The sequence below is a fragment of the Sneathiella sp. genome (assembly GCF_002694385.1).
GTDB lineage: Bacteria > Pseudomonadota > Alphaproteobacteria > Sneathiellales > Sneathiellaceae > Sneathiella.
The window spans coordinates 57,320-172,662 of record NZ_NZMB01000012.1 but is presented as its reverse complement, the minus strand read 5'-3'; the positions used below and the strand labels follow the sequence as shown (position 1 = coordinate 172,662).

Annotated in this window: 108 protein-coding genes, 1 tRNA gene and 1 pseudogene (2 of these 110 running past the window's edge); 72 read left to right on the top strand and 38 right to left on the bottom strand. The window is 55.7% G+C overall.

The window, feature by feature from the left end; all coding sequences use genetic code 11:
* The 5 genes from CMN55_RS07565 to CMN55_RS07545 all read left to right on the top strand — a co-directional run.
* Positions 1 to 151 carry the end of a type II toxin-antitoxin system MqsA family antitoxin gene (locus CMN55_RS07565; protein WP_293949051.1) on the top strand. The gene continues 245 nt to the left of window position 1, outside the view, so the window shows 151 of its 396 coding nt (coding positions 246-396); its start codon lies beyond the left edge, outside the window; it ends in the stop codon at positions 149 to 151.
* A gap of 114 nt (positions 152 to 265) precedes the next feature.
* Positions 266 to 1,213 carry a mechanosensitive ion channel family protein gene (locus CMN55_RS07560; protein ID WP_293949049.1) on the top strand — a complete coding sequence of 316 codons (948 nt, stop codon included), beginning with the start codon at positions 266 to 268 and terminating at the stop codon, positions 1,211 to 1,213.
* Positions 1,210 to 2,181 carry a zinc transporter ZntB gene (locus CMN55_RS07555; protein ID WP_293949047.1) on the top strand — a complete coding sequence of 324 codons (972 nt, stop codon included), beginning with the start codon at positions 1,210 to 1,212 and terminating at the stop codon, positions 2,179 to 2,181. Before CMN55_RS07560 ends, CMN55_RS07555 begins: the two co-directional genes overlap by 4 nt.
* A gap of 57 nt (positions 2,182 to 2,238) precedes the next feature.
* Positions 2,239 to 3,366, top strand: coding sequence for a M14 family metallopeptidase (locus CMN55_RS07550; protein ID WP_293949045.1), 1,128 nt, complete (start codon positions 2,239 to 2,241; stop codon positions 3,364 to 3,366).
* A gap of 122 nt (positions 3,367 to 3,488) precedes the next feature.
* A complete protein-coding gene (locus tag CMN55_RS07545) occupies positions 3,489 to 3,851 on the top strand; it encodes a hypothetical protein (RefSeq protein WP_293949043.1) in 363 nt (120 codons plus the stop codon).
* Between the two features lie 7 nt (positions 3,852 to 3,858).
* Here CMN55_RS07545 and CMN55_RS07540 read toward each other — a convergent pair whose 3' ends face one another.
* Complete coding sequence (locus tag CMN55_RS07540; RefSeq protein ID WP_293949041.1) at positions 3,859 to 4,389, bottom strand: glycine cleavage system transcriptional repressor; 531 nt, start codon at positions 4,387 to 4,389, stop codon at positions 3,859 to 3,861.
* A gap of 230 nt (positions 4,390 to 4,619) precedes the next feature.
* Between CMN55_RS07540 and CMN55_RS07535 the strand changes: the two genes are divergently transcribed.
* Positions 4,620 to 6,128: an ATP-binding protein gene (locus CMN55_RS07535; RefSeq protein WP_293949039.1), complete on the top strand. Its 1,509-nt coding sequence runs from the start codon at positions 4,620 to 4,622 to the stop codon at positions 6,126 to 6,128.
* Between the two features lie 21 nt (positions 6,129 to 6,149).
* Here CMN55_RS07535 and CMN55_RS07530 read toward each other — a convergent pair whose 3' ends face one another.
* Entirely contained in the window at positions 6,150 to 6,878 is a 729-nt protein-coding gene (locus tag CMN55_RS07530) for a UTRA domain-containing protein (protein WP_293949037.1), read from the bottom strand.
* Positions 6,879 to 7,200: 322 nt separating this feature from the next.
* Between CMN55_RS07530 and htpG the strand changes: the two genes are divergently transcribed.
* Positions 7,201 to 9,081: a molecular chaperone HtpG gene (htpG, locus tag CMN55_RS07525; RefSeq protein ID WP_293949035.1), complete on the top strand. Its 1,881-nt coding sequence runs from the start codon at positions 7,201 to 7,203 to the stop codon at positions 9,079 to 9,081.
* A gap of 236 nt (positions 9,082 to 9,317) precedes the next feature.
* Positions 9,318 to 10,370 carry a hypothetical protein gene (locus CMN55_RS07520; protein ID WP_293949033.1) on the top strand — a complete coding sequence of 351 codons (1,053 nt, stop codon included), beginning with the start codon at positions 9,318 to 9,320 and terminating at the stop codon, positions 10,368 to 10,370.
* A gap of 1,208 nt (positions 10,371 to 11,578) precedes the next feature.
* On the opposite strand, the gene CMN55_RS17120 is transcribed toward CMN55_RS07520, so the two are convergent.
* Both CMN55_RS17120 and acnA read right to left on the bottom strand, forming a co-directional pair.
* On the bottom strand, positions 11,579 to 12,313 hold the full coding sequence (locus CMN55_RS17120; RefSeq protein WP_366931988.1) for a DUF1223 domain-containing protein: 735 nt from the start codon (positions 12,311 to 12,313) through the stop codon (positions 11,579 to 11,581).
* Between the two features lie 114 nt (positions 12,314 to 12,427).
* A pseudogene (gene acnA / locus CMN55_RS07515) lies at positions 12,428 to 15,122 on the bottom strand (aconitate hydratase AcnA).
* Positions 15,123 to 15,401: 279 nt separating this feature from the next.
* Between acnA and ccmA the strand changes: the two are divergent.
* The 11 genes from ccmA (at position 15,402) to CMN55_RS07460 (ending at position 24,017) form a co-directional block, all read left to right on the top strand.
* On the top strand, positions 15,402 to 16,013 hold the full coding sequence (ccmA, locus tag CMN55_RS07510) for a heme ABC exporter ATP-binding protein CcmA (RefSeq protein WP_293949029.1): 612 nt from the start codon (positions 15,402 to 15,404) through the stop codon (positions 16,011 to 16,013).
* Positions 16,010 to 16,675, top strand: coding sequence for a heme exporter protein CcmB (gene ccmB / locus CMN55_RS07505; RefSeq protein WP_293949027.1), 666 nt, complete (start codon positions 16,010 to 16,012; stop codon positions 16,673 to 16,675). The genes ccmA and ccmB overlap by 4 nt, the downstream gene beginning before the upstream one ends.
* Positions 16,676 to 16,704: 29 nt before the next feature.
* Positions 16,705 to 17,439, top strand: a complete 735-nt coding sequence (locus tag CMN55_RS07500) for a heme ABC transporter permease (protein ID WP_293949025.1) — start codon at positions 16,705 to 16,707, stop codon at positions 17,437 to 17,439.
* Between the two features lie 98 nt (positions 17,440 to 17,537).
* A complete protein-coding gene (gene ccmD / locus CMN55_RS07495) occupies positions 17,538 to 17,765 on the top strand; it encodes a heme exporter protein CcmD (RefSeq protein WP_293949023.1) in 228 nt (75 codons plus the stop codon).
* Positions 17,762 to 18,202 (top strand): cytochrome c maturation protein CcmE, encoded by a 441-nt coding sequence (ccmE, locus tag CMN55_RS07490; protein WP_293949021.1) that lies wholly within the window; start codon positions 17,762 to 17,764, stop codon positions 18,200 to 18,202. The genes ccmD and ccmE overlap by 4 nt, the downstream gene beginning before the upstream one ends.
* A gap of 3 nt (positions 18,203 to 18,205) precedes the next feature.
* Entirely contained in the window at positions 18,206 to 20,203 is a 1,998-nt protein-coding gene (locus CMN55_RS07485; protein ID WP_293949019.1) for a heme lyase CcmF/NrfE family subunit, read from the top strand.
* Between the two features lie 2 nt (positions 20,204 to 20,205).
* Positions 20,206 to 20,739 carry a DsbE family thiol:disulfide interchange protein gene (locus CMN55_RS07480; protein WP_293949018.1) on the top strand — a complete coding sequence of 178 codons (534 nt, stop codon included), beginning with the start codon at positions 20,206 to 20,208 and terminating at the stop codon, positions 20,737 to 20,739.
* A complete protein-coding gene (locus tag CMN55_RS07475; protein ID WP_293949016.1) occupies positions 20,736 to 21,233 on the top strand; it encodes a cytochrome c-type biogenesis protein in 498 nt (165 codons plus the stop codon). Before CMN55_RS07480 ends, CMN55_RS07475 begins: the two co-directional genes overlap by 4 nt.
* Entirely contained in the window at positions 21,230 to 22,621 is a 1,392-nt protein-coding gene (gene ccmI, locus CMN55_RS07470; protein ID WP_293949014.1) for a c-type cytochrome biogenesis protein CcmI, read from the top strand. The genes CMN55_RS07475 and ccmI overlap by 4 nt, the downstream gene beginning before the upstream one ends.
* A 44-nt stretch (positions 22,622 to 22,665) precedes the next feature.
* A complete protein-coding gene (locus tag CMN55_RS07465; protein WP_293949012.1) occupies positions 22,666 to 23,229 on the top strand; it encodes an NUDIX hydrolase in 564 nt (187 codons plus the stop codon).
* 20 nt (positions 23,230 to 23,249) lie between these two features.
* A complete protein-coding gene (locus tag CMN55_RS07460; RefSeq protein WP_293949011.1) occupies positions 23,250 to 24,017 on the top strand; it encodes a DUF4197 domain-containing protein in 768 nt (255 codons plus the stop codon).
* On the opposite strand, the gene CMN55_RS07455 is transcribed toward CMN55_RS07460, so the two are convergent.
* The 5 genes from CMN55_RS07455 to dapF are packed head-to-tail and all read right to left on the bottom strand — an operon-like array spanning position 24,014 to position 28,515.
* Positions 24,014 to 24,865, bottom strand: coding sequence for a heme-dependent oxidative N-demethylase family protein (locus tag CMN55_RS07455; protein WP_293949010.1), 852 nt, complete (start codon positions 24,863 to 24,865; stop codon positions 24,014 to 24,016). The genes CMN55_RS07460 and CMN55_RS07455 overlap by 4 nt on opposite strands.
* Positions 24,862 to 25,437, bottom strand: a complete 576-nt coding sequence (locus CMN55_RS07450) for a septation protein A (protein WP_293949009.1) — start codon at positions 25,435 to 25,437, stop codon at positions 24,862 to 24,864. Before CMN55_RS07450 ends, CMN55_RS07455 begins: the two co-directional genes overlap by 4 nt.
* Positions 25,438 to 25,451: 14 nt before the next feature.
* Positions 25,452 to 26,399, bottom strand: a complete 948-nt coding sequence (gene ftsY / locus CMN55_RS07445) for a signal recognition particle-docking protein FtsY (protein WP_293949008.1) — start codon at positions 26,397 to 26,399, stop codon at positions 25,452 to 25,454.
* Positions 26,396 to 27,676: a tRNA (N(6)-L-threonylcarbamoyladenosine(37)-C(2))-methylthiotransferase MtaB gene (gene mtaB, locus CMN55_RS07440; protein WP_293949006.1), complete on the bottom strand. Its 1,281-nt coding sequence runs from the start codon at positions 27,674 to 27,676 to the stop codon at positions 26,396 to 26,398. Before mtaB ends, ftsY begins: the two co-directional genes overlap by 4 nt.
* On the bottom strand, positions 27,676 to 28,515 hold the full coding sequence (gene dapF, locus CMN55_RS07435) for a diaminopimelate epimerase (protein ID WP_293949004.1): 840 nt from the start codon (positions 28,513 to 28,515) through the stop codon (positions 27,676 to 27,678). Before dapF ends, mtaB begins: the two co-directional genes overlap by 1 nt.
* A gap of 247 nt (positions 28,516 to 28,762) precedes the next feature.
* On the opposite strand from dapF, the gene ffh reads away from it, so the two are divergent.
* The 17 genes from ffh to CMN55_RS07350 all read left to right on the top strand — a co-directional run bounded on the left by ffh (position 28,763) and on the right by CMN55_RS07350 (position 44,321).
* Positions 28,763 to 30,124: a signal recognition particle protein gene (gene ffh, locus CMN55_RS07430; RefSeq protein ID WP_293949002.1), complete on the top strand. Its 1,362-nt coding sequence runs from the start codon at positions 28,763 to 28,765 to the stop codon at positions 30,122 to 30,124.
* A 34-nt stretch (positions 30,125 to 30,158) separates the two neighbouring features.
* Positions 30,159 to 30,602, top strand: coding sequence for a 30S ribosomal protein S16 (rpsP, locus tag CMN55_RS17115; protein ID WP_366931987.1), 444 nt, complete (start codon positions 30,159 to 30,161; stop codon positions 30,600 to 30,602).
* Positions 30,603 to 30,614: 12 nt separating this feature from the next.
* The gene (rimM, locus tag CMN55_RS07420; RefSeq protein ID WP_293949000.1) at positions 30,615 to 31,169 is read left to right on the top strand and encodes a ribosome maturation factor RimM; all 555 of its coding nucleotides are present in this window, start codon (positions 30,615 to 30,617) and stop codon (positions 31,167 to 31,169) included.
* A gap of 31 nt (positions 31,170 to 31,200) precedes the next feature.
* Complete coding sequence (trmD, locus tag CMN55_RS07415; protein ID WP_293948998.1) at positions 31,201 to 31,902, top strand: tRNA (guanosine(37)-N1)-methyltransferase TrmD; 702 nt, start codon at positions 31,201 to 31,203, stop codon at positions 31,900 to 31,902.
* A 16-nt stretch (positions 31,903 to 31,918) separates the two neighbouring features.
* Positions 31,919 to 32,305, top strand: coding sequence for a 50S ribosomal protein L19 (rplS, locus tag CMN55_RS07410; protein ID WP_293948996.1), 387 nt, complete (start codon positions 31,919 to 31,921; stop codon positions 32,303 to 32,305).
* A 76-nt stretch (positions 32,306 to 32,381) separates the two neighbouring features.
* Entirely contained in the window at positions 32,382 to 33,797 is a 1,416-nt protein-coding gene (leuC, locus tag CMN55_RS07405; RefSeq protein ID WP_293948994.1) for a 3-isopropylmalate dehydratase large subunit, read from the top strand.
* Positions 33,798 to 33,799: 2 nt separating this feature from the next.
* Positions 33,800 to 34,405, top strand: coding sequence for a 3-isopropylmalate dehydratase small subunit (leuD, locus tag CMN55_RS07400; protein WP_293948993.1), 606 nt, complete (start codon positions 33,800 to 33,802; stop codon positions 34,403 to 34,405).
* Positions 34,406 to 34,437: 32 nt separating this feature from the next.
* Positions 34,438 to 35,550 carry a 3-isopropylmalate dehydrogenase gene (gene leuB / locus CMN55_RS07395; protein WP_293948991.1) on the top strand — a complete coding sequence of 371 codons (1,113 nt, stop codon included), beginning with the start codon at positions 34,438 to 34,440 and terminating at the stop codon, positions 35,548 to 35,550.
* 68 nt (positions 35,551 to 35,618) lie between these two features.
* The gene (locus tag CMN55_RS07390; RefSeq protein WP_293948989.1) at positions 35,619 to 36,641 is read left to right on the top strand and encodes an aspartate-semialdehyde dehydrogenase; all 1,023 of its coding nucleotides are present in this window, start codon (positions 35,619 to 35,621) and stop codon (positions 36,639 to 36,641) included.
* A gap of 11 nt (positions 36,642 to 36,652) precedes the next feature.
* Positions 36,653 to 38,074 carry a right-handed parallel beta-helix repeat-containing protein gene (locus CMN55_RS07385; RefSeq protein WP_293948987.1) on the top strand — a complete coding sequence of 474 codons (1,422 nt, stop codon included), beginning with the start codon at positions 36,653 to 36,655 and terminating at the stop codon, positions 38,072 to 38,074.
* A gap of 140 nt (positions 38,075 to 38,214) precedes the next feature.
* The gene (locus CMN55_RS07380) at positions 38,215 to 39,090 is read left to right on the top strand and encodes an HpcH/HpaI aldolase/citrate lyase family protein (RefSeq protein WP_293948985.1); all 876 of its coding nucleotides are present in this window, start codon (positions 38,215 to 38,217) and stop codon (positions 39,088 to 39,090) included.
* An 11-nt stretch (positions 39,091 to 39,101) separates the two neighbouring features.
* Positions 39,102 to 40,166 (top strand): MaoC family dehydratase, encoded by a 1,065-nt coding sequence (locus CMN55_RS07375; RefSeq protein WP_293948983.1) that lies wholly within the window; start codon positions 39,102 to 39,104, stop codon positions 40,164 to 40,166.
* Positions 40,167 to 40,264: 98 nt separating this feature from the next.
* Positions 40,265 to 40,654, top strand: a complete 390-nt coding sequence (gene sdhC / locus CMN55_RS07370) for a succinate dehydrogenase, cytochrome b556 subunit (protein WP_293948981.1) — start codon at positions 40,265 to 40,267, stop codon at positions 40,652 to 40,654.
* 3 nt (positions 40,655 to 40,657) lie between these two features.
* The gene (gene sdhD, locus CMN55_RS07365) at positions 40,658 to 41,038 is read left to right on the top strand and encodes a succinate dehydrogenase, hydrophobic membrane anchor protein (RefSeq protein WP_293948979.1); all 381 of its coding nucleotides are present in this window, start codon (positions 40,658 to 40,660) and stop codon (positions 41,036 to 41,038) included.
* A 9-nt stretch (positions 41,039 to 41,047) separates the two neighbouring features.
* Entirely contained in the window at positions 41,048 to 42,841 is a 1,794-nt protein-coding gene (gene sdhA, locus CMN55_RS07360) for a succinate dehydrogenase flavoprotein subunit (protein ID WP_293948977.1), read from the top strand.
* Positions 42,842 to 42,859: 18 nt separating this feature from the next.
* Complete coding sequence (locus CMN55_RS07355; protein WP_293948975.1) at positions 42,860 to 43,636, top strand: succinate dehydrogenase iron-sulfur subunit; 777 nt, start codon at positions 42,860 to 42,862, stop codon at positions 43,634 to 43,636.
* A 106-nt stretch (positions 43,637 to 43,742) separates the two neighbouring features.
* Positions 43,743 to 44,321 (top strand): FMN-binding negative transcriptional regulator, encoded by a 579-nt coding sequence (locus tag CMN55_RS07350; protein WP_293948973.1) that lies wholly within the window; start codon positions 43,743 to 43,745, stop codon positions 44,319 to 44,321.
* A gap of 21 nt (positions 44,322 to 44,342) precedes the next feature.
* Here the strand turns inward: CMN55_RS07350 and zapE are convergent, their stop codons facing one another.
* Positions 44,343 to 45,473, bottom strand: a complete 1,131-nt coding sequence (gene zapE / locus CMN55_RS07345; protein ID WP_293948971.1) for a cell division protein ZapE — start codon at positions 45,471 to 45,473, stop codon at positions 44,343 to 44,345.
* Between the two features lie 352 nt (positions 45,474 to 45,825).
* On the opposite strand from zapE, the gene mdh reads away from it, so the two are divergent.
* The 8 genes from mdh to CMN55_RS07305 all read left to right on the top strand — a co-directional run bounded on the left by mdh (position 45,826) and on the right by CMN55_RS07305 (position 56,552).
* A complete protein-coding gene (mdh, locus tag CMN55_RS07340; protein ID WP_293948969.1) occupies positions 45,826 to 46,788 on the top strand; it encodes a malate dehydrogenase in 963 nt (320 codons plus the stop codon).
* A gap of 133 nt (positions 46,789 to 46,921) precedes the next feature.
* Complete coding sequence (sucC, locus tag CMN55_RS07335) at positions 46,922 to 48,091, top strand: ADP-forming succinate--CoA ligase subunit beta (RefSeq protein ID WP_293948967.1); 1,170 nt, start codon at positions 46,922 to 46,924, stop codon at positions 48,089 to 48,091.
* Positions 48,091 to 48,966: a succinate--CoA ligase subunit alpha gene (gene sucD, locus CMN55_RS07330; RefSeq protein ID WP_293948965.1), complete on the top strand. Its 876-nt coding sequence runs from the start codon at positions 48,091 to 48,093 to the stop codon at positions 48,964 to 48,966. Before sucC ends, sucD begins: the two co-directional genes overlap by 1 nt.
* Positions 48,967 to 49,038: 72 nt before the next feature.
* On the top strand, positions 49,039 to 51,927 hold the full coding sequence (locus CMN55_RS07325) for a 2-oxoglutarate dehydrogenase E1 component (protein WP_459253649.1): 2,889 nt from the start codon (positions 49,039 to 49,041) through the stop codon (positions 51,925 to 51,927).
* A gap of 9 nt (positions 51,928 to 51,936) precedes the next feature.
* Positions 51,937 to 53,217 (top strand): 2-oxoglutarate dehydrogenase complex dihydrolipoyllysine-residue succinyltransferase, encoded by a 1,281-nt coding sequence (odhB, locus tag CMN55_RS07320; RefSeq protein ID WP_293948961.1) that lies wholly within the window; start codon positions 51,937 to 51,939, stop codon positions 53,215 to 53,217.
* A 26-nt stretch (positions 53,218 to 53,243) separates the two neighbouring features.
* Positions 53,244 to 54,647, top strand: coding sequence for a dihydrolipoyl dehydrogenase (gene lpdA / locus CMN55_RS07315; RefSeq protein WP_293948959.1), 1,404 nt, complete (start codon positions 53,244 to 53,246; stop codon positions 54,645 to 54,647).
* 90 nt (positions 54,648 to 54,737) lie between these two features.
* Complete coding sequence (locus tag CMN55_RS07310) at positions 54,738 to 55,337, top strand: glutathione S-transferase family protein (RefSeq protein WP_293948957.1); 600 nt, start codon at positions 54,738 to 54,740, stop codon at positions 55,335 to 55,337.
* A 15-nt stretch (positions 55,338 to 55,352) separates the two neighbouring features.
* Complete coding sequence (locus CMN55_RS07305; protein ID WP_293948955.1) at positions 55,353 to 56,552, top strand: MFS transporter; 1,200 nt, start codon at positions 55,353 to 55,355, stop codon at positions 56,550 to 56,552.
* 5 nt (positions 56,553 to 56,557) lie between these two features.
* On the opposite strand, the gene CMN55_RS07300 is transcribed toward CMN55_RS07305, so the two are convergent.
* From CMN55_RS07300 to fsa, 3 genes are read right to left on the bottom strand one after another with little or no spacing between them, the layout of a single operon-like run.
* Positions 56,558 to 57,475: a tyrosine recombinase XerC gene (locus tag CMN55_RS07300; RefSeq protein WP_293948953.1), complete on the bottom strand. Its 918-nt coding sequence runs from the start codon at positions 57,473 to 57,475 to the stop codon at positions 56,558 to 56,560.
* A gap of 2 nt (positions 57,476 to 57,477) precedes the next feature.
* On the bottom strand, positions 57,478 to 58,203 hold the full coding sequence (locus tag CMN55_RS07295; protein ID WP_293948951.1) for a DUF484 family protein: 726 nt from the start codon (positions 58,201 to 58,203) through the stop codon (positions 57,478 to 57,480).
* 22 nt (positions 58,204 to 58,225) lie between these two features.
* Positions 58,226 to 58,885 (bottom strand): fructose-6-phosphate aldolase, encoded by a 660-nt coding sequence (fsa, locus tag CMN55_RS07290; protein WP_293948949.1) that lies wholly within the window; start codon positions 58,883 to 58,885, stop codon positions 58,226 to 58,228.
* A 78-nt stretch (positions 58,886 to 58,963) separates the two neighbouring features.
* On the opposite strand from fsa, the gene CMN55_RS07285 reads away from it, so the two are divergent.
* The 8 genes from CMN55_RS07285 to CMN55_RS07250 all read left to right on the top strand — a co-directional run bounded on the left by CMN55_RS07285 (position 58,964) and on the right by CMN55_RS07250 (position 69,312).
* A complete protein-coding gene (locus CMN55_RS07285) occupies positions 58,964 to 61,132 on the top strand; it encodes a primosomal protein N' (protein WP_293948947.1) in 2,169 nt (722 codons plus the stop codon).
* A 212-nt stretch (positions 61,133 to 61,344) separates the two neighbouring features.
* Positions 61,345 to 61,905, top strand: coding sequence for a F0F1 ATP synthase subunit delta (locus CMN55_RS07280; RefSeq protein ID WP_293948945.1), 561 nt, complete (start codon positions 61,345 to 61,347; stop codon positions 61,903 to 61,905).
* Positions 61,905 to 63,434, top strand: a complete 1,530-nt coding sequence (atpA, locus tag CMN55_RS07275; RefSeq protein WP_293949638.1) for a F0F1 ATP synthase subunit alpha — start codon at positions 61,905 to 61,907, stop codon at positions 63,432 to 63,434. The genes CMN55_RS07280 and atpA overlap by 1 nt, the downstream gene beginning before the upstream one ends.
* 32 nt (positions 63,435 to 63,466) lie before the next feature.
* Positions 63,467 to 64,345 (top strand): F0F1 ATP synthase subunit gamma, encoded by an 879-nt coding sequence (locus tag CMN55_RS07270; protein ID WP_293948943.1) that lies wholly within the window; start codon positions 63,467 to 63,469, stop codon positions 64,343 to 64,345.
* A 50-nt stretch (positions 64,346 to 64,395) separates the two neighbouring features.
* A complete protein-coding gene (gene atpD, locus CMN55_RS07265) occupies positions 64,396 to 65,817 on the top strand; it encodes a F0F1 ATP synthase subunit beta (RefSeq protein WP_293948941.1) in 1,422 nt (473 codons plus the stop codon).
* A gap of 25 nt (positions 65,818 to 65,842) precedes the next feature.
* The gene (locus tag CMN55_RS07260; RefSeq protein ID WP_293948939.1) at positions 65,843 to 66,244 is read left to right on the top strand and encodes a F0F1 ATP synthase subunit epsilon; all 402 of its coding nucleotides are present in this window, start codon (positions 65,843 to 65,845) and stop codon (positions 66,242 to 66,244) included.
* Between the two features lie 132 nt (positions 66,245 to 66,376).
* Complete coding sequence (locus CMN55_RS07255) at positions 66,377 to 67,705, top strand: FAD-dependent oxidoreductase (RefSeq protein WP_293948937.1); 1,329 nt, start codon at positions 66,377 to 66,379, stop codon at positions 67,703 to 67,705.
* 209 nt (positions 67,706 to 67,914) lie between these two features.
* Positions 67,915 to 69,312 (top strand): sensor histidine kinase, encoded by a 1,398-nt coding sequence (locus CMN55_RS07250; protein WP_293948935.1) that lies wholly within the window; start codon positions 67,915 to 67,917, stop codon positions 69,310 to 69,312.
* 53 nt (positions 69,313 to 69,365) lie between these two features.
* Here the strand turns inward: CMN55_RS07250 and CMN55_RS07245 are convergent, their stop codons facing one another.
* The 14 genes from CMN55_RS07245 to rplU form a co-directional block, all read right to left on the bottom strand.
* A complete protein-coding gene (locus CMN55_RS07245) occupies positions 69,366 to 70,826 on the bottom strand; it encodes a PilZ domain-containing protein (RefSeq protein WP_293948933.1) in 1,461 nt (486 codons plus the stop codon).
* Between the two features lie 327 nt (positions 70,827 to 71,153).
* Positions 71,154 to 71,636: an RNA pyrophosphohydrolase gene (locus CMN55_RS07240; protein WP_293948931.1), complete on the bottom strand. Its 483-nt coding sequence runs from the start codon at positions 71,634 to 71,636 to the stop codon at positions 71,154 to 71,156.
* On the bottom strand, positions 71,633 to 73,426 hold the full coding sequence (locus CMN55_RS07235) for a divergent polysaccharide deacetylase family protein (RefSeq protein WP_293948929.1): 1,794 nt from the start codon (positions 73,424 to 73,426) through the stop codon (positions 71,633 to 71,635). Before CMN55_RS07235 ends, CMN55_RS07240 begins: the two co-directional genes overlap by 4 nt.
* A gap of 83 nt (positions 73,427 to 73,509) precedes the next feature.
* Positions 73,510 to 74,802 (bottom strand): S41 family peptidase, encoded by a 1,293-nt coding sequence (locus tag CMN55_RS07230; protein WP_293948927.1) that lies wholly within the window; start codon positions 74,800 to 74,802, stop codon positions 73,510 to 73,512.
* Entirely contained in the window at positions 74,802 to 75,986 is a 1,185-nt protein-coding gene (locus tag CMN55_RS07225; protein WP_293948925.1) for a murein hydrolase activator EnvC family protein, read from the bottom strand. Before CMN55_RS07225 ends, CMN55_RS07230 begins: the two co-directional genes overlap by 1 nt.
* A 130-nt stretch (positions 75,987 to 76,116) precedes the next feature.
* A complete protein-coding gene (gpmI, locus tag CMN55_RS07220) occupies positions 76,117 to 77,703 on the bottom strand; it encodes a 2,3-bisphosphoglycerate-independent phosphoglycerate mutase (protein ID WP_293948923.1) in 1,587 nt (528 codons plus the stop codon).
* A 42-nt stretch (positions 77,704 to 77,745) separates the two neighbouring features.
* Positions 77,746 to 78,204, bottom strand: coding sequence for a 23S rRNA (pseudouridine(1915)-N(3))-methyltransferase RlmH (gene rlmH / locus CMN55_RS07215; protein ID WP_293948921.1), 459 nt, complete (start codon positions 78,202 to 78,204; stop codon positions 77,746 to 77,748).
* A gap of 36 nt (positions 78,205 to 78,240) precedes the next feature.
* Positions 78,241 to 78,600, bottom strand: coding sequence for a ribosome silencing factor (gene rsfS, locus CMN55_RS07210; RefSeq protein ID WP_366932006.1), 360 nt, complete (start codon positions 78,598 to 78,600; stop codon positions 78,241 to 78,243).
* A 74-nt stretch (positions 78,601 to 78,674) separates the two neighbouring features.
* Entirely contained in the window at positions 78,675 to 79,280 is a 606-nt protein-coding gene (locus tag CMN55_RS07205) for a nicotinate-nucleotide adenylyltransferase (protein ID WP_293948917.1), read from the bottom strand.
* Positions 79,281 to 79,288: 8 nt separating this feature from the next.
* On the bottom strand, positions 79,289 to 80,575 hold the full coding sequence (locus CMN55_RS07200) for a glutamate-5-semialdehyde dehydrogenase (protein WP_293948915.1): 1,287 nt from the start codon (positions 80,573 to 80,575) through the stop codon (positions 79,289 to 79,291).
* A 21-nt stretch (positions 80,576 to 80,596) separates the two neighbouring features.
* Positions 80,597 to 81,721 carry a glutamate 5-kinase gene (gene proB / locus CMN55_RS07195; RefSeq protein WP_293948914.1) on the bottom strand — a complete coding sequence of 375 codons (1,125 nt, stop codon included), beginning with the start codon at positions 81,719 to 81,721 and terminating at the stop codon, positions 80,597 to 80,599.
* Positions 81,709 to 82,773, bottom strand: coding sequence for a GTPase ObgE (obgE, locus tag CMN55_RS07190; RefSeq protein ID WP_293948913.1), 1,065 nt, complete (start codon positions 82,771 to 82,773; stop codon positions 81,709 to 81,711). The genes proB and obgE overlap by 13 nt, the downstream gene beginning before the upstream one ends.
* Positions 82,774 to 82,893: 120 nt before the next feature.
* On the bottom strand, positions 82,894 to 83,151 hold the full coding sequence (rpmA, locus tag CMN55_RS07185) for a 50S ribosomal protein L27 (RefSeq protein ID WP_293948912.1): 258 nt from the start codon (positions 83,149 to 83,151) through the stop codon (positions 82,894 to 82,896).
* A gap of 5 nt (positions 83,152 to 83,156) precedes the next feature.
* Complete coding sequence (gene rplU, locus CMN55_RS07180; RefSeq protein ID WP_366931986.1) at positions 83,157 to 83,612, bottom strand: 50S ribosomal protein L21; 456 nt, start codon at positions 83,610 to 83,612, stop codon at positions 83,157 to 83,159.
* Between the two features lie 240 nt (positions 83,613 to 83,852).
* Between rplU and CMN55_RS07175 the strand changes: the two genes are divergently transcribed.
* From CMN55_RS07175 to CMN55_RS07135, 9 genes are all read left to right on the top strand, one after another.
* Positions 83,853 to 83,942 (top strand) — tRNA-Ser (locus tag CMN55_RS07175).
* 225 nt (positions 83,943 to 84,167) lie between these two features.
* Positions 84,168 to 85,565 carry a cytochrome ubiquinol oxidase subunit I gene (locus CMN55_RS07170; protein ID WP_293948911.1) on the top strand — a complete coding sequence of 466 codons (1,398 nt, stop codon included), beginning with the start codon at positions 84,168 to 84,170 and terminating at the stop codon, positions 85,563 to 85,565.
* Positions 85,566 to 85,581: 16 nt separating this feature from the next.
* On the top strand, positions 85,582 to 86,592 hold the full coding sequence (gene cydB / locus CMN55_RS07165; RefSeq protein ID WP_293948909.1) for a cytochrome d ubiquinol oxidase subunit II: 1,011 nt from the start codon (positions 85,582 to 85,584) through the stop codon (positions 86,590 to 86,592).
* Positions 86,593 to 86,939: 347 nt separating this feature from the next.
* Positions 86,940 to 87,875 carry an ABC transporter permease subunit gene (locus tag CMN55_RS07160; RefSeq protein ID WP_293948907.1) on the top strand — a complete coding sequence of 312 codons (936 nt, stop codon included), beginning with the start codon at positions 86,940 to 86,942 and terminating at the stop codon, positions 87,873 to 87,875.
* The gene (gene livM, locus CMN55_RS07155) at positions 87,875 to 89,212 is read left to right on the top strand and encodes a high-affinity branched-chain amino acid ABC transporter permease LivM (RefSeq protein WP_293948905.1); all 1,338 of its coding nucleotides are present in this window, start codon (positions 87,875 to 87,877) and stop codon (positions 89,210 to 89,212) included. The genes CMN55_RS07160 and livM overlap by 1 nt, the downstream gene beginning before the upstream one ends.
* Position 89,213: 1 nt before the next feature.
* On the top strand, positions 89,214 to 90,080 hold the full coding sequence (locus CMN55_RS07150; protein ID WP_293948903.1) for an ABC transporter ATP-binding protein: 867 nt from the start codon (positions 89,214 to 89,216) through the stop codon (positions 90,078 to 90,080).
* Positions 90,077 to 90,805: an ABC transporter ATP-binding protein gene (locus CMN55_RS07145; RefSeq protein ID WP_293948901.1), complete on the top strand. Its 729-nt coding sequence runs from the start codon at positions 90,077 to 90,079 to the stop codon at positions 90,803 to 90,805. Before CMN55_RS07150 ends, CMN55_RS07145 begins: the two co-directional genes overlap by 4 nt.
* Positions 90,805 to 91,158, top strand: coding sequence for a DUF6867 family protein (locus CMN55_RS07140; protein ID WP_293948899.1), 354 nt, complete (start codon positions 90,805 to 90,807; stop codon positions 91,156 to 91,158). The genes CMN55_RS07145 and CMN55_RS07140 overlap by 1 nt, the downstream gene beginning before the upstream one ends.
* A 102-nt stretch (positions 91,159 to 91,260) precedes the next feature.
* Entirely contained in the window at positions 91,261 to 92,364 is a 1,104-nt protein-coding gene (locus CMN55_RS07135; RefSeq protein WP_293948898.1) for a branched-chain amino acid ABC transporter substrate-binding protein, read from the top strand.
* Between the two features lie 73 nt (positions 92,365 to 92,437).
* Here CMN55_RS07135 and CMN55_RS07130 read toward each other — a convergent pair whose 3' ends face one another.
* From CMN55_RS07130 to CMN55_RS07115, 4 genes are all read right to left on the bottom strand, one after another.
* Positions 92,438 to 93,478 carry an ABC transporter ATP-binding protein gene (locus CMN55_RS07130; protein WP_293948896.1) on the bottom strand — a complete coding sequence of 347 codons (1,041 nt, stop codon included), beginning with the start codon at positions 93,476 to 93,478 and terminating at the stop codon, positions 92,438 to 92,440.
* Complete coding sequence (locus CMN55_RS07125) at positions 93,475 to 94,314, bottom strand: ABC transporter permease (RefSeq protein ID WP_293948894.1); 840 nt, start codon at positions 94,312 to 94,314, stop codon at positions 93,475 to 93,477. The genes CMN55_RS07130 and CMN55_RS07125 overlap by 4 nt, the downstream gene beginning before the upstream one ends.
* Positions 94,315 to 94,318: 4 nt before the next feature.
* Positions 94,319 to 95,176: an ABC transporter permease gene (locus tag CMN55_RS07120; protein WP_293948892.1), complete on the bottom strand. Its 858-nt coding sequence runs from the start codon at positions 95,174 to 95,176 to the stop codon at positions 94,319 to 94,321.
* 63 nt (positions 95,177 to 95,239) lie between these two features.
* Positions 95,240 to 96,484 carry an ABC transporter substrate-binding protein gene (locus tag CMN55_RS07115; protein ID WP_293948890.1) on the bottom strand — a complete coding sequence of 415 codons (1,245 nt, stop codon included), beginning with the start codon at positions 96,482 to 96,484 and terminating at the stop codon, positions 95,240 to 95,242.
* Positions 96,485 to 96,712: 228 nt separating this feature from the next.
* On the opposite strand from CMN55_RS07115, the gene CMN55_RS07110 reads away from it, so the two are divergent.
* Positions 96,713 to 97,183, top strand: coding sequence for an Lrp/AsnC ligand binding domain-containing protein (locus CMN55_RS07110; RefSeq protein ID WP_366932005.1), 471 nt, complete (start codon positions 96,713 to 96,715; stop codon positions 97,181 to 97,183).
* Positions 97,184 to 97,188: 5 nt separating this feature from the next.
* Positions 97,189 to 98,526, top strand: coding sequence for a guanine deaminase (guaD, locus tag CMN55_RS07105; RefSeq protein ID WP_293948887.1), 1,338 nt, complete (start codon positions 97,189 to 97,191; stop codon positions 98,524 to 98,526).
* Between the two features lie 10 nt (positions 98,527 to 98,536).
* On the opposite strand, the gene CMN55_RS07100 is transcribed toward guaD, so the two are convergent.
* Complete coding sequence (locus CMN55_RS07100; protein ID WP_293948885.1) at positions 98,537 to 99,337, bottom strand: IclR family transcriptional regulator; 801 nt, start codon at positions 99,335 to 99,337, stop codon at positions 98,537 to 98,539.
* Between the two features lie 157 nt (positions 99,338 to 99,494).
* On the opposite strand from CMN55_RS07100, the gene CMN55_RS07095 reads away from it, so the two are divergent.
* The 9 genes from CMN55_RS07095 to CMN55_RS07055 all read left to right on the top strand — a co-directional run bounded on the left by CMN55_RS07095 (position 99,495) and on the right by CMN55_RS07055 (position 108,185).
* A complete protein-coding gene (locus CMN55_RS07095; RefSeq protein WP_293948883.1) occupies positions 99,495 to 101,672 on the top strand; it encodes a malate synthase G in 2,178 nt (725 codons plus the stop codon).
* Positions 101,673 to 101,824: 152 nt separating this feature from the next.
* Positions 101,825 to 102,241 (top strand): MarR family winged helix-turn-helix transcriptional regulator, encoded by a 417-nt coding sequence (locus CMN55_RS07090; RefSeq protein ID WP_293948881.1) that lies wholly within the window; start codon positions 101,825 to 101,827, stop codon positions 102,239 to 102,241.
* Positions 102,242 to 102,579: 338 nt separating this feature from the next.
* The gene (locus tag CMN55_RS07085; protein ID WP_293948879.1) at positions 102,580 to 102,762 is read left to right on the top strand and encodes a hypothetical protein; all 183 of its coding nucleotides are present in this window, start codon (positions 102,580 to 102,582) and stop codon (positions 102,760 to 102,762) included.
* A gap of 89 nt (positions 102,763 to 102,851) precedes the next feature.
* Positions 102,852 to 103,379, top strand: a complete 528-nt coding sequence (locus tag CMN55_RS07080) for a hypothetical protein (protein ID WP_293948877.1) — start codon at positions 102,852 to 102,854, stop codon at positions 103,377 to 103,379.
* Positions 103,380 to 103,425: 46 nt separating this feature from the next.
* Positions 103,426 to 104,076: a hypothetical protein gene (locus tag CMN55_RS07075; RefSeq protein WP_293948875.1), complete on the top strand. Its 651-nt coding sequence runs from the start codon at positions 103,426 to 103,428 to the stop codon at positions 104,074 to 104,076.
* A gap of 112 nt (positions 104,077 to 104,188) precedes the next feature.
* Positions 104,189 to 104,590, top strand: a complete 402-nt coding sequence (locus CMN55_RS07070; RefSeq protein ID WP_293948874.1) for a PilZ domain-containing protein — start codon at positions 104,189 to 104,191, stop codon at positions 104,588 to 104,590.
* A gap of 35 nt (positions 104,591 to 104,625) precedes the next feature.
* On the top strand, positions 104,626 to 105,585 hold the full coding sequence (locus CMN55_RS07065; RefSeq protein ID WP_293948873.1) for a response regulator: 960 nt from the start codon (positions 104,626 to 104,628) through the stop codon (positions 105,583 to 105,585).
* A 90-nt stretch (positions 105,586 to 105,675) separates the two neighbouring features.
* Positions 105,676 to 106,698: a TAXI family TRAP transporter solute-binding subunit gene (locus CMN55_RS07060; protein WP_293948872.1), complete on the top strand. Its 1,023-nt coding sequence runs from the start codon at positions 105,676 to 105,678 to the stop codon at positions 106,696 to 106,698.
* 107 nt (positions 106,699 to 106,805) lie between these two features.
* Positions 106,806 to 108,185 (top strand): leucyl aminopeptidase family protein, encoded by a 1,380-nt coding sequence (locus tag CMN55_RS07055; RefSeq protein ID WP_293948871.1) that lies wholly within the window; start codon positions 106,806 to 106,808, stop codon positions 108,183 to 108,185.
* 21 nt (positions 108,186 to 108,206) lie between these two features.
* Here CMN55_RS07055 and CMN55_RS07050 read toward each other — a convergent pair whose 3' ends face one another.
* The 6 genes in view from CMN55_RS07050 to CMN55_RS07025 are tightly spaced (at most 30 nt apart) and all read right to left on the bottom strand, a layout consistent with a single transcriptional unit that may run on beyond the window.
* Positions 108,207 to 109,136, bottom strand: coding sequence for a 2-hydroxyacid dehydrogenase (locus tag CMN55_RS07050; RefSeq protein ID WP_293948870.1), 930 nt, complete (start codon positions 109,134 to 109,136; stop codon positions 108,207 to 108,209).
* Positions 109,137 to 109,166: 30 nt separating this feature from the next.
* The gene (locus tag CMN55_RS07045) at positions 109,167 to 110,789 is read right to left on the bottom strand and encodes an ABC transporter ATP-binding protein (protein ID WP_293948869.1); all 1,623 of its coding nucleotides are present in this window, start codon (positions 110,787 to 110,789) and stop codon (positions 109,167 to 109,169) included.
* Complete coding sequence (locus CMN55_RS07040; RefSeq protein WP_293948867.1) at positions 110,789 to 111,814, bottom strand: ABC transporter permease; 1,026 nt, start codon at positions 111,812 to 111,814, stop codon at positions 110,789 to 110,791. Before CMN55_RS07040 ends, CMN55_RS07045 begins: the two co-directional genes overlap by 1 nt.
* A gap of 2 nt (positions 111,815 to 111,816) precedes the next feature.
* Positions 111,817 to 112,917, bottom strand: coding sequence for a microcin C ABC transporter permease YejB (locus CMN55_RS07035; protein WP_293948865.1), 1,101 nt, complete (start codon positions 112,915 to 112,917; stop codon positions 111,817 to 111,819).
* Positions 112,918 to 112,946: 29 nt separating this feature from the next.
* Positions 112,947 to 114,797, bottom strand: a complete 1,851-nt coding sequence (locus CMN55_RS07030; protein ID WP_293948863.1) for an extracellular solute-binding protein — start codon at positions 114,795 to 114,797, stop codon at positions 112,947 to 112,949.
* 24 nt (positions 114,798 to 114,821) lie between these two features.
* Positions 114,822 to 115,343, bottom strand: the 3' portion of a protein-coding gene (locus CMN55_RS07025; protein WP_293948861.1) for an extracellular solute-binding protein. 1,329 nt of this gene lie beyond the right edge of the window; the window shows 522 of its 1,851 coding nt (coding positions 1,330-1,851); the start codon falls outside the window, past its right edge; it ends in the stop codon at positions 114,822 to 114,824.

Genomic DNA, 115,343 nt, shown 5'->3' with positions numbered 1-115,343 from the left:
GTCGCAGCGGCGCGCCGGGCAGATTTTTGGCGGTGGTCCGAACGCCTTTCAGAAATATGAAACAGGTAAGGTCACGATCTCTCAGTCCATGAATAATCTGCTGCGGCTTGTTGCGAAATATCCCGAACTGATGGTCGAATTGCAGCGTTAAATTTCGGCAGACGGCCGTGCGCCGGTTTAAAAAACGATAGCCAAACAGCCTATTGGCGGTATTATTCCCCTGTGAATTGGCGGGAGTACAGCGGCCGTTATGCTTAAATTCTGGATGTCCCTGATTAAACCGCGTGCCTGGGTGGCGAAGCTGCTTTTTGTCGCTTTGGTGATCGGGTTTATCGTGCTGGGCTATTTTGGCCATCTCGGCCCGTTGAAAGAATTTCTCGATTCCGACGACTTTGCCTTTCATGTCGGGGATGTCCGCTTTTCCGCCTATCTGCTGGTTAAGGCGATTTTTCTGATCGTTCTGATTTTCTGGTTCATCGGGCTTGTGTCGGATATGCTGGAGACCCGGATCAAGGCGATCCGGACCATCAGGGCGAGCAATAAATCGCTGATTATCAAGGCGATCCAGATTATTCTCTATTTTATGGCCTTTCTGTCCATCCTGGGCGTCCTCGGTATTAATCTGACGGCGCTGACGGTGTTCAGCGGGGCGGTCGGTATTGGCATCGGCTTCGGGTTGCAGAAAATTGCCTCTAATTTTATCAGCGGCATTATCCTTCTGTTCGAGAAATCGGTTGAAGAAGACGATCTTATCGAGCTGAATGACGGTACGACCGGATTTGTAAGGGAAATCGGGGCGCGCTTTACCCGGATCGAAACATATCAGGGATATGAGGTCATGATCCCGAATGAGGATTTTATCACAAACCGGGTGACTAACTGGACTTTCACCAACAACCGGTCGCGTATAGATATCAATGTTGGCGTTGCCTATGGGACCGATCTGGCGCTGGCTCAACGGTTGATCCTTGAGGCGGCGAATGAGAACCCCCGCTGCTTGAAGGAACCTGCGGCATGTTGTTTTCTCATCGACTTTGCCGACAGCTCCATAAATTTTACGCTGTATTTCTGGATCGAAAATGTACTGGACGGCCGTGCGGAGCCCCGCAGCGATGTCCTCTTTTCCATCTGGCGGAAATTCAAAGAGTATAATATCGAGATTCCTTTCCCGCAGCGGGACATCACGATCCGCAATCCGGAGGCATTGAAATGAGCAGCCCCATCCTGCTGGCCTATGATTTTGATGGTGCGGGCGGCGGCAAGTCCGTCAGTGACAAGGTTATTGCGCGCGAGTTGAAAAACGACAATCTTGCCTGGGTCCATCTTGATGGCAATCATCCCGATACCAAGCCCTGGCTGGACAAGGAAATTTCCTATCTCGATCCCTTTGTTGTCGATGCCCTGATTGCCGAGGAAACCCGTCCCCGCGTCGCGGAAATAGGCGATGGGGCGTTGCTGATCCTGCGCGGGGTGAATCTGAATGAAGACGCCGATCCGGAAGATATGGTCTCTATTCGCCTCTGGATTGACAAGGCCCGCATCATCAGCGTACAGCGCCGTAATCTGAAAGCCGTCTATGACGTCGAGGATAGAATCCGCATGAACAAGGGCCCACGGGATGCGGGCGAATTTATTAATATGCTGCTGGCTCGTCTGTCGGACCGGATGGCTCTGGTCCTGACAGAGCTGGATGAGGAAACGGACGATGTGGAAGAAAGAATTCTTGAAGATCCGGATACCTCTCTGCGTGAGCGGATCATCGGTATCCGCAAGGAAGCCATCATGCTGCGGCGATATATGGCGCCGCAAAAGGATGCCATAGGTCAGCTCCGGCTTGCCGAATTCTCCTGGCTGGAAGGGCCGCATCGCCGACATTTGCAGGAGAATTATGACCATCTCATGCGATATGTCGAAGATCTTGATGCCATTCGGGAGCGGGCGCAGATCATCAAGGATGAACTTGCCAACATCATCGCGGACAAGCTGAACCGAAACCTCTACATCCTCTCGGTTATTGCTGCCATATTCCTTCCTCTGGGGTTCCTGACAGGCTTGCTTGGCATTAACGTCGGGGGCATACCAGGGGATCAGTACCCCTATGCCTTCGCCATATTCTGCGGAATACTAACTGTGCTTGTTATTTTGCAGATCCTCATCTTCAGAAAGTTGAAATGGTTCTGAACGATATCCGTCTCCGATGAAGGAGCCTCTCTGAAATCAAGGGAAGGTAATAACAGTATGATCCGGATCAGCGCCGCATTCGATGGTGGAAATATCCTATGCGATGACAGCGCCGCGCCAACAGATATCCGTCTGCGTATTCGCGCCGACACAAAAGCGGATTTTTTCCAGTGGTTCTATTTCCGCCTGAGCGGAGCGCGGGAGACTGAATGTGTCCTGCGGATCACTAACGCGGGCGACGCGTCTTACACGCGCGGATGGGAGGGATATCGCGCTGTGGCGTCCTATGACCGGAAAAACTGGTTCCGTATCGAGACGGAATATCGGGACGGGGAGCTTGTTCTCCGCCACCGGCCGACGCGGGATGCGGTTTATTACGCCTATTTTGCCCCCTATACGATGGAACAGCACCAGGATCTGATTGCGCGCGAGCTGCAATCGCCCTGTGTTCGGCTAACTGTGCTGGGGACGACGGTGGAAGGGCAGGATCTCGACCTGCTGACAATCGGTGAGGCGAGTGTGGGCAAGAAAAACCTGTGGTTCATTGCCCGCCAGCATCCGGGCGAGACGATGGCCGAATGGTGGATGGAGGGATTTCTGGGTCGACTGCTTGATCCGGCCGATGCCGTTTCGCGCCTGCTGCTGGAAAAAGCCTGCTTTCATGTGGTGCCGAATATGAACCCCGATGGCAGCCGTCTTGGCAATCTCAGAACCAATGCGGCGGGGGCCAACCTGAACCGGGAATGGCAGGACCCGGACCCGGAACGCAGCCCGGAAGTCTATCATGTGCGCGAGAAAATGCGGGAGACAGGCGTTGATCTCTGTCTTGACGTGCATGGGGATGAAGGATTGCCCTATAATTTTATCGCCGGGGCGCAGGGAATTCCGGACTGGACGCCAAAGAGAGATCGGCTACTGACTGATTTCAAACGGAGCTGGCAACAGATCAACCCCGATTTCCAGACACAGCATGGTTACCCGATCGCCCGCAAGGGCAAGGCAAATATGGCGATCTGCGTCAATCATGTGAGCGAATATTTTGGCTGTCTTGCCATGACGCTGGAAATGCCGTTCAAGGACGCGGACAATCATCCGGATCCGGAATATGGCTGGTCGCCGGAGCGATCGAAAAAACTCGGCGCATCGGTTCTGGATGCCGTTCATGCCCTGTTTGACCGTCTGTAATGGCGACAATAAAAAAGTATCGGTTAAAAATATTCTGTTGAATTTTTTTGCGATCAGGAGCCATCTATTATGCGCATAATCATCCTGATTCTGCATTTGTCGTTTTATGGAGGAGGGGGCAAGTGCTTGCGGAAAAATTCATCAAATCAGCGGTTATCTATCTGATTATCGGATTGCTTCTCGGGTTATATATGGCCATGACGCAGGATCATTCGCAAATACCTGCCCATGCGCATCTGAATCTGCTCGGCTGGGTCACCATGGCCCTGATGGGGCTGGTTTACAAAAGCTGGCCGCCGATCTCCGTGTCGAAGATCGCCGCGCTGACATACTGGCTGTCGCATATTTCCGTCATTGGGCTGACAATTGGCATTGGGCTTATTTATGCGGGATACCCCGAATATGAGCCGATTGCCGCGGTTTCATCCATCGTGGTGCTGATCAATGTGAGTCTGTTTGCCGTTCTGGTTCACAGAAACCTCTGAATTTCTGTTATCCGGCGGCTTCGAAAGTCAGCATCTGTCCAAGCGGTATCGCCGTGTTCCCGAGCGCGGCGAGACAGCTTTCCACACGCTCTGCCGGAATATAGACGGAAAAAAGCGTGATGAAACGTGTCTCTCCATTCTGGACGACCTGATCGGATTTGAGCCGGACGATATTCGCATCGAAATCAATGAAAACTTCCGTGAGCCGGGCCAGAAGTCCGGGCTGATCCTGCCCTTCGCAGCGGATATGATGGGTGATCTGAGTAGGTGGGGTCTCCGCTTCCTCAAACGCAAACCTTCGGATGTCGATGTCCGCATCCGCCATGCCATCAAGCGAGGCCAGCTCCTGGACGAGTTCCTGCTCGGACAGCTCCTGGGGAATTTCAATAACGCTGGTAAATTCGCCGCCTTTTCCAAGGATGGCGAAGGACGTATCGCCAAGATTGATTCCCTTGTCAAAAAGATGCCCGGTCAGCAGCGATATCAGGCCGACACGGTCTTTCGAGAAAACTGACAAAAGCGCTTTATAGGTGGACATTCAGGCCTCACTTTTCTGTTTCTGCGGGTCATCGCCGTCTGCGTCGAACCCTCTTCGGTATTACAACAGCTTTTTTACCTTCCCGTAAACAGCATATATTCGCGACCGCAGATAACCTTGCGTTAACGAAAAGAAGGTATGATCAGGGCATTGAATTAGGGATTATTTGCTATTCTCCGCCCTTTCTGATGCAAGCAGAGACGGGATGGAAGAAAACTGGAGATAGATGAATGCTCATCGGTGATATCTTGTTGGCGCAGAATCTGGTGACGCCGGAGGATATAAAAATTGCCCTGCACCGGCAGAAAGAAAATGGCGGCCGTCTCGGTGAAAATCTTGTTGCGCTGGGAGCGCTGACCCAGGAGCAGCTGGACCGCGCTGTTTATGAAGCTCCACGGGCGCCGAAAACCATTGAGGATACGGGTATCCCGAGCTCCAACCTGCTGCGTATTCTCTTCAAGCTTATCTATGTCAACAGCCTTGAAACGTCATCGGAGATGTCTGCGGCAATCAAATTGCCCCTCGGTGTCGTCAACCGCCTTATTCAGGAAGCGGGGGACCGCAAGTTTCTCGAATCCCTTGGTAATGTCGATAATTCGACCTTTTCCGAAACCCGCTATGTGATGACCGAGACGGGCAAGCGCTACGCCATTGAATCGCTGGAGCAGAATCAGTATGTCGGTCCGGCGCCGGTTTCCCTGAACGCCTATCAGGCGCGGATCAATCAGCAGAAAATCACCAATGAGCGGGTCAGTCAGGATAAAATCGAGGACAGCTTCAAGAATCTGATCATTGCCGAGGATTTTGTCCGTCGCCTGGGACCGGGCATTAATGCGGGCAAGAGCATCCTGCTCTATGGGCCACCCGGAAACGGGAAGACAACGGTCGCCGAAAAGGTGGCCGATATTTTCGCCAATGTCATCTATATCCCCTATTGTTTCGAAGTGGACGGGCAGATCATCAAGGTGTTCGATCCGGCCATCCACAAGCCGCGCTTTGGCGCCTTCTCCATGGAGAAGATGAAAAATGCCGGTCTGCGTCGGGAGGAATTTGACGGTCGCTGGGTTCCCTGCGAGCGGCCGGTGGTCATTACCGGCGGTGAGCTGACCCTTGAAATGCTGGATCTGAGCTTCAATGCCCACGCCAAATATTACGAGGCCCCGCTGCATGTGAAGGCCTCCAACGGAACTTTCATCATCGACGATTTCGGTCGTCAGCTTGTCAGTCCGGAAGATTTGCTCAATCGCTGGATCGTGCCGCTGGAAAGCCGGATCGACTATCTGAAACTTCACACGGGGAAAAGCTTCTCGCTGCCCTTTGACGAGCTGGTGATTTTCTCGACCAACTTGTCTCCGGATGATCTGATGGACCCGGCTTTCCTGCGCCGTATCCCCTACAAGCTGGAAACCGTTGGTCCGACGCGTGAGCAGTATTTCGAAATTTTCAAGATGGTCGGCGCGTCCCGTGGTCTAGAGATTACCGCCGATATCATGGAAATTGTGATTGAGGAACTGCAGGTGAACAACAGCTTCGATCTGGCCTGCTATCAGCCGAAATTCATTGTCGAACAGATTATTGCCGCCTGTAAATACCAGGGGAGCGATCCGTATATCAGCAAGGAACTGGTCGTTGACGCCCTGAAGAACCTCTATACGTCCTCCGCCAAGGGAGCGGGGAAGACCTCAGCCAAGGGTCTGAACAAGAGTGACCTGCCAAAATCAGCGGTCGCGGTGGTCTGACAGATTGACCAGCGCAGCAGACTAACCGAGCTGGATGCGGTTTCCGGGAAGAACCAGCCGGGCAGCGGAAATGATTTCATTGCCGAGCCAGCTTTTGCGATTGATCACGAGACAGGCCGTGATCGCTTCAAGCTCCAGAAAATGATTGATTTCGGCATTTGACACGGCCGCCTGAATGGCATGGCTGTGAGAGAGTAGGGCATATTTCCGGGCGAGGAATGTGTCCGCCGTCATACGGCTGAAGTCCGCCTCAAGAAAATCCGCCACTAATCTGGGGTTGACGTAGCGGTCTTCCAGCATGACCGGCAGGCCATCTTCCCGATGCACGACATAGGAACGGAACACCTCGTCGCCAGGTTTCATGGCCATCAAGGTGGCGGCCTTATGCTCGATTTGCTCTCCTTGCAGAAAATGGATATCACACTGGTGGCGGCCGCCGCGATCCCGGATGATGTCATCAATTTCGCGTATTTCCAGAATCTTCGGCTGCTTCTTCGGGGCGGCAACAAATGTGCCGACGCCCTGTATTCTCTCCAGATACCCCGCTTGAGTGAGTTCCCTGAGGGCGCGATGGATCGTCATCCTGGAAATACCCATTTCACGCACCAGCATATGTTCCGAAGGAATTTGAAAATAGGCCGGCCACTCCCCGCTTTCAATATTCTCCAGGACATAGGATTTGACCTGTTCATACAGTGGTTTGGGCGGCGCGTAGCCACGATCATCTTGTGCTTGTGTGATATGGGGCATTTTGGGGTCCGTCTCCGCAGTTGTCTCAGCGGGAGGACGTCAATCCGGACGGCGATGTGACGCAATAGCAGCAGGAAAATGCAAAAATCTGAAAATAATACTTGAACGATCATTCCAGATAGCTATATGATAATTGTACTGATCAGCTCTATCTCTGAAAAGTTGATGATGATCTGTAAACGGCCTGCCCCGATTTTTTGCGCCCCTCGGGGTGGGCCTCTTTCATTTCCCCTCCCTAAAAATCCAGCTTTTTCTTCTTGAACCCGATTGTGGCATTGTTCATATAAACGGCAAAGCAGTTTTTATGAACTACGGGATGGACATGACAGAACGTACACATGAATTTCAGGCGGAAGTCGCGAAACTTTTGGATATTGTGACGCACTCCTTGTACAGCGAGAAAGAAATCTTTCTGCGGGAGCTGATATCGAATGCGTCCGATGCCTGTGACCGGCTGCGTTATGAGGCATTGACCCGGCCGGAGCTGATCAAGGACGATCCGGAATTCAAAGTCGTCATTTCTGTTGATGAAAAGGCGCAGCTTCTGACGATCATGGATAATGGCATCGGCATGACGGAGCAGGAGATGATTGACAATCTCGGCACCATTGCCCGTTCCGGCACGTCCCGCTTTTCTGCGGCGCTGACCGGTGATGCGGTCAAAGACGTAACGCTGATCGGTCAGTTCGGGGTCGGGTTTTATTCGGCCTTTATGGTGGCGGACAAGGTAACAGTCACCAGCCGCAAGGCGGGAGAGGAGGGCGCAACGGTCTGGACGTCAGAAGGTCATGGCAGCTTTTCCACAGAGCCCGCGGAGCGGAGCGGGCGCGGAACGACAATTGTCCTGCATCTTCGCAAGGAAGCGAAGGAGTATCTGGAGCCTGCCCGTCTCCGCCAGATCGTCAAGACATATGCGGATCACATTGCCATTCCGGTTGTACTGAAAGGGGATGGCGAAACCGAAGAAGGGGAGACGCTTAACTCTGCGAGTGCGCTCTGGACCCGCGCCAAATCCGAGATAACGGAAGAACAGTATACGGAATTTTACCGTCATGCAGGGCAGGCATTTGATACGCCCTGGTTGACACTGCACAGTCGGGCCGAAGGGCGCATCGAATATACAATGCTGCTTTTCATTCCGGGGCAACCCCCGTTTGACCTGTTCAACCCGGAGCGTAAATCCCGGCTCAAACTCTATGTGAAACGGGTTTTCATCACGGATGATTGCGAGGAGCTTATTCCGGCCTATCTCCGTTTCCTGCGCGGGGTTGTCGATAGTGAGGACCTCCCCCTCAATGTCAGCCGTGAAATGCTGCAACATAATCCGGTATTGCAGAAAATCCGTAACGGGCTGGTCAAGAAGGTTCTCGGGGAGTTGGAGAAAAAAGCCACCAAAGAGGCGGATGGTTTCGCGGGCTTCTGGGAGAATTTCGGTGCGGTCCTGAAAGAAGGTATCTATGAAGACGCTGTGAATGGGGAGAGGATCCTTAAAATAGCCCTGTTCAATAATACGGCGTCGGACAAGAAAACCAGCCTTGCGGACTATATCTCCCGCATGAAAGAAGGGCAGGATGCAATCTATTACATTACCGGCGATGATCTGGGTGCGCTTAAGTCCAGCCCGCAGCTCGAAGGTTTTGCCGCCAAGGGAGTAGAGGTCCTGCTGTTGACGGACGCCATTGACAGCTTCTGGCTGAGCCGGATATCCGAATTTGACGGTAAGCCTTTCAAATCCGTCACCCGCGGCGCGGCGGACCTTGACAAGCTTGCTGACAAAGAATCGGATGGCAAGGAAACGCCTGCGGTCGATAATGCCGAGATGGATAGTCTGATTGCGCTATTCAAAACGGCGCTGGAAGGCAAGGTAAAAGATGTGCGGGTGTCGTCACGGCTGACGGGGAGCTCTGTCTGCCTGGTCGCTGATGACGGGGATATGGATATTCATCTTGAAAAGATGCTGAAGGCGCACAAGCAGCTTGGCGGCGCAATGGAAAATCTGCGTATTCTGGAGTTGAACCCGCGCCACATGCTGATCCGCAAACTGGCGTCCAGTGTGCGGAAGAACGGGTCCTCCGAGGCGCTGAAGGATGCCGCGCTGCTCCTTCTCGATCAGGCGCATATCATTGAAGGGGATCCTGTCGCGGATCCTGCGGCATTCTCGCGGCGGATGGCCAATTTCATGGCAGGCGGGATACCTGCCTGAACGGGTCTCCGGCCTGGCTTGATCCAGTCGGACTGCAAATTTCTCGAAACTGCCGGTTACATAAACCGGTAGTTTTTTTGTGTATAAATACAATTATTAGGAAAATTATATTGATAATATACAACTTATAATTAACTAACAAGAAACAAGTGTAACAACAGAGCGGATTCATGAAGCGGCTGCCTCGAGTCTTTATGCTAGCTATAATCTTCAGCACAACGACGGCATGTACGGTTGTGGAAGATACAGCTCTCGCCGAGGAAATGGCGCAGTTTGCCCGTGGCGTCATGTCTCTTTCGGATGTGGTGTCGCAGCAATTCGAGCTGGCTGAGGAAATCAATACGCTCGGTTTTACGGAAAATCTGCTGTTCCAGCTTGACCTTGGCGGGAATCCGGGCACCGATCTCAAACCCCTGTTCAGTGCCCGCGATATTGCCGCACGGGAGAATCTGTTATCGGCGCTCGAAGGGTATGCCGCCGGGCTTGCGGCGCTCGGTTCTGGAAATTCGCCTGAAGCCATATATGCCAAGATGTCGGGCACAGCGCAGGGGCTGAAAACGCTGACGAGCGACAGCTTCAGCCTGTCCCATTCCCTGTCCTTTCTGCAATCGGATCAGCTTGTGGATGATCTTGGTCTGTTCGATCAGTTTTTTCTGCTGCCGGAGCGGGACAGGCGCCTGGCGCCAATCCTTGACAAGGGCGGCAAGTCGCTGAAGAAAGCGGCTCTTTTGCTTTATTTCGATATCGGGGCGACAGCCGATCAGTCCGGCAAATGTAATTTTACAGTCCCTGCCAATGATTTGAAAGCTGATATGAGCAGCCTCAAACTGTGCCGGGGTGGTCTGCGCTCTATTATTGCGACGGCGGTCGCGTTTGATGTGACGGTCTGGAAGGACAGGCTTGCCTATATGAACAGCGCCGGAGCAGGCAGCGCGGCGGACCGGCGGGAGGCGGTTACGCGCCTTGTCGGAATGCAGAAGCTCGGCCAGACAATAGATAAGCTGCTGGCGGAAACCCAGTCTGCGCTGATTGCCATGGTTGCCGCCCACAAGACAATGGAGGCCGCCTTCGGGCACGATCAGACGCCCTCGTCGCTGTCTGCTCCCCTCATGGCTTCCTCCCGCACGCTCCTGTTCGTGGATCAGGCCACAGCACTCAGCGAAAAGCTGCAAACTGTCAAGTCAGCCATTGTTGAATTGTCGGCGAATACATCTGCTGTGTCGGCCGTACAGGCTGTGCCACAACGCACCCCCCAGGATGATGAGGAGCAACAGGAGATGGACAAATGACAAATAGTTTTGAAGAGGCGCTGACAAAGCTGCAAACCGGGCTGGATAATCTGAATGCGCAGGATGTGTCACACCTGCCAGCGGCGCAGCTGGCCATGGTTGAAAAATCGAAAGCCGCCCTTTATGGGGAAATCCAGCGTCTGCAAGCGCAGCAGATCGAGGCGCGTGATGCGGATTATGCNGTTATCACCNCNGCCTTGCGNGANAGCAAGGCNGATCTGACAGCTCTCTCCGGCTGGATTGCGGGNAAAAAAGCNCAGGANCGCGCTATCTTTTCAATGCTGTCCAAAGGCATCAGCATTGTTCTTTCGCTGCTNGCTTAGCCTCTGTCCATGATCTTGTCGATGGGATTGCGGGTGACGCTGTAGCCTGCNTCCTTCGGGATNAGCAGGAACTTGCCTTCNTCGGTGACTTCCATCTTNGGTTCNACCGTAAANGTNTCNGTNCTCATTGCGTGATGCAGGGCATCGTGACAGCTNCCGAACCGGCANAGNGCNTCCACATTCATACGGGTNGGGAAAATCACCGTATANCGGCCTTTATCGGCCTCTCCCAGAACTTCNTTGGGNCCGATCCAGACAGAATCAACNGATTCCATGCCGTCATGGGCGGCGAGCTGATGCGGNGGNGCTTCGGCNATGAAGAAGTGGGTGTCAAAGCGCTTTGGCATATAGGTGGGTGTAATCCAGTGGGCATAATGGCCGAGNAGNTCGGTCGCCAGCTCCAGNTTTTCNGCCNGGATCATATCGAGGATCGGCAGTTCGCCATTTTGTAGCGGTAACCGGTATTTTTGCGATANCTNGCCCAGNCGNTNATGGGTNACCAGTTCCCCCGTGTTCCGGTTGCGGGCGAGCAGGATATTCGCNTCCTCGAAGCTTTCGCGGATGGAGGCAACCTTGAANGANCGCAAGGGATCCTCTCCGCGCTCGCTTTCAGGCAGAAAATCNGCNATCGCCGGATTCGTATCGCCTTCGTCAACCTTGCCGCCCGGAAACACCAGCGCGCCCGACGCNAAGTCGATCTGATGNTGGCGGACCACCATGAANACTTCGAGGCTATCGCATTGCTTGGTGCAATTTCGGACCAGCAGAACGGTTGCCGCCGGTTTTAAAGGAACTGTATTTTCTGTCATGGNNCNCCATTGTTCTTTTTCTTTTGAGGCATTNTGCCCGAGACGGGNGCNGGGATCAACTAAATAGGCGAGATNATCAGAAAGAGACCTCAAGCGCGGCNATAATCGGCCCATAGCCNTCCTGNTGCACGACAAGGGCGCAGCCTTCGCGGCCTTGCGCGCGGATATCGGCGAGATCAAGACGGATGGTTTTCGCNGCTCCNTCCCATTGACCGATGGANCTGATCTTGCGGACGATATTATGGTAGGTGATTATTTTNCCTTTATTTTCNCCCNTNCGGATATCGACATCTTCTTCNCGGTCCAGNTCAAAAAGCCAGAGCGTAGCNTCNCCCGATCCTGTCGGCAGNATGATATTGAGCNGATCGCCATTGAAGGACCANTCAAGCGGTAATCTTTTCGAATGGAGGGNGAGTTTGCGGATCANNNTCTCNGCNGCNCTGCGGTCTGATCCGACNACATGCTTTGCTCCGCCGATCACCATCTGNGGGGTATAGACATAGCGGGAGCGCAGGCGTTCCCGNTANGCGNNNTGCCGGGCNTCATTGGCTTCACTCGCAAANATATCTTTCCAGCCGATGTAATCCCAATATGTAACNGCGAANGACAGGCCNAGAACATCTGAATTGCGGACAAGCTCACCNAGGAATTCATCNGCAGGCGGACAGGAGCTGCAGCCTTGCGATGTATAAAGNTCAACAACTGTTTTTGGCTGATGTGCGCTCTCCGAAACAGCNTTNCCTGCGCCCGCTATCGTAAANGCGGCAANCAGCGCAGAGAAGAGGAAANGTTTGACGCAAAGCTTGTTCATACTGCCTAACTAGACCAATATTNCATCACAGACAAATCACCTGTGAGTGAGAGGGAAGTCAATAAAAAACGGCGGCCGCNAGGGGCCGCCGTTCGTTGTNTCTCCGNCAATCTATCAGCTCGCTGACAGGTTTCTCAGAACATACTGAAGAATGCCGTCGTGCCGGTAATATTCGGCTTCATCGAGGGTATCAATNCGGCACAGCANNTCGATTTCCTGTGAGGANCCGTCNGNNCGCGTGATCTTNCAGNNCACACTCCATCCGNGGNGTGATNCCNTTNTCNATNCCNGTCAGNTCNATCACTTCGCTGCCATCNAGNTTGAGCGTCTNGCGTGTNACCCCNTCNGGNAACTGCANNGGCAGNANGCCCATNCCGACGAGGTTGGAACGGTGGATACGCTCGAAGCTTTCCGCNACAACCGCCTTGATGCCGAGCAGCAGTGTGCCCTTCGCGGCCCAGTCGCGGCTGGAACCCGTGCCATATTCCTTGCCGGCGAAGACAACCAGCGGCACGCCTTCCTCGCGGTATTTGACGGCGGCATCATAAATCCACATCTGGGTGCCATCCGGCATGTGGCGAGTGATGCCACCTTCCGTGCCGGGGGCGACTTCATTGCGCAGTCGGATATTGGCAAAGGTGCCGCGGGTCATGACTTGATCGTTCCCGCGTCGTGACCCATAGGAGTTGAAATCCTTCGGCGCCACCTGGTGGGACTTCAGATATTCACCGGCCGGGCCATCCGCCTTGATGGAGCCGGCGGGGGAGATATGGTCAGTCGTCACCGAATCGCCCAGCAACGCCAGAACCCGGGCGTTACGGATGTCGGAGAAGCTGCCGGGTTCCTTCTGCATGCCCTCGAAATATGGCGGATGCTGAACATAGGTGGATGTCGGATCCCAGCTATAGGTCTGCCCCTCGGCGGTTTTGATGGACTGCCAGGTCGCATCGCCGGAGAAGACATCGGCATACTGTTGTTCGAACATGTCGCGGGTGACGGCGTCGCGAACGGTCTGCTGCACTTCCGCATTGGTTGGCCAGATATCCTTCAGATAGACCGGGTTGCCATCTTTGTCTGTGCCGAGCGCATCTTTGGTAATATCGACATTGATGGAACCGGCAATGGCATAGGCAACGACCAGCGGCGGGGAGGCAAGATAGTTCGCCTTCGCCTGCGGGCTGACACGCCCTTCAAAGTTACGGTTGCCCGACAGGACAGAGCAGGCGACAAGCTCGCCTTCCGCAATGGCATCCGCAATATCCGGATCAACCGGACCGGAGTTACCGATACAGGTGGTGCAGCCGTAGCCGACGAGGTTGAAGCCGAGGGCGTCAAGATCGTCCTGCAGGCCGGCCTGGTTGAGATAGTCTGTCACAACCTTGGAACCCGGTGCGAGGGAGGTTTTCACCCATGGCTTGACCGTGAGCCCCTTGGCGAGCGCGTTGCGGGCCACAAGACCGGCGGCCAACATCACACTCGGGTTTGACGTATTGGTGCAGGAGGTGATAGCCGCGATGATCACATCGCCATGACCGATCTTGTAGTCCTTGCCCTTTATGGCGATCTTCTTGTCGAGGTTGCTGGTGGTTCCGGCGAGCTCCGGCAGGGCACCCGTAAAGGCATTGGTGGCATCGGTCAGCAGTACCCGGTCCTGCGGCCGTTTCGGTCCGGCAAGGCTGGGCTCGACCGTGGAGATGTCCAGTTCCAGCGTAGCCGTGAATTCCGGATCCGGCGTATTGTTGTCGCGCCACATTCCCTGCGCCTTGGCATAGGCTTCCACCAGCTTGACCCGTTTCGGATCGCGCGCGGTGAAGTTGAGATAGTTGATGGTTTCCGCATCAATCGGGAAGAAGCCGCAGGTCGCGCCATATTCCGGCGCCATGTTGGAGATGGTCGCGCGGTCGGCGAGGCCGAGCTCGGCGATGCCGGGGCCGTAAAATTCGACGAACTTGCCGACAACGCCCTGGGCGCGCAGCATTTGCGTAACCGTGAGGACAAGGTCGGTTGCGGTTGTCCCTTCCTTCAGCTTGCCGGTCAGCTTGAAGCCGACAACTTCCGGGATCAGCATGGAGATGGGCTGACCGAGCATGACGGCTTCCGCTTCAATCCCGCCGACGCCCCAGCCGAGAACGGCAAGGCCGTTGACCATCGTCGTGTGGCTGTCCGTGCCGACCAGCGTATCCGGATAGGCGACTTCGTTGCCGTTCTGGTCATTGGTCGTCCAGACGGTCTGGGCCAGATACTCAAGGTTGACCTGATGGCAGATGCCGGTTCCGGGCGGAACGACGCGGAAATTGTTGAAGGCTTTCTGACCCCAGCGGAGGAAGGCATAACGCTCGCCGTTTCGCTCCATTTCAATATCCACATTCTGCTTGAAGGCGGCGGCGGTGCCGAACCTGTCCACCATCACGGAATGGTCGATGACCAGATCACACTGGGCGAGCGGGTTGATCTTTTCAGGGTTGCCGCCGAGGGCAACCATCGCGTCGCGCATGGCGGCAAGATCGACGACGGCGGGAACGCCGGTAAAGTCCTGCATCAGGACACGGGCCGGTCGATACGCAATTTCACGATCCGCCTTGCGATCTTTCAGCCAGCTGCCAAGGGCCGCCACGTCTTCCGATGAAACAGTGCGGCCATCTTCATGGCGCAGCAGGTTTTCCAGGAGAACTTTCAGTGAGAAGGGGAGACGGGAGACATCTCCGAGACCGGCTTTTTCGGCTTCCGGAATGCTGTAGTAGTCATATTTGTCGCCGTCGACATCGAGTGTGCGGCGAACTTTCAGGCTGTCGTGACCAGTTGTTGTCAACGTTTCGCTCCTTGAAGGTAGGGGGGAACGGAAGATACCGATTTGTCCGGCATCAATATTATTACGGTCGGTATGTGCCCTAAATTTGAAAAATTCTCAAGTACTAAGGTTGATTCCGCCCCCCTGAATCTTTCCGGATAGCGAAATGCTGCGGGAAAATGGCGGTCGATCGGCCCTGGGACGGAAATTCAAATATTTGCCTGTCTGGTGAACTTGCTGTAGTCAGAGGGGCGGGCCTCGGCCCGAACCCTGGTCTCTTCGGAGTGATACGCCGCCGCCATGCCATTTTCCGTTCAGAACCTCGCTTGCCAGCGCGCCGATCAGCTGATTTTCGAAAAGCTGTCCTTCACATTGGCTCCCGGCGAAGCAATCTGGGTCCAGGGGCGCAATGGCGCGGGCAAGTCCTCCTTGCTGCGCATCTGTGCGCGGCTGCTGCGTCCGGCGGCGGGCCAGATATGTTGGCAGGGGGAGGATATTTTCAAAGATGCCGAGGTTTACGGTGCGGCAAGTCATTATGTGGGCCATCAGGACGCCCTTAAATCCGTCATGACCGTGCGGGAAAATATTTCCTTTTGGGCGGAGTATCATGGCGCGGCCGATGTTGATACGGCCCTTCAGGATTTTGAGCTGGAAAAATTGGCCGATACGCCCGCCGGGCTCCTCTCGCAGGGGCAGAAAAAACGCAGTAATCTCGCCCGGCTTGCGGCGTCTCAGGCCACGCTCTGGATTCTCGATGAACCCTTGAGCGCCCTCGACAGGCATTTCATAGAGCTGTTCCGGGACCGGCTGCAACGGCATCTGGAAGCGGGCGGCATGGCGATATTCGCAACCCATCAGGATCTCGGGCTTGAGGGTATTCACCATATCGATCTGGACGGGGGCGGCGGATGAACCGGTTTGTGAAACTTGTCAGGCGCGATCTGACATTGGCCTTGCGTCAGGGCAGCGCGGTGACGCTCAGCCTCTCCTTCTTTGTGATGACGGTGGTGCTGTTTCCGCTTGGCGTGGGGCCGGAGCTTGGTGTGCTGGCGCGGATCGGTCCCGGGGTTTTGTGGGTGGCCGCGCTGCTGGCCTGCCTGCTGACGCTGGACCGGATGTTTCAGGCGGATTTCGAGGATGGTTCGCTTGACCTGCTTCTGATCGGGCCGTTACCGGTCGAAATGTTGGTTCTTGCCAAAGTGCTGGCCCACTGGCTGACCTCCATTCTGCCGTTGATCATCATTGCCCCGGTCCTCGGGCTTTCTCTCAACCTGCCGCTTGACGGGATCATCGCGCTGACGCTGGCCCTGCTGCTCGGCACCCCGACGCTCAGCCTGATCGGTGCGGTGGGCGCGGCGTTGACTGTGGCAATGCGACGCGGCGGTGTGTTGTTGTCACTGCTGGTACTTCCGCTATATATACCGGTGTTGATTTTTGGAGTTGCGGCCGTTGAGGCGGCGATCTCTATGTTACCGGCAACGCCGCATCTGCTGCTGCTGGGCGGAATATCGCTCGGTGCGTTGGTGGTGGGGCCGCTGGCGGCGGCGGCGGCCTTAAGGCTGTCCCTCTCATAGGAAAAGATCGGGGAACTGAAAGACAGGCTATGGCCATTGATTTGCACAAATACGCCAACCCGCGGCGGTATCTGTCCATACTCGGCGCAATCTATCCCTGGAGCGCCTGGCTGACGGTTGCCTTGCTGATGGCCGGGGTATACATGGCGTTGTTTGTCGCCCCGCCGGATTATCAGCAGGGAGAAACGGTGCGGATCATGTTCGTGCATGTCCCGGCCGCCTGGATGGCGCTGATGATCTACACAATGATGGCGGTCTTTTCTGCGGTTGGCCTCATATGGAAACATCCGGTGGCGGATCTGACGGCCAAGGCGGCGGCGCCCATCGGTGCCTGCTTTACATTCCTGGCGCTGGTGACCGGCGCGCTCTGGGGGCAGCCCATGTGGGGCACCTTCTGGGTCTGGGACGCGCGGCTGACCAGCATGCTGATCCTGCTGTTTCTCTATCTCGGTTATATGGCGCTTTGGGAAAGTTTCGACGACCAGACGAAGGCGGCGAAGGCGGCCGCTATCCTGGCGCTGGTCGGGATCATCAACATCCCGATTATCAAATTTTCCGTCGACTGGTGGAACACGCTGCATCAGCCGGCCAGTGTTGCGACCATGGCGGGGCCGAAGATTCACAGCTCCATCCTGCTCCCCCTGCTGGTCATGGCGCTGGCCTATACGGCTTTCTTTGTCATGCTACTGATCATCCGGGTGCGGGCGGAAATTCTCGCCCGCCGCCTGCGCATTCTGCAGATTTCGGAGGTGAGGGAGCAATAATCCGGCGGGATGGGCTGATCGCGGCATTGTGACGCATCGGGGCGGTTGGCTTCTGTATTTTGACGGCGAAGAGGTTATATTCTGCCGGAACACAAGGGTTGAGGGTCATTTTGGATCAGGTTGCGACATTTTTCCATATGGGCGGGTATGCGCTGTATGTCTGGCCCTGTTTCATCGTTTCGGCCGGGACGTTGCTGCTGCTTTATCTGAGAAGCCGTCAGCGCCTGAAAACGGTTGAGCGTGAATTGGCGGCAGCGGAAGCGCGCCGCGGGGAGAGACACTCTTCCCGCAAATTGTCCGAAGCGACAGAGGGAAGCCTGTCATGAGCCGGAAGAAGCGCCGTTTATATTTTGTCCTTGCGGGAATGACTGTTCTGGCGTTGGCCGCCGCGCTTGTCCTGACTTCGTTTCAGGACAGCCTTGTCTTTTTCCGCAGCCCGACTGATCTGGTGGATCAGCCCATGCCCGCGGGTCGTAATTTCCGCCTCGGCGGTCTTGTTGAGGAAGGCAGCCTGGTCAAGCAAGGCGTGCAGGTGAGCTTTCGCGTGACCGATCTGAATGAGACGGTTCCGGTCACTTTTGAAGGATTGCTGCCCGATCTCTTCCGGGAGGGGCAGGGCGTCGTGACCGAAGGCGCGTTTAACGAGGACGGGATGTTTATTGCCAGCAATGTGCTGGCCAAGCATGATGAAAATTACATGCCGCCGGAAGTAGCGGAGGCGATCAAGAAATCCGGGCAGTGGAAGCCCGAAACGGATAACTGATCCATGATTGCGGAAATCGGACAATTCGTCGTCATCCTGGCCCTGATCACCGCGATTTTTCAGGGGACGGTCCCGATGTTGGGCGCCGGGCAGGGCAGCCAGCCTATGATGGGGTTTGCTTCCAATGCCGCCCTTGTCCAGTTTGTCGCCCTCACGATCGCGTTCATCTGTCTGACCGTCGGCTATGTGACCAGCGATTTTTCTATCCTGAATGTCGCCAGCAATTCCCATTCGCTGAAACCGATGCTCTACAAGGTTAGCGGTGTCTGGGGCAATCATGAAGGCTCGCTGTTGCTGTGGGCTTGGATATTGGCGCTCTTCGGGCTTGCCGTCGCTCTTTTCGGCCGCAATCTTCCCGATACGCTGAAGGCGCGCGTACTGGCCGTTCAGGGGCTGATCGGCGTCGGCTTCCTGATGTTCATTCTGTTTACCTCCAACCCGTTTGAACGGCTTGATCCTGTCCCGCTTGATGGCAATGGCCTCAACCCGTTGCTGCAGGATCCGGGTCTCGCCTTCCATCCGCCGTTTCTCTATCTCGGGTATGTCGGGCTATCGGTGACTTTCTCTTTCGCCATCGCCGCCCTCATTGAAGGGCGGGTTGATCCGGCCTGGGCCCGCTGGGTCCGACCCTGGACGCTGGCGGCATGGGGATTTCTCACCATTGGAATCGCCCTTGGCTCCTGGTGGGCCTATTATGAACTGGGTTGGGGCGGCTGGTGGTTCTGGGATCCGGTGGAAAATGCGTCTTTCATGCCGTGGCTTGCGGCTACCGCGCTGCTGCACTCCGCCATTGTGGTGGAGAAGCGGGATGCTCTCAAGAACTGGACAATCCTGCTCGCCATCATTGCCTTCAGCCTCAGCCTGCTGGGAACGTTTCTGGTGCGCTCGGGCGTGCTCAATTCCGTTCATGCCTTTGCGACTGATCCGGCGCGGGGTGTCTTTATCCTGATTTTCCTGATTGTCGTGATTGGCGGTTCGCTGCTGCTGTATGGTATTCGCGCGCCGATGATGAAGGGCGGGGGGCTGTTCGCCCCGATCAGCCGTGAAGGGGCGCTGGTGCTGAACAATCTGCTCCTGTCCACGGCGACGGCGACCATTCTGCTTGGCACCCTCTACCCGATTTTTCTGGATGCCTTTACGGGCGCGAAAGTCTCCGTCGGACCGCCGTTTTTCGAGGCAACCTTCCTGCCGCTTGCCATTCCCCTGATCATTGTGATGGCCTTTGGACCCTTCATGCCATGGAAACGGGCGGACCTTGCGGGCATTCTCGCGCGCCTCAAGTTCGCATTGTTCCTTGCGCTATTGTTTGTGGGGATCATCATGTGGTGGCACTTTGAGACGCCGGTCATGGCGCTGGTCGGGATGGGGCTGTTCGGCTGGCTGTTGTTCGGATCCTTCTTTGAATGGGCGGACAGGATCAAACTGTTCCGGGGGCCGCTCTCCAAAAGCTGGAAAAGAATGATCCAGCTTCCACGTAGCGCCCATGGCATGACGGTCGCCCATATCGGGGTCGCCCTTGTCATTCTCGGCATCACGGCGTCGGAGGCCTGGCAATCGGAACATCTCGGCGTGATGACGCCGGGGGAGACGGTGACGGTCGGCGGATATGAGTTCCGCTTTGATGGGGTGGAGACACTCGCGGGGCCGAATTATGAGGCGGATCGCGGGACGTTTCTGGCAAGCAGAAATGGCAGCTCCGGCGTTTTCCTCTACCCGGAGCAACGCCGTTATACCGATCCGCCCATGGAAACGACGGAGGCGGCCATTCGCCCCATGCTGAGTGCCGATCTCTATGTTGTCGTGGGGGAGGGTGACGGGCAGGGCGGCTACGCCGTGCGGATCTATCACAAACCGTTTGTCTCCTGGATATGGATCGGGTCGCTGGTCATGTTCATGGGCGGACTGTTGAGCCTCAGTGATCGCCGGTTGCGTCTTGGCGCGCCGCGTGGGGCCCGCAACCAGACCCCGCGTACCCCGGAAATGTCAGAAGCGAAGGGATAACAATGCAATTACGCTTTCTTGTTCCCGTCCTGACATTCGTCGCCATTGCTGTCGTCATGTGGTATGCGCTTTTCAATCTCAACCCGACGGAAATCCCCTCCGAACTGGTGAGCAAGGCAGCGCCGGAATTTTCTCTTGAGGCGGTTCCGGGATATGGTCCGGGCCTTGCGAAATCCGACCTGGCGACCGGAAAGGTTGTTCTGCTGAACGTCTTCGCCTCCTGGTGTGTTGCCTGCATGGTGGAGCATCCCTTTTTCATGGAGTTGAGGGAACAGGATACCGTTGATATCTACGGGCTGAATTACAAGGACACGCCGACGGCCGCGGCCGAGTGGCTGCAGCGTCACGGCAATCCCTACAAGCGCACCGGCATGGATCTGAAGGGCCGTGTCGGCATTGATTTCGGGGTCTATGGCGTCCCGGAAACCTTTGTAATCGGACCTGACGGCACCATTCTGGACAAGGTGATCGGCCCGCTCACCCGGCCGATGTTTGACATGCGGATACGGCCGCTTCTGAAGGGAGCGGAGAGTTGAAAGCGCTCTGCCATTTGACGTTGCTCCTTTGTGTGACGCTGCCGTTCTTTGCCCTGCCTGCCGGGGCAGTCTTTCTGGATGAGCGGCTGGAGGATCCGGCACAGGAGGCGAGAGCGCGGGATATCTCCGGTGACATCCGCTGCCTTGTCTGCCAGAACCAGTCCATTCTCGACAGCAATGCCGATCTCGCCCAGGATCTGCGCCAGATCGTGCGGGAGCGCATTACCCTCGGCGACAGCGATGCCGAGGTGCGCGATTATCTGGTCCGCCGTTATGGGGACTGGGTTCTGCTGGACCCGCCTTTCAAAATGACAACCTATCTCTTGTGGATCGGCCCGGCCGTTATTTTTCTGATCGGGGCTCTCCTCATGATCCTGTTTCTGCGCGGCAGGAGCGGGCAAAATGAAACCGCAACGACAACGGTCCTCACCCGTGAGGAGCAGGCGGAGCTTGACCGGCTTTTTGATTCGGACGGACCCGGAGACCGTTCATGATCTGGGTCATTCTGTCGCTTATCCTGCTGCCTGCCGTTCTTACTCTTGTCTGGCCGTTTTTGCGCCCGGCGGGACCTGAACGGCGTCATGTCGATCAGGGGATGGGCGTTTACCGTCAGCAGCTTGACGAACTGGCGGCGGATGTGGCCGGGGGGCGCATCAGCAAGGCCGATGCGGAAACGATGGAAACCGAGATCAAGCGGCGCATGCTGCGGCTTGGCCGGACGGAAGGAAAACCGTCTGTAAAATCCGGAAACGGCAAGGCGTACCGCCCGGTTGCCCTTTTTCTTGCGATTGCCGTGCCGGTTGCCTGTATCGGGCTTTATCTTGATCTGGGATCACCCGATAAACCGTCATCACCACTGGCGTCCCGCGATATCGCGGCGGAGCGCATGGCGCTTCAGAATCATGATGCAGGTATGCTTGTCCAGCGTCTGGTGACCGCTCTCAAGGAGCAGCCGGAGAATCTGGATGGCTGGATCCTGCTGGCGACGACTCTCAGCCGCATGGAACGTTATGAGCAGGCGGCGGAAACTTTTCTGAAGGCAACCATTCTTGCGCCGAACGCGGCGGAGCTTTTTGTCAGCGCCGGGGAGAATTTCTATTTCGCCGCGGATGGCCATGTATCGGACGCGGCGGCGGAGGCCTTTGATAAAGCCTATGAGATTGATCCGGCCAATCCTGGCGCCCGTTATTATCGCGCCCTTCGCATGGCGCAGGGAGGGGATACGACGGCTGCCCTTGACGCATGGGTTGCGCTGTATCGCGACAGTCCGGCAGAGGCGCCCTTCATGCCGGTACTCAAAAACCGGATTGAGCAGACGGCCGCAGAAACCGGCACGGATCTCGGGGATCTTTTAGTTGACAAGGAAACTATCGAATCCGGCCCCGGTCCGACGAGTGAAGACATTGCCAATGCGGCCAATATGACGCCGGAGGATCGACAGGCGATGATCACCTCCATGGTGGAGGGGCTGGCGGACCGCATGGCGGAGACGCCGGATTATGCCGGTTTGATGCGCCTCGGGCAGGTCTATGGTACGCTGGGAGAGCACGGAAAAGCGGCAGATGCCTATGCGCGGGCGCGTGAATTGCGCCCCGATGATCTTGCCGCTCTCCAGAATGAAGCCTTCGCCCATGTGCAGGCCGAGGGGAAAAATGGTATTCCACCCGCCTCCGCGGTTGATCTGTACCGGGACGTTCTGGAAAAGGACCCGGCGCATCCAGAGGCGCTCTGGTATCTTGGTGTGGCGGAAGCCGCGGCCGAAAATGAGGCGGCGGCGCGCGACTACTGGACGCGACTGCTTTCTGCGACAAATACGGAAAGCCCGCTGCATCAGGCCGCGACGGAGGCGATAAAGAGCCTTTCCGGCGCGCTTAAAAATTGATAGCGTAAGTCGCTCCCGATAACAGAAAACGGCAGACCAGAACGGTGGCATCGACAAATCCGGATGATTACAGCTTTGAGCGCAAGGTTCCCGCAGGGGACAATGTGGAACGGCATGTCTGTGCCGATTGCGGCTGGATTCACTATGACAATCCGAAAATCGTTGTCGGTTCGGTCGTGACTCACGGCGACAGATTCCTGCTGTGCAAGCGGGCAATCAACCCCAGAAAGGGTTTCTGGACGCTGCCGGCCGGTTTTCTGGAACAGAATGAAACGGCGGAAAATGGCGCGATCCGCGAAGCCTATGAGGAGGCGCTGGCAAAAATTCGCATTCGTGACCTTCTCGCACTCTACAGCGTGACCCATATCAGTCAGGTGCAGATCATGTACCGGGCGGAGCTGGATACGCCGGAATTCGCGGCGGGACCGGAATCGCTTGAGGTGCGGTTGTTTGACTGGGATGAAATTCCGTGGGATGACCTTGCTTTTCCCACCGTTTATTGGGCGCTGCATCAGTTTCGGCAGGTCCGGGATCAGGATGGTTTCACTCCCTTCACCAATGCGAGTGGGGAAATGCTGGAAAAATCCCTTAAAATTATACGTCGATAACGATTTCAGATAAGGAATTTATGATGAGGAAGTTATTGGTAGCCGCCGTTGTCGGGGCCGTTTCCCTGACGGGGTTGAGCCTTGGCGCCGAGGCGAGTTTTCTCGATAAGCTGCAAAAAACGATTGAGGGCGGCAGTTCCGCAGTAACGGGTGGTTCCGGCAGCGGGGGCAGCACGGTGAGCGGTCTGTCCACCTCTCAGATTGTGGACGGGCTTAAGGAGGCGCTGCGCGTCGGGACGGAAACGGTTGTCGGGCAGGTCGGTGCGACGGATGGCTATAACGGCGATCCGGCGATCCACATCCCGCTGCCCGAGAAAATGCAGCAGGCGCAGGCTTTACTGAAGAAATTCGGACTGTCCGGCCTTGCCGATGATCTGGAGACGAAGCTCAATCGCGGGGCGGAGGCGGCGGCCCCCAAGACCAAGGAAATCATCTATAACGCCATTTCCGCCATGACGCTTGAAGATGCGCAGGCGATCTATAACGGGCCCGATGATGCGGCGACGCAGTATTTCCGGAAAGTATCAACCGGCGAGCTGACGGAGACAATCCGTCCCGTCATGCAGGAAACCCTTCAGGATGTCGGGGCGCTTTCGACCTATGACAGCCTGATTTCCCAGTATAAGGATATCCCGCTGGTGCCGGATATCCGCACGGATCTGAATGAGTATGCAACTGAGATGGCGCTGGAGGGGCTTTTCCATTATTTGGCGGTGGAGGAAGCCGCCATCCGCAAGGATCCAGTGAAGCGCACCACGGAGATTCTCAAGACCGTCTTCGGCAATTAGGCGGAAGGCGCACCAAGATATGTGCGGAGTTCTTTTTCATACCGCGCAATGGATTTATAACGCCGCATGTCGCGCTCCATGGTTTCAAGGGCACGGAGCAGGCAGGCGGCGCGATGCTTATCTTCGGCGATGTGCGCGAGGGGATTGCTGAAAACTCGGATCGTGAAAAGAATGTCGGATGATCCCGGCAGGCGTTGCAATGTCTGCCGCTCCACCCGGAAGAATAATTTGCGGCCGATGTTCTCAACAGAAATATCAGGATCGGCCGTGCGTTCCTTGCGCCACCAGGCAGGCTGGAACGGGGCATCGCTGTCATAAAGTCCCCAGTTGAACCGCTCAACCTTCTTGCCGGGTTTGAGATTGCGGAAAAACCGGTCGATCGGGCTGCCGATCCGTGCATTTAATTCCGGCACGGGCGCATGAATGAACCGCATCGGCCGCCCGATTTTTTCGGCAAGATCCCATCCGGTGGGGGCGAAGACCGCCGCGGCGGCCAGCAGATAGTCACCCTTTCCTCCGTCCCGCATCAGGACAAGATCCTCCTGCACCATGAGTGCGGCGCGGACAAGCGCATTTTTTTCTTCTTGCCCGACGGCGGGCGGGATCAGCGTGGGGTGAAACTGCGCCAACTCCTTTTGGACAAGGGACAGGATATCCGCTTCTGCCGCATCGGTTTGCGGTAAATTTGCATACACCTTTTCCCGATGTATTCGCAGCAGCCGCTGTTTTCCGGAAATGTCTTTGTGATAATTGTGGTCCGGTTCGATCCAGGATCGCTCCCGCAGCGCCTGCAATCCCATCGTCAGGCGAAAATCGGCGCCATCAAGCGGGAAGTACCGCAGGCTCATGCGTTCTTGTCGGACGGATCTGATTTGGCATGGCGGGTGATCAGCGGAACCTGCGCAATGAAGAACAGGAAGGTGGCGGCGGTGAAGCCGAACACCTTGATATTGACCCAGAGTTCGGTTGAAAAATTCCGCCAGATAAATTCATTTGCGACCGCCATGAGGAGAAAAAAGACGGCGAGGCGGATGGTCAGTTTTTTCCAACCCTCATCGGACAGATCCCAGAAATTATCGAACAATATCTTGATAAAGGATTTGCCGAGCATCAGCCCGGCAAACAGGATGACCGCAAACAGGCCATAAATGATTGTCGGCTTCATCTTGATGAAAGTTTCATCATTGAGGTAAAGCGTCAGCCCGCCGAACACCATGACGACAACGGCTGTGACAAGGGGCATCATCGGCAGGGTGCGTGTGTAATAATAGGAAAGGGCAAGCGCGATCACTGTCGTGACCATGATCGCCGCCGTGGCGATGAACAGATCGCCGAAATAGTAGGCCGCGAAGAAAATCAGGATCGGCCCCAGCTCGGTTGCGGGCTTCAATCCTTTCGGCATCGGTCTTCCGTCGGCCATTATTCTCTCTCTTTTCAGTGCGTGTTGTCGGCGACCCCGGCAAGGGCGCGCGCAAAGTCCTGGGCAGCGAAGGGCTGCAAATCGTCTTCTCCTTCGCCAATGCCGATGGCATGCACCGGCAGGGCGAAGCGATCCGCGATGGCGACCAGGACGCCGCCTCTGGCGGTGCCGTCGAGCTTGGTCATGACAAGGCCGGTGACGTGGCAGGTCTTGCCGAATATTTCCACCTGATTAAGCGCGTTCTGCCCGGTGGTCGCATCCAGAACCAGAAGGCAGGAATGGGGCGCTTCCGGGTCCATCTTATGGAGAACGCGCAGGATCTTTTCCAGTTCCGCCATCAGGTTCGATTTGTTCTGAAGGCGGCCCGCCGTATCAATCAGCAAGAGATCGACGTCTTCCGCTTTCGCTTTTGCGAAGGCGTCATAGGCCAGCCCGGCGGCATCGCCCCCGACCTTGGTGGTCATCACTTCCGCGCCGGTGCGCTGACCCCAGATTTGCAGCTGTTCAACCGCCGCCGCGCGAAAGGTATCCCCCGCCGCCAGCATGACTTTCTTGCCTGCACTACTGTATTGTTTGGCAAATTTGCCGATGGTGGTCGTCTTGCCGGACCCGTTGACGCCGACGACCAGCACGACATGAGGCTTGCGTCCTTCATCAAGGGTGAAGGGTTGCGCGACAGGTTCCAGAATAGCGGTGACCTCATCGGCGAGCGCGCGGCGGATTTCGTCGGGCTCAATTTCCTTGTCATAGCGGTTGCGGGCGATGTTGGCGGCGATCCGGGCGGCGGTTGTCACCCCGAGATCGGCACTGATCAGCAGATCTTCCAGCTCCTCGATCACATCGTCATCGAGCTTGCGCTTGGTGAAGATGTCCGTAATCCCGCCTGAGATGGCGGAGGAAGAACGTTTCAGCCCGTCACGCAGGCGGCTGAACCAGCCTTTTTTCTCTTTCGTTTCACTCATGCAACATTCGCCTCGACCCGCGGGCGAGCATACAGTTTTTTCCCGTCCGTGCCGGATATGATCACCGGGATTATCGCGCCGCCCGTTGAGGTGAAGGCAAATTCGACCGGCGCATAATGTGTGGTGCGCCCCGTCGTTTCATTCTCCACCAGAACCTGCTGTTCTGTCCCGACAAGTGTGTTCAGGAAGCGCGCGAGATTGCGATCTCCGGCTTCGCGCAGTGCCGCAGCGCGGATTTTGCGCAAATCCCCCGGTACCTGGGGCATTTTGGCGGCGGGGGTGCCGGGCCGCGCCGAATAGGGGAACACATGCATATAGGCAATGTCACATTCTTCAACGAGGCGCAGGCTATTGGCCGCCATCTCGTCCGTTTCCGTCGGGAAACCGGCGATGATGTCCGCGCCGAAGACAACATCCGGACGCAGGCGCCGGGCCTTCTCGACGAAGGCGTAAACATCCGCGCGAAGGTGACGCCGCTTCATTCTTTTCAGCACCATGTCATCGCCCGCCTGCAAACTGATATGCAGATGCGGCATCAGGCGCGGTTCCTTTTCAATCAGCCGCCATAGATCGTCATCCACTTCCACCGGATCGAGGGACGAGAGGCGCAGCCGCTCGATCTCTGGCACGGCCGCGAGCAGGCGACGACACATCTGGCCAAGGGTCGGCTGGCCCGGCAGATCTTCCCCATAGGCCGTGATGTCAACGCCGGTGAGGACGAATTCCTTATAGCCGTTCCGGGTGAGGGAGCGGGCCTGATCAACGATTGCGCCGAGCGGCACGGACCGGCTGTTGCCGCGGCCATAGGGGATAATGCAGAAGGTGCAGCGGTGATTGCAGCCGTTCTGGATCTGCAGGAAGGCGCGGGCGCGGCCATCGAACCCTTCGATGAGGTGCCCGGCGGTTTCCTCCGCAGACATGATGTCGTTGACCTGAACCCGTTCCGTATTATTCAGATCGAAAGCCGTTGGTTCCAGCTTTTCCATATTGCCGAGAACCTGATCCACCTCCGGCATTTTGGTGAATTGATCGGGGTTTGTCTGGGCGGCGCAGCCGGTAACGATAATCCGGGCATCGGGGTTTTCGCGTTTTGCGCGGCGAACGGCCTGCCGCGCCTGCCGCTCGGCTTCCTTGGTGACGGCGCAGCTGTTGATGATGACAGCATTGGTCATGCCGGCCGAGATGGCATGGCCGCGCATCACCTCTGATTCATAGGTATTGAGGCGACAGCCGAAGGTGATGATCTCCGGTGAGGCGAGGGGCTTGCTCTCTCCCATCAGGCGGCCCCTTTCAGCAGGGCGTCATCCAGAACGCCGTGATAGGACGTGGCAACCGGTCCGCCCATCAGGACATGGCTGTTTGCTTCAATGCTGAGATCAAGCGGACCGCCATTCAGATGCAGACGGGCTGCATTGCCTGCAAGGCCACGGAGATTAAGGGCAACCATAGTCGCGCAGGCAGCAGACCCGCAGGCGAGCGTGATGCCGACCCCCCGTTCCCAGACCCGAAGGCGAAAATCGCCATTCGGCATTTTGCTGGCAACACTGATATTGGCTTTTCTCGGAAAGATCGGATCGGTTTCCGCCATCGGCCCCCATTTTTCAAGATCGACGCTGTCCGCATCCTCAACGAAAAAGACAGCATGGGGATTGCCCATATTGACGGCAACCGGATCACTGAGCGGGCCAATGGTGAGATTGACATGCGCCGTATCCTCGGGGCGGGCGAGGGGGATGTCCTGCCAGCCAAGCTTCGGCGCACCCATGTCGATAATGATATGGCGGCGATCCAGGCTGGTTCCGCTCAGCAGTCCGGCCCGTGTCTCGATCAGGACATCATTGCGGTCCGCCTCTTCCATCAGCAGATAGGCAACGCAGCGGGTGGCGTTGCCGCAGGCCTCGGCCTCGCTGCCATCCGAATTGTAGATCCGCATGAAGATATCGGCGGGACCTGTTGTCGGCTCCATCACGATAAGCTGGTCATAACCGACCCCGCGATGCCTGTCGCCAATGGCGCGCAGCGATGCCGGGGCAAGGTCCGGCAGGCGCGTCCGGCCGTCAATGATCACGAAGTCATTGCCAAGGCCGTGCATCTTGATGAAGGGTATCTGTTCCATACCTCGCGATATAGGCGTTTCGGCGGCTCCGGTCCAGAAGATTTATATGTGTTAGTGGCGGTTCTGCTTGACTTATGCCGGGGGCTGTGGCTAATTCCCCCTCATCACGGCAATTGAGTCGCACATAGAAGTACCCAAGATGGTATCCGCCAGCCCGCGAGTTTTCGCGCCCTGGCGTTTTTTGCGTTGTGTGATTTGGCGGCCGGGATCAGGAATTTGAACCGGATTTTGAACGGGCCTTGACCATATGTTCGAAAATTTGACAGGCAGACTGGGCGATGTTTTAGGTCGTCTCACCAAGCGCGGCGCGCTGACCGAGGCGGATGTCTCGGAAGCCCTGCGTGAAGTGCGCGTCGCCCTGCTTGAGGCGGATGTGGCCCTGCCTGTTGTCAAAAGCTTCATCAAGAGGGTCAAGACCAAGGCAGTCGGAACCGAGGTTCTGAAGTCCGTCAATCCGGCGCAGATGGTCATCAAGGTCGTCCACGATCAACTGGTTGAGATGCTGGGTTCCGAGCAGCAGGAACTCAATCTCGTCGCCGTGCCGCCGGTCGTTTACATGATGGTCGGCCTCCAGGGTTCGGGTAAAACCACCTCGACCGCGAAGATCGCCAAATGGCTGACGGATAAAAAAGACAAGAAAGTCCTGATGGCCTCGCTTGACGTGCGCCGTCCGGCCGCGCAGGAGCAGCTCAAGATCCTCGGGGAGCAGACCGGCATTGCGACGCTTCCCATTATCGCCGGACAGATGCCGGTCGATATAGCCAAGCGGGCCCTGCAGTCGGCCAGGCTACAGGGCGCCGATGTCGTGATGCTGGACACGGCGGGCCGTTTGCATGTGGACGAATCCCTGATGGCGGAGATGCAGGCCGTTCATCGGGAAACGTCGCCGACGGAAACGCTCCTTGTGGTTGACAGCCTGACCGGTCAGGACGCTGTTAATGTCGCGGAACAGTTCAAGTCCCGTGTCGATGTGACCGGTATCGTCATGACGCGTATTGACGGCGATGGCCGTGGCGGTGCGGCGCTTTCCATGCGCGAAGTCACCGGCTGCCCCATCAAGCTGCTTGGTACCGGTGAGAAGATTGATGCGCTGGAAGCGTTCCATCCGGATCGTATCGCCAACCGTATTCTCGGCATGGGCGATATCGTTTCGCTGGTCGAAAAGGCGGCGGAGACAATCGAGAAGGACGCGGCAGAGAAGCTTGCCCTCAAAATGCAGAAGGGCAATTTCGATCTCGACGATCTTGCAAGCCAGCTCCGCCAGATGCGCAAGATGGGCGGCATGAGCAGCCTGGTCGGCATGCTGCCGGGCATCGGCAAGATGAAGAAGCAGCTGGATTCCGCCAACCTTGATGACCGTCTTCTGGTCCGTCAGGAGGCGATGATCCAGTCCATGACGCCGAAAGAGCGCCGAAATCCTCAGATCATTGCCGCCTCCCGCAAGAAACGCATTGCGGCAGGCTCCGGCATGACTGTTCAGGATGTCAACCGTCTGCTGAAACAGCACAAGCAGATGGCCGACATGATGAAAAAAGTGAAAAAACTGGGAAAGAAGGGCATTGCCCGTGGGGGTATGCAGGGCCTTCTTCCTCCCGGAATGAAGTTTTAATCGAAATCTAGTCTGTTAAAGGAAAGAACCTATTATGGCACTTAAAATTCGCCTTACTCGTCAGGGTGCGAAAAAGCGTCCCTTCTACCGCGTCGTTGTTGCAGAAGCCAGCAGCCCGCGCGATGGACGGTATATTGAGCGGCTCGGAACCTATAACCCGATGCTGCCGAAAGATCATGCGGAACGTGTGGCGCTCAACGCAGAGCGTATCCAGCACTGGATTGGCAATGGCGCCAAGGCGACGGACCGTGTTGCCCGCCTGATGGCGACGGCAGGGCTGAGCGAGACGCCTCAGCGCAACAACCCGCAGAAAGCAAAACCGAAAGCAAAGGCGCAGGAGCGTCTGCGCGAGCAGGAAGAGGCTCGCAAGGCGGCTGAGGAAGCTGCTGCAGAAGCCGCCGCCGCCGAAAAGGAAGCAGCGGAAGCTCCTGCTGAAGAAGCTCCGGCGGAAGAAGCAGAACAGCCATCTGAGGCGTGAAGGTAAGGAGCCGTGCCAGAGGCGGACATGTTGCTGCTGGGCGTGATCGTCGGGGCAAAGGGCATCAAGGGCGAGGTGAAGATCAAAAGCTTCACCGAAGCCCCGGAGGATATCGCCGCCTACGGCCCCTTGCAGGACGCGTCCGGAAAGACGACATTTGATATTAAGGTCGTTGGGCTCAGCAAAGGTTTGCCGGTGGTGCGGATTGCGGGTATATCAGATCGCAATGCGGCGGAAGCCCTGAAGGGTACAGAGCTTTTTGTTGCCCGGGAACGGTTGCCCGAGACGGAAGACGCGGAAGAATACTATCATGCGGACCTGATCGGCCTGTCGGTATTCTTCAAGGAGGGAACGAAATTCGGCACGGTGCTGCGTCTTTTTGACTTTGGCGCCGGGGATATGCTGGAAATCGTTCCGCAAGGAAAAGGCGCCAGGGAGGCGGTACTGCTTCCCTTTACCGCCGAGATGGTGCCGGAGGTGGATGTCGCCGGTGGCCGGATGGTGATTGATCCGGGGGAGGATTTCTTTGTCGTCCCCAACCGGTCGGAAGAAACCTCCGGTGAATGACGCTGGATAGAAAACGGGATGAGGAACGCAGATGGTGTGGACAGCCCATATCCTGAGCCTTTTCCCGGAAATGTTTCCGGGGCCGCTCGGATGCAGTCTGGCGGGCAAGGGGCTGGAGCGGGGCGACTGGGCAATGACGGTCACGGATATCCGTGATTACGCCATGGACCGGCACCGCACCGTGGATGACAGCCCGTTTGGCGGTGGCGCCGGGATGGTGATGCGGCCCGATGTTGTGGGTGCGGCCATTGATGCGGCGCGCAAGGGCAGTGATGGGGTCACGAAAGTGGTCTATTTCAGCCCGCGGGGGCGGGTGATGGATCAGGCTCTCATTCGGGAGCTGGCCGAAGGGCCGGGGGCGATCCTGCTCTGCGGACGCTTCGAAGGGGTGGATCAGCGCGTGCTGGACGCTCGCGATGTGGAAGAGGTCAGTCTGGGTGACTTCATCCTGTCGGGAGGCGAGATAGCGGCGCTGGCCCTGATGGATGCGGTGGTGCGATTGCTGCCCGGTGTGACGGGAAACAGCGCATCGCTGGAGGAAGAAAGTTTTGCGGACGGGTTATTGGAATATTCCCACTATACCCGCCCGCCGGTCTGGGAAGGCCGATCGGTTCCGGAGGTTCTGCTCTCGGGCCATCATGAGAAGATCAGGGAGTGGCGGCAGCGCCAGTCCGAAGAATTGACGAAGGAACGAAGGCGGGACCTGTGGGACCGTCGCAAAGGTAATTTTTGAGAAAAGGGTGACACCAATGAATATGGTTGAAAAGCTTGAGCAGGAGCAGATTGAGAAGCTGACGGCGGAACGTCCTGTTCCCGAGTTTCGTCCCGGCGACACCGTCCGGGTTCATGTGAAGGTTGTTGAAGGCGCACGTGAGCGTGTTCAGGCCTTCGAAGGCATCTGCATTGCGCGTAACGGCGGTGGTATCAATGCCAACTTCACGGTCCGCAAGATTTCCTACGGTGAAGGGGTTGAGCGTATCTTCCCGCTCTATTCGCCGCGGATCGACCGCATCGAACTGGTGCGTCAGGGCGTGGTTCGCCGTGCGAAGCTCTATTACCTGCGCGAACTGCGCGGCAAGAAGGCCCGTATTCGCGAGCGTCGTGAAGACCGTTATGCGGAAAAGGGCGGCGAATAAATCGCTCGCAGATCTGCGTGGGAGTATACGCGGGAATTGAATGACAAGAATAACTGACGATTGATGAGGATGGAAAATGGGAAAGCCTAGAACCTTGTATGACAAAATCTGGGATAGTCATGTTGTCGATAAACTGCAGGATGACGCCTATATTCTATACATTGATCGTCATCTTGTTCATGAAGTAACCAGCCCGCAGGCCTTCGAAGGATTGCGCACCAGCGGCCGCAAGGTGCGCCGTGCCGAAGCAACCTTTGCCGTCGCCGACCATAACGTGCCGACCAAGGATATTGAAAAAGGCATTACCGATCCCGAAAGCCGTTTGCAGGTGGAAACACTTGAAGCCAACACGGCCGAATTTGGTGTGCCTTACTTTTCCATGACCGATGACCGGCGCGGGATCGTGCATATCATCGGCCCGGAACAGGGGCTCACCTTGCCGGGCATGACCATTGTTTGTGGCGATTCCCATACCTCCACCCATGGCGCCTTCGGATCGCTCGCCCATGGCATCGGCACGTCCGAGGTTGAGCATGTGCTGGCAACGCAGACGCTGGTGCAGGAAAAAGCGAAAAACATGCGGGTGACGGTGAAAGGGGATGCCCCTTTCGGCGTGACGGCAAAGGATATCGCCCTCGCGATCATTGGCAAGATCGGCACCGCAGGGGGCACCGGCCATGTGATTGAATATACCGGCGAGGCGGTGCGTGCCCTTTCCATGGAAGGGCGGATGACCCTTTGTAACATGACCATCGAGGCAGGCGCCCGTGCTGGACTTGTCGCACCGGATGAGACGACTTTCGAATATATCAAAGGTCGACCCTATGCGCCCAAGGGGGCGGTCTATGAGCAGGCAGTTGCCTATTGGAAGACGCTGAAGACCGACGAAGGTGCGCATTTTGACAAGGAAGTCGAGATCGACGCCAGCGAACTGATCCCCTACGTCACCTGGGGCACGAGCCCGGAGGATGCCCTGCCGATCAACGGCCATGTCCCGGCGCCCTCCGATTTTGCCGACGCAGGCAAGCGCAGCGCGGCGGAGCGGGCCCTGAAATATATGGGGCTGACGGCAGGCATGAAGCTCGCCGATATCGAGGTGGATCATGTCTTCATCGGCTCCTGCACCAATGGCCGGATTGAAGACCTGCGCGCCGTTGCCAAGATTGTCGAAGGCCGCAAGGTGAAGGATACCGTGAATGCCATCATCGTGCCGGGCTCGGGCCTTGTGAAATTGCAGGCGGAGGCCGAAGGTCTCGACAAGATATTCGAGGCGGCGGGTTTCGAATGGCGGCAGCCCGGCTGCTCCATGTGCCTTGCCATGAATGCGGACAAGCTGAATGAAGGCGATCGTTGCGCCTCCACGTCCAACCGTAACTTCGAAGGGCGGCAGGGCCGCGGCGGACGTACGCATCTGGTCAGCCCGGCAATGGCGGCAGCGGCAGCAGTGACCGGCCATCTGACGGACGTGCGTGACTTGTACAAGGGGAACTGATAATGGAAAAATTCAATAAGCTGACGGCTGTGGCCGCCCCCATGCCGCTTGTCAATATCGACACGGACATGATCATCCCCAAACAGTATCTGAAAACCATCCAGCGGGCCGGTCTCGGCAAGAATCTGTTTGCCGAAATGCGGTATGACAATGATGGCAACGAGGTTGAGGATTTTGTTCTCAATCAGTCGGCGTACCGCAACGCGGAAATTCTGGTGGCGGGCGATAATTTTGGCTGCGGTTCCAGCCGCGAGCACGCCCCATGGGCGCTGCTTGACTTCGGCATTCGCTGCGTCATTTCCACCAGCTTCGCGGATATTTTCTACAATAACTGCTTCCGTAACGGCATCCTGCCGATTGAAGTGTCGCAGGAAGATCTGGGCAAGTTGATGGAAGATGCGTCGCGGGGCGCCAATGCGACCATTTCAGTCGATCTGGAAGCACAGGAAATCAGAGGGCCAGATGGCGGTGTGATCAAATTCGAAATCGACCAGTTCAACAAGCAGTGCCTGCTGGAAGGTCTCGATGAAATCGGCTTGACCCTGCGTAAGGAAAACAAGGTTGAGGAGTTTGAAACTTCCCGCAAGCTCACCCAGCCCTGGCTCTAAATTCTGCTCCGGAAAATAAGAAAGTTAGCAAAATGGCATCAAACAAATCCCTGTTGATCCTGCCCGGTGACGGCATTGGCCCCGAAGCAATGGGCGAGGTCCGCCGTATCGTCGACTGGATGGAACAGAACCGCGCTGTCTCATTTGATATTGATGAAGACCTGGTTGGCGGCAGCTCCATTGACAAGCACGGCGTGCCGGTCACCGATGAAGTGGTGGCAAAGGCGCAGAATGTAGATGCGGTCCTGCTGGGCGCCGTTGGCGGCCCGAAATGGGATAATCTTGATTTTTCCATTAAGCCGGAGCGCGGCCTTTTGCGTCTTCGCAAGGATCTGGAACTGTTCGCCAATCTCCGCCCGGCGGTGTGCTTTGATGCGCTGGTCGATGCGTCCAGCCTGAAGCCGGAGCTGGTCAGTGGCCTCGACATCATGATCGTACGTGAGCTGACCGGGGGCGTCTATTTCGGGGAACCGCGCGGTATTGAAGATCTGGGCAATGGCATCCGTCGCGGGGTGAACACGCAGGTGTATACAACGCCGGAAATCCAGCGCGTCGCCCGTGTTGCATTCGAGCTTGCAAAGAAGCGGAATAACCGCGTTTGTTCCAGCGAGAAGGCCAATGTCATGGAATCGGGCGTCCTCTGGCGCGAAGAGGTTCAGAAAATTCACGATACGGAATTCCCGGAAGTGGAGCTGAGCCATATGTATGCGGACGCTGCCGCGATGGAACTTGTCCGCAAGCCCAAACAGTTTGACGTCATTGTTACCGATAACCTGTTCGGTGACATTCTGTCTGACTGCGCGGCGATGCTGACCGGTTCGCTCGGCATGCTGCCTTCCGCCTCTCTCGGCGATGTCGATGAGACGGGGCGGCGCAAAGCACTTTATGAGCCGGTTCATGGCTCGGCCCCGGATATTGCCGGAAAAGGCATTGCCAACCCGATTGCCACCATCCTCTCCTACGGCATGGCGTTGCGTTATAGCTTCGATATGGGCGCCGAGGCGGACCTTGTTGAAGGCGCCGTGCAGAAAGTACTTGCAAGTGGCATTCGGACTGGCGATATCATGTCTAAGGGCATGACGCAGGTATCAACCCAGGAAATGGGGGATGCCATTCTCCGGGAGCTGGACAAGGCCAACGGGTAATCTCTGCGGATTGCACGATTGACTTAACCCCTGCTGCGAAAGTGGCGGGAAACGGAAAGATAAGGATTATGGGATACAGAGTTGCGGTAGTCGGCGCCACCGGGAATGTGGGCCGCGAAATGCTGAATATTTTGCATGAAAGACAGTTTCCGGTGACGGAAGTTATCGCGCTCGCGTCGAAACGTTCCGTCGGGCGCGAGGTTGCCTTTGGTGATAAAAAGCTGAAGGTCAAAGCTCTGGATGATTTCAACTTCACAGGGACAGATTTCGCTCTTTTCTCTGCGGGCGGTTCCGTTGCGGCCAAATTTGCGCCTATCGCGGCGGCGCAGGGATGCATTGTCATTGATAATTCCTCCCACTTCCGCATGGACCCGGATGTGCCGCTGGTCGTGCCGGAAGTGAACGCGGCGGCGGCGGCGGGATATACGAAGAAGAATATCATCGCCAATCCGAACTGTTCCACGGCGCAGCTTGTTGTGGCGCTGAAGCCGCTGCATGACGTGGCGACAATCAAACGCGTTGTAGTCTCGACCTATCAGTCGACCTCCGGCGCCGGTAATGAGGCAATGGATGAGCTGTTTACCCAGACCAAGGGTATTTATGTGAATGATACGCCGACGCCGGAAAAATTCACCAAGCAGATTGCGTTTAACGTGATTCCGCATATCGACGTCTTCATGGATGATCGTTACACCAAGGAAGAATGGAAGATGATGGTCGAAACAAAGAAGATTGTTGACCCCGCCATCAAGCTGACAGCAACCTGCGTGCGGGTGCCGACCTTTGTTGGCCATGCGGAAAGCGTGAATATTGAATTTGAACGAGAGCTTTCGGCAGATCGGGCCCGGGAAATTCTTCGTGAATCGCCGGGGATCATGGTTGTCGATAACCCGGAAGAGAATGGCTATATCACGCCCGTCGAATGTGTCGGCGATTATGCGACCTTTATCTCGCGTGTCCGCGATGATGCGACGATTGAAAATGGCATCAATCTCTGGTGCGTGTCGGACAATCTCCGTAAGGGGGCCGCGCTCAACACGGTGCAGATTGCAGAGCTGGTCGGGCGGGAATATCTGAAAAAAGCCGCCTGATCCAAGACAGCATGAAGAAATACCAGGCCGGAGAGTGGGAAGACCCCTCTCCGGCTTGTTCGTTTTCAGATGGTGCCCTAACTTGTATCGGGTGGACCAGTTCTGTCATGGGGCAATCGGGAGGGGATATTATGAGATGCAGCATTATCAAGATCGTGAGTGCCGGTATCAGTATGATGCTGCTGTTCCTTCTGGGCCTATCAAGCGCGTTGGCGGCAGATCGATATGTCAATCCGGCCAGCCAGACTGAGGGGGATGGCAGCCGCGAGGCACCCTGGCGTGATTTGCAAAGGGTTGTGGATCGAAAACTGATCAATTCGGGTGACAGGGTGATACTTGCTGGCGGGTCTTATGGCCGGTTGCATATAAAGGGCCTTGATTTTCCCGAGCGGACAATCCTTGAAGCCGCAGGGGATGATCAGCCGGTTTTTGAAATGATTGAAATTCTTCGCAGTCGGAATCTCGTTCTGAAAGGGCTGACCGTTACATCAGGCGGGCGAGCAAGGCCAGAAGATCGGTCCCATATCAGAATTGATAAGCACTCACGCGATATCGTGATCTCAGATTCCCGCATTTTTACAGTTGAAGATGCATCAGGCTGGACCGCAGCCGACTGGGATGAAAAGTCGATGGACGGCATTCTCTCCGAAGCAGAATTCACGGAAGCGCGTAATAACCTTATACGTAATGTCAGGTTTGGGATTGCTGTTCATGGAAACAATAGTGTTGTCATTGGCAATGAAGTGGTGAATTTCGCCGGTGACGGGCTTCGCGGTCTTGGCGATTACAGTCTGTTTGAAGATAATGTCGTCAAGAATTGTTACCAGGTTAATAGCAACCATGCGGATGGATTTCAGTCCTGGTCAGTCGGCCCAGATGGAAAACCGGCAACTGGTGTGATCCGGGGAGTGACGCTCCGCCGGAATTTGATCCTGAATTATGAAGACTTTCACCAACCTTACGTTTGCAAGTTACAGGGGATTGGCCTTTTCGGCGGCGTTTACGAAGACTGGACCATCGAGAATAATATCGTAGTTGTGAATAACTGGCATGGGATTACCGCCTATGGCTTACGTGCAAGCCGGATTGTGAACAACACGGTTGTGGAGATTGATTTTTCGCCACCCGGCCCCGCCGCGATAAATATAATTTCCGATACAGACGGTATTCCGGAAATGAAAAACATGCTGATCAACAATATCGCCCCAAGATATAGTATTGAGGGTGAGGGTGTTGAAAGCACCGGAAATCTTGAGGTCGATGACTTTGATGAGGTCTTTGTGGATATGGATAAGGGAGACTATCGGCTGCCCGATGACAGCGATGCCATAGATGCGGGGGTTGAGGTTCAAAATATGACCCAGGACTATTTCGGCAACCCGCGGTCTGTAGGGAAAGCTATGGATGCCGGCGCTGTGGAGCGGCAAAACTGACGTTGCACCGCCGATAGACGGAAAACTGCCGTTATATATGTCCCTTTTCATTGCGTCGCAGCAAAAACTTATTATGATGCGGCAGCATTTTCAATTCGCTGCAGACAATCGAAAAGGGCATCACGCCCGAGGGATAAATCATGACAAAAAACATCCGCCCCCGCCGTTCCGTTCTGTATATGCCGGGTTCCAACGCCCGGGCGCAGGAAAAAGCGAGGAGCTTGGCTGCTGATGCGCTCATTCTCGACCTTGAAGATGCCGTTGCGCCGGACGCCAAGGTGGAGGCGCGCGGGATCGTCTGCGCCAATGCCGCATCGGGAGAATATGGCAAACGGGAAATCATCATCCGGGTGAATGGTCTGGATACCCCCTGGGGCAAGGATGACATTATTGCCGCATCAAAGGCCGGGCCTGATGCGATCCTGCTGCCGAAGGTCGAAAGCGCGGCGCAGGTCCATGAGATGGAAAAAATCATGAAAGAGGCTGGCGCGCCTTCAAAAACGACCATCTGGTGCATGATGGAGACTCCGCTCGGTATCCTGAAAGCGGAAGAGATTGCGGGTGCGAGCCCGCTGGTGGATTGCTTTGTGATGGGGACGTCGGATCTTGTGAAGGAGCTTCAGGCCCAGCATACGCCGATGCGTCTACCGGTCATCACCTCACTGGGTATTTGTCTTCTCGCCGGTCGTGCCTATGGGCTGACGGTTCTGGATGGCGTTTATCTCGATCTCGGGGATGAGGAAGGCTATCATGCCGCCTGCGTGCAGGGGCTGGAGCTTGGTTTTGACGGCAAGACACTGATCCATCCGAAGCAGCTTGCCTCCGCCAATGAAGTTTTCGCCCCTTCCGAAGAGGAAGTGGTGCTTTCCCGCCGGATTATCGAGGCATTTGAGGCCGCCCAGAAAGAGGGCAAGGGTGTTGTGTTGGTCGATGGCAAGTTGATCGAAAATCTGCATGTGGACATCGCCAAGGCGAAGGTTGCCATGGCCGATGCCATTGCTGCCGCTGCTGAATAAGGAGCGAGAAAATGAGCAAAACCAATCCCGGAAATTATTTTGAAGATTTCAAGGTCGGGCAGGTGCTGGACCATGCAACGCCCCGGACGATTACGGAAGGCGATGTTTCCCTCTACACGGCGCTTTATGGCAGTCGCTTTGCGTTGCAGTCTGCCGACAGCTTCGCCATGGATTGCGGTCTTGAGGCGGCGCCGATTGATGACTTGCTGGTCTTTCATATTGTGTTCGGCAAGACGGTGCCGGATATTTCGCTGAATGCTGTTGCCAATCTCGGCTATGCGGATGTGCAGTTCAAGTCGCCTGTCTTTCCGGGCGATACGGTGAAGACCAGCTCGACGGTTATCGGCCTCAAGGAAAATTCCAACGGCAAGACAGGCGTTGTTTATGTCCGCTCCATCGGAACCAACCAGATGGGGGCCATCGTACTTGATTATGTCCGTTGGGTGATGGTGCACAAGAAGGATCATAATGCTCCTGCGCCGGAGGAAGTGGTGCCGGATCTGCCTGCCCGCGTTGATCCTGCCGTGCTTTCGGTGCCCGAAGGCCTCGACTTCTCCGATTATAATGCGACGCTTGCCGGCTCCCCCCATTATTTTGAGGATTACGAAGTCGGGGAAAAGATCGACCATGTGGACGGCATGACCATTGAGGAAGCCGAACATATGATGGCGACGCGGCTGTACCAGAATACCGCCAAGGTCCATTTTAATCAGGACCAGATGAAGGATGACCGTTTCGGTCGCCGCCTGATCTATGGCGGGCATATTATCAGTCTTGCGCGGGCGCTTTCTTTCAACGGTTTGGCCAATGCCCAGCTTGTGGCGGCCATCAATGGAGGCTCGCACACTGCGCCGACGTTTGCCGGTCACACCATCTATGCTTGGAGTGAAGTTCTGGAAAAAGCTGATCTTGCCGATAATGCAACGGCGGGCGCGCTTCGTATCCGCACGCTGGCGACAAAGGACAAGCCCTGCAACAGTTACCCGGACAAGCTGGAAGACGGCAAGCGCGATCCGTCCGTCGTACTGGACCTTGATTATTGGGTGATCTTGCCAAAAAGACCGAACGGGGTGTAAAAAGCGTACAGCTCTATTGACTTGCCAAAGAGGAGGCTTAAACTCCTCGGTTAAAATTAGAATAATTATGGAAAATTATCATCGAGAAAGATTTCCTCATGGCGAAAATTGAAAGACCGCTCTCGCCGCATCTGCAAATTTACAAACCGCAGATCACGATGGTGACCTCAATCACCCATCGGGCAACGGGCATCGCGCTTGGAGTGGGAACCTTGTTGCTGGCCTGGTGGCTGATTGCGATTGCCAGCGGGCCGGAGGCTTACGCCACCGTCAGCGCCTTTATCTCCTCCTGGTTTGGACAGATTATCCTTTTCGGATTTACCTGGTCGCTGTTCTATCATCTTTGCAATGGTATCCGGCATCTGTTCTGGGATGCAGGTAAGGGGTTTGAACTGCCAACCATGCGCAAATCGGGCATGACCGCCATCATCGCTTCCGTGGTGTTGACGTTGCTCACCTGGATTGTCGCCTACGCAATGGGAGCCTGAGCCATGGGAATGAGAGCCCCTCTTAAGAATGTTCGCGGACTTGGCTCCGCCAAGGAAGGCACAACGCACTGGTGGCATCAGAAGGTGACGGCGGTGGCCATGATCCCGCTGTTCGTGATCGGCCTCGCCTATGTCATCTGTCTTGTCGGCGCGGATTATGCGACGGTCTACAATACGCTCAGCCGCCCGTTCGCATCGCTGGTGTTGTTGCTGATGATTGCGGCAACTTTCTATCACCTCAAGCTCGGCCTTCAGGTGGTGATTGAAGATTATATCCATACGGAAAGCACCAAGTTCATTCTCTTGCTGCTCAACAGTTTTGTCTGCGCGGTCGTTGGTCTGGCCGCGGCGCTTGCTGTACTGAAGCTTGCGCTCGGGGGTTAAAGTAACAAGATGTCAGAAGCCTATCCAATAATCGAACATAAATATGACGTGGTTGTCGTCGGTGCGGGCGGCGCGGGCTTGCGCGCGACCATGGGCATGGCGGCGGCCGGACTGAAAACGGCGGCGGTCACCAAGGTGTTTCCGACCCGCAGCCATACCGTGGCGGCGCAGGGCGGTATCTCCGCCTCCCTCGGCAATATGGGGGAAGATAACTGGCAGTGGCATATGTTTGACACCGTCAAGGGGTCCGACTGGCTCGGCGATCAGGATGCCATTGAATATATGTGCCGTGAAGCGCCCGCCGCCGTGCTGGAGCTGGAGCAATTCGGTATGCCATTCAGCCGTACGGAAGAAGGCAAGATTTATCAGCGTGCGTTTGGTGGGATGACGACCCAGTTCGGCGACGGCCCGGCGGCCCAGCGGACCTGCGCGGCCGCCGACCGGACGGGCCACGCCATGTTGCATACGCTCTACAGCCAGAGCCTGAAGCACGACACCCAGTTCTTCATCGAATATTTCGCGCTTGATCTGATCATGGACAAGGATGGTTCCTGCAAGGGTGTGCTGTGTCTCAGCCTTGAAGATGGGTCACTCCACCTCTTCCGCGCACATATGGTTGTGCTGGCGACAGGCGGTTTTGGCCGGGCCTATTTCAGCTGCACCTCCGCCCACACCTGCACCGGTGACGGGGGCGGCATGGTGCTGCGCGCCGGGCTCCCGCTTCAGGATATGGAATTTACGCAGTTCCATCCGACCGGGATTTATGGCGCGGGTTGCCTGATCACCGAAGGCGTCCGCGGGGAGGGCGGCTTTCTCGTGAATGGTGAAGGCGAACGTTTCATGGAGCGTTATGCGCCCCATGCGAAGGACCTTGCGAGCCGTGACGTTGTCAGCCGTTCCATGACGCTGGAAATTCGTGAGGGCCGCGGTGTTGGCCCGCGCAAGGATCATATCTATCTGCATCTGGATCATCTGGATCCAGCCATGATTGATGAGCGTCTGCCAGGTATTTCCGAAAGCGCCCGCATTTTTGCCGGTGTTGATGTTCATAAGGAGCCGATCCCGGTTCTGCCGACAGTGCATTACAATATGGGCGGTATTCCGACGAACTATCATGCGGAAGTGGTTGATCTGAAAGACGGCAATCCTGATGCAATCGTGCCCGGCCTGATGGCAGTCGGTGAGGCGGCCTGCGTTTCCGTTCATGGGGCGAACCGTCTGGGTTCCAACTCCCTGATCGACCTTGTGGTGTTTGGCCGTGCGGCCGCGCTCCGGGCCAAAGATATCATCAAGCCCGGTCAGGCGCATGCGCCGCTGCCGAAGGATGCCTGCGATGCGGCGCTGGGTCGTCTGGACGGCTTCCGCCATGCAAATGGCAGCCTGTCAACGGCGACCATCCGCGATAACATGCAGCGCGTGATGCAGGAAGACTGTGCCGTCTTCCGGACCAGCAAGTCTCTTGCCGAAGGCGTTGAGAAAATCAACAAGGTCTGGGAACAGATGCCGGAAATCAAGACAACGGACCGGTCACTGATTTGGAATTCGGACCTTGTGGAAACGCTGGAGCTGGATAACCTGATCCGTCAGGCTGTTGTCTCCATGACGGCGGCGGAAAACCGTAAAGAGAGCCGCGGCGCCCATGCGCATGAGGATTTTCCGGACCGGGATGACGAAAACTGGATGAAGCACACGCTCACCTATCACAGCGATGAGGGCGGAGTGAAAATCGATTACCGGCCGGTACATGATTATACGCTGACCGATGAAATTGCTTATATCAAACCAAAAGCGCGCGTTTACTAAGGGCGTTAGGGATGAAACATGGTTGAACTGACATTACCTAAAAATTCACGGGTTGGCACCGGCAAGACGCATACGAAACCGGATGGTGCAAAGAACCTGAAGACATTCAATGTCTACCGCTGGTCTCCCGATGATGACAAGAATCCGGCCATCGACACTTACTATGTGGATCTGGATACTTGTGGTCCAATGATCCTGGACGGTCTGATCAAGATCAAGAACGAGATTGATCCGACCCTGACGTTCCGCCGTTCCTGCCGTGAAGGCATCTGCGGCTCCTGCGCCATGAATATCAACGGAACGAACACACTGGCCTGCACGACGGGTATGGATGAGTTTAATGGCGACATTAACATCTATCCGTTGCCGCATCAGCCGGTGGTGAAGGATCTGGTCCCTGATCTCACCAATTTCTATGCGCAGTATGCGTCGATCCAGCCATGGCTGCAGGCCGAGACGCCGTCCCCGTCGAAGGAGCGGCTGCAATCCAAGGAGGATCGTGAAAAGCTGGATGGGCTTTACGAATGTATCCTTTGTGCCTGCTGTTCCACGTCCTGCCCGAGCTACTGGTGGAATTCGGACCGGTTCCTGGGTCCAGCCATCCTGCTTCAGGCCTACCGCTGGATCATCGACAGCCGCGATGAGCATACCGGGGAGCGTCTCGATAATCTGGAAGACCCGTTCCGCCTCTATCGCTGCCATACGATTATGAACTGCGCCAACACCTGTCCGAAGGGCCTGAACCCGGCCAAGGCGATTGCCGAGATCAAGAAGATGATGGTGGAACGGCGCTAGGCATAAGTGGTTCCCATAATTTGCGGAAACTGGCTCTTTCGGAGGGTCTCTTTTCAATCTAATCAAGGCCGCATGAGAATGCGGCCTTTTTTATCGGGAGAGCGCCATGTATGTACCGCCCCATTTTGCGGCGCCGGGCAAGGAAACCCTGATCCGGCTTTTGCCAACGGCGAGCTTTGCGACCCTTGTCTCGATAGGAGAGGAGGGGCGGCCTGTCGCGACCCATCTTCCGTTTTGTTATGACGAGACGCGGGGCGAGAATGGTACCCTGATCGCCCATATGGCACGGGCAAACCCGCATGGCAACATTCTGGAACGGGGCGAGGCGCTGGTTATCTTTCAGGGGCCGCATGTCTATATCTCGCCGAGCTATTATGCGACAGAAATCAACGTGCCAACATGGAATTATGTCGCGGTGCATGTCTATGGCAGACCCAAAATAATCGAAGATCCCGCTAAAGTTCGCCATTTGCTGGACAGGCTAACCCATGAAAATGAGAAAGACATGGAAAACCCCTGGCGCGCCGATCAACTGGATGACAGACGGCTAAAGGGCCTGATGCAAGGCATAATAGCTTTTGAAATTCCGCTGAGCCGGATTGAGGGGAAGGCCAAACTCGGACAAAATAAATCGGCGGTGGATCAGGCGGGAGTGGAAGAGGCGATCGGCCGGCTCTGGGGTTAGACGCAGCGCGTAAGAAGCGGTTCAGTTCTTGGCGGCATGGCCTTTCAGATACTCTTCCGATCGCATTTCCATCAGGCGTGAAACCGTGCGGGCAAATTCGAAGCTGCCGTCACCGGCTGTGTAAAGCTGTTCGGCCTCCACTTCGGCAGACATGACAAGGTTTGCCTTCGCCTCATAGAGAATATCCACCAGTGTGACGAAGCGTTTTGACTCATTCCGGCGGGCCGGGGTCAGACGCGGGACATGATCAAGGAAGATGGTATGAAAATGCTCCGTCAGGGTCAGGTAATCGGAGGCGCCAAGCGCCCGCGCGCAGAGTTCCTCGAAACGGAAGCGGGCAACGCCGCGGGCGGAGGTGCTCACCTCCAGCTTGCGGCCCTGCGTGACAAGCGTTTGCGGATTATTCTCGTAACCTTCGGTCATTTCAGCGTAGATACGATCCATTTCCGCGTTGGTGCGCGCGTCAAGGGGGCTGAAATAAACCGGCTGTTCGGCCAGCCGGTCGAGCCGGTAATCGCGACCGCCTGCCAGATGCAGGACATCAAGCTGCTCTTTCAGCAGGGCAATAAAAGGCAGGAAAAGCTGCCGGTTGAGCCCATCCTTGTACAGATCATCTGGCACCCGGTTGGAGGTGGCGACAACAACAACCCCCTGATCAAACAGTAGCTCAAATAACCGTCCAAGGATCATGGCATCGGCCACGTCCGTCACCTGAAATTCATCGAAACAGAGCAGCCAAGCGGATTCCATGATGGAGGCAGCAAGGGCAGATACCGGATCGTTATTACGCCCTTCCTGTTTTTGACGCTCGCGATGCATGAAGGCGTGGACTTCCAGCATGAAGGCATGAAAATGCACCCGGCGTTTCTGTTTCACCGGGGCAGTATCGAAGAAAAGATCCATCAGCATGGATTTTCCGCGCCCGACATCGCCATAGATATAGAGTCCCTGAGGCGGTTCCACGCGCGGCTTGCGGGCACCCAGACGGAAAATCTGGGTCCAGCGGGGGCTGGTTTGTGGATTATAGTCAATCAGGCGACGGTGCAGGGTTTGCAGCTTCTCGACCGCGAGCCGCTGTCCCGGATCATCCTGAATTTGCTTGTCTGCCAGCAGCTTGCGATAGGCTTCTTGGGGGCCGGTTGAATCATTCATGAATGCGCAAAGATCAGGTTCGAGAAGCGGATGGAGGTTATTTTACAATCTTTCGATCTGTATAGATACGAGGCCGGTCTGGCAATGATGAGGTTGAAAATTGATTCACTTTTTCAGCCGTCTTCTCTTTTATCGTGTTTCAAAAGGCTGTCAAATCGCCTTTGCGGCGGCGGGGCAATATTAATTACGACTAATTTTGGCTTTTGCGGAACCGAGGCTGTAAAAATTTGCCTGTAATTACATGCACGATCTTGCTCTTGCGTCTAAAAAGGGCTAGTACCCACAGTAATATTCACAAGGGGGCTTTGCAGGTTTCTGGCGGGCCCTCCCTCATTTGACTTCGGAGAATATAATGGCTCGAAAAAAGATTGCCCTTATCGGAAGCGGAAATATTGGCGGTACGCTTGCACATCTCGCCGGCCTCAAAGAACTTGGCGACGTTGTCCTGTTTGATATCGCGGAAGGGCTGCCCCAGGGCAAAGCGCTTGATATTGCGTCTTCCTCACCCGTGGACCGGTTCAATGCCAACTTTTCGGGCGCCAATGATTACAGCGCAATCGAGGGCGCCGATGTCTGCATCGTAACGGCCGGTATCGCCCGCAAGCCCGGAATGAGCCGCGACGATCTGCTCGGTACCAATATCAAGGTTATGCAGTCTGTGGGTGAGGGCATCAAAAAATATGCTCCGAACGCCTTTGTCATCTGCATTACTAACCCGCTTGATGCGATGGTCTGGGTGCTGCGCGAAAAATGCGGTCTGCCGCACAACATGGTCGTCGGTATGGCGGGTGTTCTTGACAGCGCCCGGTTCCGCCTGTTTCTCGCCGAAGAATTCAACGTCTCCGTTGAAGATGTGACAGCCTTTGTTCTCGGCGGTCATGGCGACACCATGGTGCCGCTGATCCGTTATTCCACCGTTGCCGGTATCCCGGTGCCAGACCTGATCAAAATGGGATGGAGCACACAGGAGAAGATCGACGCCATTGTTGACCGGACACGGAATGGCGGCGCAGAGGTCGTTGCGCTTCTGAAAACCGGTTCCGCTTTCTACGCCCCGGCGTCCAGCGCGATCACCATGGCGGAAGCCTTTCTGAAAGACAAAAAGCGGGTTCTGCCCTCCGCCGCCTTTGTGAAAGGCCAGTATGGCCTTGACGGCGTCTATGTCGGCGTTCCGACGGTGATCGGCGAAGGGGGTGTCGAGCGTATTGTCGAAATTGACATGAATGCCGATGAGAAGGCGATGTTCGACAAATCGGTCAATGCGGTGAGAGGATTGATCGACGCCTGTACCGGCATAGATCCAAGCCTCAAGTAACGAGGTAAAATGAAAGGGCACAGCAATAACCGGTTGTGCCCCTTTTTATGGTGGGATACCGTAGCGTCAATGGGCTTTCCGAAGATCGGTCCCCCATTTTTTGATGTTTTAAATACAGCAATAACGGAAAACAATGAATATTCATGAATATCAGGCGAAGGCCCTGCTCACGAAATACGGTGTTACCGTACCGCGGGGCGGTGTGGCCTATACCGCCGATGAAGCGAAGACCGTTGCAGAGGGGCTGGGAGGCCCGGTCTGGGTCGTCAAGGCACAGATTCATGCAGGCGGTCGTGGTAAGGGCGGCGGCGTTAAAGTCGTCAAATCACTGGACGCGGTTGCAGAGACGGCGCAGGCGATGATCGGGATGCAGCTTGTCACCCATCAGACCGGGCCGGAAGGCAAGGAAGTCAAGCGGGTCTATATCGAAGAAGGGTGCGATATCGCGCGGGAGCTTTATCTCGGAGCGATCATTGACCGGGCGAAAGACTGCGTGACCTTCATGGCCTCCACCGAAGGGGGGATGGATATTGAAGAAGTTGCGGAGAAGACGCCAGAAAAGATCCTGATGGTCAGCGTGGACCCGGCAACCGGTGTCATGCCGTTCCATGCGCGCAAGATTGCTTTCGGTCTCGGCCTTGAGGGCAAGCAGGTCGGCGCGGCCGTTAAATTCATCGTGGCCCTTTATAAGGCGATCGTTGATACAGATGCAAGCCTGGTTGAAATCAACCCGCTTGTCGTGACCGGCGGCGGCGATGTGATCGCGCTGGATGCGAAAATGAATTTCGATGATAACGCCCTTTACCGGCACAAGGATATTGCGGACCTCCGCGACCCGGACGAAGAAGATCCGGCGGAGAGGGAAGCGGCGCAATATGATCTTAACTACATCAAACTCGATGGCAATATCGGCTGCATGGTGAATGGCGCCGGTCTCGCCATGGCGACGATGGATATCATCCAGCTTAACGGCGGAACGCCAGCCAACTTCCTCGATGTGGGCGGTGGCGCCACCCGCGAGAAGGTGACGGAAGCCTTCAAAATCATCCTGAAGGATGAAAATGTTGAAGGCATTCTCGTCAATATCTTCGGCGGCATCATGCGCTGTGATGTGATTGCGGAAGGTGTCGTGGCGGCGGCGAAAGAAGTCGCTCTCAGTGTGCCACTTGTGGTGCGGCTTGAAGGCACCAATGTTGATTTGGGTAAGAAAATTCTCGCGGAATCGGGGCTGCCCATTCTGTCGGCTGACGATCTCGGTGATGCTGCCGAGAAAATTGTCAAAGCAGTGAAGGAGGCAGCGTAATGTCGGTTCTCGTCAATAAAGACACGAAAGTTATCTGCCAGGGCTTCACGGGGTCGCAAGGGACATTCCATTCCGAACAGGCTATTGCTTATGGGACGAAGATGGTCGGCGGCGTCACGCCCGGCAAAGGCGGGGAGACACATCTCAGCCTGCCGATCTTCAATACGGTTGCCGAAGCGCGTGCGGTCACCGAAGCGAACGCCAGCGTCATCTACGTGCCGCCGCCCTTTGCCGCCGATGCCATCCTGGAAGCGATCGATGCGGAAATCGAGCTGATTGTCTGTATTACTGAAGGCATTCCGGTTCTCGATATGGTGCGCGTCAAGCGGGCGCTGAGAAACAGCAAATCCCGTCTTATCGGCCCGAACTGCCCGGGTGTGATCACGCCCGATGAATGCAAGATCGGCATTATGCCGGGGCATATCCATCGTCGTGGCAATGTCGGCATTGTTTCCCGTTCGGGGACGCTGACCTATGAAGCGGTTGCCCAGACAACGGCGGCAGGTCTTGGACAGAGCACCTGTATCGGTATTGGCGGAGACCCGGTGAACGGCACCAATTTTATCGACTGCCTGGATATGTTCCTGGGGGACGATGAAACGGAATCCATCATTATGATCGGTGAAATCGGCGGATCAGCCGAGGAGGAAGCGGCGGCGTTTCTGAAATCATCCAAAGTCAAGAAGCCGGTTGTCGGATTTATTGCCGGTGTGACGGCACCGCCCGGTCGCCGCATGGGCCATGCCGGAGCCATCATTTCCGGTGGTAAAGGTGGCGCAGAAGACAAAATGGAGGCCATGCGCAGCGCCGGTATCACGGTGTCTGACAGCCCGGCGGCTCTGGGCTCCACTTTGGTAAGGGTTTTGAAAGGTTGATCTGGTAAGGTTAACCATTACTTATGTATTGACTCTTATAGGGGGCGGGAGAAATCCCGCCCGTAATGCAGAATGGTTCAGCAATTGGAAAATTCCTCTTTCCTCTTTGGGTCCAACGCCGGATTCATTGAGCAGCTCTATACGCGTTTTCTCGATGACCCCTCTTCGGTTGATGTAAGCTGGCAGCAGTATTTCCGCTCGCTCGGCGATGATGCTGAAACCGTTATTGCGGAAACCCGGGGGGCCCCCTGGACGCCGACTAACGGGCTGGATCCCGAGGATGAGTATGGCATTCTGGGCGATGCGGCCAACCGCGCGGCAGCCCGGGCGGAAAAGGCCGGGGCATCGGAAGTGGATGTCCGCGCTGCCGCCATTGATACAATCCGGGCGCTGATGCTGATCCGCTCCTACCGGGTGCGGGGCCATTTGAAGGCTAACCTTGATCCGCTTGGCCTTGAAATTCCGAAGGAACATCCGGAACTCAATCCGGCGACTTACGGCTTCAAGGAAGAGGATTGGGATCGGCAGATCTTTCTCGACAATGTGCTGGGCCTCGAAAGCGGCAATATTCGGGATATTCTCTCCATTGTGAAGCGGACCTATTGTTCGACCATTGGCGTCGAATTCATGCATATACAAGATCCGGAGCAGAAGGCCTGGATTCAGGAACGTATCGAAGGCCGCCACAAGGAAGTCTCCTTTACCCAGGAAGGCAAGGTGGCGATCCTGCGCAAGCTGATTGAGGCGGAGGGATTCGAGCATTTCCTGAATGTGAAATACACGGGCACAAAACGTTTTGGCCTCGACGGCGCCGAAGCCCTTATTCCCGCCATGGAAGGCGTTATCAAGCGCGGCGGCCAGCTTGGTGTGCAGGAGATTGTTCTCGGCATGCCACATCGTGGTCGTCTCAATGTGCTGACCAATGTGATGGCGAAACCGTTCCGCGCCGTCTTTTCGGAATTTCAGGGCAATCCGGCAAATCCGGAAGATGTTGAAGGCTCCGGTGACGTGAAATATCATCTGGGCACGTCTTCCGACCGGGAGTTTGACGGCAATAACGTTCATCTGTCGCTGACGGCGAACCCGTCGCATCTGGAGGCGGTCAATCCCGTCGTCCTCGGTAAAGCGCGGGCGAAGCAGGCACAGATCGGGCCGGATGTCGGCGGCAAGGTCATGCCGCTGTTGCTGCATGGTGATGCGGCCTTTGCCGGTCAGGGGATCGTGGCGGAGTGTTTCGGCCTTTCGGAGCTGAAAGGCTACCGGATTTCTGGCACCATTCATTTTGTGGTCAACAACCAGATCGGCTTCACGACCAGCCCGAAATTTTCGCGCTCCAGCCCCTATCCGTCCGATGTCGGAAAAATGGTGATGGCGCCGATTTTCCACGTCAATGGCGATGATCCGGAAGCGGTTTGCCACGTCGCCAAGATTGCCACAGAATTCCGCCAGCTCTTCCAGATTGATGTCGTGATTGACATGTTCTGTTATCGCCGTCATGGCCATAACGAAGGGGACGAACCGGCCTTCACTCAACCGCTGATGTACCGCACGATTGCGCAGCATCCGACGACAATGCAGATCTACGCCAAGAAACTGATCGGTGAAAAGATTGTCACCGAACAGGAGGTTGAAGGCTGGATTGCCGAGTTTAAGGATTATCTCGAGAAGCAATATGAAGCGGCTAACAGCTTCAAGCCGAACAAGGCGGACTGGTTCGAAGGCCGCTGGCAGGGCTTCGGGCGGGCCGATGAAGGCGCCCGGCGCGGCACCACCGCGGTGGAACTCGACCAGCTGAAGGACATCGGGAACGCCCTCACAAATATTCCGGAGGAACATAATGTTCACCGGACACTGAAGCGCATCCTGAAAGCCAAAAAGCAGATGATCGACACCGGTCAGGGCATTGACTGGGCGACGGCGGAGGCGCTGGCATTTGGCTCGCTGCTGAAGGAAAACTACCCGGTTCGTCTGTCCGGCCAGGACAGCGGGCGCGGAACATTTTCGCAGCGTCATTCGGTTATCGTCGATCAGGTGACGGAGGATCGTTATATTCCGCTGAACAACCTTGGCGGTGAGCAGGCGCATTATGAGGTGATTGACAGCCTTCTTTCCGAGGCGGCGGTGCTGGGGTATGAGTATGGCTACACCCTGGCGGAGCCGAATGCGCTAGTCCTGTGGGAAGCGCAGTTCGGTGATTTCGCCAACGGGGCGCAGGTTATCATCGACCAGTTCATTTGCAGCGGTGAGGCAAAATGGCTGCGGATGAGTGGCCTTGTCCTGTTGTTGCCGCATGGCTATGAAGGGCAGGGACCGGAACATTCTTCTGCCCGTCTGGAACGGTATCTGCAGCTCTCTGCGGAAGATAACTGGCAGGTGGTCAACTGTACGACGCCGGCCAACTATTTCCACGCCCTGCGCCGTCAGATCCATCGCAAATTCCGCAAACCGCTTGTGGTGATGACGCCGAAATCGCTTTTGCGGCACAAGCTGGCCGTCTCGACGCTGGAAGAGATGGGGCCGGGCTCCAGCTTCCATCGCGTCCTTTACGATAATGAAAAGCTTTGCGCGGACAAGGATGTCAAACGCATCGTGTTGTGCTCGGGTAAGGTTTATTATGATCTTTATGCCCGGCGGGAAGAACTGGGTGACAAGCACACCTATTTCCTGCGGCTTGAACAGCTTTACCCCTTCCCCTATCAGGCGCTTGAGCAGGAGCTCCAGAACTTCCGGCATGTAGAGGAAGTTGTCTGGTGTCAGGAAGAGCCGAAGAATATGGGAGCCTGGTCCTTCGTGGAGCCGCATTTGGAAAAAGCATTTGCGGATGTCAAAATGAAGAAGGTGACACGTGCCCGCTATGCCGGCCGTAAGGAAGCGGCATCGCCGGCAACGGGCCTTTTGAAAAAGCATGTTCTGGAACAAAACGCATTGGTGGATGACGCGCTCGGCGTCAAATCGGAATAGGAAGTCAAAATGACGGTGGAAATTCGTGTTCCCGCACTCGGGGAATCAGTCACGGAAGCAACGGTAGGCCAGTGGTTCAAAAAGGTTGGCGAGACGGTCACCAAGGATGAGCCGATCGTCGAGTTGGAGACGGACAAGGTGACCCTTGAAGTCAATGCGCTGGAATCCGGGCGGCTGGAAGAAATCATCGTCGCGGAAGGCGAGGATGTGGAAGTTGGCGCTCTGCTGGGCCACATTAAGGCGGGCGCCAGCGGCAGTGCACCTGCTCCGGCCGCTGAAAAACCAGAGGAAAAAGCGAAGGAGCAGCCTGCAGCCGCAAAAGCGGCTCCTACAGCAGAGGCTCCGGCACCCGCTCCGTCAGGTGAGGGCGCTGCGGAAGTCCTGCCCGCAGCCCAGAAGCTGATTGATGAGAATAATCTTGATGCCAGCCGTATTCGCGGCACCGGCAAGGACGGACGCATCACCAAGGGGGATGTTCTGGAGGCCCTTGAAAATGGCGGCGCCTCTCCGGCGGCGGCCCCCGCGGCCGCTTCTGCTCCGGCGGCGCCGGCCTCTGCGCCCGCGGCTCCTTCCGGCCCCCGGGCGGAGGAAGCGCGCGAGGAACGGGTGAAGATGACCCGTTTGCGCAAGAGCATTGCAAGCCGCCTGAAAGATGCGCAGAACACAGCCGCCATGCTGACCACCTATAATGAGGTGGACATGACGGCAATGCTGGATCTGCGCAGTGAATATCAGGATCGCTTTGTCAAAAAGCATGGGGTGAAGCTCGGCTTCATGTCCTTCTTTACGAAGGCTTCCATCGCGGCCTTGCAGGAACTGCCCGCTGTGAATGCGGAGATTGACGGCGATTATATGGTTTATAAAAACTACTATAATATCGGCATTGCTGTCGGGACGGATTCCGGTCTTGTGGTGCCGGTTCTTCGGGACGCCGATACGCTCAGCTTCGCCGATGTTGAGAAGGGAATTGCCGAGCTTGGTAAGAAAGCGCGGGATGGCAAGCTCAGCATGGCCGAATTGCAGGGCGGTACCTTTACGATCACGAATGGCGGCGTTTATGGCTCGCTGATGTCGTCGCCGATCCTGAACCCGCCGCAGGCCGCTGTTCTTGGGATGCACAAGATTCAGGAACGTCCAATGGTCGTCAAGGGAGAGATCAAAATTCGCCCGATGATGTATCTGGCCCTCACCTATGATCACCGGATCATTGACGGCAAGGAAGCCGTGACCTTCCTGGTTCGTGTCAAGGAAGCGCTTGAGGATCCGCAACGGCTGCTGCTGGACCTCTGATCAATCCAGAAGGATATGAGGATAAGATGAGCAATGAGACTTTCGATCTGGTCGTAATTGGCGGCGGTCCCGGTGGCTACACTGCGGCCATCCGGGCGGCGCAGCTTGGCATGAAGACAGCCTGTGTTGAAAAGCGCGGGGCGCTTGGCGGCGTGTGTCTTAATGTCGGCTGTATTCCGTCCAAGGCGCTGTTGCAGTCTTCTGAACTGTATGAGGAGGCGCAGCACAGCTTCGAAAGCCGGGGCATTACTGTTGGTTCCCTCAAGCTTGATCTGGACAAGATGATGGGCCAGAAACAGGAGACGGTGAAAGGTCTGACGCAGGGGATCGAGTTTCTCTTCAAGAAAAACAAGGTCACCTATGTGAAAGGCGCGGCAACCCTTGAAGGCGGCGGACGCATCGCTGTTGAGGGGGAGGATGCCAAGACGCTGAAGGCGAAGAACATCCTGATCGCAACCGGATCCGAGGTGACGCCGCTTCCCAATGTGGAAATTGACGAAAAGCAGATTGTCTCCTCCACCGGGGCGCTGGAACTGCCGAAGGTCCCGAAAAAGATGATCGTGATCGGCGCGGGTGTCATCGGGCTGGAACTCGGAACTGTCTGGCGCCGTCTCGGGGCGGAGGTGACGGTTGTTGAATTCCTCGACCGGATCCTGCCGGGGACGGACAATGAAGTTGCCAAGAATACCCAGCGTATTCTGAAAAAGCAGGGGATTGAATTCCTGCTCGGCAAGAAAGTCACGGGCGCGAAAAAGGCCAAGTCCGGCGTTACCCTGACCATGGAACCCTCAAAAGGTGGTGATGCGGAAACGCTGAAAGCCGATGTGGTGCTGGTCGCCATTGGCCGCCGCCCTTATACCGAAGGCCTTGGCCTCGATGATCTCGGCGTTGAGAAAGATCGCGCCGGGCGGATTGTCGTTGACAAGAATTTCAAATCCTCGGTCGATGGAATTTACGCCATCGGCGATGTGATCGAAGGACCGATGCTCGCCCATAAGGCAGAGGATGAAGGCGTTGTCTGCGTCGAGAAGCTGGCCGGACAGAAGCCCCATATCAATTACGACACCATTCCGGGCGTCATCTATACCTGGCCGGAAGTGGCGACCGTCGGCAAGACGGAAGAGCAGCTTAAAGAAGCGGGTACGGACTATAATGTCGGCAAGGTGCCGTTTATGGCCAACAGCCGCGCCCGGGCAAATGGATATACCGAAGGTTTTGTCAAAATCCTCGCCGACAAGAAATCGGACAAGGTGCTGGGCGTGCATATTATCGGCCCCGATGCGGGGACGATCATTCATGAATGCGTGCTGGCGATGGAATTCGGTGCCTCCTCCGAAGATATTGCCCGAACCTGTCATGCCCATCCGACGCTGAATGAAGCGGTCAAGGAAGCGGCGCTCGCCGTTGCCGGACGGACAATAAACAGTTGACCTTTTCACAAATCGGTTAGCACAATAACGGGTCGGAAAATTCCGGCCCGTTATTTATTTCTGAAAGCCACGTAAGCTCAAGGAGACGTTATGAAGCTCTGTTACAGCGCTCTATCCCCCTTTGTCCGCAAGGTCAGGATCACGGCTATCGAGCATGGTTTGCTGGATAAAATCGAGATTGTCGATTCAGACCATAGCGACATGTTCAAAGGCATCAATGCTGCGAACCCGCTTGGAAAAGTACCGAGCCTCACGCTGAATACTGGCGAAATTCTCTATGATTCTATCGTTATTTGCGAATATCTCGATAATATTGGCGAGGGGCCGAAACTGTTTCCATCCGCCGGGCCGGAGCGGTGGCGGGTTCTGACCCTGCATGCCATGGCCAACGGAATGACCGACGCCGCCTATCAACGCCGCGTGGATAGCATTCTGCCCGCCGGGGAAGGCTCACCAAGCTGGGCGGGACGATTGAAATTGTCCATGGAAAACTGCCTTGATGAGATGGAACGGCAAGCGGAAAATTATGGGCAGAATCTGAATATCGGCACAATCGCCGTCGCCTGCGCCCTTGGCTATCATGATTTCAGATTTGGCAATGAACAATGGCGTGACGGACGGCCCAAGCTGGCCCGGTGGTATGAGCAAATGGTGACGCGACCATCCCTTGCCAGTACCTTGCCAGCTTAACGGTCTGGCCCTGCATTGGCAATCAGCATCACAGGGTCGCGGCTGACGCTCGCGCTTTGTATCGCCGAAATTACGGCAATGTCCTCCTTTGCCACATTTCCCGCGATGACGCCCTTCTTTTTCAGCCATTGGTCTCTCTCCGGCGAAGATGCGGGCTGGATCAATGCCGCCTTTTTCTTCGGCTTTACGATGGTCGGCCCCGTTATGACATCCATGACGGACCGGATTGATGCGCGCCGTGTTTTCCTTACCGGATGTGGCATGGCGATCATCGGGGCTTATGGATTTGCCTATCTTGCCCATGATTTTTCTTCGGCCCTGCCCTGGCGGTTTCTGTCGGGTGCTGGGCTTGGCTGCACCTATATGCCGGGCCTGAAATTGCTGACGGACCGGTTGCCGCCCGGTGATCAGTCGCGTGCCATCGCCTTTTATACGGCCAGTTTTTCGACCGGCTCCGCAGTCTCCTTCCTGCTGGTGGGACAGGTTCATCTCTGGCTGGGGTGGGAGGCGGCGATGATCTCCGTCATCATCGGGCCGCCTGTTTCCATCGCAATTATCCTGTTGGCGACATCACCGAAGTCCCTGACCGCGCCCCGTCCCTGGTCGCAGATTTTCAATTACGCGCCCGTACTTACCAATCGTTTCAGCATGGGGTATATCATCGCCTATATCTGCCACACGTGGGAGCTGGTGACGATGCGCTCTTTCCTGTTGGCGTTTCTTGTCTATGCCCACACTCTGACAGAGGCGCCGGCCTGGATGGATGTGGCAACGATTACAGCCCTTGCCGTTTTCGTCGGATTGCCATCCAGTGTCCTCGGCAATGAACTGTCCCTCAAAATCGGACGGCAGCGGGCCATTACCCTGGTGATGATTTTCTGCCTGCTGTTTTCGTTCAGTATTGGGTTTACGGCGAACCTGCCGTTTGTATTCGTTGTTGCCATGGCGCTTGTCTATGGCTTCATGATTACGGCAGATTCCTCATCCATCACGGCGGGTGCAGTTGGCAGCGCGCCGACGGAGCTGCGCGGTGCCACCATGGCAGTGCACAGCTTTCTCGGGTTTGGTGGTGGCATGATCGGGCCGGTCGTTGCGGGCATTGTGCTGGACCGTTCTGGCGGAACGGAATCAACGACAGCCTGGGGGCTGATGTTTATCTCCATGGGGGCGATTACACTCGTCGGTCCGCTGGCGCTCCGGCTGACGCGAAAATAGGGCGTTCAGCTTTTGGGATGCGCCTGATCATAAACAGCGAGAAGCTTTTCCATATCAAGATCTGTGTAACGCTGGGTTGAGGAGAGGGAGGCATGGCCGAGCAGCTCCTGAATGGAGCGGAGGTCGCTTCCTCCCGCCAGCAGGTGGGTTGCAAAGCTGTGACGCAGGGCATGCGGTGTCGCGCTTTCCGGCAGGCCGAGATTGCGGCGTAACATCTGCATCTTGAGCTGGATAGCGCGAGCATTCAGCCGTTTTCCCTGCTTGCCGACAAAAAGCGGGTCCGTATCGCTGAGAGAAAAGGGGCATTGCTTCATATATATATCAATTGCATCGCGGACGGCAGGCAGAACGGGGACCATCCGTTCCTTATTTCCCTTGCCGATCAGGGTGAGAATGTCGCCCACGGGACGGTCCCCAACATTGAGGCTGAGCGCTTCCCCGATACGCAGACCGCACCCATAGAGCAGGGTCAGGACTGCGGCATCGCGATAATATATCCAGTCCGGCTCCCTTTCGTCCTGCTTTTCCCCTAACAGTCTTTTTGTATCCGTCACCGCGAGAGGGCGGGGAAGGCGCGCGGGCGCTTTTGGCGTACGCAGGGATTTGAGATAGGGGTTATGGAGATGCCCGTCTTTTTCCTGCCGCTTGAAAAAACTTCGTACGGAGGAGAGGTTCCGCCTGAGAGAGGTGGCGCTGAGCCCCTCCTGGCGGCGATGGGCGAGATAGGCTCGGAAATCGGCGGCGCGCAGCTTCTCAAGATCCTCAAGTGTCGGTTCCCCGCCGAGATGGCCGGTCAGGAAGGCGAGAAACTCGCGGACATCCCGCTCATATGCCTCAACCGTATGCGTGCTCGCCTTTTTCTCGTGGATCAGCCAGTTGGTCCAATCATCATAGGCGCGGTCAAGGGAAGGGCGGTCCGGCATGGCTATGCCGATTTCTGCTCCAGCCACATCTGCAGACAGGACTGGATGGCAATGGCCAGAAAATGCAGGAGATCCGTCGCCTGATCTTCCTGAAAATGTCCCGGCTGGCGGCTGCCAAAGGCGACCATTGCCTGGGCATGCAGAGAGGGCACATCCAGCCGGATAAGGGCATCGGAATGGACCAGTTCCTTGGCCGGGCCGAAGATGGCCTTCGACTGGGGCGCGCTGGCCCGCAAAAGAATGCTGCGGCTTCGCCAGGGTGCACGGTTGATGCTTCCAGGTTTCAAGCGTTGCAATCCGGTCATATCGGGCAGCGGGATCGGACCATCCTCCACACAGAGGGTGATAACGTCAATCTCCAGCAGTTCCGGCAGATCCTGCGTCAGAATATGGACGAAATGGGCAAGACCGGTGGCGCCCAGGATCGCCTGTATCGAGGCATGCACCATGTTCTGGGTATGAACATTATTGCGGGCGGCTTCGACGAAATCATCTTGCATCTCGGTCAGTCGGGAGACCTTTTTTTGCAGCCGGTCCACCATATAGAATTGCAGATCGACGACACCATCGCCTGTCATGCGGCCGGGAAGTTCCATCTCTGACAGCAGATCGGCATTGCGGGCAAGAAAGTCCGGATGGTTACGCAGCCACTCCCGGACATCCTCTTCCGTCAGCTGTGGTCCTTGCTGTCCGCGATCACTTATCGTTTTGTCCGAAATTTCACTCACCTACGCAACTCTCATTATCGTGTTATCCCAAAATATTTTGCCCCGTTTTTTCCCAATCCGCAAGAAAGGCGGCAAGCCCCTTGTCCGTCAGCGGATGAGAGACGAGTTGCTTCAAAACAGCGGGCGGAATGGTGCAGACATCGGCACCGATCAGGGCGGCGTCAACGATGTGGGTGGGGTTGCGAATGGAGGCGACCAGCACTTCCGTCTTGAGGTCGGGGTAGTTATCATAAATCTGTACAATGTCCCGGATCAGATCCATGCCCCGCTGTCCGATATCATCAAGCCGACCGACGAACGGCGAGATAAAACTCGCGCCCGCCTTGGCCGCCAGAATGGCCTGCGCAGCGGAAAAGCAGAGGGTGACATTGACTTGCGTGCCGTTACGGCTCAGTTCGGCGCAGGTCTTGAGGCCCGCCATGGTAAGCGGTACCTTGACGGCGATGTTCTCTGCAATTCCGGCGAGCTTTTTCCCCTCTTCCAGCATCTTTTTGAAGTCGGTCGCAGCCACTTCGGCGCTGACCGGGCCATCGATGATTTCACATATTTCCCGGATCACCTCGAAAAAGTCGCGGCCCGTTTTGGCAATCAATGACGGGTTTGTGGTGACGCCGTCCAGAAGGCCGGTATCGGCGAGTTCGCGAATCTCTTCGGTATCTGCCGTATCAACGAAAAATTTCATGGGATGTTCTTTAATCCTGACGCTTAAACACTGGTTTGAAGGCTCGGAATAGTCTATCGCATAGAAATGAGCAGCACAATGAAACATCGTCGCGTTCGTGTTCTGATGCCACTTTCGGTGGGGGAGCTTTACGATTACCGTGCGCCAAATGATCTTAATATTGAAATCGGCCATTTTGTGACCGTGCCGCTCGGCAAGCGGGAGGTGACGGGCGTCGTCTGGGAAGAGGCCCGCGGCTCCGATCTGGCGGAGGAGCGGATGAAAGATATCCTCTCGATCCTGCCGTGTGAGAAGCTGCCTGAAGAGAGCCTTCGCTTCATTGACTGGGTAGCGCAATATACCATGCAGCGGCGCGGTCGGGTTCTGCGTATGGCCATGAGCGTGCCCGAGGCGCTTTATCCTAAAACCCCCCGGACCGGTTATCAGATAACGGACAGAGTGCCGGAGCGGATGACACCGGCGCGGCGGCGCGTCCTTGAGATTGCGCGGGAAAGCGGAGTACAGACGGCGGCGGACCTGTCAGCCATCGCCGGGGTCAGCGCATCGGTTGTCAAGGGACTTGCCGGAATCGGGGCATTACGGCCCGTGGAGATGTCGCCCGATACTGCGATGGATGCACCGGACTGGCGACATGCGGCATTTGACCTGACGGCAGATCAACAGGCGGCGGCGGATTCCCTTGCGACTGATGTCGTGGAACGGAAATTTGCCGTCTCCCTGATTGACGGCGTGACCGGGTCCGGCAAAACGGAAGTCTATTTTGAGGCCCTTGCCGCCTGCCTGCGGGAAGGTCGGCAGGCACTGGTTCTGCTGCCTGAAATTGCGCTTACCGCGCAATGGCTCGGCCGGTTTGAGGCGCGCTTCGGGGCGCGGCCGGTGGAATGGCATTCCGATCTCGGGCAGGGGGAACGGCGGCGCAACTGGCGTGATGTGATCGAGGGACGGGCGCAGATTGTTGTCGGCGCGCGCTCTGCCCTGTTTCTGCCCTTTGCCGATCTTGGGCTGATTGTGGTGGATGAAGAACATGAAACCTCCTTCAAGCAGGATGAGGGCGTGCCGTATAATGCGCGGGATATGGCAGTGGTGCGCGGCAAGATTGGCGGCCTTCCCGTTGCCCTGGCATCGGCGACGCCATCTCTTGAAAGCCTGTTGAATGCACAGGCGGGCAAATACAAGCATCTGAAACTGCCGTCGCGTTTCGGGGGCGCCCTGCTTCCCGATGTGGAGCTGATTGACCTGAAACAGCACCGGCCCGGACCGCAGCGCTGGATTTCGGAGCCCCTGCGGCAGGCCATGGAGGTAACGCTGGCCGAGGGGCGTCAGGTGATGCTTTTTTTGAACCGGCGGGGGTATGCGCCGCTTACCCTCTGCGATTCATGCGGCCACCGGCTGCAGTGCCCCAATTGCAGTGCCTGGCTGGTGGAGCATCGCCTGATCAACCGGTTGCAATGTCATCACTGCGGCTATACGGCGATGATGCCGAAAAGCTGCGATGAATGCGGGGCAGAGGACAGCTTCAAACCTTGTGGGCCGGGAATCGAGCGGCTGTCGGAAGAAGCGGCCAACCTGTTTCCGGATCGTAAAGTGGCGATGATGGCAAGCGATACCCTGAATAGTCCGCGCGCCGCAGCCGAATTTGTTGCGGCCATGGACAGGGGAGAGATTGATATCCTAATCGGGACGCAGATTGTCGCGAAAGGGTATCATTTCCCGAATCTGACGCTTGTCGGAGTAATTGATGCGGACCTTGGCCTGGCGGGGGGGGATTTGCGCGCGGCGGAGCGGACTTATCAGCTTTTATCGCAGGTCACGGGCCGGGCAGGCAGGGAAGCGGCGCGGGGCAGGGTCTATCTGCAATCCCATCTGCCGGAGCATCCGGTAATCGACGCCATTGTCCACCAGCAGGGAGAGGCGTTTTTTGCGCTGGAGGCGGCAGGTCGTCAGGATGCCGGTATGCCGCCTTATGGACGTCTTGCAGCCCTGATTCTATCTGGAGCAAAAGCCGAATCGGTTGCGACTTTTGCCACGGAACTGGCGCGCCGCGCCCCGACGGGTGACAAATTGTCAATATTGGGGCCCGCACCGGCGCCGCTTTCCATGATCCGCGGGCGCCATCGCTACCGGTTTCTGGTTAAATGCGCGCGCGGTGTCAATATACAGGCAATCATCGGTAAATGGCTTCAGGGCCGCAAAATACCCAATGATATCCGCCTGCAAATTGACATAGACCCCTATAATTTTATGTGAGCGTTTAATTTTCTGCGTATAATCTGCGCGTAAATGGGGAAAACGGACATTTTAGTCAATATACTGCTGTGCAGCATATTGCCACCCGGTTTTCCCTGTGCTAATAACCCCGTGCCTCAACGACGGGAGCCGTAGTGGTGCCCGTTCGTGAGGGGGATTCATATTAAGACGGACACAAATCTCGTCCAAATTTCAGGCCTGGGGATCGTTTCTTGTCAGCTGAGAACATAACAGTTTCCGGTATCGCGGGTCGTTATGCGACTGCTCTGTTTGATTTGGCCTCTTCGGCCAAGGAGCTTGATGCCGTTGCCGCCGATCTGGCGACAGTCAAATCAATGATGGATGAGAACAAGGATCTCGCCCGTCTGGTCAAAAGCCCGATTATCAGCCGTGCCGATCAGGCTCGGGCGATGGGCGCGGTTCTTGAAAAATTGGGAGTTGGCGATCTTGTCCGCCGGTTCATTGGAACCGTCGCGCAGAACCGTCGGCTTTTCGCACTGCCCGGCATGATCAATGCCTATGGTCAGCTGCTTGCTGCCGAACGCGGCGAAGTGGTCGCCCGGGTGACGTCTGCGAAAAAACTCACGAAAAGTCAGCTTGATGCTGTTTCATCTGCCCTCAAATCTGCCATTGGCAGTGATGTCAGTCTCGAATCGGAAGTCGATGAAAGCCTGATCGGGGGTCTTGTCATAAGGGTTGGTTCGCGCATGATCGATAGCTCGATCCGGACTAAACTTCAAAATCTTAAGTTTGCGATGAAAGGGGTTGGGTGATGGACATCCGCGCCGCAGAAATTTCCGAAATTCTTAAACAGCAGATTGCGGGGTTTGACACGCAAGCTGAGGTCTCAGAGGTTGGCCAGGTGCTTTCCGTCGGTGACGGCGTTGCCCGCGTTTATGGTCTGGACAATATTCAGGCCGGTGAAATGGTCGAATTCCCGGGCGGTATTAAAGGGCTGGCCCTCAACCTTGAAACCGATAACGTCGGTGTCGTGATTTTCGGTTCCGACCGTGACATCCGGGAAGGTGATACGGTCAAGCGGACAGGCGCGATTGTCGAGACAGGCGTTGGCAAAGGCCTGCTCGGTCGTGTCGTTGATGGCCTTGGCAACCCGATTGATGGTAAAGGTCCGATCGAAGCGACCGAAACCCGCCGTGTAGACGTGAAGGCCCCTGGCATCATGCCGCGTAAATCGGTGCATGAGCCAATGATGACCGGCCTCAAGGCAATTGACAGCCTTGTCCCTGTCGGACGGGGGCAGCGCGAACTTATCATTGGCGACCGCCAGACCGGCAAGACGGCCGTTGCGGTGGACGCGATCCTCAATCAGAAGTCCGTCAATGCCACGGATGATGAAGGCAAGAAACTCTACTGCGTTTATGTTGTGGTTGGGCAGAAGCGTTCCACCGTTGCGCAGGTTGTGAAAACCCTTCAGGAAAACGGCGCGCTGGAATATTCCATCGTTGTTGCCGCTACCGCCTCCGATCCGGCTCCGCTACAGTATCTGGCGCCGTTTACCGGCTGCGCCATGGCGGAATATTTCCGGGATAACGGCATGCACTCCCTGATCATTTATGATGATCTGTCCAAGCAGGCCGTTGCCTATCGCCAGATGTCCCTGCTGCTGCGTCGTCCTCCGGGACGTGAAGCCTATCCGGGTGACGTTTTCTATCTGCATTCCCGTCTGCTGGAACGCTCTGCAAAGCTGAATGAGGCGAACGGTTCCGGTTCCATGACCGCGCTGCCGGTGATTGAAACCCAGGCCGGTGACGTGTCTGCGTATATTCCGACCAACGTGATCTCCATTACGGACGGTCAGATCTTCCTCGAAACCGAGCTTTTCTATCAGGGTATCCGTCCGGCCATTAACGTAGGTCTGTCGGTTTCCCGTGTGGGTTCCTCGGCGCAGACGAAAGCCATGAAACAGGTGGCTGGCTCGATCAAACTGGAGCTGGCGCAGTATCGTGAAATGGCCGCCTTCGCCCAGTTCGGTTCGGACCTTGATGCGGCAACGCAGAAGCTGCTGGCCCGCGGCGCCCGCCTGACCGAGTTGCTGAAGCAGCCGCAGTACAGCCCGCTGACCATGGAAGAGCAGGTCGTCGTCATCTTCTCCGGCGTGCGCGGATATCTCGACAGTGTCGGGGTTTCCCAGATCGGCGATTTCGAAAAGCAACTGCTGGCGGAAATGCATGCGAAGCATCAGGGGCTTCTGGATACCATCCGGACAGAAGGCGCCCTGTCGCAAGACTCTGAATCGAAGCTGAAAGATATTCTTGAAGGCTTTTCGAAGGCATTTGCATAAAAAGTTGAGCTTAGGAAAGGGGTAGCCGGCACATGGCGAACCTTAAGGAACTCAAAAACCGGATCAGCAGCGTCACCTCGACGCAGAAGATCACCAAGGCCATGAAAATGGTTGCGGCGGCCAAGCTGCGCCATGCGGAAGAGGCGGCGAATGCCGCCCGTCCCTATGCGGAACGCATGGATAGCATGATGGCATCGCTGGCGTCTGGCATGGTTGGCAAGGATAACGCCCCGAAACTGCTGGCAGGAACGGGCTCTGACCAGCGGCAGCTGATCATCGTCGCAACGGGTGAGCGTGGCTTGTGCGGTGGATTTAACAGCTCCATCTCCAAGGCTGCGGCTCTGAAGGTGGACAAGCTGCTGGCGCAGGGCAAGGATGTCAAAATCCTTTGCGTCGGCAAAAAAGGTCGGGATGTTCTCAAGCGGAAATACAGCCATCTGATCATCGGAACCGTGGATCTGTCCGGTTCAAAGCGGATCGGATTCGACGATGCCCAGCCGATTGCACAGCGCGTTCTGACGATGTTCGATGCGGATGAATTTGACGTTTGCACGATCTTCTATGCGAAATTCGTTTCCGTTCTGACACAGACGGTAACGGAACAGCAGATCATTCCGGCCCCTGTTCCGGAAAAGGCAGACGCGGAAGAGAGCGATATTCTTTACGAATATGAGCCGGAAGAAGAAGAAATTCTGGCAGAACTTCTCCCACGCAATCTGTCCGTCCAGATTTTCCGTGCGCTTCTCGAAAATTCCGCCTCCGAGCAGGGTGCGCGGATGTCGGCCATGGATAACGCGACCCGGAACGCAGGGGAAATGATCGACAAATTGACCTTGCAATATAACCGCGAACGTCAGGCCGCGATTACGAGCGAACTGATTGAAATTATCTCCGGTGCGGAAGCGCTCTAGCCTTTCCACCGATTGTTAAGAACTGAAGTGACCCTGTAGGGAGCATGAAAATGGCAAAGAATGTCGGCAAAATTACCCAGGTGCTGGGCGCCGTCGTGGACGTACAATTCGATGGGGACCTTCCCAATATCCTGAACGCATTGCATTGTGACAACAATGGCCAGCGGCTGGTTCTGGAAGTGGCGCAGCATCTTGGTGAAAATACTGTCCGGGCGATTGCCATGGATGCGACGGAAGGGCTGGTCCGCGGGCAGGAAGTAAGTGATACGGGCGATGCCATCCGCATGCCTGTCGGACCCGGCACGCTGGGTCGTATCATGAATGTGGTTGGCGAGCCGGTGGATGAGCGCGGCCCGATCAAGACCGACAAATCCTCCCCTATTCACGCGCCAGCTCCGGATTTCGCGGATCAGTCCACGGAAGCTGAAATTCTGGTGACGGGCATCAAGGTCGTTGACCTTCTCGCACCTTATGCCAAAGGCGGCAAGATCGGCCTGTTCGGCGGCGCCGGTGTGGGCAAGACGGTTCTTATCATGGAATTGATCAACAACGTTGCTATGGGCCATGGTGGTTATTCGGTGTTTGCCGGTGTGGGGGAGCGTACCCGTGAAGGGAACGACCTTTATCACGAAATGATCGAAGGTGGCATTATTGATACCGAAGGCGATAAGTCCAAGGTGGCGCTGGTTTATGGCCAGATGAATGAGCCGCCCGGAGCCCGTATGCGTGTTGCCCTGTCCGGTCTGACGCAGGCGGAATATTTCCGTGACGTAGAAGGTCAGGACGTGCTGTTCTTCGTTGACAACATCTTCCGCTTTACGCAGGCTGGTTCCGAAGTGTCCGCGCTTCTCGGCCGTATCCCGTCCGCTGTGGGATATCAGCCGACGCTTGCAACCGACATGGGCGCGCTACAGGAGCGTATTACCTCCACAAACAAGGGCTCAATTACGTCCGTTCAGGCCATTTACGTTCCAGCCGACGACCTGACCGACCCGGCTCCGGCAACCTCCTTCGCCCATCTGGATGCGACGACCGTTCTGTCCCGTCAGATCGCGGAGCTTGGTATTTACCCGGCTGTGGATCCGCTCGACTCCACCTCCCGTATGCTTGACCCGGCCATTGTCGGCGAGCGTCACTATGAGATTGCCCGTCAGGTTCAGGAAACTCTCCAGACCTACAAGTCGCTGCAGGATATTATCGCTATTCTCGGCATGGACGAGCTGTCGGAAGAAGACAAGCTCATCGTTGCCCGGGCCCGTAAGATCCAGCGTTTCCTCAGCCAGCCGTTCCATGTGGCTGAAGTCTTTACCGGTTCGCCGGGCAAGTTCGTGAAACTTGAAGACACCATCGACGCTTTTGAGAAAATCTGCGCCGGTGAGTATGACGAACTGCCGGAAGCGGCCTTCTACATGTGCGGTGGCATTGAAGAAGTCCTCGAAAAAGCGAAGAAACTGGCGGCGGACGCGGCCTGATCCGCGCCCCTGAAGGAGTATAGAAATGGCCGACATGGTTACCATGGATCTTGTATCGCCCGAGAAGCTGCTGCTCTCGGATGAGTTTGAAATGGTTGTGCTGCCGGGCGCCGAAGGGGACTTCGGTGTTCTCGCGGGTCATTTGCCGATTACCTCCACGCTGCGTCCCGGTGTCATCAGCATTTATGAGGGCGACAAGGAGAAGGAGCGTATCTTCGTCAATGGCGGCTTTGCCGAGGTATCGAACGACAAAATCACCGTTCTGGCCGAAGAAGCCATCTTTGTCGCGGATCTGAACCGCGCCGATCTGGAGCAGCGTATCCAGGACGCGCGCGAGGATGAAGAGGATGCCAAAGATGATGAAACCCGCCGCCGTGCCGCGGAAAACCAGGACCATCTGAAGCAACTTCTCGAAGCCATGGCGTAAGGGTAGTTGACTGGAATGCAAAAGGGGCCTTCGGGCCCCTTTTTTGTGCCTGATGCTCAGATCAAAGCGGTTTGCTAATTTATGCGGATGGCTTAGTCTGGGCCACGAGTGAGTTTATGAAGTAGCTGCGTAATGACAAAAACCGCAATCATTGCCGGGGGAAGCATTGCCGGCCTGGCAACCGCCCGGGCCCTGTCACCCTGTTTCGAGCGAGTTATCCTGCTTGAGGCGGACAGTTTCGATCAGACGGGGTTCGCCCGCAAAGGAACACCGCAAGCCAACCATGTGCATGGACTTCTGAAGGGCGGCTGCGATGCCTTGACCCGTCTGTTCCCGGACCTTCCCGCAAGACTGACCGCCGCAGGCGCAGTTTCTTGTCATTTCAGCAGCGAAGTACGCTGGTATATCAATGAAGACTGGATGCCGCGCTATGATGGATCCATGCAGATATATTTCCAGACCCGGCCGTTGCTCGAAGGATGCCTGAGAGAGGCGGTGCGCGAAATTGCCAATGTCGAGATTGTTGAAAATTGCCGTGTTGAAGATTTTGTTCTCGATGAAGCGCGAAAACGGATTATCGCGGCGGTTGTCCGGCGTCCCGGCGCGGATGTGGAAACAATATCTGCCGATTTTTTTATAGATGCGATGGGGCGGGGAAGTTTTCTGCCCCGGTGGTTAAAACGGGAAGGGTTCGGGGAAGTCCCGGAAGATCATATCGGGGTTAACCTTGGCTATGCCAGCTGCCTGATGGAACTGCCGACTGAGCCGCGCGATTGGAAAAGCATTCTGATTTATCCCAAGGGGCCAAAGGAAATCCGGGGCGCCACCCTTGTCAAGGTGGAGAATGATAAATGGTTGCTGACCCTCGCAGGGTATCATAATGATCACCCCCCGGCCGACGCGGAGGGTTTTCTCGAGTTCGCCAGAACGCTGCCACGTCCCGATATTTATGATGCGGTCAGGAATGCGCGGATCGTCAGCGATATCCGTCTGCATAAATTTCCGCATGGGCAGTGGCGTCATTATGATGAGATCGCGTCTTTCCCCCTCGGCATTCTGCCGGTCGGGGACACCAATACCAGCCTTAATCCGCTGTTTGGGCAAGGGATGAGCGTTGCCGCCCTGTCCGCCGCCGCGCTGTCGGATCTCGCTTCAGAGACCGATTTTTCGCATCCGGTTAGTCTTGCAAGGCTCAAGAGAAATTATTTTACGGGGTTGCGCCGGGTATTTGCAACCCCTTGGGATCTCGCGCTTGGACAGGATTTCCGTTACGCCGAAACAACAGGCCGCAAACCGTTCACTCTTGTGCCCAAGAATGCCCTCAAAAGCCTGATCATGAGTTCTTCCTCAACCGAAGTCATTGAGAATTTTTATCATGTGGTTCATCTGGCAAGGGAGGAAAGCTCCTTTTATCATCCACGATGGCTGGTAAAAATTTTGAAGGGGATGAAGAACAGGTAAGTAATTGTAATTTAACAAAGATTATAAAATTTTGGGATCTAAGAACTGACGGACCTGGCCGTGGCCGCAGGCTTTGCAGAATTAAGAGTAAATTAACCACTATTCGGTATATTTTTACAAAGAATTTTGTATACGCAAAGAAACTGGCGGCGAAATTGAACTTTTTAGGTCAATTGAAGACAATTGAATCTATCTTTAACGGAACGAAATTGAACCGATTTTCGTTGCGTTTTGTCGATCATGAAGTCGAAAGCGCTTATAACGATACCGCAATCGCCCGTTCAATTGGTGTCATGCGGTTGTCGCTTCTGTCCGCCATTATTATTTATGCCGCTTTTTCAATCCTCGACTTTTATGCCATTCCTGAGGTTTTCAAGGAAGCGGCGATTATACGCTTCTGTTTTGCAATCCCGATTTTTCTGATCGTTTTCGGATTGACCTATACGAAATACTACGCAATTTTCGCGCAGCCAGGTGCGGCATTTTGCATGCTTGCCTCGGGCGTCAGTATTATTGTGATGACGGCCATTGCCGATGAGCCGGGAAATTATCTTTATTACGCCGGTCTGACACCGTTGATTATCTTCTGTTGCTGCCTGCCGCCGACACGGTTTCTGTATGCGTCCTTTGTCACGGTGTTCCTGATCGCGGCCTATCATATCGCGGCGATCTGGTATAATCCGATCCCGCTGCTGATTTTGATGGCCAACGACTTTTTCCTGCTGACGGCGGCAGGGATGGGCGTTTTCGCCGCTTATTTTCAGGAACTGGCGCAGCGCCGCGACTTTATCAATATGAAGATGCTGGATGAAGAACGGGTCAAAAGCGATATCCTGGCAGAAAAGGCCCAGGCGGCCAATCATTCGAAATCCGAATTTCTGGCAATCATGTCGCATGAGCTGCGGACACCGCTTAACGCTATCATCGGGTTTTCGGAAATTCTGGAAAAAGAAATGTTCGGCCCGCTCGGCAAGGAGCAATATCAGGAGTATTCCCACGACATCAATGTCAGTGGCCAGCATCTGCTCAGCATTATCAATGATATTCTCGATCTGTCGAAGGCGGAAGCGGGCAAACTGGTGTTGCAGGAAGAGGAAGTCTCCATCGTTGATACCGTCAATTCAACCTTGCGGGTCATTCGCGATAATGCGGCGGAGCGGGGCGTGCGCCTCATATTTGATGTTCCGTCGCGGGATCATCGGATGATTGGCGATCCGCGGCTTCTGGCGCAGGTCTTCCTTAATCTGTTTTCCAATGCGGTGAAGTTTACCCATAAAGGCGGATCGGTTTCTATTGGTTTCCAGTCGCTTGAGAACGGAAACCTCCAGATCCGCATCCGTGATACGGGTATTGGTATTGATCCTGAAAATATCGAAAAGGTCTTCGATCCGTTTGTTCAGATAGAAAGCTCCATGGCTCGCAACTATGATGGAACAGGACTAGGGCTGCCCCTTACCAAAAATATCATGGAGCTGCATAGCGGGACGATCACACTCGACAGCCGCCTTGGTGAGGGAACGGTCGCCATTGTTGAATTCCCGAAAGAGCGTCTGGTGGATCGCCAGATCGACGGGGACAGTGGTCGGGCAAAAGCCGCTAGAGGATAATGATCCATTCCGCCGCTATGGACAGCGGATCCCCCTCTTGAATGCTTCCTCCGTCATTCTGGCTTTGTCACGAAGAGAAGATGGCAATGACCCGTCGGATCTGCAATAACTTCACGTTTCGCCGCCGGATCAAGATTTTCTGCAAGCTCGAACATTTCCTGTTCTGTGCGATGGACCAATGTCCAGTCCACCACATATTCGACCTGCCATTTGAGGCTTGTCTCCGATGTACGCATACAGCCGATGATCAGCGTCCCGCCTGGCCGCAGATTGCTGTACAGGTCATTGACCAGTTTGGTGGATCGCTTTTTGCCAAGATAATCGGCAAGACCCACAGCATAGATCAGATCCTGCTTTTCGAGTTTGCTGAACAGCTTGCCTGTCGCCAGAAACTCCAGGAATGTGGCATGCAGGCAACGAACCCAGGCCATGCCATCGAGCCGGACTACCTCGGGATAGGTGCTGTTATAGGCATAGGAGAGTGCGTCATGATCCTGATCTATGAGAGTGAACTCAACCGGAAGCGGGATATTCGGCGTTTTCAGATAATTGGCGACTTCCTGTGCGGGGCCACAGCCAAGGCTCGCGGCCTTGAAATCGCTCCGTCCACGGGCGGCGGCTTCTGTACAGAGGCGAGCGATCGCCTGCTTGGTCATTGTCATGCGAGTGGCGATGAACTCACCTGTTGAGGTGCCGAGGCGGTGGCAGAATTTTGCATAGGCCGTGTCGCCTTCCAGCGTCAGATTATAGGCATAGTTCATGACCTGATAATCGCCCGGATAGCCGAGCGGTTTGCTGTAGGCGCGGTCCCAGCTTGCTCCGGGTAGAATTTCCGGTGTCAGCACCATTTCCGTATACTGCTTGACGGCGGCAATGGCGAGGCTATCGTCTCCCAGCTCTTCCGTGATTTTCAGGCATTTTTTTGAAATTTCCCTCCAGCGGGTCAATGCCTTCGTTTCACAGGCGAGGATAATATCCTTTATGCGTTCGCTGCGCCGGGAATCATCGCGCCCGAGATCGGCCTCAACCTTGTCGAGAACCTTGTGTATGGAGCGGAACATATAGACTGCATCACCGATTGCTTCCTTATAGGCAGCCGGTACAAGCCGAGAGTGATCGGAGAGGCCGATAGTCACGGCCTGCTGCAACGCGAGATCATCATGCTGCGCCAGAATTTTCTTGATATCAAGAAAACCGCGGGTTAGCTCGACAGCGACCTTATGCTGATTTTCGTGCGGTTCAATCCGGCGGATTTTACCATTTCCCGAGAAAACTTCCGTTGTTCCGATCTTGAGTTGCAGCGGAACATCCTTATTCATGTCTTCGAGCCAGGAAAAATTCTGTGGGCTGACAAAACTTATTCCGCTCATGCTGATGTCGTAGATATCGAAAGATCGGTCATCCATCTCGACAATCGGCGATATACTACTCATCAAGGTTTTGGCATTGAAGCGTTCTGCGCGATAAAAAACACGCCGACCTTCTCCCCCGGAAAGCTCCTCATAATGTTTCATGTTACGCTCACAATACAATTACGGCTCTAAATGACAAAAATAATGTGCAGCACGGCGGCGGCAGTCTGGATACTAACGGATCAATATTACAAGAATAACAATGCAGTTTCCAATGAAGCCACAAAATTAACCTTGTTTATTAACTATGAGCAATTATTCGTAATTAACAACTCGTTAGGATTATAATCGTATCGGAAAAGAAAAGACAACAGGAGATGAGATAAATTTTATGAAAATCGCAGGAATACTAGATATAGATAAAAATCAAAGATTTTTCATTTATTCTTAACTATAATTTGTGGGGCGTGTGCCCGAATGAATGATATCTCAGCGCACGTATGGAGAGAATTTTTCCAGAACTGTTTCATAAAGAGCACGTTTGAAAGGGACGATCAGTTCCGGCAGTTCCGCATATTCTGCCCATTTCCATTCAGAAAATTCCGGATGCTTCGTGAGAATGTTGATATCCTGATCCTCCCCGAGGAAGCGAAACAGAAACCATTTCTGTTTCTGGCCACGATACTTTCCCTTCCATATCTTCCCGAGCAGATCATCCGGCAGTTCATAGGTCAGCCATTCATTGAGCACGTGGACAAGCTCGACATTACGAGTGCCGATTTCTTCATCAAGTTCGCGCAACGCAGCTTCGATCGGATCTTCATTCTCGTCAATGCCGCCTTGCGGCATTTGCCAGTGTTCACTGACCATATCGATGCGGCGGCCGACGAACACGCGCCCCTCTCCGTTGAGAACCATCATTCCGGCGCAGGGGCGATAGGGCAGGCTTTCACGTAACGCAGTCTTGGTCATCTTGTTTCCTGTTTGTTGACGAGTGCGGAGATTGGGGAAAGAAGAAGTCCCTTTCCTTCTAATCCCTTGATCCAGTCGGTCAGATAATCGAAGGTTTCTTCATAGGGATAGGCAATGCCAATTGCGACTCCGGTGCGTTGGGCAAGGGATTCGAGGGCCGCAAAATGCGCATCAATCGTGGCGCGTTCTTCCCGGTGGTCCAGGAAACGGTTGTTAATAGCAACCGGCACGGCAAGCTCCTGCGCAATATGGGCGGCGATGCTGTTGCCTGCTGTACGGCTGTCGAGGTAAAGGAGATTTTTCTTACCGATCGCGGCAAGGATGGGGGTAATGGCGTCGGCGTCGGTCGTAAATCTGGAACCCATCTGATTGGTAATGCCAATATAGCCTGTAAAGCGATCCAATATCCAGTCAAGCCGCGCCAGGTTCTCATCGGTTGAAAGGTCTGTTCTAAGGCCGTGGATGCCGGGATCAAGACGGGGATAACCCATTGGCTCCATCGGCACCTGAAGGAGGATTTCATGCCCCGCCGCGCGGGCTTCATCCGCAATCTGCTGCAAATTATGTCCGTAGGGGTTGAAGCTGAAGGTAATTGCGGCGGGCAGCCGTTCGATGGCTTGCCGCGCTCGCGCATTGCTCATGCCCAGTTCGCTGATAATGATGGCAATCCGGGGCGTGTCCGGACCGGCGGCCTGCATTGGCTCTGTCACGGGAGGGGAGGATATTGTTTCCGTAGCCGCTGGTTTTTCTGACGCTCCATCGTCAACAGCTTGTAGAGGGGCGTCTTCGTCTGGTTCTGTGATGTCATCACTTTCCTGCGTCGCAGAAGCGGAGGGCGCAGCCGGAAAAGTCATCCCGACCCGGCCATCGGTGGCCGACGATGTTTCTGCGCTGGCCGCGGATTCGGGCACAGAGAGACTCTCATTCGTCGTCGCATCTGCCATCGCATCCGCCGTCTGATTTGCATGTGACTCATCTGCTGCGGTTATGGGGCGGGCTTCCTCACTATCTGATATTGAGGGTGGGGAGGTCTCGCCCACAGGTATCTGTTCCCCATCCGGAGCAGAACTTTGTTCGCTGTCCGCATCCCTCTCTGCAATCGGAGGAGGGGCTGCTGTATCGTCAAATGCGCTGTCTTGCGCTGCCTCTGAATTGGATATGGAGGAAGAGGTTCCGTCCATATTCCGCTCCTCTTCACCCGCTACGCTTTTTTCGTCAGTATTAGCGTCGCCGGGGGGCGGGAGCATGGTCTCCGTCGCCGTTGTTTCCTCCGGTGTTTTTCCCGATGACATAATCCGTGTTCCGGGGGGCGAAGAGTCGGGAATTGCCGTGGTTGCGGTGCTGTCTTGCGGGCGCTTATTTGCGGTCGCTGTGTTTTCCTGTTCGGAGCTGGCGTCAGAACTCTGCTCCGGCACTGACGGGGAAAGGGGCCGACCTGCGGTCTCCCCTCCGGTTACGGCGGGCGGCTCATTGTCTTCTGATTTGGAGGTGTCGTCCGTTTCGGCGGTGGTCTCGTCAGGTATCTTGTCCGTTGAGGAGTCGGTCGCTTGCTGGGCTGCGTCCTTCTGTAGAGCGGTACTCTCCGGCGTGGCCGCGGGCAGTTCTATGGGGGCGTTGATGCTGGTACTGGCCGAAACCGTGGTTGCCGGACGTTGCCCTTTCTGACTGAAATACCCCCATCCGGCCAGCGCAATGACAGCCAGAATAACCATCAGAGACAAAACGAACAAAACCGACACCCTGTTTGCGGGCATCGGTTTTGTCAGCTCGTCTTTATCCAAATTTCCCACAGTAATCCGCCGATACTAATTTCCTTTGGTGACGGAGATGACTCATTTCACCTACGCCGCCCGAAGGACACATGACATTCAGTCTATTTAGCATCCTTTTTTGCAAAAAGTGAGACACCCTTCAACAGATCCTTTGCACGAAGAAGCTGATAGTCGAGGACTTCTTCTTCAGCAGCCTGACCTTCACCATCGGCGACAGGGGTTTCCGGCTCGCTGCCATTTTCCAGATGGTTTCTAAGATCCGCTTCGGAACGGCCGCGCGCCTGTTCCAAAACTTCCAGTTTGGCCTGTTCCACCTCGATATCGGGGACGATACCCTTAGCCTGGATGGACGTGCCGGATGGCGTGTAATAACGGGCCGTTGTCATCCGCATGGCGCCATTACCTTGCAAGGGAACAATGGTCTGAACGGACCCTTTGCCGAAGCTCTTGGTGCCGAGAACCACGGCGCGGCCATGATCCTGCAGGGCGCCTGCAACAATCTCGGAGGCGCTGGCCGAACCGCCGTTGATTAGAACGACGATCGGCATGCCGTTGATAATGTCGTCCGGTTTGGCGTTGTAGCGCTGTGCATCGCCCTGTTTCCGGCCGCGGGTCGAAACAATTTCACCTTTCTCAAGGAAGTCGTCCGCCACAGCGATTGCCTGATCAAGAAGCCCGCCCGGATTATTCCGCAGGTCAAGAACAAGGCCCTGGAAATTATCGCCCGCCTCCGCTTTCAACGTATCGATTGTCTTGCGAAGACCGCTGTCCGTCTGTTCCGTAAAGCTGGAAATCCGGACATAAAGAATACCGTCATCTTCAAGTCTGCCTCGAACGGACTGCACGGTAATGATGGCGCGGGTCAGGGTCAGTTCAAGTGGTTCCTGCTCCCCGTTGCGGCGGATGGTCAAGGTCAGGTCCGTATCCACCAGCCCGCGCATCTTGTCGACGGCTTCGGCCAGGGTCAGGCCGAGAACCGGTTCGCCATCAAGATGAGTGATCAGGTCGCCCGCCTGAATGCCGGCCTTGGCGGCCGGGGTGTCATCAATGGGCGCCACCACCTTGACGAAGCCGTTTTCCATGGTCACTTCAATCCCGAGGCCACCGAACTTGCCGCGCGTCTGCACCTTCATGCCGTCATAGCTTTCCGGGTTCAGATAGCTCGAATGAGGGTCGAGTGAACTCAGCATGCCGTTGATTGCGGCTTCGATAAGCTTTTCATCGTCGACTTCCTCGACATAGTCTTCGCGGATTTTCGCAAACACATCGCCAAAGAGATTTAGCTGGCGATAGGTCTCGGAACTCGCCTCCACCCGGTTGTCCGGTGTCGTCACAATGGCAATCGACAGCAGAACAACTGCTGCGGCCAACACACCTGTTACAACATGTCTCATTATCCGCTAACCTTTCTATTCTCGGCCAGTAACCACGGAGCGGGGTCAATGGGCGAACCGTTGTTCCTAAGCTCCATATAGAGCTTAGGATTTCCTTTACTACTCGTTTTCATTCGTCCGACAGGCTCTCCTGCAAGAAGAAGCTGCCCAACGGCGGCATCTATGGAGCCCATTCCCGCCAGGAGCGAGTGATACCCGTCGCCATGATCGATGATCAGCAGCAATCCATAATGCCGGAACGGTCCGGCGAATGCGATCTGGCCATCGAAAGGCGAGATGACGGTGGCCTCTGGCCGGGTTTCAATTACAATTCCCTTTTTGAGGCCGACATCATCATTCTCATCATAATGGGTAACGATGCGTCCGCCAACGGGTAAGGGGAGCAATCCTTTTGCTTCTGTTATATGGCGCGTCGCACTGAGATTTGCCAGCACTTGCGGCGCGACTGTTTTGTTTTGAGGTTGTTGTTCCGGTTTTGGGATCTCCACCTTTGCGGCTGCGGCGGCTTTCTCGGCATCGGCTTTTTTCTTTGCCGCGATTTCGCGTTCAAGCCGAGCTTGCTCTTCGGCGCGTTGGCGTTCCCTGTCTTCGGCAAGACGGGTGATGAGGGCGGTCGTATCGGTCACATCTGAAGTGAGTTTTTCTAGCCGCTTCTGCTCTTGCTCGCTTTGTTTTGCAATTTTGCTTTGGGCGTTGCGCTTTTCCTCCAGCAGTTGATCAAGCGTTTCCTGCTCGGCGATGCGTTCGTCACGCAGGGCGCTGAAGTCTTCCCTCTCTTTCGCATATTGTGTGCGCAATTCCGCCAGGGTGTTGAGCTGCCCGGCAAGATGATCCGCATCTGCTTTGAGCTTTGGCAAGATAGACTGCAATAAAGAGGAGGCGCGGAGACTATCGACAAGCCCGCTGGGATTACCAATCAAGGTACCTTCCGGTTGCCGGCTGAGATGGATCAGGGCGGAAATCGTAACGGAAAGGTCATCTTTGCGGCTTTCCAGATCGGCGAGTGTATCATTTTCCACCTGTCGGATCTCATCCAATCGCTGTTCGACCTGGACCAGCTTTTCATCAAGCTGGGTGAGATTGCTCGCCGCAACCACAAGTTTGCGTTTCAGCGTTTTTATTTCACTGTCGAGTTTTTCAAGCTGGGCTGTGAAATTCTGCTGCCGGTTTTCCGATGTGGCCAAGGCCTGTTGCAGGGCCTTTAGTTCTTCATCCGGCGATGCCGCCGCGCCAATGCCCGGCAGGATCAGGGACAGCCCGAAGATGCCAATGGCGAACGGGCGTATATTCTGACGCAGGCATGACAAACTGAACTCAGGACGCAACACGGTTGTTCTCAAACCCCTCCTTCTCGTGAATAAGGTTTGTACCGCTCATTTCGGACGGAATGGCAAGACCCATCAGGTTGAGAACAGTTGGCGCGAGATCGGCAAGAGTTCCTTTTTCAAGTCTCGCGTCCTGCGCGCCGCCGACAGCCAGTACCAAAGGAACGAGATTGGTCGTATGCGACGTATAGGGCGCATCGGTTTCCGGATCGCGCATCAGCTCAATGTTGCCATGATCGGCGGTGATTAGCATGGCCCCACCGGTGTCTGCAATGGCGCTGGAAAGCTGTCCGATGCAGTCATCAATGACCTCAACCGCCTTGACGGCGGCTTCCATGATGCCGGTATGGCCGACCATGTCCGGATTGGCGAAATTAACGACGATAAGATCGAATTTTTCAGATTTTATGGCTTTGAGCAGGTTCTCCAACACCTCATAGGCGGACATTTCCGGCTTGAGATCATATGTTGCCACTTTAGGGCTCGGTACCAGAATACGTTCTTCACCGTTATAAACGCGCTCCTCCCCGCCATTCAGGAAGAAAGTGACATGCGCATATTTTTCCGTTTCCGCGATGCGAAGTTGGGTCTTGCCCGCTTTGGCAACCACCTCGCCCAAGGTTTCCTTCACCTCGACCGGTGGAAAGAGAGCAGGCACAGCAGCGGCAAGCGTCGTTGAATATTCAACCATTCCCTTGACCGCAACAAGGGCCGGGCGTGCTTTCCTGGTGAAGCCTGTAAAGGCGTCATCGGTAATGGCCGTCAACAATTCACGCGCCCGATCAGCGCGGAAATTCGCCATGATGAAGGCGTCGCCATCCTGGATGCCCTTATACCCTGCGGCAATTCGGGGCTTGATGAATTCGTCCGTCTCTTTTGCGGCATAGGCGGTCTCAAGCTCCGCTGCCGGATCGGTGAAAGTCGTTCCTTCAGCGGAGAAGAGGGCATTGTACGCCTTTTCGACGCGGTCCCAGTTAGTGTCCCGGTCCATGGCGAAATAGCGGCCGACAAGCGTCGAAAGTGCGCAATTCTTAAGCGGCGCAATCTGCGTCAGCAGGCTCTTCGTATAGCCCGCGCCGCTGGTTGGCGGCGTATCGCGGCCATCCATAAAGCCATGCAGATGCACTGATATACCGGCATCATCCATAATGCGCGCAAGGGCGGCCATATGATCCTGATGCGAATGCACACCGCCGGGCGACAGCAGACCGGCAATGTGGCAGGCCCCGCCCGATGTCTTCAGCTTCTTGATAAGATCGAGGAGTTCGGGGTTTTTAGCCAGCTCCCCCGTTTCGATTTCCCTGTTGATCCGGGGTAGATCCTGAAGAATGACGCGCCCGCTGCCGATAGTCATATGACCCACCTCGGAATTGCCCATTTGCCCATCCGGTAGACCAACATCGGCACCGGAAGTGCCGAGCAGGCTGTGCGGCCGGGTGGCCAGCATATTGTCCCAATTCGGCGTCTTGCCAACGGCAATGGCGTTATCCACGGGGGTATTGCTATGGCCCCAGCCGTCCAGAATGCACAGCAGGACGGGGCGAGGGGCGGATGTCTGTCTGGGATTGCTTTTCATAATCGCTTTTATAGTCCCGATAAACTTAAGATTCCATTATAATCATGCGCGGTGATAGGGGTGATTCGACAAAATTGACGACGCCCGGTAAAGCTGCTCCGCCAGCAGGCCACGCACCATGAGGTGAGGCCATGTCATCGGGCCAAGGGAAAGCAATCTGTCCGCTTTGCCAAGCGTCTCCTGCGTATGCCCATCGGCACCACCGATCAGAAAGGCAATGGTCTGCACCCCATCATCGGCAAACCGGCCGAGCATCTGCGCAAAATCCTGGCTGTTCATGCTCTTGCCTTTTTCATCGAGGGCGATCACTGTCGCGCCTTCCGGTATGGCGCCCCTGAGCAGTTCCGCTTCCCGGGTCATCCGCGCCTTGCCTTTGAGAGGGCGTTTCTCCTCAACTTCCTTAAGGTCGATCGGCCATGGCAATCGGCCTGCATACTCTGAATAGAGTTCTTGCAGCGGACCGCCCCGAAATCTGCCGACACTGGCAATAACAAGACGCATCCGCTTATCCTTTGATCAGCGCCAACCGTTTTAAGGTCAGCCCATCATCTCCATTGGAATATTTGGCGCCCAGATTTTCTCCAGGTTGTAAAAATTCCGGACTTCTGGTCTGAACAGATGGATCACAACATCCCCGGCATCAACCAGAATCCAGTCACCGCCGGTTTGTCCTTCCATGCGAACCGTGCCGAACCCTGCTTCCTTGATGCGTTCTTTCAAGTGATCTGCCATAGCCGTCACCTGGCGGGAAGACCGGCCATTGGCAATAATCATATAGTCAGCGAAGGAAGTTTTTCCGGCAAGGTCGATTGACACAAGGTCTTCCGCTTTATCGTCGTTCAGAGTTTTTTCAACGAGGTCGCGGAGCTTAGCTACTTCAGCTTTACTAGCTTTCATAATAGGGATCAATTAATCTCCAGTAAAAATGATCAAGGGTCGTCCTCACATCTTTAATTTGGGAAGTTTTCACCTCAAGGGCAAGTATTTCCTGTCATGTCACGAGAATTTCTTATTTGCGTACTGCTCAGATTTATCGTGGTCTCGGGCAGAAAGGCCCAGGCGGGCGGACGCATGCGGGCAAGGTGGCGGCGGTCATTGCCGAAGCAATTGTCAAAATGCCTGTATTTGCGAAACTTGACAGCGGCCTTGCCATTCAATGCCTTATAGGTGAAGCCCGGACGGTTGAACACCGCCATGGGAACCAGAGACATGATCTTTTCCCATTGCTGCCACTTGGGAAGCTGGACAAGATTGTCCGCCCCCATCAGCCAGACAAAGCGATGTTGCGGAAATGTCGCTTTCAGGGCGGTGAGGGTGCGAACCGTTCGCTGCTCCCCGATCCGCCCTTCGAAATCGGAAATCTTGATGCGCGGATGCCTGGCAATACCTTTGGCATAGTCGAAGCGTTCCCGGAACCCGGCCATACCTTCCGCCGGTTTGAGAGGGTTCTGGGGCGAGACAAGCCACCAGATTTCATCCAGATCAAGAAGCCGCAGCGCCGCCAGGCTTATCTGGCGGTGCCCGTCATGGGCCGGATTGAAGGATCCACCCAGCAGCCCTATTTTCAGACCTTTCATCAAGCGTATCAGGGCCGCGTCTGACCGTCGCCCCGGACGATATATTTGAAGCTGGTAAGCTGTTCGACGCCGACCGGGCCGCGGGCGTGCATCTTGCCAGTGGAAATGCCGATTTCCGCGCCCATGCCAAACTCGCCGCCATCGGCAAACTGGGTGGAGGCGTTTTGCAGGACGATGGCGCTGTCCACCTCTTGCATGAAGCGACGGGCGGCGGCAGCATCTTCTGTAATAATACAGTCGGTATGATGGGAGCCATAGGTTTCGATATGTTCGATCGCGGCCGCAAGATCCTCGACAATACGGACCGAGAGAATGGGTTCCAGATATTCCGTTCGCCAGTCTTCTTCGGTTGCCTCTCCGACGCGCGTATCGAGCTTGCGGACCGCTTCATCCCCCCGTATTTCACATCCGGCTTCAATCAGGTCATTGAGGATCTCAGGAAGCAGGGTCTCGGCCACCGATCGACTGACAAGCAGCGTTTCCAGCGCGCCGCAGATGCTGACCCGCCGCATTTTTGAATTGAGCACGATTTGGCGGGCCTTGGCCGGATCGGCCTTGGCGTCGATATATATATGAACCAGCCCGTCGAGATGGGAGAAAACCGGGATGCGGCTTTCCTTCTGCACTCGCTCGATCAGGCTGCGCCCACCGCGCGGTACAATTACATCCACATAATCGGAAAGAGTAAGCAGCGCGCCGACGGCGGCCCTGTCCGTTGTCTCGATCATCTGGATGGCATCAACGGGGAGGGCGGCGGCAGACAATCCGTCCTGTAGGCAAGACCAGATGGCACGGCTGGAGTGATAGCTTTCGGAGCCGCCACGCAAGATACAGGCATTTCCCGCCTTGAGACAGAGCGCACCGGCATCGGCCGTGACATTGGGGCGGGATTCGTAAATGATGCCAATCACGCCGAGGGGGACGCGCACGCGGGAGATTTGCAGGCCGTTCGGACGCTCCCACTCCGTCATGATATCACCTACGGGATCGGGCAACTCTGCGATGGCGTCAAGTCCCGCCGCCATGGCCTCGATACGGTTATCATTCAGCTCCAGCCGGTCGAGAAGGGCCGCCGTCAGCCCTTTGGCGCGTCCGGCGATGAGATCCTTCTCATTCGCCGCGAGAATGTCAGCCTTGCGGGCGCGAAGAGCCTTCGCGGCCTCGATCAGGGCTTGGTTCTTTGCCTCCGTCGGAGCAAGCGACAGGATCTTCGCCGCTTTGCGTGCGCGGCGGCCCAGTTCTTCCATCATTGCGGCGATATCGCCATCCCGGTTGAGTTGAGGCTGTGCTGTCATCTTGCTGTCCGTTTATATTGTCTAGTTCAAGGCAAGTTCATCACGGTGAATCATTTCATCCCGGCCAGAATAGCCCAGAATTTCTGTAATCTCACCACTTTTATGGCCGATGATCCGCGCCGCATCGTCAGAGGAATAGGCGACCAGACCCCGGCCAAGTTCAATATCCGCCGTATTTACGACCGTCACAAGATCGCCGCGCTGAAATTCACCCTCCACCTGTGTCACACCGGCAGGCAGCAGACTTTTCCCCGATTTCAAGGCTTTTTCCGCACCGGCATCGATGGTCAGGCGACCACTGGAGGAAAGCCCTGCGGCAATCCACTTCTTGCGTGCCGAGCGGGGCGTGTCGCGGGCGATAAAACAGGTGAAGTTTGCCCCTTCCTGCATGGATTTCAGCGGATGAGCGATCGTGCCGCTGGTAATAAACATATTGCACCCGGCGGCCATGGCAATCTGGGCTGCCTTCAGCTTTGTTTCCATTCCGCCCCGGCCCACATCGGTTTTGGTCTTACTGGCCATGGCGAGAATATCATCATTCAGGTCCGTTACCTCGCGGATAAAGCGGGCATCGGGGTTGGCTTTGGGGTCCGCCGTATAGAGGCCGTCGATATCGCTGAGCAGGACCAGACAATCGGCCGAGATCATCTGCGCGACGCGCGCGGCGAGGCGGTCATTATCGCCATATCGGATTTCACTGGTGGCAACAGTATCGTTTTCATTGACGACGGGCAGGGCGCCAAGGGCGAGCAGGGTGCTGATGGTGCTGCGGGCATTGAGGTACCGCCTGCGTTCCTCCGTGTCGCCGGGAGTGAGAAGAATTTGCGCCACCTGAATGTCCTGCAGGGCAAGGATTTCCTGATAGGCGTGAGCGAGCTGGATTTGGCCGATAGCTGCCGCCGCCTGACTTTCCTCCAGTCGTAAGGGACCGTTCCTGAGGCCGAGAACATGCCTGCCCATGGCAATGGAACCGCTGGAGACAATCAATACTTCCTGTCCCTGTGAACGCATTCCGGAAATATCCTCGGACAGGGCGCCCAGCCATTCACGGCGCAGCTTGCCGGTACTGCTATCGACCAGCAGGGCGGAACCGATTTTGATAACGATACGTTTCGCACGTGTGAATCTGTTGATCAGGGGCGCCATGTTTCCGCTTCTTCTCCGGCCTGTTTTCTTTGCTCCGCCTCTTGCTCGGCGCGCTCTTCAGCCTTGCCCGCATCCACGACTTTGAGCAGGTCGAACAGGAGCGGTTCCACATTTTCGCCAATGACGGCAGAGATGACATGTACGGGCTTTCCCGTGATTTTCTCGATGTCCCGAACCTTTTTGGCAAGGTCTTCCTCGCTGACGGAGTCCATCTTGTTAAGGGCAACGACTTCCGGTTTCGCCGCCAGCCCCTCGTCATAGGCCGCCAGTTCGCTGCGGATTGTCCTGTAGGAGGCCGCGACATCTTCTTCGGTGGCGTCTATCAAATGAAGTAGAACACGGCAGCGTTCCACATGCCCAAGGAACCGATGTCCGAGACCAACGCCTTCCGATGCCCCTTCGATAAGGCCCGGAATATCGGCAAGCACAAACTCCCGCTCGCCAACGGCGACAACCCCGAGCTGCGGCACCAGGGTGGTGAAGGGATAATCGGCAATTTTCGGTTTCGCCCGGCTGGTGACGCTAAGGAAGGTGGACTTTCCGGCATTTGGAAGCCCAACCAGCCCGACATCGGCGATCAGCTTCAGCCGCAGCCATATCCACCTTTCTTCTCCCGGCCAGCCGGGTTCGAATTTACGTGGGGCGCGGTTTGTCGATGTCTTGAAGGCGGCGTTGCCGCGTCCGCCATCCCCACCCTTGCACAGAACCATGCGCTGACCGACTTCTGTAAAATCGGCGATCAGGGTTTCATTGTCTTCTTCCAGAACCTGTGTCCCGACAGGGACTTTCAGAATGATATCGGCCGCGGCCGCCCCGGTTCTGTCCTGCCCCATGCCATGGCCGCCATTCTTGGCCTTGAAATGCTGCTGATAACGATAGTCGATGAGGGTGTTGAGGCCTTCCACACATTCAATAATAACGCTGCCGCCGCGGCCGCCGTCGCCGCCGTTCGGGCCACCGAACTCAATGAATTTTTCACGCCGGAAGCTCAGCGCGCCGGGACCGCCGTTGCCGGAACGAAGATATACTTTTGCCTGATCGAGAAACTTCATGGATGCCGCCTGCTGTCTTGTCGTGTGACCAGTGTAATATGATATGTTCCGGTCAATAAAAAAGGGGAATGGCCGGACCATTCCCCTTCTTCAAAATCCTTTAACCGTGTGCGGCGGGCGTCAGGCCTGCTGCTCTACGGATACATAGATCTTTCCGCCACTTTTCTTGGTAAATTTAACATTACCCTCGGTAACGGCGAAGATGGTGTGATCCTTGCCTATGCCAACATTCTCGCCCGGGTACCATTTGGTGCCGCGCTGGCGCAGAATGATGTTGCCCGGGATGACTTTCTCGCCGCCGTATTTCTTGATGCCAAGGCGGCGACCGGCTGAATCGCGACCGTTACGGGATGAACCGCCAGCTTTTTTATGTGCCATTTAGATTACTCCTCGGTTTTCTTGGCCGCGGCCTTCTTCGGCGCCGCTTTCTTGGCGGGGGCTTTTTCCGCAGCGGTTTCGGCCTTTTCTTCCTTCACGGCGTCGGTTTTCGCTTCCGCAGATTTTGCGGCAGACTTCTTGGCGCCCTTTGCGGCAATGTCCGTGATTCTCAGAACAGTCAAATCCTGACGATGACCTGCCTTGCGGCGATAGTTCTGACGACGTTTTTTCTTGAAGACGACGATCTTGTCGGCGCGGGCCTGCTCCAGCAGGGTGGCGGAAACAACGGCGCCATCCACAAGCGGTGCGCCAACTGTCAGGGCGCCATTATCGCCGGAAATGGCCAGAACCTGGTCCAGCTGTACGCTATCTCCGGCTTCGCCTGCGAGGCGTTCCACCTTGATAACATCGTCTTTGGCGACTTTATATTGCTTGCCGCCGGTTTTGATCACTGCAAACATGGCTGATCCGTTTCGAACATGTTGAATGGCCCGCCAGAACCGATTTTCCAGCGCACCGTAATTGAAGGGCGCAATATATCCATGGTCCGGGCGAAGTCAACATGATTCCGGCGTCGTTTCGAAGTTTTTAAGCCATTCTCTCCTTGCACCGTTATATCCCATGCGCTACAAGCCGATTTCCGAAGATAATTCAGGTTATCCAGCCCTCTCGCGAGGGGGCGAAAGCCTGAACCTGCATGCGGTCGGTTGGCAGAGTGGTTGAATGCGCCGGTCTCGAAAACCGGTAAGGGTGCAAGCCCTTCGAGAGTTCGAATCTCTCACCGACCGCCACAGTCCCTCCCGCTTCAATTAGAGGCATCCGGCTCCCCCTGAATGGGCGCGGGACCGATGCCGACATAATTAATGTGGCAATTGCCTGTTTTCAAACGCTTTGCTTTAGCGTCCGGAATGGACAGCGCCGCACAAATTGTCGCATGCGCTGCTTTGTCACGCAATAATATGCTATACTTATGATATTCTCATGCAGTCTTCGAATATTTATGAAGGTTATACCGTATGTTTGATATCAGCGCCATAGATCTTGCAAGATTGCAATTCGCATTTACGGTATCATTTCATATCATCTTTCCGGCGTTTTCCATCGGCCTTGCCAGCTATCTGGCCGTGCTGGAGGGGATGTGGCTGTGGAAGAAAGACGCCCGGTATCTCGAACTTTTCAACTACTGGAAGGTGATTTTCGCCATCGGGTTTGCCATGGGCGTCGTGTCGGGCATTGTCATGGCCTATCAGTTCGGCACCAACTGGTCGGTCTTTTCCGACAGGGCCGGGCCGGTCATCGGGCCGCTGATGGGGTATGAGGTGCTGTCCGCCTTTTTCCTGGAGGCGGGGTTTCTCGGCATCATGCTATTTGGCGAGAAACGTGTCGGCCCGAAGCTGCATTTCTTTGCGACGCTGATGGTGGCGGTTGGTACGCTGTTTTCCGCCTTCTGGATTTTGTCGGTCAACTCCTGGATGCAGACCCCGACCGGCTACATCATAAGCGAGGCCGGACAATTCGTTCCCGATGACTGGCTGGCCGTGATTTTCAATCCGTCATTTCCCTATCGCCTGGTGCATATGGTGCTGGCCGCGTATCTCACAACGGCCTTTGTCGTCGGGGCGGTCGGGGCGTATCACCTTCTGCATAATACGGCGGACCGGAATGCCCGGCTGATGTTTTCCATGGCCATGTGGATGGCGGCGCTTGTGACCCCGGTCCAGATATTTGCCGGAGACCTGCATGGTCTCAATACGCTTGAACATCAACCGGCGAAGGTGGCGGCCATGGAAGGACATTACGAGAATGCGAAAGGAGCGCCGCTCATCCTGTTCGGTATTCCTGACAATGAACGCGAAGAGACACTCTATTCCATTGAAGTGCCGCGCCTGGGATCGTTGATTTTGACCCATAGCTGGGACGGAGAGATTCAGGGGCTGAAATCCTTCCCGAAAGAGGACTGGCCGAATGCCTTTATCGTCTTCTGGTCTTTTCGCATCATGGTTGGTATCGGCCTGATCATGCTGGCCATTGGAGGGTGGAGCCTGCTCTGCCGCTATCGGGGCCGGCTGTATGAAGACAGGTGGCTGGCTCGCGCGGCGGTCGCATCCGGGCCGCTCGGATTTGTCGCGGTCTTGTGCGGATGGATCACGACCGAGGTCGGCCGCCAGCCCTGGACTATCTATGGGGTGATGCGAACATCCGAGAGTGCGTCTCCGCTCAATGCTTCGGAAGTCGGAACAACGCTGCTTGCCTTCATCGTCGTTTACTTCGTTCTGTTCGGGGCGGGGGTATATTACATGCTCAGGCTGATGAAGAAGCCGCCATCAGTCGATATGGACGATGATGCGACGGACTTGAAGCGGGCGCTGGGCATTACGGCGGCGTCAGCCACTCTTGATGCGGCGGATAGTTGAGCGGGGGGAAAATATCATGGAACTCGATTTACCTCTCATCTGGGCAGCAATCATTGCCTTCGCCATCCTTGTCTATGTCGCGCTTGACGGGTTTGATCTTGGCATTGGCATTTTGTTTCCCTTGGTTTCGCCGCGAACGGGGCATCGCGATGATATGATGAATTCGGTCGCGCCGATCTGGGATGGTAACGAAACCTGGCTGGTGATGGGTGGCGGGGGATTGCTGGCTGTATTTCCACTCGCTTATTCGATCGTGCTGCCTGCGCTCTACATGCCGATTATCGTCATGCTGCTCGGGCTTATTTTCCGCGGTGTGGCCTTCGAATTCCGTTGGCGTGTCAGTGAAAAGAACCGGATCTGGTGGGATCGTTCCTTTGCTTTCGGATCGCTGGTTGCAACTTTTGCGCAAGGGATCTGCCTGGGTGCCCTGATCGAAGGGATTGATGTGGTCGGCCGCAGCTATGCGGGCGGGCGGTTTGACTGGCTGTCTCCCTTTTCGGTGCTGACCGGCGGCTGTCTCGTTGTCGGCTATGCCCTGCTGGGGGCCACATGGCTTGTCATGAAAACGGAAGGCGATTTGCAGGCGCGTGCCAGACGTTTTGCGATGATTTCCGGTGCAGGGACGCTTATTCTCATCGGCGTTGTCAGCCTTGTCACGCCGTTTTTGGATACGGAATATCACCATCGCTGGTTTGAGGGGCCCAATCTTATTTTCAGCATTTTGGTGCCGTTCCTGCTGGCGATCTGCGCGGCGGTTCTGTTCCTGGGTCTCAAAAAAGGGCATGAAATTCGTCCCTTCTTTGCGGCGCAGGGGATTTTTCTGCTTTGTTATATCGGCATTGGGATCAGCTTTTACCCCCGTATGGTACCGCCGCATCTCACCATTTGGGATGCGGCCGCCCCGGAGACCAGTCTGCGGTTTATGATCGTGGGAACGGTTGTGCTGGTGCCCATTATTCTGGCCTATACAATTCATAGTTACTGGGTTTTCCGCGGCAAGGTTGACAAGGACGGAGGATATCACTGATGTCCCCACGTCTGCGGCAGCTTCTCTGGTTTGTCGCGCTGTGGATTCTGGGCGTTGCGGCAGTGGGTACTGTAGCGTTCATAATTCGGTTGATTTTGATGCCGTGAAGCCGCTTGCCGAATAACCAAATATCGCAACTCTAACCCTTTATGAGAGCGCAATAATTCAATTTACGTCTAATCCCTCTTGCGTCGAATAAATCTCTGACATACGGTAATATAGCGAGATATCTGATCAGCTTTTTGGAAGGGAGTTGGTTGGAATGCGCGATGATATCTTATGCGAAGATATAGAAATGATGCCTGATTTCTGTACTTACAGCAGGATTTCTGTCCGGGGGGAGCTTAATGGAATATTTTTTACAGCAGTTGATTAATGGGATCACGCTGGGGTCGATTTATGGCCTGATCGCCATTGGCTATACGATGGTCTATGGCATCATCGGGATGATCAATTTTGCTCATGGCGACATCTTTATGGTGAGCTCCTTCATTGCGCTGATTGTCATTACAGCGTTGGGGGTCACCGTTTCGACCGGCCTTGGCATGACATTTCTGGCGCTGATACTGGTTCTGGTCTCGGCCATGGTGATTGCTTCGGTTTTCGGCTGGACGACAGAGCGGCTGGCCTATCGTCCCTTGCGCGGCTCATTCCGTCTTGCGCCGCTGATCACGGCGATTGGTATTTCCATTGTCCTGCAAAACTATATCCAGATCACACAGGGCGCCCGGGTGAAGCCACTGCAACCCTTGATCGCTGACGGATACACCCTGATGACGCGCGTCGATGCAAATGGCGAGTTTGCGGTACAGATCTCCAATATGCAAATCCTGATCATTGTGGTGACGATTGTGTTGATGACCATCTTCTCGCTGATCATAGCCAAGACATCCTTGGGGCGGGCGCAACGCGCCTGTGAGCAGGATCGCAAGATGGCCTCGCTTCTCGGCATTAATGTGGACCGGACCATTTCCACGACATTTGTCATGGGGGCGGCGCTGGCGGCCGTGGCCGGGCTGATGTTTCTTCTCTATTATGGGGTGATCGATTTTTTCATTGGCTTTATCGCGGGCGTTAAAGCTTTTACCGCCGCCGTTCTCGGCGGTATCGGATCGTTGCCGGGCGCGATGCTGGGCGGGCTGGTGATCGGATTGATCGAAACCTTCTGGTCGGCTTATTTTTCTGTCGAATATAAGGATGTGGCGGCGTTTTCCATGCTGGCAATCGTTCTGATTTTTCTGCCGCAAGGCTTGCTTGGTAAGCCTGAGGTGGAGAAAGTTTGATGACCGATACGGTAAACAGCCCCTCACGAGCGGGACGTCATTTTGACATTCCAAAAATTGCCAAAGATCTTGTTGTCACGGCATTGATTGCGACGGCGATTTTCGGCTCGACGATTGCCTTCCGGACAGTTTCGGCCTCTGGCGGGCTGTCATTGGAGCTCCGGTTCGCAGAGGCATTCTATGTGATCGCGGCTGTCGTATTTGGGCGCTTGCTGCTGTGGATTTTCTTCTGGAGCAAGGCGCCCGGCCAACCCGCAGTATCCGTACCGACCGGCCTCAAACAGGGGTTTCGAGCGTTCGGAGCAAAGTTCGGCAAGGTTTTCGGACCGGCCATGCTGCTGCTCGCCCTGGTCTTTCCCTTTCTGCCGACAACGGACCGTTATCTGCTCGATCTCAGCATTCTGATCCTCACATATATCATGTTGGGGTGGGGGCTGAACATCGTTGTGGGGCTGGCGGGGCTGCTGGATTTGGGATATGTCGCCTTTTATGCCATCGGCGCCTATTCCTATGCGCTGCTGGCCCAGTATTTTGGCTTTTCTTTCTGGATGTGCCTGCCGCTGGCCGGTATTCTGGCGGCCTTTTGGGGCATTATTCTCGGCTTCCCTGTCCTTCGGTTGCGGGGGGATTATCTGGCAATTGTGACCCTTGCCTTCGGGGAGATCATCCGTGTTGTCCTGCTCAACTGGTATCAGTTCACGGGCGGACCCGATGGGCTTTCCGGCATTCCGCGTCCGAGCTTCTTCGGCATCCCCTTCAATCGAAGCGAAGGCGGTTTTGCAGACCTGTTCGGACTGGACTATTCCTCTATCCACAGAATTATTTTTATGTATTTCCTGATTCTGGTATTGGCGCTGATCACCAACTTTGTGACCAATCGCCTGCGGAGGCTGCCAATCGGACGGGCGTGGGAAGCTTTGCGTGAAGATGAAATTGCCTGTCGCTCACTGGGGCTGAACACCACATCGGTCAAGCTGACAGCCTTCGCGATTGGCGCCATGTTCGCTGGTTTCGCCGGATCTTTTTTCGCAACACGGCAGGGGTTCATATCGCCGGAAAGTTTCACTTTTATTGAATCGGCGCTGATCCTGGCGATTGTCGTGCTGGGCGGCATGGGATCGCAGGTCGGCGTGGTTATTGCGTCCATCGCCATGATCGGCGGGTTTGAGCTGTTCCGCGAGGCGGAGCAGTACCGCATGTTGATCTTCGGGCTGGCCATGGTGGTGATCATGATCTGGCGTCCACGCGGTTTGATTTCAACCCGCATTCCGTCCATCTTCCTGAAAGAAAGAAAAGCCGTGTCGGCAGATATGGTCGCGCAAGGGGAGGGACATTAAGATGGCGCATGTCATTGATAACCCGGTCCTGACTGTCGAACATCTCAGCATGCGGTTTGGCGGTCTTCTCGCCGTGGATGACCTGTCCTTTATGGCAGGGCGGCAGGATATTACAGCTCTGATCGGGCCGAATGGCGCCGGTAAAACGACTGTCTTCAATTGCATCACCGGCTTTTACAAACCGACAGAAGGATGTATCACGGCCCTGCATGAGAATGGCGAAAAGTTTCTTCTGGAACGTATGGATGATTTCAAGATCCCGAAAATTGCGAAGGTTGCCCGGACTTTCCAGAATATCCGGCTGTTCGGCGGGATGACGGTTCTTGAGAATCTGATGGTAGGCCAGCATAATCCGCTGATGATTGCCTCCAATTATACTTTTGGCGGCATTCTGGGGCTTGGCGGATACAAGCGGGCGGAAAAAGAGGCGATTGAATTTGCCAAATACTGGATGGCGCAGGCCGGGCTCATGCATCGCGCCGATGATGCGGCAGGCGATCTTCCCTATGGGGAGCAGCGCAAGCTGGAAATTGCGCGCGCCATGTGTACGAAGCCTAAATTGCTGTGCCTTGATGAACCGGCGGCAGGCCTCAATCCACGCGAATCGGAGGAATTGAACAAGCTTCTCCTGTTCATTCGCAATGAGGCGGCGACCGGCGTTTTGCTGATCGAGCATGACATGAATGTGGTGATGGGTATTTCCGATCATATCGTTGTGTTGGACTATGGCAAGAAAATCGCTGACGGGACGCCGGAAGAGATCCGCAATGATCCAAGCGTCATTGCCGCCTATCTCGGCGTTCCCGATGAAGAGGTGGAAGAGGTGGAGCAGGAAATCGATGAAATTGAAGAAGGGGCGTCATCATGAGTTCTGGCCCGCTTCTTCATGTGAAAGATGTCGAAACCTATTATGGTAAAATCCAGGCGCTCAAAGGAGTGACGCTTGATGTCAATCCGGGCGAAATCGTGACCCTTATCGGGGCCAATGGCGCAGGAAAATCCACCCTTATGATGACAATTTGCGGCGATCCACGGGCGGCGATCGGGCAAATCATCTTCGATGGTAGGGATATTACACAATTGCCGACCCATGAAATCACCCGACTGAAAATTTCACAGTCACCGGAAGGCCGCCGAATTTTCCCCCGCATGACGGTTTATGAAAATCTGATCATGGGGGCGACCACCTCGGATGCGGTTCATTTTGATGAAGATCTTGAGCGGGCCTTTGAACTGTTCCCCCGCCTGAAGGAGCGCCGCGACCAGCGGGGGGGCACCCTCTCGGGCGGAGAGCAGCAGATGCTCGCCATTGCCAGGGCATTGATGGCGCGGCCGCGGCTCTTGCTGTTGGATGAACCGTCTCTCGGGCTGGCGCCGCTGGTGGTCAAGCAGATCTTTGAGGCGATCAAGCTACTGAACGAAAAAGACGGCCTCACTGTTTTTCTGGTCGAACAAAATGCTTATCATGCGCTCAAGCTCGCGCATCGCGGGTATGTCATGGTCAACGGCCGCATTACTATGAGCGGCACGGGCAAGGAGCTTCTCGCGAGCGAGGAAGTCCGGGCAGCCTATCTTGAAGGGGGGGCTCACTGATGGGAATTTTGTGGGAAAACAGCTTTCTGACCTTCCTGTTCGTGACGGTTCTCGTTGGGGGAGGGGCTGGATATCTGGCCGGGCGGGCCCTCGCCTCAAGCTGGCGGCCGATCCCGCAGCTTATTTTTTACATGCTGCTGCTTGCCGCCGCGGTCAGGTTTTTCCATTTCTCTCTTTTCGAGGGAACGTTGCTGTCCTTGCAATATTATGCCGTTGATGCCCTTGTGCTGATCGGTATTTCGCTATTGGGTTACCGGGTGACGCGGGTGCGTCAGATGGTGACGCAATATCGCTGGCTTTACGAGCGTGCGGGACCCTTCTCATGGCGTGAAAAGAAGGCCGCCGGAGAATAGTGTTTCCCGAATATTCGCATTCAACTTTAAGTAAAAATTTGATATATTTGTGAAAACCAGCGTACGGTAGAATTTGTTTTTCAATCAACTGGGAGTGTGAAAATGAAAAAGATTTTAGTTGCCATGTCGGCACTGTCGATGGGCATGATGATGACCTCGACAGCGGCTTGGGCGGACATCGCCATTGCAACCGCGGGTCCGATGACCGGCCAGTATGCAAGTTTTGGACAGCAGATGAAAGCGGGCGCCGAACAGGCGGTGGCGGATATTAACGCCGCTGGCGGCGTGAATGGCGAAATGCTGACGTTGGAAATCGGAGATGATGCCTGCGATCCGAAACAGGCGGTGGCCGTCGCCAACCAGATGGCTTCCAAGGGCGTTGTCTTTATGGCAGGCCATTTCTGTTCCGGCTCTTCCATTCCGGCCTCTGCTGTTTATACCGAGGAAGGGATTATCCAGATCTCTCCCGCATCGACAAATCCGAAGCTGACGGATGAAGGCGGACCAAATGTCTATCGTGTTTGCGGCCGGGATGATCAGCAGGGTGTTGTTGCTGGCGCCTATCTTGCGGAACAAGCAAAGGGCGGCAAGAAAATTGCCATCCTGCATGACAAGACGGCCTATGGTAAGGGACTTGCCGATGAAACCAAGGCGGCAATGGAAGCCGATGGCGCAGAGGCAACCATGTATGAAGCCTATACCGCCGGTGAAAAGGACTATACGGCTCTTGTTTCTAAAATGAAGCAGGAAGGCATCAACATTGCCTATGTGGGCGGTTATCACACCGAAGCTGGTCTGATCGTCCGTCAGATGCGCGATCAGGGTATGGATACCCAGCTTGTTTCCGGTGACGCGCTTGTGACAGATGAATACTGGTCCATCACGGGTGATGCCGGTGAAGGTACGCTGATGACCTTCTCGCCGGACCCCCGGAAAAATCCGGGCGTTGATGAACTGGTCGCCAAATTCCGCGAAAAGGGCATCGAGCCGGAAGGTTACGTCCTTTACACCTATGCCGCGGTTCAGGCATGGGCACAGGCCGCAACAGCCGCCAAGTCTGTTGAAGAAGGCAAGGTCATTGAAGCCCTGAACTCAGGCAAGTTCAACACCGTTCTGGGTGAGCTGTCCTTTGATGACAAGGGTGATGTTACCCTGCCGGGTTATGTCTGGTATGAATGGAAAGATGGCAAGTACGACTATAAATAATTAAGTCTCTTGCGGACTGATATCGGGCCCCGGCAGCTTCGGCTTCCGGGGCCTTTATCATGTCCTATTCGCATCAGGGCAGGAGCCAGAGGGAATCTGGCGGAAGACAGACGGATAAAGGCTGGCCGATCACGTATGAGGCCGCCGCAAGGGGGGAGCTATAGGCTTCGAACATTGCGGGCCCGCATCGTAGGTGGAGTATTGTCCTCTCACCCAGAAATTGCCGGCCTTCCAGTATTGCGGTGATCCTGTTTGTTGCAGAGGAAGTCTCCCCGATAATAATATTTTCTGGCCGAAAGGTCAGAATACTCCCATGTGATGGCGTATCTGCGGGCATTTTCAGATGGCCGAGGGCGCATTCAAAATGGTCTTCCTTTAAGGTGCCGTCGATAAAATTTCGGCCGCCGAAAAATTCAGCGACGCTGCGGTCATGGGGCCGGTTGTAGAACGCATCCGGCGCGTCATACTGACGAAGCTGCCCGTGAAAGATCAGGGCAATCCGGTCGGCAAGCCGGACGGCTTCTGATTGGTCATGGGTCACGAACAGCATGGTCGTGCCGGTTTCGCGGTGCAGTTCCTTCAGCAGGGACTGCATTTCGAGGCGCAGAGAGGCATCAAGATTTGAAAAAGGCTCATCCAGCAGCAGAAGCCGGGGGCGGAGCACCAACGCCCGGGCAAGGGCCACTCTCTGTTGTTGACCGCCGGAAAGTTCGAAAGGTTTCCGCTTCTCCAGCCCGCGGATCTGCATAAGATTCATAATCGCATGCACGGCATCTGCTATTTCCGCTTTTGGCCGCCGCCGCATCCTGAGGCCAAAGCCGATATTTTCCGCAACGCTAAGATAGGGAAAAAGAAGATTGTCCTGAAAGATCAAGACGATGTCCCGTTTCTCAGGCGGCAGTGACAGGACGGAGTGTCCGCCGACAAGGATATCACCGGATGTGGGGAAAAGTAGACCCGCAATCATCTTGAGGATTGTCGATTTGCCGGAGCCAGACGGGCCGAGCAGGGCGGTCAAAGAACCGCTTTTGATATGCAGAGAGATATCATCAACGACGGCTTTGTCCGCGCCCGGATAAGTTTTGCAAAGATTTCGCAAGGCAACTTCTGTCATATCTGCCCCGTAGCGGTATAGGCTTGATTTCGGCCAGACATATAGCGGGCGGCAAAAACCAGCAGAATCATGCCGGGGAGGATATAGATCATGCCGATCGCGCCGGTGATGTCGTTACGCCCGGCGCTTGCGAAATTGAACAGCAGCAACGGTAAGGTCACAACCCGTCCGCCGCCGATCAGCAGAGTAAGAATATACTGGCTCCAGGAAACCAGAAAGGCGAAGAGGGAACCGATCAGCAGACCGGGCAGGATGGCCGGCAGGGTGACATATCGGAATGCCTGAAGGCGGTTTGCTCCAAGGCTGCGGGCCTGCGCTTCCGCATCCGGATTATAGTTTGCAAAAACGCCCGCCATGACCAGCACCATATAGGGCAGCGTCGGGATCAGATGCACGATCAGTACGCCGCTCATCGTTCCGGCCAGCCCCGCCTTCAGAAATACCACATGCAGGCCAAGGGCAACGGCGATGCCCGGCACAATTGTCGGCGCCAGAATAAGAAGCTCAATCAGGGCTTTCCCCCGAAAGCGGTAAAGCCCAAGCGCCCGCCCCGCCGGAAGCCCGATCAGGATGGATAAAATGGTGACGCCGAGGGCAATGATCAGGGTGGTCCCAAGTGCAGGCAGGACTTCGGATGTCGGAGAAAGAACATACTCCCAGGCCCGCAGGCTATAAGCGGAGGGGGCGATATCAGGGAAAAACCAGCTTCGGCTCACGGACCAGACAGCCAGCGGGACTAGCGGCAGGACAAGCCAGGTCACCAGCAGGGCAAGGGATAGCCACACAAGCGGGGACAGGCCATTTTTCGAACGGACAATATGCGTGCGTTCCTGCATTATTTCAGGCCCGCACATAGCGCCGGGTCAGCCGGGCATAAGCGAAAATCATCAGCGCGCTCATGATGGCAATGACCATCGCCATGGCGAGGGCCGCCGGGCGGGCGTTAAGATCGGTATCGGTGAAAGCCTGATAGGCGAGAACGGGCAGCGCGGCAGGATAATTCTGCCCGAGCAGCGCGGGAATTTCATAGGCGCCGAAGGTAAAAGCGAAAACGATCATTGCGGCAGCCAGCAGGCCGGGACTGAGGAGCGGCAACAGGACATGGCGAAAACTCTGCCAGCGGCTTGCACCGAGGGAGCGCGCAACGGCTTCGTAGTCATGGCTGAGGCTTTGCATGTTGGCGAGCAGGATCAGGCCGATAAAGGGCACTTCCTTCCATACATATTGCAGGATAATACCGATGGCGAAGGGATCGTACACGAGGGCCGGAAAATCCGCCGGACGTGCGATCAGATGAAATTCATGGGCAAGGCGCGCAAAAAAACCGGACTGGGAGAAGAGATAGAGAATGCCGATAGCCCCGACGAGGTGCGGAACGGTGAGATTAAGGTGAAACAGAAACTGAATGACACGGCGTCCGAAGAAACTTTTTCTGAGAACAAGCGCGGCCCCCATGGCGATGACAGAGGCGATAATCGTCGAGGTAAACGCAATATGAAAAGTAAGAAGGAAGGAGTGATAAAAACGCTCTGACGTGACAATTTCGCGATAGGCATCAAAACTCCAATCATGACGTCCGATAAAGGGCATATAACCGAGACTACCCATTATGCCGAGCAGGAGGCCGCCCAGAAACAGCCCCGCTATTATCAGGACCGCAGGGGCCAGCATCAGGGATATTTTCCATCGCTCATTCATGAGCCGATCCTGCTAATGGGATAATCCGTTCCCGGCCGTTATGACAAGGGTGGTGATACTGCGCTATTTTGCAACATATTCCTGCCAGCCCGTTTCAATGGCGCTGATCCAGTCGGGGTGAAGCTCGGGCAGGGCATGACGCGCCAGTATCTCCGGCGCAATGACGGCCGGATTACGAGGCAGAGCGGCGAAATGCGTCTGTTCCTCCTGCCGCAGACGCGCGACATCAATGGCGGGCGCCGCCCCCCAGACATCGGCCTTTGCCTTTTCGAACTGCGCCTCAAAAGACAGCAGAAAATTTGCTGTCACCATGGCCGCCGCCTTGTTGGGTGAATTGTATGGAATGGCGACATAGTTGATATTGCCGATCGTCCCGTCAGCCAGGCCATAAGAGCGTGTCGTCTCGGGAAAAATGCCATTCTCCACATTAATCCCGAAAATAGCCGGATCATAGTCGAAATAGAGGGAGACCTCCTGGTTGGCGAAAAGTTGCGCGAGACTGGCGATGGAATTTGGATAGGTGGTCCCTTCCCGCCAGAGATAAGGCTTCATGTCATTCAGAATTGCCCAGGCTTTTGGCGCCACCGCATCGTATGTCGTCTGATCAAAGGGACCCAGCAGCTTTTCGACCCCGCCTGCCGCATGATAAAAGACATGGCGGATAAAGACGCTGCCGTTGAAATCACTGGCGGCCGGATAGGTGAAGCTCCCCGGATTCTGTTTCACCCAATCAATCAGCGCGGCAATGCTTTCGGGTGGGGTTTCCGTGCGCGCAATGTCATAGGCGAAGGCGAACTGCGCACGGTTCCATGGCACCTCGCAGCCGTCCACCGGCAGGCCGAAGTCATTGGCGATGGAGGGATCTGTCCAATCAACCAGTTGGTTGTTCGGTAGCAGATCCGTATATCCGCAGTACAGCAGATCCCCCTGCTTCATGGTGCGAAAGTTACCGCCGTTGATCCAGATCATGTCAACCGACCCGTTGTCATCATTCCCGGCCTGCTTTTCACCAAGGACCAGATTGACCGCTTCCGCCGTATCGCTAAGGCCGATGCGGTTAAGCGTTATGTCATAGCGTTTTTTCAATTCTCCGCCGACATAGTCTGAAACATAGGCGTTTATGTTATCGGCACCGCCCCACAGAAACCAGTTGACCGTGCCTCCCTTCGCCGCGTCGACCACTTCATCCCAGTTTTTGAACTCCGCCTCGCTGGCATGGATCGTCAGAGGATACGTCAGTATGGCAAATATGGCAAAGTGGCAGCAGTAGCGCCGGAATGTTCGGAATATGAAACGGGTGCCTGTCATGGTCTTTCGGATAGTGTGATGGAAATTCTGTTTCGCTCATCCTAGCGAATAGTGGCCGGGGCGTCCTCCCCCAATTTTTATGATGGTAACACAATTTCGAGACCTGGTTGAAATGTGAGGCAAAATTCCCATTACAGGAATTTGCTGGGCAATATCGCCGTTATTTGATTAAATCGAATATGGTGAAATGAGAGCCCAATACAGGAAATTAAGATGGTGGATCAGGGTCTGGACAGGACAGACTTTCGCATTTTACGCGAAATTCAGGAAAATGGGCGTATTTCCATGGTCGAGCTGTCCCGGCGTGTCAATTTAACCAAAACGCCCTGCGCGGAGCGGGTCAAAAGGCTGGAGAAAGCAGGCGCCATCCGGGGTTATTTTGCGGCGCTGGACCCGGTAACTGTCGATGCCGGGCATGTGGTGATGGTGCAGGTGCAGCTTTCCCGTACCACGGCGCCGGATCTTGAGGCCTTTAATGATGCCGTTCAGGATGTGCCGGAGATACAGTCCTGTATGATGATGGCAGGCGGTTTCGACTATCTTTTGAAGGTCCGGACCCGGGATATAACCTCCTATCGGGAGCTGCTGGGCAATACGATTTCCCGGCTGCCCCATGTCCTGCAAACCCATACCTATGTCGTCATGGAGGTTGTGAAGGACGAGGTAACCCTGCCCATGTCCGTGGCGTATGGGAAATAGGGCGTATGCAGAAAGCGATCCGGGGCCGCGCCCTCACTTATCGGGACAACCCCTTCACCCGGTCCGTTAGGGACTGTCTGCATTATGAGGAGGATGCCCTGCTGGTGATGGAAGCCGGGCAGATTACAGGCTTCGGTGCCGCAGATGAGATGCTCCCCACGCTCTCGCCGGAGGTGCCGATCACCCGTTATGAAGATGCCCTCATCTGTCCCGGGTTTATCGACTGCCATGTGCATTATCCGCAGACCGAAATGATCGGCGCCTATGGCAAGCAACTTATTGACTGGCTCAACAAATATACCTTCGTTACCGAACAGAAATTTGCGGATAAAGCCTATGCGCTGGCGACCGCCGAAGTCTTTTTGAAAGAATTGCTACGCGCTGGAACCACGACGGCAGGGGTTTTTTGTACGGTTCATCCGCAGTCCGTTGATGCCTTCTTTGAGACGACGGCAAAGATCAATATGCGCACTATCGCCGGAAAGCTTTTGATGGACCGACAGGCGCCTGAAGCCCTGCGGGATACGGCGCAAAGTGGCTATGATGACAGCAAGGCGCTGATGGAGAAATGGCACGGGGCGGGTCGGGCGCTTTATGCGGTGACCCCCCGTTTCGCCCCGACGAGTACAGAGGCGCAGATGGAACTTGCCGGGGCACTGTGGCGGGAATATCCGGGAAGCTATCTGCAATCGCATATTTCCGAGAATCTGTCGGAAATTGACTGGGCGATGTCCCTGTTTCCGGGTCGCAAGAGTTATGCCGATATTTATGATCACTATGGTCAGCTCGGCCCGCGCGCCATTTATGGCCATGGCGTTCATTTCACAGAGGACGACTTCCGCCTCTTCGCTGAGACAGGAACGGCGCTTGCTCATTGCCCGACGTCAAATCTGTTTTTGGGCAGTGGGCTATTCCGACTGGAGCGGGCCATGACGGGGACGCCCTCCGTTCGGACCGGCCTTGCGACCGACCTTGGCGGGGGCACGAATTTCTCGCAGCTCGTCAGTATGAATGAAGCCTACAAGACGGCCCAGCTCAATGGATTTGCGCTGAATGCCCATCAGGCCTTTTATCTGGCGACACGGGGCTCGGCCGAAGCTCTGTATCTGGAAGATAAAATCGGATCGCTTGGCGTCGGGTTCGAGGCGGATGTGATCGTGTTGGATCTGAAAGCGACGCCACTTCTCTCTTACCGCACCGGGCATGCGGAAAGTCTTGAGGAATTACTGTTCGTTCTGATGATGCTGGGGGATGATCGCGCTGTCCGGGCAACCTATGTGGCCGGGGAGAGGGTTTATGAGAGAGATGTAGAAATCGGTGGGGGAAATTTCTCCGGATTTTAAACGGCTGCAGTCAGGCAGGCAAGCGACCGCCGAGAGCAGCCGTCACTTCGTCGGCGATCATTTTGGTGATGTTGCCGAGTTCTATCATTCGTTCCCGTGAGATGCGGGCCGCCGGGCCGGATATGGAAAGCCCGGCCAGGGGTTCCGCATGTTCATCATAGATCAGCGCCGCAACGCAGCGAAGACCGATGGCATGTTCTTCGTCATCGAGGGCAAAACCGCGCTCCTTCGCCTCTGCCAGTTCGTGATGCAGCCGTTCTGGCTCGACAATTGTCTTGTCGGTCAGTTTTGCAAGGCCGCGCATTTCAATAATTCGACCGACATCTTTTTCCGGCATAGCCATCAGAATGGCCTTGCCAACGCCGGAACAATGCAGCGGGACGCTATTCCCGGGTTTGGAAAAGACCCGCATCATCTCGCGGCTTTCCACCTGTGCGAGGTAAATCGCCTTGTCGCCATCGGCAATGGCCAGATTGACCGTTTCCCCGCTCAGTTCCATCAATCGTCGCATATAGGGGCGCGCCACGGTTGACAGATCGCGCGAGACAAGGAATCCGTTTCCGGTCACAAAGGCGCGCATGGCGATCTGCCACCGACTGCTGTCCCTGTCATACTGAACGTATCGTTCTTCCTGCAACGTTGTGAGCAGCCGGTGCGCTGTGGACGGGGGCAGGGACAGCGACTTGGCAATGGCGGTCAGCGACAGGCCGGGCGGGGCGTCGGCGATTATATTCAGGATGGAGAGCGCCCGCGTCAGGGATTGTACTTGACCCGACCGCGCGACGGGTTCGCCCCGTGCCGTTGCTTTCATGACGCAATTTATCCTTCTGCGAGATTTATAAATTCCATAATATGAAAATATTTCCATTTTAGTTTATTCCTGGCGGCGGGCATGTCAATATTCGCTTAACAAATCCGGCGGACATGAGCCGCCGCAGAAAACTGATCCGGATAATGAAAGAGTTGAGATGGCTGAACATGTGATGAAAGCCGGGCTTCAAGTTGCCCCGGAAATTGCCGATCTTGTGGAAAAGGAAATCCTGCCGGGACTGGATGTTCCGGTTGAGAAACTCTGGAAGCTGCTCGCAGATATCGTGACGGAGTTTGCGCCGCGAAACCGTGCCCTGCTGGAAAAGCGTGAGAGATTGCAGGCAAAAATTGACGCATGGCATCTGGCGGCAAAAGGAAAGCCGCATGACGCGAAGGCCTATAAATCCTTCCTCGAAGAAATAGGCTATCTGGTGCCGGAGGGCCCTGCTTTTCAGGTGACGACGGTGAATGTCGATCCTGAAATTGCCGATGTGGCAGGGCCGCAGCTTGTGGTGCCGGTGATGAATGCCCGTTATGCTCTCAACGCCGCGAATGCCCGCTGGGGCAGCCTGTATGATGCGCTCTATGGCACGGATATTCTGCCGGAGACGGACGGCGCGGAAAAAGGCACGGGATATAACCCTGTACGCGGCCAGAAAGTCATCGAATATGGCTTTGGTGTACTGGACCGGGCGGCACCGCTCGCGAAAGGTAGCCATAAGGAGGTGACGGCCTACCGACTGAGTGATGGGCCGGGTGGCCGGAAGCTTGTTGCCAAACTTGCCGATGGCAGTGAGAGCACGCTTGCCGATCCGTCCCAATTTGCCGGATATCTTGGCGATGCGACTCCGACATCGGTGCTGCTGCGTAAAAACGGCCTGCATCTGGATATCCAGATTGATGCGTCCCATCCGGTTGGCAGGGATCATCCGGCCGGTGTGAAGGATATCCTGATGGAATCCGCCCTTTCCACTATTCAGGACTGCGAAGATTCGGTTGCTGCCGTCGATGCCGAGGACAAGGCGCTGGTCTATCGCAACTGGTTGGGGCTAATGAAGGGGGATCTTGAAGACAGGTTTGAGAAGGGCGGTAAGGTTGTCACCCGGACCCTGAATGGGGACAGAAGCTATCTTGATCCCGCAGGGAAAAAATTCACGCTGCATGGGCGCAGCCTGTTGCTGGTGCGCAATGTCGGGCATTTGATGACGACCGGGGCCGTGCTGGACGCCGATGGACATGAAATTCCGGAAGGCATTCTGGATGCTGTGATGACGACGGCTGCGGCGTTGCACGATCTTAAAGGTCTTGGCCGGTTTCGCAACAGCCGGGCAGGCAGCCTGTATATCGTGAAGCCGAAAATGCATGGACCGGAGGAAGTCGCCTTCACCAATGATCTTTTCGCGGCGGTTGAGGATGGCTTCGGCCTGCCGCGCAACAGCCTCAAGGTCGGGGTGATGGATGAGGAACGCCGGACGACCGTCAATCTGAAGGAATGTATCCGGGCGGTAAAAGACCGGATCTTTTTCATCAATACGGGCTTTCTTGACCGGACGGGCGATGAGATCCACACCAGCATGGAAGCAGGCCCCTTCATGCGCAAGGACGATGCGAAGGGCGAGCCGTGGATCGCTTCCTATGAAGACTGGAATGTTGACATCGGCCTTGAAGTGGGCCTGCCGGGCCATGCGCAGATCGGCAAGGGCATGTGGGCCATGCCCGATGAAATGGCCAAGATGATGACGGCGAAAGTCGGTCATCCGAAAGCGGGCGCCAATTGCGCCTGGGTTCCCTCCCCGACGGCGGCGACCCTGCATGCCCTGCATTATCATGAAGTCTCTGTGAAGGAGCGCCAGCAGGAAATCGTCTCCCGCGGGCGGGCAAGTCTGGACAGCATCCTGACGCCGCCTCTTCTGAAAGGGGAGAATCTCTCGGAGCAACAGGTGCAGGCTGAGCTTGATAATAATGCGCAGGGCATTCTGGGCTATGTGGTGCGCTGGGTTGATCAGGGCGTCGGATGCTCCAAGGTGCCGGACATCAATAATGTCGGCCTCATGGAAGACCGGGCGACCTTGCGCATCTCCAGCCAGCATATCGCGAACTGGTTACATCATGGTATTTGTAGTGAAGCACAGGTCACAGAAACCATGGAGCGTATGGCCGCTGTTGTTGACGAACAGAATGCCGGTGATCCACTGTATAGGCCAATGGCCGGGAACTTCCAAACATCAGTCGCCTTCAAGGCGGCTTGTGACCTCGTCTTCCGCGGGAGGGAGCAGCCAAGTGGCTACACCGAGCCAATCCTGCATGCGCGACGGATTGAGGCGAAGGCCCAATAATCCCGCATTTTCTTGTCTTTCCGCTATCTCTGTGGCTATAACAGGCATATCAAATAGATAACCTGTCTGTCATAGCCTGTAACAGGGGCGGTCAATATAAGATGTCGGGAGCAAAATTGAAGAACGGTCGGCAATCTGCGTCCGAAATGGAAATGACGAGCCTTGACGGAATCGTCGGGTTTCATATGCGCAAGGCGACCTTGAGGGCGCAGAGCAGCTTTGCAACCGCCGCAGGAAAAAAGCTGATGACCGGACAGTATTCCGTCATGGCAATCATTCATGAGAACCCCGGCCGGACGCAGAGCGCCATTGCGGAGGCCGCCGGTCTTGACCGTTCCTCCCTCGTGCCGATCCTGAACAAGTTCGAAAAGGACGGTCTGATCCTGCGCGCGGCGGTGGCTGGCGACAAGCGCGCCTATGCGGTGCGCCTCACCGAAAAGGGAGAGGCGGAACTCGAAGCCCTTGAAGAGAAGGTGAAAGAGATCGAGGCAAAGGTGATTGCTGGTCTCGGGGCAGAGGATCATGCGCGTTTGATTGAGCTGTTGAAGAAATTCCACGATATCATTTAAGCATCAACCAGGGCATCTGGGCCTTCGGTCAGAACGGCTCCGGCTTGCCGGATGACGAGCTGTCCTCTTGATAATGAGCGGAATTCCCCCGATTCGGCTGAACGGATCAACACTGTCTTCCATTCACTCAAAAAAAGCTGATTGCGACTTGTGAGGGATGAGGGAAGAGAGGCTATATCTTGTGGTTGTTCTTTATTTCGTATTCGCACTTTTAAGGATGTATGTTTAAAAGTGTAAAAAAACTTCTCGGAACAACCAAAACGCTAGTTCCGATGAGACCTGTTTCCTATACTTGATTTCGGAACGGAAATGGATCTGTTACAGGGATAGGGGGTAAGATGGGAATGATGTTCAGTGACATGGGCAAAACGCTTTCAGTGAAAGGCTGTTATTCAAAGCTTATCCTTTCATCCTCGGTTTTTCTGCTGACATTGCTATTGTCGGTTACTTTTTTTGTGCAGGAACGCCATCAGGACGACAAAGGGACGACGCCACCGGAAACGGCCGCGCTTCTCGATTGATCGGAAAAAACACTTCTTTAATCAAATAATCGTAACATTCTGTATTTGGCCGGATCGAACCGGTCGGTATCAAACGGAATGCGGTCAAGATGAATGTTGCGACAAGTGTGCGGGAAACCTTTCGGCTCCGCGCCAGAAATACCAACATAAATGATCTGACGCTACTGGCGACGGACTATCTCAATCATTTTAATGAAGCGCTGATGCTGGCTGAAATGGTTGCGGATATGCCGGAGATGTTGGAGGATTTTAGCGACTGGCAGCCCTGTTCCTATCTTGATCATTTTCGCCAGAGCGGTATTGCGGATCGGGAACTCGCCATTGAAGCCTATCCCTATTCGCCGCCGGAATACAGGTTGACCCTGGAGAGGATCACCCAGCAGCTTGATGATGAAATACAGGGATTGCAACAGCATTTCCGTGAGACATTAACGGCAAATGAGGCGAACTCCGAAGATGCGGCGGTCGTGGCGCGCTGTCAGACAATTCGCGGCCTGATCGACAAGGCCGGCGGGATAATAAATGGATATGTTCCGAAGGCCTCTCCAGCTCTTGTCCGAAAAGACGGGAAGGAAGGACCGCTTGATCAGGAGGCGATCAGTGCCTTGTTCGGCTAGATATTCATCTCGGCATGGCTTTTTATGGTCGGTCGCGATTGCTGTCATGGTGAGCCTGTGGAATCCACAACGCGCGCTTGCACAAGAAACCGACGGCGATTGTCTCGACATCTGGGTCAAGCCGGAAATCCAGGTTGAAGGCCTGATAGCGCCGCCGCAATTCGATAACAGCAAATCCTCTGACCAGATCGCGGAGGTTGCCCGGCAGAGCGGCTATGCGCGTTCCCTCAATCAGGCCAGCTTGCTGGGCCTGACCTATGCTTTTACGGGTCCGAATATTGCCGTTGAAACAAAATTCCGCGAGGCTCGGAACGGCAAGCGCTGCATCCGGCTGGAGCGGGTGAAATTCAGCTTCGGCGCCCGATCAACCGACGTCTATGTGGCGCGAAAATACCGGCAGGGAAGCTGCGCCTATGATGCGATCCTGAACCATGAAATGGAACATGTGCGCATTAACGAGCGGATTGTCCGCGAGTATGTTCCGAAGATTGAAAAAGAGCTGGCGGCGCGGTCTGCGGCAATCCGGCCGTTCTATACGAGTGATGTGAAGCGGGCGGGGCAATCCATCGGCAACCGGCTGCGATTTGAGCTAGACCCATTATTGGATGACTTCAATGCAGCGCGCCTTGCGGCCAATGATGCCATTGATACAACGCAGTCCTACACCGCGACATACGCCAAATGCAGTGATTGGTAAGATTCTCCCTATAAATTTGCGAATTTTTAACAGTTTGTTGATTAACTGATCAATGGTTTGCAATTGCGATTGTAAATGGCCGGGAAGTGGCCATCTAGGACAGAGAACTGAAATGATCATTGCAAATGATATCAAGAAAATGTTGAGAGCACTCGACTTCGAGGAGGATCACAGATCAACCGGTACGGCAGCGGACAGACGATATCGCCGGGCAGATGTCCAGTGGCAGGCAACTATCCGGGCGGAGCGGGGCAATGCCTGTCTGCACGAGGAAGAACGGGAAGTCTGCGGCATTATCAAGGATATTTCGGCGAATGGTGCCCGTATCGATGTGGATGGGCTGTTCTTTGAGAAGAACAACCTTCTGCTGCAGACATCACAGCTCGGCATTCTGCGTTGTGATCTGGTCTGGCGTCGTGGCAACAAGATTGGTCTGCAATTTTCGGAAGATCCGAAACAGATCCTTGCAAGGCTTCAGAAGCTCATCCCCGGTTTTGACAATCGTCCGGCCTGATGTCTGATCCGCGCTTTCAGCCTGCGGCGGTTCTGTTGTATGACCCCGAACCCTCCATGCGGCAAAGTATCAGAAGCGCGCTTTTGAACATCGGTTTTGGCGAGGTCATTGCCTCTGGCGATGAAGCGGATTTTTCCCGCAAGCTCGAACAGGAAAAGTTCGATCTGGTTATTGCCGAAACGGCAAGTGCGCAGTCCGATACCCATCATATCATTCGCGATATCCGCCACAGCAGGGTCGGTAAGGACCCCTTTGTCAATGTTGTGCTGTCGATCTGGCATACCGGGCCGGATGTGGTCAGGGATGTGATAAATGCAGGCGCGGACGATCTGATCTTGCGCCCCATGTCCCGAACCCAGATATTTACGCGCCTTCGGCATTTGATCAATGCCCGCAAACCTTTCGTTGTGACAGCGGACTATATTGGACCCGACCGGCGGGCGGCATTACGCAATCCGTCATCCCTTCCCACATTGATTGTCCCGAATTCGTTGCGTGCCAAGGTCGAGAATATGCCGGAACTGGCGGCAACACCCGAAACAATCAAGCTGGCGATGCGGGCGGTCAATGAACGGAAAATTGCGGCTTATTCCGAACATGTCCTGCGCCTTGCTTCTGCGGTTGTACTTTTATCCGGCACGGCCGGATCACCCGGCGACCGCAAGGAGGTTCTCGCCGTCATGCGGGAGCGGAATCTTGCCCTGATGGCGGCGGTAAAAGGATCGGGGTATGAGCATATCCTGTCTCTTTGTGATGCTCTGGATGGCCTGCTGACCCGATTATATGTGGAGAAAGGGGCGCTCACCGGTAAAGATCAGGATCTGGTTTCGCAACTTCCTTATGCGATCCACCGGGGGTGTCAGGAGCTGCATCATTCATCGGGTCTCGTGTTCGATATACGCGATCTTTCCAACCGCCTTCATAAGGCGGGGACCCTATCGCCCCGGCCGACAGGCGCCCGCGCCGCCATGAAAGGGAAACATTCCTTTGCCTGAGGCGTGTTTTTTTGCATTCCCTGCTTTGTTCCTGATATTAAAAGACTAATATTAAATTATGATTTGGCTAAACGGGGGGAGGGAGTGTCTGTGTCTTTCATAAATGCAAGGAAATACGCAAGCCTGTTACTCTGTTCGCTTGTGGCCTTGATTTTTATGATGGGCGTGCTCAGCGCGCAGAATATCTCGTTCCTGCGGATCGGCACCGGATCGACGGCGGGGACTTATTACCCCATCGGCACACTGATCGCATCCGTGATTTCCAGCCCGCCGGGCAGCCGCGCCTGTGAGGATGGCGGTTCCTGCGGTGTGCCGGGACTGATCGCAACGGCCCAGACAACCCATGGGTCCGTCGATAACATCAACGGGGTTTCTCATGGCCTGTTTGAGACCGCGCTCGCGCAATCGGATATCATTGCCGCCGCCTATAATGGCACCGGCATTTATGCCAAGAAAAAGCCGGTTGGAAATATCCGTGTCATCGCCAATCTGTATCCGGAGGATATTCATCTCGTCGTTCGGACGGATGCGGGTATCCGGACAGTAGCCGATCTCAAGGGCAAGCGAGTATCAATTGATTCGGAAGGATCGGGAACGCGTGTCAATGCCCTGGAAATTCTTAACGCATATGGATTGCGGCTTAAGAATATCAAGGCGGTTATGGCGGGCCCGAATAAAGCCGTCACCATGATGCTGAATGGCGAACTCGACGCATTCTTCTTTGTCGCAGGATATCCTGCCGCGGCGGTCTCGGAACTCGCTGATCTGGAGATTGTCGATCTGGTTCCGATTGGTGGAAAGGTTGTCGAGAAGCTGGTTGAAAAGACAGGATATTACAGCCTTTCGCATATACCGGCAGGCACGTATCGCAATATTGACGCCACCCCGACACTAGCCGTCAGTACCCAGTGGATAATCAGTGAGCATGCGTCGGACGAGCTGGTCTATGAACTCACCAAAGCATTGTGGAACCCGAGAAATCGCCATTTGCTTGATCGCGGCCATTCAAAAGGGTTGCTGATCCATCTCGATACGGCGCTGAAAGGCGTCACGGTTCCGCTGCATCCCGGTGCCGCATTATATTACAAACAAATCGGCCTTCTTGAACAGTAAACACGCCCGCGGACCACTTCGTGAATGAGGCGGTTCCTGCCTGCCGGATTGCAGTTGTCGCTTATCAGGGGCTTTGCTATGGTCGTGCAAAATCAAAGGAGTTTACCGTGATCCCATATGTCGCGACCCGTGCCGATACCCCCCCGAAACCGATTGTTGTTGTCGAGAAGGCAAATTTCGATAGCTGGCTTTCCGCGCAGCCGGAAATGCACAAGGGCTGGATTGCGGCGCAAGGGTTTGAAGCGACAGGGGGCAAGAGCCTCTCACTTCCCGGTTCGGCGGGCGATATTGACGCAGTCCTTTTTATTAAAGACGGGGCATGGAATATCTGGTCGCTGGCTGACCTTCCGGCGCAATTGCCGCCTGGGTTTTATACGGTGTCGGCTGATTTTTCTGAGAAAGAAGCGACGGAGGTGGCGACAGGCTGGTCGCTCGCAACTTACGTCTTTGATCGCTTCAAAAAAAGCAAGAAGGAGTTCGCCACGCTGATCCTGCCGGATGCGGCGGATGAAAATATGGTCCGCCGGACGGTGAAGGCGATCACTCTGGTGCGGGACCTGATCAACCTGCCCGCTGGCGATCTGGGCCCCTCCGGTCTGGAAGCAGCGGCCTCGCAGGTGGCAGGTGAATTTGAAGCGGAGCAGACAAATATCATTGGCGAGGATCTGCTGACCTACCACTTCCCGATGGTGCATGCGGTGGGGCGGGCGGCGGCGGATGCGCCGCGGCTCATCGACATCACATGGGGTGATAAATCCGCCCCCAAAGTAACACTGGTCGGCAAGGGGGTGTGCTTCGATACGGGCGGTCTTGATCTTAAACCCTCTTCCGCCATGCTGATGATGAAAAAGGATATGGGTGGCGCGGCAACGGTGCTGGGCCTTGCCTATATGATCATGGATGCCGGGCTGCCGGTCCGGCTGCGGGTACTGATCCCGGCGGTCGAAAATTCCGTTTCCGGCAATGCCTTCCGCCCCGGTGATATTCTGACAAGCCGGAAAGGAAAGACGGTCGAGATCGGCAATACGGATGCGGAGGGGCGTCTGATCCTTGCCGATGCCTTGGCCGCTGCCGATGAAGAGGCGCCGGAGCTGCTGATCGACATGGCCACGCTGACGGGCGCGGCGCGCGTTGCGGTGGGCACGGAAATCGCCGCGACCTTCACTGATGATGACGCCCTTTACGCCGAGATTGCCGCCCATGCAGCGGCGGAAAATGACCCTGTGTGGCGCTTGCCGTTATGGCAGGACTATCGTCATATCCTCGACAGCAAATTCGCCGACATCAACAATGCGGGATCGGGCGGCTTCGCCGGGGCGATTACGGCGGGGCTTTTCCTTAAAGAATTTGTCGATACAGCGAAAAGCTGGGTGCATTTCGATATCATGGCCTATAACAACCGGGCCCGGGCGGGCCGACCGGTTGGCGGAGAGGCGTTTGCCCTGCGCGCCCTGTTCGCCCTGATCCGGGATCGTTACGGTCGCTGACCGGAGAGTTAAACGACCTCTTCAGTATCCCTTGTTGACATCCACCGCATTCAGCAGCGGCTCGCCATTCTTGGTGCGGATGATATTTTCCGCGACCAGCCGGGCGACGCTTGCGGGATCGGAAATGCTGGCGACATGCGGCGTAATCCGTATTTTCGGATGGCTCCAGAATGGATGATCGGCAGGCAGGGGCTCTGTCCTGAAGACATCCAGCGTCGCAGCGGAAAGCTGTCCGCTATCAAGGGCGGGGATCAGGTCTTCATCCACCAGATGCGGGCCCCGCCCGGCATTGATAATGCCTGCCCCTTCCGGCAGCTTGGCGAAAAGATCCCTGTTCAGGATGTTTTCCGTTTCGGGGGTGAGGGGGAGCAGGCAGACAAGAATTTCCGTACGCGCCAGAAACGCCTTCAACTGGTCATCGCCGAAAAAGCTTGTGACCCCGTCGATATTCTTTAGTGACTTGCTCCACCCGGCGACATCGAAGCCGAGAAACTGCAAAGCCCTTGCCGCACCGCTCCCCAATTCTCCCATGCCGAGAATGCCAACTTTCCGTTCGGTTGCAAAAGGAGCGAAATGTTCCTTCCAGACATGTTCCCGCTGCTGCGCGTCATAGGCGTGGCAGAAACGGTGATGGTTCAGGACATGCTGCACGACATATTCGGTCATGCGGCCGGTCAGGTTGGGATCGACCACGCGCGAGAAGGGCAGGTGCCGGGGGAAATCCGGATCGGCGAGCAGATGGTCGACCCCCGCGCCGAGGGAATAAATGGCCCGCAAGTTCCTGAATTTCGCGAGCTCTCCATGCGGCATTTTCCAGCAAAGCGCATACTCGATTTCATCAGGGTCGCCAATATCCGGCCAGATGCGGACTTCAAGATCGGGGACATATTTGTTTAACTCCCGCCGCCACCAGTCCGGTCGATCAATATTGCTTTTGAACATCAGGGCCATTTTTGTCTCCGCTTCTCAATTGGCGATAGTTTAGCTGCTTACAACGCCGGGGGTGGCGGCTTCCAGATCGAATGCCGCCTTCATCAGGGCTTTTGTATAGTCTGTGGCCGGATTGTCAAAGATTTCCGTGGCCGGGCCTTGTTCGACAATCTTCCCACGCTGCATGACAATAACACTGTCGGCCATGGCGCGCACAACCTTGAGGTCATGACTTATAAAAAGATAGGTCAGATTATGGCGGTTCTGCAAGTCACGGAGAAGATTGACGATTTGCGCCTGAACCGACATGTCGAGGGCCGAGGTCGGCTCGTCCAGCACGATGAATTTCGGCTTCAGGATCAGGGCGCGGGCAATGGCGATGCGCTGCCGCTGTCCGCCGGAAAACTCATGCGGGTAGCGATCCTGCGCTTCCGGCGGAATGCCGACTTCCTTCAGGACATCGGAAATTCTGTCCCGCCGTTCCAGACGGCTGCCCCGCCCCTCATGGACGATCAACCCCTCTTCAATGATCTGACCGACCGAAAGGCGCGGGCTGAGGCTGGAATAGGGGTCCTGAAAGACAATCTGCATCTGGCTGCGAAGCGATCGGAGTTCCGACCAGCGTTTGTCTTGGATCGCCTTGCCATCAAACATAATCTCCCCCTCGGAGGAGATCAGGCGCAGCAGCGCAAAACCCAGCGTGGACTTCCCCGAGCCGCTTTCTCCGACAATGCCGACCGTATGCCCCTGTTTAACGTGGAGCGTAATGTCATCGACGGCCCGGACATGATCGACAGTGCGCCGGAGCAGCCCTTTTTTTATCGGGAAATAAACCTTCAGATTTCGGCAAGACGTGATGTCGGGAACGGCTGCATTCTTGCGAATGGGGAGCCCCTTCGGCTCCGCATCGAGCAGCATACGGGTATATTCATGGCGGGGGCGGAGGAATATCTCCTCGGCCGTATTGGCTTCGACGATCTCCCCGTCCGTCATCACGCAGACATTCTTCGCCATTTTACGGACGATGCCAAGATCATGGGTGATCAGCAGGATCGCCATGCCGAGACGCTTTTGCAAGTCCGCCAGAAGTTCCAGAATTTGCGCCTGAATGGTCACGTCGAGAGCGGTTGTCGGCTCGTCCGCGATCAGCAACTCCGGTTCATTGGCGAGCGCCATGGCGATCATGACCCGCTGCCGTTGCCCGCCGGAAAGCTGATGTGGATAGGCATTCAGCCGTTCGTCAATGGCGTCCAGCCCGACCAGTTCCAGCAGTTCCCGCACCCGCGCACTCGCAGCCTTTTTGCTCATCCCCTTGTGGACAAGAAGTGTCTCATTGATCTGTTTCTCGATTGTATGCAGCGGATTGAGAGAGGTCATCGGCTCCTGAAAGATCATGGAGACGCTGTTGCCGCGGAATTTCCGCATTTCCTTCTGTGGGCGGCCAACAACCTCCGTGCCATCAATTTTGATAGAACCTTCCGGGTGGCGTGCAAGCGGGTAGGGCAGCAGTTGCAGAATGCTGAGCGCTGTCACGGACTTGCCCGAGCCGCTTTCGCCGACGAGCGCGAGGGTTTCTCCCTTTTCGATATTGAAGGAGGCGCCTTTAACGGCCGGAACGTCCTTTCCGTCCGATTTGAAGGTCACCCAGAGGTCATTGACTTCGACAAGCGCCATTACTGAAAAGTCTTTCTTGGATCGAAGGCGTCGCGGATCCCTTCCTGCATGAAGAAGGCCAGCGTCAGCATGATGGACAGGGTCAGGAAGGCGGTAATGCCAAGCCAGGGCGCCTGCAGATTGGCCTTGCCCTGCGCCAGCAACTCGCCAAGCGACGGAGAACCGGGCGGCAGGCCGAGCCCCAGAAAATCAAGCGAGGTCAGGCTGACAATCGACCCGGTCAGAATAAAGGGGAGAAATGTCAGGGCGGAGACCATGGAGTTCGGCAGCAGATGCTTGAACATGATGACGCTATCGCGCACGCCAAGCGCGCGTGCCGCCCGGACATAATCGAAATTGCGGGACCGCAGGAATTCCGCCCGCACAACGCCGACAAGGCTGGGCCAGCTGAACAGCAGCAGCAGGAAGAGCAGGATCAGGAAACTCGGTTCGATCAGGGCGGCAAGGATGATCAGGATATACAGGCTTGGCATGCCGCCCCAAATCTCCAGCAAGCGCTGGAAGATCAAATCCACCCAGCCGCCGAAATACCCCTGCACCGCGCCGGCGGCAACGCCGATGATCGAGCTCAGGATCGTCAGAATCAGACCGAAAGCAACGGAAATACGATAGCCATAGATAACGCGGGCAAGCACATCTCGCCCCTGATCATCGGTGCCGAGCCAGTTTTCCGCATCCGGCGGGGAGGGGGCGGGGGACGTCAGGTTGTAATTGATCGTGGTATAGCTGTAACGGATCAACGGCCAGACCTGCCAGCCCTTCTCGTTAATCAGATCGGCAACAAACGGGTCGCGATAATCCGCCTCGGTCTCGAAATCGCCGCCGAAGGCCGTCTCGGGATAGGCGATGAGGAACGGGAAATAAAGCTGATCATCAAAGGAAACGACGAGGGGTTTGTCATTGGCGATCAGCTCTGCGAACAGCGAAATGATGAACAGGGTCACGAAAAAGATCATCGACCAGTAGCCGCGCCGGTTGGCCTTGAAGTTATTAAGCCTGCGTCGATTGATGGCGGAAAGGGCCATGTTTATACCTCCCGCGCTTCAAAATCGATGCGCGGATCGACCAGTGTGTAGGTCAGATCCCCGACCAGATTCATGATCAGCCCGAGCAACGCAAAGACATAAACGGTGGCGAAAATAACCGGATAGTCGCGGTTAATGGCGGCTTCAAATCCCAGCAGGCCAAGCCCGTCGAGGCTGAAGATGACCTCGATCAGCAGGGAGCCGGTAAACAGGATACCGATAAAGGCGCTCGGGAAACCGGCAATGACGATCAGCATGGCGTTGCGGAAGACATGGCCATACAGCACGCGCCGTTCGCTTAAGCCCTTGGCGCGGGCGGTCAGGACATACTGCTGGCTGATCTGGTCGAGAAAGGAGTTCTTGGTCAGCTGGGTAAGGGCGGCAAAACCGCCAATGACAAGGGCCGTGATCGGCAGGGCAAGATGCCAGAAATAATCACCGATTTTGCCAATCAGGCTGAGCTGTTCCCAGTTATCGGAGGTGAGGCCGCGAAGCGGAAACCAGTTGAAATAGGAACCGCCCGCAAAAAGAACGATCAACGCGACGGCGAACAGAAAACTCGGGATCGCATTGCCGATGATGACAAGACTGCTGGTCCAGATGTCGAATTTCGATCCGTCCCGCACCGCCTTGGCGATACCGAGCGGGATGGAAATCAGATAGACCAGCAGCGTCGTCCATAGCCCGATGGAGATGGAGACGGGTAGCTTTTCGATCACCAGATTGACGACGGTTTCATCGCGGAAATAGCTGCTGCCGAAATCGAACATCAGGTAATTCTTCATCATCAGGAAGAAGCGTTCATGGGCCGGTTTGTCAAATCCGAACTGGACTTCAAGCTTTTTGATAAATTCAGGGTCGAGCCCTTGCGCGCCGCGATAAGAGCTTTCACCGCCAACCGAGGAAGCGCCGCCGCCTGCCATATCGCCGCTGCCGCTGCCGCCGATGCGAGCCGTTGCGCCGACGGCGGTTCCCTGAATTTCGGCGATGATCTGTTCAATCGGCCCGCCGGGGGCGAACTGGATAACCACAAAATTGAGAACCATGATGCCGAACAGCGTCGGTATCATGAGCAGGATGCGTCTCAATATATAGGCAAACAACGACTACTTCCCCCGTCCGAGATGTTGAACTATTTCCCCTGCCGGGCCGTCAGCTCCTCGGCTTTTGCCGGATCATACCACCAGCTTTGCAGAACCGCACGGTCAAAACCCGGTTTCTCTGTGTCAGGTCGGCCAAATTTATCCCAATAGGCAATGAAATGCGTGTTCTTATACCATTGCGGGATGAAATAGTAATTCCACATCAGCACCCGGTCGAGCGCGCGGGCGGCGGTTACAAGGTCATCTTCTGTTTTCGCCTCGATTATCTTTTCAATAAGGGCGTCGACCGCCGGGCTTTTGACGCCCGCAATATTCAGGCCGCCCATAACATCCGCCGAGGCCGAGCCCCACCAGTTGCGCTGTTCGACGCCGGGAATCTCCGGCTGCGGGAAGCGCCGGATGACGATATCGAAATCGAAGTCGCGGACGCGATTTTGCCAACTGGCGACGTCTATGATCCGCACGCTGGCGTTTATGCCCGCCCGTTTCAGATTGGCGATGAACGGGTTGATAATGCGGGTTATGGTCTGTTCATAGAGCAGAAATTCGACGGTCATCTGCTGTCCGCGTGCATCGATAAGGCGGTTGCCCTCAATCGTCCAGCCAGCCGCACGGAAAAGCTCCAGCGCCCGGCTGATCGGGGTGCGCATGTTGCCTGAGCCGTCTGTCTTCGGCGGGGAGAACTCTTTCGTAAAGATAGCCTCAGGCAGAATATTCCGATACGGGCTCAACAATGCCAGCTCAGCCGGGGAAGGGAGTCCGGTCGCTTTCAGCCGTGAATTTTCAAAAGCCGAACCAAGGCGGTTGTAAAGGCCATGAAAAAGATTCTGGTTCGTCCATTCGTAGTCGAACAGCAGGCCGAAGGCTTCCCGCGCCGCAGCATTATCGAAAGGCGCGCGGCGAGAATTGAGAAAGAAGGCCTGCAATCCAGTCAGGCTGGCATCCGGCAATATGTCCCGCTTGATAAATCCGCTTTTAACGGCGGGCTTGTCGTCATATTCCGTCGCCCAGGAGCGGGCGGTGAATTCTTCGCGAAAATCATATTCGCCGGCGAAAAACGCCTCAAGCGCGATGGTCCTGTCCCGGTAGTAATCCACCTGAATGACATCGAAATTGAAACGCCCCTTATTGACGGGCAAATCTTCCGCCCAATGGTTTTTCACCCGCTCATAGACGAGTGTGCGGCCGGGGCTTACCCGGACGAGCCGATAGGGGCCCGATCCCAGCAGCGGTTCCATGCTGGTTACGGCAAACTCCCGTGTCTCGAAGGAAGCTTTCGAGAGAATAGGCATGGTGCCGACCTGTGCCGGTAGATCGCGGGTGAGGGCATCAGCACGAAAATCGAAGCGGATACTGTCCGGCGCGAGAACATGCGCGGCAATTACATCCCGGAAATTATTGGCATATCGCGGATGTCCCTTTTCTTTCAGAGTATTGAAGGTGAAGGCGACATCTTCTGCTGTGATCGGGCTGCCATCATGAAAACGCGCATCGGGCCGCAGGGTAAATTCCGCCCAATTGCCAGCGTCATCCAGGGTAATGCTTTTTGCAAGCAGGCCATAAACGGCGTCCGGTTCATCGAAAGAGGGGGTCATCAGCGATGTGAAATTGAAATAGAGCTCGCCGCCCCGGTCGCCGTTGATCACGCCCGGATTGCCCTTCAGCAGGAAGGGGTTGACGGTATCGAAGCTGTCCAGATCACGCAGCTTGATGGTTCCGCCTTTTGGCGCCTTCGGATTTACATAGTCGAAATGGGTGAAATCAGGGCCGTATTTCAACGCTCCGAATGCGGAAAAACCATGACTTGTTTGCGGTTCGGCGCTGACGCCTGTCGTCATAAGCAGGAAGACTGCGATCAGCGATGGCAGGGCTCTTTTCATCTCACCTCTCCGTCGGCAATCAGGCTATTCTTTTTCTTCCAGCTTTTTCAGCCCTTCACGCAACCTTGCTTCTTTCTCCGGATCGACCCACCAGCTCAGGATATCCGGCCCCTGAGATGGATTGACATCCGTATGGCCAAATTTGTTCCAGTAGGCGATACGGTCATAGGCGGCGTGGAACTGGGGAATGACATAGAAATTCCAGCTCAGCACCCGGTCGAGCGCGCGAACGGCAGGGATCAGCTTCTCATAGGTCGGGGCGGCGATCAGATTTTCAATCAGGGCGTCGATGACGGGGCTGTTGATGCCCATGACATTGCGGCTCTCAGGCCGTTTCCCCGCGGCACTGCCCCAGAATTCCCGCTGCTCATTGCCGGGACTGATGGATTGCGCCAGAACCACGGTCGTTATATCGAAGTCATAACTGCGCAGCCGTTCCGCATATTGTGAACTGTCGACAACGCGGGCTGAGGCATCAATACCAAGTTTTTTCAGGTTTTTGATGAACGGGCCGGTGCTGCGCAGCCCGTTGGGATCATACATGAG

Excerpts from the sequence above, each read along its gene's own strand:
- CMN55_RS07560 (WP_293949049.1), top strand. The coding sequence starts at position 266 with ATGTCCCTGATTAAACCGCGTGCCTGGGTGGCGAAGCTGCTTTTTGTC.
- CMN55_RS07555 (WP_293949047.1), top strand. The coding sequence starts at position 1,210 with ATGAGCAGCCCCATCCTGCTGGCCTATGATTTTGATGGTGCGGGCGGC.
- CMN55_RS07550 (WP_293949045.1), top strand. The coding sequence starts at position 2,239 with ATGATCCGGATCAGCGCCGCATTCGATGGTGGAAATATCCTATGCGAT.
- CMN55_RS07540 (WP_293949041.1), bottom strand. The coding sequence starts at position 4,389 with ATGTCCACCTATAAAGCGCTTTTGTCAGTTTTCTCGAAAGACCGTGTC.
- CMN55_RS07535 (WP_293949039.1), top strand. The coding sequence starts at position 4,620 with ATGCTCATCGGTGATATCTTGTTGGCGCAGAATCTGGTGACGCCGGAG.
- CMN55_RS07530 (WP_293949037.1), bottom strand. The coding sequence starts at position 6,878 with ATGCCCCATATCACACAAGCACAAGATGATCGTGGCTACGCGCCGCCC.
- htpG (WP_293949035.1), top strand. The coding sequence starts at position 7,201 with ATGACAGAACGTACACATGAATTTCAGGCGGAAGTCGCGAAACTTTTG.
- ccmA (WP_293949029.1), top strand. The coding sequence starts at position 15,402 with ATGCCATTTTCCGTTCAGAACCTCGCTTGCCAGCGCGCCGATCAGCTG.
- ccmB (WP_293949027.1), top strand. The coding sequence starts at position 16,010 with ATGAACCGGTTTGTGAAACTTGTCAGGCGCGATCTGACATTGGCCTTG.
- CMN55_RS07500 (WP_293949025.1), top strand. The coding sequence starts at position 16,705 with ATGGCCATTGATTTGCACAAATACGCCAACCCGCGGCGGTATCTGTCC.
- ccmE (WP_293949021.1), top strand. The coding sequence starts at position 17,762 with ATGAGCCGGAAGAAGCGCCGTTTATATTTTGTCCTTGCGGGAATGACT.
- CMN55_RS07485 (WP_293949019.1), top strand. The coding sequence starts at position 18,206 with ATGATTGCGGAAATCGGACAATTCGTCGTCATCCTGGCCCTGATCACC.
- CMN55_RS07480 (WP_293949018.1), top strand. The coding sequence starts at position 20,206 with ATGCAATTACGCTTTCTTGTTCCCGTCCTGACATTCGTCGCCATTGCT.
- ccmI (WP_293949014.1), top strand. The coding sequence starts at position 21,230 with ATGATCTGGGTCATTCTGTCGCTTATCCTGCTGCCTGCCGTTCTTACT.
- CMN55_RS07460 (WP_293949011.1), top strand. The coding sequence starts at position 23,250 with ATGATGAGGAAGTTATTGGTAGCCGCCGTTGTCGGGGCCGTTTCCCTG.
- CMN55_RS07455 (WP_293949010.1), bottom strand. The coding sequence starts at position 24,865 with ATGAGCCTGCGGTACTTCCCGCTTGATGGCGCCGATTTTCGCCTGACG.
- CMN55_RS07450 (WP_293949009.1), bottom strand. The coding sequence starts at position 25,437 with ATGGCCGACGGAAGACCGATGCCGAAAGGATTGAAGCCCGCAACCGAG.
- ftsY (WP_293949008.1), bottom strand. The coding sequence starts at position 26,399 with ATGAGTGAAACGAAAGAGAAAAAAGGCTGGTTCAGCCGCCTGCGTGAC.
- mtaB (WP_293949006.1), bottom strand. The coding sequence starts at position 27,676 with ATGGGAGAGAGCAAGCCCCTCGCCTCACCGGAGATCATCACCTTCGGC.
- dapF (WP_293949004.1), bottom strand. The coding sequence starts at position 28,515 with ATGGAACAGATACCCTTCATCAAGATGCACGGCCTTGGCAATGACTTC.
- ffh (WP_293949002.1), top strand. The coding sequence starts at position 28,763 with ATGTTCGAAAATTTGACAGGCAGACTGGGCGATGTTTTAGGTCGTCTC.
- rpsP (WP_366931987.1), top strand. The coding sequence starts at position 30,159 with ATGGCACTTAAAATTCGCCTTACTCGTCAGGGTGCGAAAAAGCGTCCC.
- trmD (WP_293948998.1), top strand. The coding sequence starts at position 31,201 with ATGGTGTGGACAGCCCATATCCTGAGCCTTTTCCCGGAAATGTTTCCG.
- rplS (WP_293948996.1), top strand. The coding sequence starts at position 31,919 with ATGAATATGGTTGAAAAGCTTGAGCAGGAGCAGATTGAGAAGCTGACG.
- leuC (WP_293948994.1), top strand. The coding sequence starts at position 32,382 with ATGGGAAAGCCTAGAACCTTGTATGACAAAATCTGGGATAGTCATGTT.
- leuD (WP_293948993.1), top strand. The coding sequence starts at position 33,800 with ATGGAAAAATTCAATAAGCTGACGGCTGTGGCCGCCCCCATGCCGCTT.
- leuB (WP_293948991.1), top strand. The coding sequence starts at position 34,438 with ATGGCATCAAACAAATCCCTGTTGATCCTGCCCGGTGACGGCATTGGC.
- CMN55_RS07390 (WP_293948989.1), top strand. The coding sequence starts at position 35,619 with ATGGGATACAGAGTTGCGGTAGTCGGCGCCACCGGGAATGTGGGCCGC.
- CMN55_RS07385 (WP_293948987.1), top strand. The coding sequence starts at position 36,653 with ATGAAGAAATACCAGGCCGGAGAGTGGGAAGACCCCTCTCCGGCTTGT.
- CMN55_RS07380 (WP_293948985.1), top strand. The coding sequence starts at position 38,215 with ATGACAAAAAACATCCGCCCCCGCCGTTCCGTTCTGTATATGCCGGGT.
- CMN55_RS07375 (WP_293948983.1), top strand. The coding sequence starts at position 39,102 with ATGAGCAAAACCAATCCCGGAAATTATTTTGAAGATTTCAAGGTCGGG.
- sdhC (WP_293948981.1), top strand. The coding sequence starts at position 40,265 with ATGGCGAAAATTGAAAGACCGCTCTCGCCGCATCTGCAAATTTACAAA.
- sdhD (WP_293948979.1), top strand. The coding sequence starts at position 40,658 with ATGGGAATGAGAGCCCCTCTTAAGAATGTTCGCGGACTTGGCTCCGCC.
- sdhA (WP_293948977.1), top strand. The coding sequence starts at position 41,048 with ATGTCAGAAGCCTATCCAATAATCGAACATAAATATGACGTGGTTGTC.
- CMN55_RS07355 (WP_293948975.1), top strand. The coding sequence starts at position 42,860 with ATGGTTGAACTGACATTACCTAAAAATTCACGGGTTGGCACCGGCAAG.
- CMN55_RS07350 (WP_293948973.1), top strand. The coding sequence starts at position 43,743 with ATGTATGTACCGCCCCATTTTGCGGCGCCGGGCAAGGAAACCCTGATC.
- zapE (WP_293948971.1), bottom strand. The coding sequence starts at position 45,473 with ATGAATGATTCAACCGGCCCCCAAGAAGCCTATCGCAAGCTGCTGGCA.
- mdh (WP_293948969.1), top strand. The coding sequence starts at position 45,826 with ATGGCTCGAAAAAAGATTGCCCTTATCGGAAGCGGAAATATTGGCGGT.
- sucC (WP_293948967.1), top strand. The coding sequence starts at position 46,922 with ATGAATATTCATGAATATCAGGCGAAGGCCCTGCTCACGAAATACGGT.
- sucD (WP_293948965.1), top strand. The coding sequence starts at position 48,091 with ATGTCGGTTCTCGTCAATAAAGACACGAAAGTTATCTGCCAGGGCTTC.
- CMN55_RS07325 (WP_459253649.1), top strand. The coding sequence starts at position 49,039 with ATGGTTCAGCAATTGGAAAATTCCTCTTTCCTCTTTGGGTCCAACGCC.
- odhB (WP_293948961.1), top strand. The coding sequence starts at position 51,937 with ATGACGGTGGAAATTCGTGTTCCCGCACTCGGGGAATCAGTCACGGAA.
- lpdA (WP_293948959.1), top strand. The coding sequence starts at position 53,244 with ATGAGCAATGAGACTTTCGATCTGGTCGTAATTGGCGGCGGTCCCGGT.
- CMN55_RS07310 (WP_293948957.1), top strand. The coding sequence starts at position 54,738 with ATGAAGCTCTGTTACAGCGCTCTATCCCCCTTTGTCCGCAAGGTCAGG.
- CMN55_RS07300 (WP_293948953.1), bottom strand. The coding sequence starts at position 57,475 with ATGCCGGACCGCCCTTCCCTTGACCGCGCCTATGATGATTGGACCAAC.
- fsa (WP_293948949.1), bottom strand. The coding sequence starts at position 58,885 with ATGAAATTTTTCGTTGATACGGCAGATACCGAAGAGATTCGCGAACTC.
- CMN55_RS07285 (WP_293948947.1), top strand. The coding sequence starts at position 58,964 with ATGAAACATCGTCGCGTTCGTGTTCTGATGCCACTTTCGGTGGGGGAG.
- atpA (WP_293949638.1), top strand. The coding sequence starts at position 61,905 with ATGGACATCCGCGCCGCAGAAATTTCCGAAATTCTTAAACAGCAGATT.
- CMN55_RS07270 (WP_293948943.1), top strand. The coding sequence starts at position 63,467 with ATGGCGAACCTTAAGGAACTCAAAAACCGGATCAGCAGCGTCACCTCG.
- atpD (WP_293948941.1), top strand. The coding sequence starts at position 64,396 with ATGGCAAAGAATGTCGGCAAAATTACCCAGGTGCTGGGCGCCGTCGTG.
- CMN55_RS07260 (WP_293948939.1), top strand. The coding sequence starts at position 65,843 with ATGGCCGACATGGTTACCATGGATCTTGTATCGCCCGAGAAGCTGCTG.
- CMN55_RS07255 (WP_293948937.1), top strand. The coding sequence starts at position 66,377 with ATGACAAAAACCGCAATCATTGCCGGGGGAAGCATTGCCGGCCTGGCA.
- CMN55_RS07245 (WP_293948933.1), bottom strand. The coding sequence starts at position 70,826 with ATGAAACATTATGAGGAGCTTTCCGGGGGAGAAGGTCGGCGTGTTTTT.
- CMN55_RS07240 (WP_293948931.1), bottom strand. The coding sequence starts at position 71,636 with ATGACCAAGACTGCGTTACGTGAAAGCCTGCCCTATCGCCCCTGCGCC.
- CMN55_RS07230 (WP_293948927.1), bottom strand. The coding sequence starts at position 74,802 with ATGAGACATGTTGTAACAGGTGTGTTGGCCGCAGCAGTTGTTCTGCTG.
- gpmI (WP_293948923.1), bottom strand. The coding sequence starts at position 77,703 with ATGAAAAGCAATCCCAGACAGACATCCGCCCCTCGCCCCGTCCTGCTG.
- rlmH (WP_293948921.1), bottom strand. The coding sequence starts at position 78,204 with ATGCGTCTTGTTATTGCCAGTGTCGGCAGATTTCGGGGCGGTCCGCTG.
- rsfS (WP_366932006.1), bottom strand. The coding sequence starts at position 78,600 with ATGAAAGCTAGTAAAGCTGAAGTAGCTAAGCTCCGCGACCTCGTTGAA.
- CMN55_RS07205 (WP_293948917.1), bottom strand. The coding sequence starts at position 79,280 with ATGAAAGGTCTGAAAATAGGGCTGCTGGGTGGATCCTTCAATCCGGCC.
- CMN55_RS07200 (WP_293948915.1), bottom strand. The coding sequence starts at position 80,575 with ATGACAGCACAGCCTCAACTCAACCGGGATGGCGATATCGCCGCAATG.
- proB (WP_293948914.1), bottom strand. The coding sequence starts at position 81,721 with ATGGCGCCCCTGATCAACAGATTCACACGTGCGAAACGTATCGTTATC.
- obgE (WP_293948913.1), bottom strand. The coding sequence starts at position 82,773 with ATGAAGTTTCTCGATCAGGCAAAAGTATATCTTCGTTCCGGCAACGGC.
- rpmA (WP_293948912.1), bottom strand. The coding sequence starts at position 83,151 with ATGGCACATAAAAAAGCTGGCGGTTCATCCCGTAACGGTCGCGATTCA.
- rplU (WP_366931986.1), bottom strand. The coding sequence starts at position 83,612 with ATGTTTGCAGTGATCAAAACCGGCGGCAAGCAATATAAAGTCGCCAAA.
- CMN55_RS07170 (WP_293948911.1), top strand. The coding sequence starts at position 84,168 with ATGTTTGATATCAGCGCCATAGATCTTGCAAGATTGCAATTCGCATTT.
- cydB (WP_293948909.1), top strand. The coding sequence starts at position 85,582 with ATGGAACTCGATTTACCTCTCATCTGGGCAGCAATCATTGCCTTCGCC.
- CMN55_RS07160 (WP_293948907.1), top strand. The coding sequence starts at position 86,940 with ATGGAATATTTTTTACAGCAGTTGATTAATGGGATCACGCTGGGGTCG.
- livM (WP_293948905.1), top strand. The coding sequence starts at position 87,875 with ATGACCGATACGGTAAACAGCCCCTCACGAGCGGGACGTCATTTTGAC.
- CMN55_RS07150 (WP_293948903.1), top strand. The coding sequence starts at position 89,214 with ATGGCGCATGTCATTGATAACCCGGTCCTGACTGTCGAACATCTCAGC.
- CMN55_RS07145 (WP_293948901.1), top strand. The coding sequence starts at position 90,077 with ATGAGTTCTGGCCCGCTTCTTCATGTGAAAGATGTCGAAACCTATTAT.
- CMN55_RS07140 (WP_293948899.1), top strand. The coding sequence starts at position 90,805 with ATGGGAATTTTGTGGGAAAACAGCTTTCTGACCTTCCTGTTCGTGACG.
- CMN55_RS07135 (WP_293948898.1), top strand. The coding sequence starts at position 91,261 with ATGAAAAAGATTTTAGTTGCCATGTCGGCACTGTCGATGGGCATGATG.
- CMN55_RS07130 (WP_293948896.1), bottom strand. The coding sequence starts at position 93,478 with ATGACAGAAGTTGCCTTGCGAAATCTTTGCAAAACTTATCCGGGCGCG.
- CMN55_RS07125 (WP_293948894.1), bottom strand. The coding sequence starts at position 94,314 with ATGCAGGAACGCACGCATATTGTCCGTTCGAAAAATGGCCTGTCCCCG.
- CMN55_RS07120 (WP_293948892.1), bottom strand. The coding sequence starts at position 95,176 with ATGAATGAGCGATGGAAAATATCCCTGATGCTGGCCCCTGCGGTCCTG.
- CMN55_RS07115 (WP_293948890.1), bottom strand. The coding sequence starts at position 96,484 with ATGACAGGCACCCGTTTCATATTCCGAACATTCCGGCGCTACTGCTGC.
- guaD (WP_293948887.1), top strand. The coding sequence starts at position 97,189 with ATGCAGAAAGCGATCCGGGGCCGCGCCCTCACTTATCGGGACAACCCC.
- CMN55_RS07100 (WP_293948885.1), bottom strand. The coding sequence starts at position 99,337 with ATGAAAGCAACGGCACGGGGCGAACCCGTCGCGCGGTCGGGTCAAGTA.
- CMN55_RS07095 (WP_293948883.1), top strand. The coding sequence starts at position 99,495 with ATGGCTGAACATGTGATGAAAGCCGGGCTTCAAGTTGCCCCGGAAATT.
- CMN55_RS07090 (WP_293948881.1), top strand. The coding sequence starts at position 101,825 with ATGACGAGCCTTGACGGAATCGTCGGGTTTCATATGCGCAAGGCGACC.
- CMN55_RS07085 (WP_293948879.1), top strand. The coding sequence starts at position 102,580 with ATGGGAATGATGTTCAGTGACATGGGCAAAACGCTTTCAGTGAAAGGC.
- CMN55_RS07080 (WP_293948877.1), top strand. The coding sequence starts at position 102,852 with ATGAATGTTGCGACAAGTGTGCGGGAAACCTTTCGGCTCCGCGCCAGA.
- CMN55_RS07075 (WP_293948875.1), top strand. The coding sequence starts at position 103,426 with ATGGTGAGCCTGTGGAATCCACAACGCGCGCTTGCACAAGAAACCGAC.
- CMN55_RS07070 (WP_293948874.1), top strand. The coding sequence starts at position 104,189 with ATGATCATTGCAAATGATATCAAGAAAATGTTGAGAGCACTCGACTTC.
- CMN55_RS07050 (WP_293948870.1), bottom strand. The coding sequence starts at position 109,136 with ATGGCCCTGATGTTCAAAAGCAATATTGATCGACCGGACTGGTGGCGG.
- CMN55_RS07045 (WP_293948869.1), bottom strand. The coding sequence starts at position 110,789 with ATGGCGCTTGTCGAAGTCAATGACCTCTGGGTGACCTTCAAATCGGAC.
- CMN55_RS07040 (WP_293948867.1), bottom strand. The coding sequence starts at position 111,814 with ATGGCCCTTTCCGCCATCAATCGACGCAGGCTTAATAACTTCAAGGCC.
- CMN55_RS07030 (WP_293948863.1), bottom strand. The coding sequence starts at position 114,797 with ATGAAAAGAGCCCTGCCATCGCTGATCGCAGTCTTCCTGCTTATGACG.